This window comes from Streptomyces sp. NBC_01750 (assembly GCF_035918095.1).
Classification (GTDB): domain Bacteria; phylum Actinomycetota; class Actinomycetes; order Streptomycetales; family Streptomycetaceae; genus Streptomyces.
Genome location: NZ_CP109137.1, coordinates 5,204,241 through 5,317,512, shown reverse-complemented (window position 1 = coordinate 5,317,512; position 113,272 = coordinate 5,204,241). Strand labels below are relative to the sequence as shown.

General features: G+C 69.5%; 106 protein-coding genes and 2 pseudogenes (2 of these 108 only partly in view). 40 read left to right on the top strand and 68 right to left on the bottom strand.

Annotated elements, in window-relative coordinates:
- The 3 genes from OG966_RS24135 to OG966_RS24125 all read left to right on the top strand — a co-directional run.
- Positions 1–24, top strand: the 3' end of a protein-coding gene (locus OG966_RS24135) for a YajQ family cyclic di-GMP-binding protein (RefSeq protein WP_326651914.1). Its footprint begins 465 nt before the window's first position; 24 of the gene's 489 nt are visible here — the last part of the coding sequence; its start codon lies off the left edge, out of view; the stop codon is at positions 22–24.
- 163 nt (positions 25–187) lie between these two features.
- A complete protein-coding gene (locus OG966_RS24130) occupies positions 188–694 on the top strand; it encodes a methylated-DNA--[protein]-cysteine S-methyltransferase (protein ID WP_326651913.1) in 507 nt (168 codons plus the stop codon).
- Positions 691–1,359, top strand: a complete 669-nt coding sequence (locus OG966_RS24125) for an alpha-ketoglutarate-dependent dioxygenase AlkB family protein (protein ID WP_326651912.1) — start codon at positions 691–693, stop codon at positions 1,357–1,359. The genes OG966_RS24130 and OG966_RS24125 overlap by 4 nt, the downstream gene beginning before the upstream one ends.
- Before the next feature lie 102 nt (positions 1,360–1,461).
- Here the strand turns inward: OG966_RS24125 and OG966_RS24120 are convergent, their stop codons facing one another.
- Positions 1,462–1,731 (bottom strand): GlsB/YeaQ/YmgE family stress response membrane protein, encoded by a 270-nt coding sequence (locus OG966_RS24120; RefSeq protein WP_326651910.1) that lies wholly within the window; start codon positions 1,729–1,731, stop codon positions 1,462–1,464.
- A gap of 86 nt (positions 1,732–1,817) precedes the next feature.
- Between OG966_RS24120 and OG966_RS24115 the strand changes: the two genes are divergently transcribed.
- Positions 1,818–3,035, top strand: coding sequence for an APC family permease (locus OG966_RS24115; protein ID WP_326651909.1), 1,218 nt, complete (start codon positions 1,818–1,820; stop codon positions 3,033–3,035).
- A gap of 78 nt (positions 3,036–3,113) precedes the next feature.
- On the opposite strand, the gene OG966_RS24110 is transcribed toward OG966_RS24115, so the two are convergent.
- From OG966_RS24110 to OG966_RS24055, 12 genes are all read right to left on the bottom strand, one after another.
- Complete coding sequence (locus tag OG966_RS24110; RefSeq protein ID WP_326651908.1) at positions 3,114–3,506, bottom strand: YccF domain-containing protein; 393 nt, start codon at positions 3,504–3,506, stop codon at positions 3,114–3,116.
- Positions 3,503–4,366, bottom strand: a complete 864-nt coding sequence (gene htpX, locus OG966_RS24105; protein ID WP_326651907.1) for a zinc metalloprotease HtpX — start codon at positions 4,364–4,366, stop codon at positions 3,503–3,505. Before htpX ends, OG966_RS24110 begins: the two co-directional genes overlap by 4 nt.
- 149 nt (positions 4,367–4,515) lie before the next feature.
- A complete protein-coding gene (locus OG966_RS24100; protein ID WP_326651905.1) occupies positions 4,516–6,057 on the bottom strand; it encodes an NADH-quinone oxidoreductase subunit N in 1,542 nt (513 codons plus the stop codon).
- On the bottom strand, positions 6,054–7,607 hold the full coding sequence (locus tag OG966_RS24095; protein ID WP_326655345.1) for an NADH-quinone oxidoreductase subunit M: 1,554 nt from the start codon (positions 7,605–7,607) through the stop codon (positions 6,054–6,056). Before OG966_RS24095 ends, OG966_RS24100 begins: the two co-directional genes overlap by 4 nt.
- A 27-nt stretch (positions 7,608–7,634) precedes the next feature.
- On the bottom strand, positions 7,635–9,641 hold the full coding sequence (locus tag OG966_RS24090) for an NADH-quinone oxidoreductase subunit 5 family protein (protein ID WP_326651904.1): 2,007 nt from the start codon (positions 9,639–9,641) through the stop codon (positions 7,635–7,637).
- Positions 9,638–10,009 carry an NADH-quinone oxidoreductase subunit NuoK gene (gene nuoK, locus OG966_RS24085; RefSeq protein ID WP_326651903.1) on the bottom strand — a complete coding sequence of 124 codons (372 nt, stop codon included), beginning with the start codon at positions 10,007–10,009 and terminating at the stop codon, positions 9,638–9,640. Before nuoK (OG966_RS24085) ends, OG966_RS24090 begins: the two co-directional genes overlap by 4 nt.
- On the bottom strand, positions 10,009–10,569 hold the full coding sequence (locus tag OG966_RS24080) for an NADH-quinone oxidoreductase subunit J family protein (RefSeq protein WP_326651902.1): 561 nt from the start codon (positions 10,567–10,569) through the stop codon (positions 10,009–10,011). The genes nuoK (OG966_RS24085) and OG966_RS24080 overlap by 1 nt, the downstream gene beginning before the upstream one ends.
- On the bottom strand, positions 10,566–11,231 hold the full coding sequence (locus OG966_RS24075; RefSeq protein WP_326651901.1) for a NuoI/complex I 23 kDa subunit family protein: 666 nt from the start codon (positions 11,229–11,231) through the stop codon (positions 10,566–10,568). Before OG966_RS24075 ends, OG966_RS24080 begins: the two co-directional genes overlap by 4 nt.
- Positions 11,231–12,199 (bottom strand): complex I subunit 1/NuoH family protein, encoded by a 969-nt coding sequence (locus OG966_RS24070; RefSeq protein ID WP_326651900.1) that lies wholly within the window; start codon positions 12,197–12,199, stop codon positions 11,231–11,233. Before OG966_RS24070 ends, OG966_RS24075 begins: the two co-directional genes overlap by 1 nt.
- On the bottom strand, positions 12,196–13,395 hold the full coding sequence (locus OG966_RS24065; RefSeq protein ID WP_326651899.1) for an NADH-quinone oxidoreductase subunit C: 1,200 nt from the start codon (positions 13,393–13,395) through the stop codon (positions 12,196–12,198). Before OG966_RS24065 ends, OG966_RS24070 begins: the two co-directional genes overlap by 4 nt.
- Positions 13,392–14,069, bottom strand: coding sequence for an NADH-quinone oxidoreductase subunit B (locus tag OG966_RS24060; protein ID WP_326651897.1), 678 nt, complete (start codon positions 14,067–14,069; stop codon positions 13,392–13,394). The genes OG966_RS24065 and OG966_RS24060 overlap by 4 nt, the downstream gene beginning before the upstream one ends.
- A complete protein-coding gene (locus OG966_RS24055; protein ID WP_326651895.1) occupies positions 14,060–14,470 on the bottom strand; it encodes an NADH-quinone oxidoreductase subunit A in 411 nt (136 codons plus the stop codon). Before OG966_RS24055 ends, OG966_RS24060 begins: the two co-directional genes overlap by 10 nt.
- A gap of 200 nt (positions 14,471–14,670) precedes the next feature.
- Here OG966_RS24055 and OG966_RS24050 point away from each other — a divergent pair, with 200 nt between their 5' ends.
- The 7 genes and pseudogenes from OG966_RS24050 (at position 14,671) to OG966_RS24020 (ending at position 23,280) form a co-directional block, all read left to right on the top strand.
- Positions 14,671–15,855, top strand: a complete 1,185-nt coding sequence (locus OG966_RS24050; protein ID WP_326651893.1) for a sensor histidine kinase — start codon at positions 14,671–14,673, stop codon at positions 15,853–15,855.
- A 226-nt stretch (positions 15,856–16,081) separates the two neighbouring features.
- Positions 16,082–17,395 (top strand): sensor histidine kinase, encoded by a 1,314-nt coding sequence (locus OG966_RS24045; RefSeq protein ID WP_326651891.1) that lies wholly within the window; start codon positions 16,082–16,084, stop codon positions 17,393–17,395.
- Positions 17,396–17,581: 186 nt separating this feature from the next.
- Positions 17,582–18,241: a response regulator transcription factor gene (locus OG966_RS24040; RefSeq protein WP_326655344.1), complete on the top strand. Its 660-nt coding sequence runs from the start codon at positions 17,582–17,584 to the stop codon at positions 18,239–18,241.
- A 249-nt stretch (positions 18,242–18,490) separates the two neighbouring features.
- The gene (locus tag OG966_RS24035) at positions 18,491–20,431 is read left to right on the top strand and encodes a 2-oxoacid:acceptor oxidoreductase subunit alpha (protein WP_326651887.1); all 1,941 of its coding nucleotides are present in this window, start codon (positions 18,491–18,493) and stop codon (positions 20,429–20,431) included.
- Positions 20,424–21,473: a 2-oxoacid:ferredoxin oxidoreductase subunit beta gene (locus OG966_RS24030; RefSeq protein WP_326651885.1), complete on the top strand. Its 1,050-nt coding sequence runs from the start codon at positions 20,424–20,426 to the stop codon at positions 21,471–21,473. Before OG966_RS24035 ends, OG966_RS24030 begins: the two co-directional genes overlap by 8 nt.
- 347 nt (positions 21,474–21,820) lie before the next feature.
- Entirely contained in the window at positions 21,821–22,840 is a 1,020-nt protein-coding gene (gene rarD, locus OG966_RS24025; RefSeq protein WP_326651883.1) for an EamA family transporter RarD, read from the top strand.
- A pseudogene (locus tag OG966_RS24020) lies at positions 22,824–23,280 on the top strand (VOC family protein). The gene rarD and the pseudogene OG966_RS24020 overlap by 17 nt, the downstream one beginning before the upstream one ends.
- Before the next feature lie 17 nt (positions 23,281–23,297).
- On the opposite strand, the gene OG966_RS24015 reads toward OG966_RS24020, so the two are convergent.
- Positions 23,298–23,615, bottom strand: a complete 318-nt coding sequence (locus OG966_RS24015) for a hypothetical protein (protein ID WP_326651881.1) — start codon at positions 23,613–23,615, stop codon at positions 23,298–23,300.
- A 186-nt stretch (positions 23,616–23,801) separates the two neighbouring features.
- Between OG966_RS24015 and OG966_RS24010 the strand changes: the two genes are divergently transcribed.
- Positions 23,802–25,109, top strand: a complete 1,308-nt coding sequence (locus OG966_RS24010; protein WP_326651879.1) for a M28 family metallopeptidase — start codon at positions 23,802–23,804, stop codon at positions 25,107–25,109.
- Between the two features lie 100 nt (positions 25,110–25,209).
- A complete protein-coding gene (locus OG966_RS24005) occupies positions 25,210–25,764 on the top strand; it encodes a flavodoxin family protein (RefSeq protein WP_326655343.1) in 555 nt (184 codons plus the stop codon).
- A gap of 100 nt (positions 25,765–25,864) precedes the next feature.
- Here the strand turns inward: OG966_RS24005 and OG966_RS24000 are convergent, their stop codons facing one another.
- From OG966_RS24000 to OG966_RS23965, 8 genes are all read right to left on the bottom strand, one after another.
- On the bottom strand, positions 25,865–27,898 hold the full coding sequence (locus OG966_RS24000) for a sensor histidine kinase (protein WP_326651877.1): 2,034 nt from the start codon (positions 27,896–27,898) through the stop codon (positions 25,865–25,867).
- Between the two features lie 731 nt (positions 27,899–28,629).
- Entirely contained in the window at positions 28,630–29,286 is a 657-nt protein-coding gene (dhaL, locus tag OG966_RS23995) for a dihydroxyacetone kinase subunit DhaL (protein WP_326651875.1), read from the bottom strand.
- Positions 29,287–29,332: 46 nt separating this feature from the next.
- A complete protein-coding gene (dhaK, locus tag OG966_RS23990; protein ID WP_326651873.1) occupies positions 29,333–30,325 on the bottom strand; it encodes a dihydroxyacetone kinase subunit DhaK in 993 nt (330 codons plus the stop codon).
- Between the two features lie 170 nt (positions 30,326–30,495).
- A complete protein-coding gene (locus OG966_RS23985) occupies positions 30,496–32,181 on the bottom strand; it encodes a phosphoenolpyruvate--protein phosphotransferase (RefSeq protein WP_326651871.1) in 1,686 nt (561 codons plus the stop codon).
- Complete coding sequence (dhaL, locus tag OG966_RS23980) at positions 32,178–32,819, bottom strand: dihydroxyacetone kinase subunit DhaL (RefSeq protein ID WP_326651869.1); 642 nt, start codon at positions 32,817–32,819, stop codon at positions 32,178–32,180. The genes OG966_RS23985 and dhaL (OG966_RS23980) overlap by 4 nt, the downstream gene beginning before the upstream one ends.
- 133 nt (positions 32,820–32,952) lie before the next feature.
- Positions 32,953–33,951 carry a dihydroxyacetone kinase subunit DhaK gene (gene dhaK, locus OG966_RS23975; RefSeq protein WP_326651868.1) on the bottom strand — a complete coding sequence of 333 codons (999 nt, stop codon included), beginning with the start codon at positions 33,949–33,951 and terminating at the stop codon, positions 32,953–32,955.
- Positions 33,948–34,724, bottom strand: coding sequence for an MIP/aquaporin family protein (locus tag OG966_RS23970; protein WP_326651866.1), 777 nt, complete (start codon positions 34,722–34,724; stop codon positions 33,948–33,950). Before OG966_RS23970 ends, dhaK (OG966_RS23975) begins: the two co-directional genes overlap by 4 nt.
- Before the next feature lie 378 nt (positions 34,725–35,102).
- The gene (locus OG966_RS23965) at positions 35,103–35,879 is read right to left on the bottom strand and encodes an IclR family transcriptional regulator (RefSeq protein WP_326651864.1); all 777 of its coding nucleotides are present in this window, start codon (positions 35,877–35,879) and stop codon (positions 35,103–35,105) included.
- Between the two features lie 60 nt (positions 35,880–35,939).
- Between OG966_RS23965 and dhaM the strand changes: the two genes are divergently transcribed.
- The 3 genes from dhaM to OG966_RS23950 all read left to right on the top strand — a co-directional run bounded on the left by dhaM (position 35,940) and on the right by OG966_RS23950 (position 37,169).
- Positions 35,940–36,332: a dihydroxyacetone kinase phosphoryl donor subunit DhaM gene (gene dhaM / locus OG966_RS23960; protein ID WP_326651863.1), complete on the top strand. Its 393-nt coding sequence runs from the start codon at positions 35,940–35,942 to the stop codon at positions 36,330–36,332.
- Positions 36,316–36,612 (top strand): HPr family phosphocarrier protein, encoded by a 297-nt coding sequence (locus OG966_RS23955; protein WP_326651862.1) that lies wholly within the window; start codon positions 36,316–36,318, stop codon positions 36,610–36,612. Before dhaM ends, OG966_RS23955 begins: the two co-directional genes overlap by 17 nt.
- Before the next feature lie 89 nt (positions 36,613–36,701).
- Positions 36,702–37,169, top strand: a complete 468-nt coding sequence (locus tag OG966_RS23950; RefSeq protein WP_326651860.1) for an ATP-binding protein — start codon at positions 36,702–36,704, stop codon at positions 37,167–37,169.
- A gap of 393 nt (positions 37,170–37,562) precedes the next feature.
- On the opposite strand, the gene OG966_RS23945 is transcribed toward OG966_RS23950, so the two are convergent.
- From OG966_RS23945 to OG966_RS23925, 5 genes are all read right to left on the bottom strand, one after another.
- On the bottom strand, positions 37,563–38,441 hold the full coding sequence (locus OG966_RS23945) for an ABC transporter permease (RefSeq protein WP_326651859.1): 879 nt from the start codon (positions 38,439–38,441) through the stop codon (positions 37,563–37,565).
- Positions 38,428–39,366: an ABC transporter ATP-binding protein gene (locus OG966_RS23940; protein WP_326651858.1), complete on the bottom strand. Its 939-nt coding sequence runs from the start codon at positions 39,364–39,366 to the stop codon at positions 38,428–38,430. Before OG966_RS23940 ends, OG966_RS23945 begins: the two co-directional genes overlap by 14 nt.
- Positions 39,367–39,461: 95 nt before the next feature.
- The gene (locus OG966_RS23935; RefSeq protein ID WP_326651856.1) at positions 39,462–40,706 is read right to left on the bottom strand and encodes a LolA family protein; all 1,245 of its coding nucleotides are present in this window, start codon (positions 40,704–40,706) and stop codon (positions 39,462–39,464) included.
- Between the two features lie 175 nt (positions 40,707–40,881).
- A complete protein-coding gene (locus tag OG966_RS23930; protein WP_326651855.1) occupies positions 40,882–41,883 on the bottom strand; it encodes a CHRD domain-containing protein in 1,002 nt (333 codons plus the stop codon).
- Positions 41,884–42,206: 323 nt separating this feature from the next.
- Entirely contained in the window at positions 42,207–43,217 is a 1,011-nt protein-coding gene (locus OG966_RS23925; RefSeq protein ID WP_326651854.1) for a polyprenyl synthetase family protein, read from the bottom strand.
- Positions 43,218–43,396: 179 nt separating this feature from the next.
- Here OG966_RS23925 and OG966_RS23920 point away from each other — a divergent pair, with 179 nt between their 5' ends.
- The 9 genes from OG966_RS23920 (at position 43,397) to OG966_RS23880 (ending at position 54,422) form a co-directional block, all read left to right on the top strand.
- Positions 43,397–45,397, top strand: coding sequence for a CocE/NonD family hydrolase (locus OG966_RS23920; protein ID WP_326651853.1), 2,001 nt, complete (start codon positions 43,397–43,399; stop codon positions 45,395–45,397).
- Between the two features lie 84 nt (positions 45,398–45,481).
- Positions 45,482–46,714: a fumarylacetoacetase gene (fahA, locus tag OG966_RS23915; RefSeq protein ID WP_326651851.1), complete on the top strand. Its 1,233-nt coding sequence runs from the start codon at positions 45,482–45,484 to the stop codon at positions 46,712–46,714.
- Entirely contained in the window at positions 46,711–47,403 is a 693-nt protein-coding gene (locus tag OG966_RS23910) for a GOLPH3/VPS74 family protein (RefSeq protein ID WP_326651850.1), read from the top strand. Before fahA ends, OG966_RS23910 begins: the two co-directional genes overlap by 4 nt.
- Positions 47,404–47,522: 119 nt before the next feature.
- Positions 47,523–48,302, top strand: coding sequence for a GntR family transcriptional regulator (locus OG966_RS23905; RefSeq protein ID WP_406731204.1), 780 nt, complete (start codon positions 47,523–47,525; stop codon positions 48,300–48,302).
- Positions 48,303–48,363: 61 nt separating this feature from the next.
- On the top strand, positions 48,364–48,591 hold the full coding sequence (locus OG966_RS23900) for a 4Fe-4S dicluster domain-containing protein (RefSeq protein WP_266533934.1): 228 nt from the start codon (positions 48,364–48,366) through the stop codon (positions 48,589–48,591).
- A gap of 23 nt (positions 48,592–48,614) precedes the next feature.
- The gene (locus OG966_RS23895; protein WP_326651848.1) at positions 48,615–49,970 is read left to right on the top strand and encodes an ABC transporter substrate-binding protein; all 1,356 of its coding nucleotides are present in this window, start codon (positions 48,615–48,617) and stop codon (positions 49,968–49,970) included.
- Positions 49,967–50,827, top strand: a complete 861-nt coding sequence (locus OG966_RS23890) for an ABC transporter permease (protein ID WP_326651847.1) — start codon at positions 49,967–49,969, stop codon at positions 50,825–50,827. The genes OG966_RS23895 and OG966_RS23890 overlap by 4 nt, the downstream gene beginning before the upstream one ends.
- Before the next feature lie 107 nt (positions 50,828–50,934).
- Entirely contained in the window at positions 50,935–51,717 is a 783-nt protein-coding gene (locus OG966_RS23885) for an ABC transporter ATP-binding protein (RefSeq protein ID WP_326651846.1), read from the top strand.
- 11 nt (positions 51,718–51,728) lie between these two features.
- Complete coding sequence (locus OG966_RS23880; RefSeq protein WP_406731207.1) at positions 51,729–54,422, top strand: fumarate reductase/succinate dehydrogenase flavoprotein subunit; 2,694 nt, start codon at positions 51,729–51,731, stop codon at positions 54,420–54,422.
- Here the strand turns inward: OG966_RS23880 and OG966_RS23875 are convergent.
- Positions 54,409–55,263 carry an SCO6745 family protein gene (locus tag OG966_RS23875; RefSeq protein WP_326651845.1) on the bottom strand — a complete coding sequence of 285 codons (855 nt, stop codon included), beginning with the start codon at positions 55,261–55,263 and terminating at the stop codon, positions 54,409–54,411. The genes OG966_RS23880 and OG966_RS23875 overlap by 14 nt on opposite strands.
- A 121-nt stretch (positions 55,264–55,384) precedes the next feature.
- On the opposite strand from OG966_RS23875, the gene OG966_RS23870 reads away from it, so the two are divergent.
- Positions 55,385–56,005 carry a Uma2 family endonuclease gene (locus OG966_RS23870; RefSeq protein ID WP_442806749.1) on the top strand — a complete coding sequence of 207 codons (621 nt, stop codon included), beginning with the start codon at positions 55,385–55,387 and terminating at the stop codon, positions 56,003–56,005.
- A gap of 94 nt (positions 56,006–56,099) precedes the next feature.
- Here OG966_RS23870 and OG966_RS23865 read toward each other — a convergent pair whose 3' ends face one another.
- Together OG966_RS23865 and OG966_RS23860 are read right to left on the bottom strand one after the other, a co-directional pair.
- The gene (locus tag OG966_RS23865) at positions 56,100–56,309 is read right to left on the bottom strand and encodes a DUF397 domain-containing protein (protein ID WP_326651844.1); all 210 of its coding nucleotides are present in this window, start codon (positions 56,307–56,309) and stop codon (positions 56,100–56,102) included.
- Positions 56,306–57,178 (bottom strand): helix-turn-helix domain-containing protein, encoded by an 873-nt coding sequence (locus OG966_RS23860; protein ID WP_326651843.1) that lies wholly within the window; start codon positions 57,176–57,178, stop codon positions 56,306–56,308. Before OG966_RS23860 ends, OG966_RS23865 begins: the two co-directional genes overlap by 4 nt.
- Before the next feature lie 155 nt (positions 57,179–57,333).
- Between OG966_RS23860 and OG966_RS23855 the strand changes: the two genes are divergently transcribed.
- The 3 genes and pseudogenes from OG966_RS23855 to OG966_RS23845 all read left to right on the top strand — a co-directional run bounded on the left by OG966_RS23855 (position 57,334) and on the right by OG966_RS23845 (position 58,532).
- On the top strand, positions 57,334–57,804 hold the full coding sequence (locus tag OG966_RS23855) for an ATP-binding protein (protein WP_326651842.1): 471 nt from the start codon (positions 57,334–57,336) through the stop codon (positions 57,802–57,804).
- A 159-nt stretch (positions 57,805–57,963) separates the two neighbouring features.
- Positions 57,964–58,167, top strand: a pseudogene (locus tag OG966_RS23850) (type II toxin-antitoxin system RelE/ParE family toxin); the annotation flags it as partial.
- The gene (locus tag OG966_RS23845) at positions 58,164–58,532 is read left to right on the top strand and encodes a helix-turn-helix domain-containing protein (RefSeq protein ID WP_326651841.1); all 369 of its coding nucleotides are present in this window, start codon (positions 58,164–58,166) and stop codon (positions 58,530–58,532) included. The pseudogene OG966_RS23850 and the gene OG966_RS23845, both read left to right, overlap by 4 nt.
- Positions 58,533–58,678: 146 nt before the next feature.
- Here the strand turns inward: OG966_RS23845 and nuoN are convergent, their stop codons facing one another.
- From nuoN to OG966_RS23775, 14 genes are all read right to left on the bottom strand, one after another.
- Complete coding sequence (gene nuoN, locus OG966_RS23840; protein WP_326651840.1) at positions 58,679–60,328, bottom strand: NADH-quinone oxidoreductase subunit NuoN; 1,650 nt, start codon at positions 60,326–60,328, stop codon at positions 58,679–58,681.
- Positions 60,325–61,896 carry an NADH-quinone oxidoreductase subunit M gene (locus tag OG966_RS23835; protein ID WP_326651839.1) on the bottom strand — a complete coding sequence of 524 codons (1,572 nt, stop codon included), beginning with the start codon at positions 61,894–61,896 and terminating at the stop codon, positions 60,325–60,327. The genes nuoN and OG966_RS23835 overlap by 4 nt, the downstream gene beginning before the upstream one ends.
- Before the next feature lies 1 nt (position 61,897).
- Complete coding sequence (gene nuoL / locus OG966_RS23830) at positions 61,898–63,793, bottom strand: NADH-quinone oxidoreductase subunit L (RefSeq protein WP_326651837.1); 1,896 nt, start codon at positions 63,791–63,793, stop codon at positions 61,898–61,900.
- A gap of 14 nt (positions 63,794–63,807) precedes the next feature.
- Entirely contained in the window at positions 63,808–64,107 is a 300-nt protein-coding gene (gene nuoK, locus OG966_RS23825; RefSeq protein WP_069927518.1) for an NADH-quinone oxidoreductase subunit NuoK, read from the bottom strand.
- Positions 64,104–64,949: an NADH-quinone oxidoreductase subunit J gene (locus OG966_RS23820; protein WP_326651835.1), complete on the bottom strand. Its 846-nt coding sequence runs from the start codon at positions 64,947–64,949 to the stop codon at positions 64,104–64,106. Before OG966_RS23820 ends, nuoK (OG966_RS23825) begins: the two co-directional genes overlap by 4 nt.
- Positions 64,946–65,533 (bottom strand): NADH-quinone oxidoreductase subunit NuoI, encoded by a 588-nt coding sequence (nuoI, locus tag OG966_RS23815; protein WP_326651834.1) that lies wholly within the window; start codon positions 65,531–65,533, stop codon positions 64,946–64,948. The genes OG966_RS23820 and nuoI overlap by 4 nt, the downstream gene beginning before the upstream one ends.
- Positions 65,526–66,941, bottom strand: coding sequence for an NADH-quinone oxidoreductase subunit NuoH (gene nuoH, locus OG966_RS23810; protein ID WP_406731213.1), 1,416 nt, complete (start codon positions 66,939–66,941; stop codon positions 65,526–65,528). The genes nuoI and nuoH overlap by 8 nt, the downstream gene beginning before the upstream one ends.
- A 112-nt stretch (positions 66,942–67,053) precedes the next feature.
- Complete coding sequence (locus tag OG966_RS23805; protein ID WP_326651832.1) at positions 67,054–69,555, bottom strand: NADH-quinone oxidoreductase subunit G; 2,502 nt, start codon at positions 69,553–69,555, stop codon at positions 67,054–67,056.
- Between the two features lie 97 nt (positions 69,556–69,652).
- The gene (gene nuoF / locus OG966_RS23800; protein WP_326651830.1) at positions 69,653–71,002 is read right to left on the bottom strand and encodes an NADH-quinone oxidoreductase subunit NuoF; all 1,350 of its coding nucleotides are present in this window, start codon (positions 71,000–71,002) and stop codon (positions 69,653–69,655) included.
- Positions 71,002–71,865, bottom strand: coding sequence for an NADH-quinone oxidoreductase subunit NuoE (nuoE, locus tag OG966_RS23795; RefSeq protein ID WP_326655339.1), 864 nt, complete (start codon positions 71,863–71,865; stop codon positions 71,002–71,004). The genes nuoF and nuoE overlap by 1 nt, the downstream gene beginning before the upstream one ends.
- Before the next feature lie 17 nt (positions 71,866–71,882).
- Positions 71,883–73,217, bottom strand: coding sequence for an NADH-quinone oxidoreductase subunit D (locus OG966_RS23790; protein WP_326651829.1), 1,335 nt, complete (start codon positions 73,215–73,217; stop codon positions 71,883–71,885).
- Positions 73,217–73,933: an NADH-quinone oxidoreductase subunit C gene (locus tag OG966_RS23785; protein ID WP_326651828.1), complete on the bottom strand. Its 717-nt coding sequence runs from the start codon at positions 73,931–73,933 to the stop codon at positions 73,217–73,219. The genes OG966_RS23790 and OG966_RS23785 overlap by 1 nt, the downstream gene beginning before the upstream one ends.
- Positions 73,930–74,484, bottom strand: coding sequence for a NuoB/complex I 20 kDa subunit family protein (locus tag OG966_RS23780; protein WP_326651827.1), 555 nt, complete (start codon positions 74,482–74,484; stop codon positions 73,930–73,932). The genes OG966_RS23785 and OG966_RS23780 overlap by 4 nt, the downstream gene beginning before the upstream one ends.
- A gap of 19 nt (positions 74,485–74,503) precedes the next feature.
- Entirely contained in the window at positions 74,504–74,863 is a 360-nt protein-coding gene (locus OG966_RS23775) for an NADH-quinone oxidoreductase subunit A (protein WP_030494815.1), read from the bottom strand.
- Positions 74,864–75,556: 693 nt separating this feature from the next.
- On the opposite strand from OG966_RS23775, the gene OG966_RS23770 reads away from it, so the two are divergent.
- Entirely contained in the window at positions 75,557–76,357 is an 801-nt protein-coding gene (locus OG966_RS23770; protein WP_326651825.1) for a C40 family peptidase, read from the top strand.
- 214 nt (positions 76,358–76,571) lie between these two features.
- Here OG966_RS23770 and OG966_RS23765 read toward each other — a convergent pair whose 3' ends face one another.
- Positions 76,572–77,855, bottom strand: coding sequence for a geranylgeranyl reductase family protein (locus tag OG966_RS23765; protein WP_326651824.1), 1,284 nt, complete (start codon positions 77,853–77,855; stop codon positions 76,572–76,574).
- 99 nt (positions 77,856–77,954) lie between these two features.
- On the opposite strand from OG966_RS23765, the gene OG966_RS23760 reads away from it, so the two are divergent.
- Positions 77,955–78,473: a GNAT family N-acetyltransferase gene (locus tag OG966_RS23760; protein ID WP_326651823.1), complete on the top strand. Its 519-nt coding sequence runs from the start codon at positions 77,955–77,957 to the stop codon at positions 78,471–78,473.
- Here OG966_RS23760 and OG966_RS23755 read toward each other — a convergent pair.
- The 6 genes from OG966_RS23755 to OG966_RS23730 all read right to left on the bottom strand — a co-directional run bounded on the left by OG966_RS23755 (position 78,470) and on the right by OG966_RS23730 (position 86,755).
- Positions 78,470–80,938 (bottom strand): zinc ribbon domain-containing protein, encoded by a 2,469-nt coding sequence (locus OG966_RS23755; RefSeq protein ID WP_326651821.1) that lies wholly within the window; start codon positions 80,936–80,938, stop codon positions 78,470–78,472. The genes OG966_RS23760 and OG966_RS23755 overlap by 4 nt on opposite strands.
- A gap of 256 nt (positions 80,939–81,194) precedes the next feature.
- Positions 81,195–82,106 (bottom strand): glutaminase, encoded by a 912-nt coding sequence (locus OG966_RS23750; protein WP_326651820.1) that lies wholly within the window; start codon positions 82,104–82,106, stop codon positions 81,195–81,197.
- 6 nt (positions 82,107–82,112) lie between these two features.
- Positions 82,113–82,862: a demethylmenaquinone methyltransferase gene (locus OG966_RS23745; RefSeq protein WP_326651819.1), complete on the bottom strand. Its 750-nt coding sequence runs from the start codon at positions 82,860–82,862 to the stop codon at positions 82,113–82,115.
- Between the two features lie 193 nt (positions 82,863–83,055).
- A complete protein-coding gene (locus tag OG966_RS23740) occupies positions 83,056–83,703 on the bottom strand; it encodes an imidazolonepropionase-like domain-containing protein (RefSeq protein WP_326651818.1) in 648 nt (215 codons plus the stop codon).
- Positions 83,704–83,710: 7 nt separating this feature from the next.
- Entirely contained in the window at positions 83,711–84,910 is a 1,200-nt protein-coding gene (gene mqnC, locus OG966_RS23735; protein ID WP_326651817.1) for a cyclic dehypoxanthinyl futalosine synthase, read from the bottom strand.
- Positions 84,911–85,099: 189 nt separating this feature from the next.
- Entirely contained in the window at positions 85,100–86,755 is a 1,656-nt protein-coding gene (locus OG966_RS23730; RefSeq protein ID WP_326651816.1) for a serine/threonine-protein kinase, read from the bottom strand.
- Between the two features lie 204 nt (positions 86,756–86,959).
- On the opposite strand from OG966_RS23730, the gene OG966_RS23725 reads away from it, so the two are divergent.
- Positions 86,960–88,009 (top strand): alpha/beta hydrolase, encoded by a 1,050-nt coding sequence (locus OG966_RS23725; protein WP_326651815.1) that lies wholly within the window; start codon positions 86,960–86,962, stop codon positions 88,007–88,009.
- 65 nt (positions 88,010–88,074) lie between these two features.
- Here OG966_RS23725 and OG966_RS23720 read toward each other — a convergent pair whose 3' ends face one another.
- Complete coding sequence (locus tag OG966_RS23720; RefSeq protein ID WP_326651814.1) at positions 88,075–88,950, bottom strand: menaquinone biosynthetic enzyme MqnA/MqnD family protein; 876 nt, start codon at positions 88,948–88,950, stop codon at positions 88,075–88,077.
- Between the two features lie 299 nt (positions 88,951–89,249).
- Here OG966_RS23720 and OG966_RS23715 point away from each other — a divergent pair, with 299 nt between their 5' ends.
- From OG966_RS23715 to OG966_RS23705, 3 genes are all read left to right on the top strand, one after another.
- A complete protein-coding gene (locus OG966_RS23715; RefSeq protein ID WP_003967102.1) occupies positions 89,250–89,453 on the top strand; it encodes a cold-shock protein in 204 nt (67 codons plus the stop codon).
- Between the two features lie 168 nt (positions 89,454–89,621).
- Positions 89,622–90,092, top strand: coding sequence for a hypothetical protein (locus OG966_RS23710; RefSeq protein ID WP_326651813.1), 471 nt, complete (start codon positions 89,622–89,624; stop codon positions 90,090–90,092).
- A complete protein-coding gene (locus OG966_RS23705) occupies positions 90,089–90,520 on the top strand; it encodes a J-domain-containing protein (RefSeq protein ID WP_326651812.1) in 432 nt (143 codons plus the stop codon). The genes OG966_RS23710 and OG966_RS23705 overlap by 4 nt, the downstream gene beginning before the upstream one ends.
- A 10-nt stretch (positions 90,521–90,530) precedes the next feature.
- On the opposite strand, the gene OG966_RS23700 is transcribed toward OG966_RS23705, so the two are convergent.
- The 4 genes from OG966_RS23700 to OG966_RS23685 form a co-directional block, all read right to left on the bottom strand.
- Positions 90,531–91,838, bottom strand: a complete 1,308-nt coding sequence (locus OG966_RS23700) for a M1 family metallopeptidase (protein WP_326651810.1) — start codon at positions 91,836–91,838, stop codon at positions 90,531–90,533.
- A 65-nt stretch (positions 91,839–91,903) separates the two neighbouring features.
- Positions 91,904–96,043, bottom strand: a complete 4,140-nt coding sequence (locus tag OG966_RS23695) for a Pls/PosA family non-ribosomal peptide synthetase (protein ID WP_326655338.1) — start codon at positions 96,041–96,043, stop codon at positions 91,904–91,906.
- 866 nt (positions 96,044–96,909) lie between these two features.
- Entirely contained in the window at positions 96,910–97,524 is a 615-nt protein-coding gene (locus OG966_RS23690) for a TetR/AcrR family transcriptional regulator (RefSeq protein WP_326655337.1), read from the bottom strand.
- A 204-nt stretch (positions 97,525–97,728) separates the two neighbouring features.
- The gene (locus tag OG966_RS23685; RefSeq protein ID WP_326651809.1) at positions 97,729–98,346 is read right to left on the bottom strand and encodes a hypothetical protein; all 618 of its coding nucleotides are present in this window, start codon (positions 98,344–98,346) and stop codon (positions 97,729–97,731) included.
- A 372-nt stretch (positions 98,347–98,718) separates the two neighbouring features.
- On the opposite strand from OG966_RS23685, the gene OG966_RS23680 reads away from it, so the two are divergent.
- On the top strand, positions 98,719–99,825 hold the full coding sequence (locus OG966_RS23680) for a tetratricopeptide repeat-containing glycosyltransferase (RefSeq protein WP_326651807.1): 1,107 nt from the start codon (positions 98,719–98,721) through the stop codon (positions 99,823–99,825).
- 90 nt (positions 99,826–99,915) lie between these two features.
- Here OG966_RS23680 and OG966_RS23675 read toward each other — a convergent pair whose 3' ends face one another.
- From OG966_RS23675 to OG966_RS23655, 5 genes are all read right to left on the bottom strand, one after another.
- Positions 99,916–101,265: a dicarboxylate/amino acid:cation symporter gene (locus OG966_RS23675; protein WP_326651806.1), complete on the bottom strand. Its 1,350-nt coding sequence runs from the start codon at positions 101,263–101,265 to the stop codon at positions 99,916–99,918.
- 348 nt (positions 101,266–101,613) lie between these two features.
- Positions 101,614–101,910 (bottom strand): DUF4229 domain-containing protein, encoded by a 297-nt coding sequence (locus tag OG966_RS23670; protein WP_326651805.1) that lies wholly within the window; start codon positions 101,908–101,910, stop codon positions 101,614–101,616.
- A gap of 77 nt (positions 101,911–101,987) precedes the next feature.
- Positions 101,988–102,512 (bottom strand): GNAT family N-acetyltransferase, encoded by a 525-nt coding sequence (locus tag OG966_RS23665; protein WP_326651804.1) that lies wholly within the window; start codon positions 102,510–102,512, stop codon positions 101,988–101,990.
- A gap of 176 nt (positions 102,513–102,688) precedes the next feature.
- Complete coding sequence (gene mqnE / locus OG966_RS23660) at positions 102,689–103,855, bottom strand: aminofutalosine synthase MqnE (RefSeq protein WP_326655336.1); 1,167 nt, start codon at positions 103,853–103,855, stop codon at positions 102,689–102,691.
- 95 nt (positions 103,856–103,950) lie between these two features.
- A complete protein-coding gene (locus tag OG966_RS23655) occupies positions 103,951–104,406 on the bottom strand; it encodes an Lrp/AsnC family transcriptional regulator (RefSeq protein WP_326651803.1) in 456 nt (151 codons plus the stop codon).
- 122 nt (positions 104,407–104,528) lie between these two features.
- Here OG966_RS23655 and OG966_RS23650 point away from each other — a divergent pair, with 122 nt between their 5' ends.
- Positions 104,529–104,675, top strand: coding sequence for a hypothetical protein (locus OG966_RS23650; protein ID WP_326651802.1), 147 nt, complete (start codon positions 104,529–104,531; stop codon positions 104,673–104,675).
- A gap of 6 nt (positions 104,676–104,681) precedes the next feature.
- On the opposite strand, the gene OG966_RS23645 is transcribed toward OG966_RS23650, so the two are convergent.
- Genes OG966_RS23645 through OG966_RS23635 form a run of 3 tightly spaced genes read right to left on the bottom strand, consistent with a single transcriptional unit; the run spans position 104,682 to position 107,760 of the window.
- Positions 104,682–105,356 (bottom strand): UbiX family flavin prenyltransferase, encoded by a 675-nt coding sequence (locus OG966_RS23645; protein WP_326651800.1) that lies wholly within the window; start codon positions 105,354–105,356, stop codon positions 104,682–104,684.
- A gap of 53 nt (positions 105,357–105,409) precedes the next feature.
- Complete coding sequence (gene mqnP / locus OG966_RS23640; RefSeq protein WP_326651799.1) at positions 105,410–106,312, bottom strand: menaquinone biosynthesis prenyltransferase MqnP; 903 nt, start codon at positions 106,310–106,312, stop codon at positions 105,410–105,412.
- A complete protein-coding gene (locus tag OG966_RS23635; protein WP_326651797.1) occupies positions 106,309–107,760 on the bottom strand; it encodes a menaquinone biosynthesis decarboxylase in 1,452 nt (483 codons plus the stop codon). The genes mqnP and OG966_RS23635 overlap by 4 nt, the downstream gene beginning before the upstream one ends.
- An 89-nt stretch (positions 107,761–107,849) precedes the next feature.
- Here OG966_RS23635 and OG966_RS23630 point away from each other — a divergent pair, with 89 nt between their 5' ends.
- Genes OG966_RS23630 through OG966_RS23620 form a run of 3 tightly spaced genes read left to right on the top strand, consistent with a single transcriptional unit; the run spans position 107,850 to position 109,628 of the window.
- A complete protein-coding gene (locus tag OG966_RS23630; protein WP_326651796.1) occupies positions 107,850–108,260 on the top strand; it encodes a PLD nuclease N-terminal domain-containing protein in 411 nt (136 codons plus the stop codon).
- 5 nt (positions 108,261–108,265) lie between these two features.
- On the top strand, positions 108,266–108,706 hold the full coding sequence (locus OG966_RS23625; RefSeq protein WP_326651795.1) for a nucleoside deaminase: 441 nt from the start codon (positions 108,266–108,268) through the stop codon (positions 108,704–108,706).
- Positions 108,699–109,628, top strand: coding sequence for an isopenicillin N synthase family dioxygenase (locus tag OG966_RS23620; RefSeq protein ID WP_326651794.1), 930 nt, complete (start codon positions 108,699–108,701; stop codon positions 109,626–109,628). The genes OG966_RS23625 and OG966_RS23620 overlap by 8 nt, the downstream gene beginning before the upstream one ends.
- Here the strand turns inward: OG966_RS23620 and OG966_RS23615 are convergent.
- The 4 genes from OG966_RS23615 to OG966_RS23600 form a co-directional block, all read right to left on the bottom strand.
- Entirely contained in the window at positions 109,615–110,145 is a 531-nt protein-coding gene (locus OG966_RS23615; protein ID WP_326651793.1) for an SRPBCC domain-containing protein, read from the bottom strand. The two genes, OG966_RS23620 and OG966_RS23615, sit on opposite strands and share 14 nt — an antisense overlap.
- Before the next feature lie 145 nt (positions 110,146–110,290).
- Entirely contained in the window at positions 110,291–111,376 is a 1,086-nt protein-coding gene (gene ccsB / locus OG966_RS23610) for a c-type cytochrome biogenesis protein CcsB (RefSeq protein ID WP_326651792.1), read from the bottom strand.
- Positions 111,373–113,061, bottom strand: a complete 1,689-nt coding sequence (gene resB, locus OG966_RS23605; protein WP_326651791.1) for a cytochrome c biogenesis protein ResB — start codon at positions 113,059–113,061, stop codon at positions 111,373–111,375. The genes ccsB and resB overlap by 4 nt, the downstream gene beginning before the upstream one ends.
- A gap of 5 nt (positions 113,062–113,066) precedes the next feature.
- Positions 113,067–113,272: the 3' end of a cytochrome c biogenesis CcdA family protein gene (locus OG966_RS23600; RefSeq protein ID WP_326651790.1), read on the bottom strand. The gene runs 532 nt beyond the window's last position; the window shows 206 of its 738 coding nt (coding positions 533–738); the start codon falls outside the window, past its right edge — the gene reads right to left on this strand; its stop codon occupies positions 113,067–113,069.

Genomic DNA, 113,272 nt, shown 5'->3' with positions numbered 1-113,272 from the left:
CTGCAGTTCGTGAACTACCGCTGACTCCGGCGGCCGCGCGCCGGGCGGACCGGGGGCGGAGTGACCGGGTCGCTCCGCCCCCGCCCTGTGTGGTGTGACGTCCGAATCCCGCCAGCTTCGGCGGGACCGGGGTCGCAGACTCGTAGGCGTAGGGCGATAGGACACGCTGCGAGAAAGGGAACAAGCCATGACGGTCTACGCGACCATCGACAGCCCGCTGGGCACATTGCTGCTGGTCGGCGAGGAGTCCGCCACGGCGAAGGGCGGCACCGCACTCGCCTCGCTCTCGCTGACCGGACACAAGGGCGCCGCCGCCGTCCAGGACGGGTGGCGGCGTGCCCCGGAGGCCTTCGAGGAGATCGCCAACCAGCTCAGGTCGTACTTCGGGGGTCTGCTGACGCACTTCGAAATCGAGTACGTCGACGGCGGGACGGAGTTCCAGCGGCGGGTGTGGCAGGCGCTGGAGGAGATTCCGTACGGGGAGACTGCGAGCTACGGGGAGATCGCCCGGCGGGTCGGTACATCGGCGGTGGGCGTACGCGCCGTGGGGACCGCGATCGGTCGCAATCCGCTGCTGGTCGTACGGCCGTGCCACCGGGTGATCGGGGCGGACGGGGCCCTTCGGGGTTACGCGGGCGGGATCGAGCGCAAGCGGCGACTCCTCGGGCTCGAAGGCGCACTGGCGGCATCGTGAGCGGAACCCTGTTCCCCAGGGAGCGGGCGGTCGTCGCTCCCGGCGCCGTCCATGTGCCGGGGTGGCTCCCCGTGGACCGGCAGCGGGAACTGGTCGAGGCCTGCCGGGCCTGGGCGTGCGGCCCCGTACCTCTCCGGCACACCGCGCTGCCGGGCGGCGGCGTGATGTCCGTACGGACCGTGTGCGTCGGATGGCACTGGCAGCCGTACCGGTACTCCCGTACCGCGGACGATGTGAACGGCGCACGGGTCGCCGAATTCCCGGACTGGCTGGCGGATTTGGGGCGTGCTGCGCTGGTCGGGGCGTACGGCGGGGATCAGGGTCAATCCCCCGCCGACTACAGCCCCGACACTGCGCTGATCAACTTCTATGACGGCGCGGCGAGGATGGGCATGCACCGGGACAAGGAAGAGCGGTCCGGTGCGCCGGTGATTTCGCTGAGCATCGGCGACACCTGCGTCTTCCGGTTCGGGAACACCGAGACGCGAGGGCGGCCGTACACGGATGTGGAGCTGGCGTCCGGAGACCTGTTCGTCTTCGGAGGGCCGTCGCGCTTCGCGTACCACGGGGTGCCGAAGGTGTACGCGGGGACGGCCGACCCGGCGACGGGGATGAGCGGTGGGCGTCTGAACATCACCCTGCGGGAGACGGGACTGGCGGACTGATCGGCCCCGGGCGGGTCCGGGTCCCGGGTCCGGGTCCCGGGTCCTCCACGGTTCTCGGCGGGGGCAGGCGGGCCGGGCTACTGCGGGTCCGGGCAGCGCCGGCTAGCGCGAGCGGGAGTGGCCGAAGAGGATCCGGTAGGCGATCAGCAGGACGAGCGCACCGCCGATGGCCGCGGCCCAAGTGGCGCCGTCGTAGAACTCGTTGGTGATCGGCCGGTCCAGGAAGCGGGCCGATATCCATCCGCCGGTGAAGGCCCCGGCGATGCCGATGAGAGTGGTGCCGATCAGGCCGCCGGGGTCACGTCCCGGGAGCAGGATCTTGGCTATGGCCCCGGCAAGCAGTCCGAGGATGATCCAGCTGATGATTCCCATGCCGTGAACCTGCCTTTCGTACGGTGTTGCTGTGGAGGACGCCGGGCGGATACGCCGCGGTTGCGGAGATCAGTAGCCTGCGACACATGGCGGAGGAGTTGCGGCGGTCACTGGGGGTCTTCGACGCGGTCGTGATCGGGCTGGGGTCGATGGTCGGGGCGGGCATCTTCGTGGCACTGGGCCCGGCGGCAAGGGCGGCCGGGTCGGGACTGCTGCTCGGGCTGGCGCTGGCCGCGGTGGTCGCGTACTGCAACGCCATGTCGTCGGCACGGCTCGCCGCTCTGTATCCGGAATCCGGCGGTACCTATGTGTACGGACGGGAGCGGCTCGGCGAGTTCTGGGGGTACCTGGCGGGCTGGGCATTCGTCGTGGGGAAGACCGCGTCGTGTGCGGCGATGGCGCTGACGGTCGGAGCATATGCGTGGCCGGCGCAGGCGCATGCGGTGGCGGTCGCCGCGGTGGTGGCGCTGACTGCCGTGAACTACCGGGGTGTTCAGAAGTCGGCGTGGCTGACGCGGGCGATCGTGGCGGTGGTGCTGGCGGTCCTCGCTGCGGTCGTGGTGGTCTCCCTCGGGTCGGGGGCTGCGGACTTCGGACGGCTGGACGTGGGCGCGGACGCCTCGGCCGGCGGGGTGCTGCAGGCGGCGGGGCTGCTGTTCTTCGCCTTCGCCGGGTACGCGCGGATCGCCACGCTGGGCGAGGAGGTGCGCGATCCGGCACGGACCATCCCGCGCGCCGTCCCGCTGGCGCTGGGGATCGCGCTGCTGGTCTATGTGTGCGTCGCGGTCTCGGTCCTCTCTGTGCTGGGAGTCGCTGATGTGGGGCGGGCGACGGCTCCGCTCGCCGATGCCGTACGGGCGGCGGACGCTCCGTGGATGGCGCCCGTCGTTCAGGTGGGGGCCGCGGTGGCGGCGCTCGGGTCTCTGCTCGCGCTGATTCTCGGCGTCTCCCGTACGACGCTGGCAATGGCACGGGACGGCCATCTGCCGGGAGCGCTGGCCGCTGTGCACCCGCGGTTCCAGGTGCCGCACCGCGCGGAGCTGGCCGTGGGAGCGGTCGTCGCGGTGGCGGCGGCGACGGCGGATGTGCGCGGGGCGATCGGCTTCTCGTCGTTCGGAGTGCTGGTGTACTACACAATCGCCAACGCCTCGGCCTGGACGCTGAGTTCCCGGGGCCGGGTGGTGGCGAGTACTGGCCTTGTGGGTTGCCTGGTGCTGGCCTTCGCGCTACCGCTTTCGTCCGTGGTCGCCGGCGCTGCGGTGCTGGCGGTGGGCGCGGCTGTGTACGCGGTGAGGCGGCGCTGAGGCCTCACATCCGTGGATCGGCGCGTGCTGCTCGGCAGTTGACCGCCCCGGCCACCCCGGCCACTTCCGCCTCCATGGCTATTGGGAGGTGAACGGCTGGTCCGTGCGGACGATCTCCTTGCCGAAGGGCAGCAGGGAGACCGGGAGCAGCTTGAAGTTGGCGATGCCCAGCGGGATGCCGATGATCGTGAGGCACAGGGCGATGCCGGTGAAGATATGGCCGAGCGCCAGCCACCAGCCCGCCAGGACAAGCCACAGCACATTGCCGACGCAGGACGGCGCGCCCGCGTCGTGGCGCTCGACCACGGTGTAGCCGAAGGGCCAAAGAGCGTAGACACCGATCCGGAAGGCCGCCAGGCCGAATGGGATGCCGATGACCGTGATGCAGAGAAGGACGCCGGCGAGCAGATAGGCGAGGAAGAGCCAGAAGCCGCTCAGGACCAGCCATATGACGTTCAGGATTGTCTTCACGGTCGGTGACCTGCCATTTGCTCGAGTCGGGCGATGCGTTCAGTCATCGGTGGGTGGGTGGAGAACATTCTGGAGAGACCTTGGCCCTGGCCGAAGGGATTCGCGATCATCATGTGGCTCGCGGTCTCGAGTCGCGGCTCGGCGGGCAGCGGCAACTGCTTGGTACCGGCGTCGAGTTTGCGCAGGGCGCCTGCCAGGGCGAGCGGGTCGCCGGTGAGCTGAGCGCCTGAAGCGTCGGCCTCGTACTCGCGCGAGCGGCTGACGGCAAGCTGAATCACGGAAGCGGCCAGCGGGCCCAGGATCATGAGCAGCAGCATGCCGAGGAGGCCCGGCCCGTCGTCGTCGTCGGAACGGCCGATGGGGATCAGCCAGGCGAAGTTCACCAGGAACATCACCACGGAGGCGAGCGCGCCGGCGACCGAGGAGATGAGGATGTCGCGGTTGTAGACATGGCTCAGCTCGTGGCCGATGACGCCGCGCAGTTCGCGTTCGTCGAGGATCCGCAGGATCCCCTCGGTGCAACAGACCGCGGCATTGCGCGGGTTGCGGCCGGTGGCAAAGGCATTGGGGGCCTGGGTCGGCGAGATGTAGAGGCGGGGCATGGGCTGGCGGGCGGCGGTCGAGAGCTCGCGGACGATGCGGTAGAGCGCGGGTGCCTCGAATTCGCTTACGGGACGGGCGCGCATGGCCCGCAGGGCCAGCTTGTCGCTGTTCCAGTAGGCATACGCATTGGTGCCGAGCGCCACGACGAGCGCGATGAGCAGGCCCGTACGGCCGAAGAAGCTGCCGATGACGAGGATGAGTGCGGACAGTCCTCCGAGGAGTACGGCGGTCTTCAGCCCGTTGTGCCGGCGGTGCACGGTACGCCCTCCAAATGGTGCGGCAGGGGAACCCTTTGCGTGGTGGTGCTCCACTCACCAGTGGACCCTTCTCTACTGGTCAACGCCAGGCGAAGGACGCTAGTTCCCTTGTGCTTCCGGCCCTGGACTGGGCCGTTCGGGTGGCGCGCTCAGAACAGGCTGCTCGCCGCGAAGCGAAGAACCAGCTCGGGATAGCCGGAGAGGACGATGCCGGCGACGGCGGTCAGAACGATGGCGACCGTGATGGGCGTGGGGGCACTCCTGCGGACCGGTTCGGCCTTCTCGGCATCCTCTTCGGCGGGCTCCGTGGCAGCCTCGGGGGCGCGGAAGAGGATCGCCGTCCACTGCAGGTAGTAGTAGAGGGCGATCACGACATTGATGGCCATGATGACGGCCAGCCAGCCGAGGCCCGCGTCGACGGCCGAGGAGAAGACGGTCACCTTGGCGAACAGCCCGATGATGCCGGGCGGCAGACCGGCCAGGCAGAGCAGGAAGAAGCCCATGGCGAGGGCGGCGAACGGGCGGGTGGCGTAGAGGCCGCGGTAGTCGGAGATCCGGTTCAGCGGCTTCGTACGGGCGACGAGCGCCGCGACCGCGAAGGCCCCGAGGTTCACCACGGCGTACATCAGGGCGTACGCGACGGTCGCGCCGATCTGGTCGTCTGTGGAGTACGCGGCGGCCGCGATCGGCACCAGGAGGTAGCCGGCCTGCCCCACAGAGGACCAGGCCAGCAGGCGTACCGCGCTCCACGCGCGCGTGGCCGACTGGCGCAGCGCCGCGACATTGCCCGCCGTCATGGTGAGACCGGCGAGGACGGCGATGGCCGGACCCCAGACGTCCGCGTACCCGGGGAACGCGATCACCGTCACCAGGATGAGGCCCGAGAAACCGACCGCCTTTCCGACGACGGAGAGGTACGCGGCGATGGGCAGCGGGGCACCCACATAGGTGTCGGGGACCCAGAAGTGGAAGGGAACCGCGGCCGTCTTGAAAGCGAAGCCGACGAGGGTCAGGACGACACCTGTTTTGGCGACGGTGTCCAGCTGACCGGGGACGTTGTCGAGTCCGGCGGCGATCTGCGTGAGGTGGAGGGTGCCCGTCGCCGCGTACACGAAGCTCACGCCGAGGAGCATCACCGCGGTCGCGGTGACCGAGGAGAGGAAGAACTTGAGGGCTGCTTCGCTCGAGAGCCGGTCCCCGCGCCTCAGGCCGACGAGCGCGAAGGCGGGCAGCGAGGCCACCTCGAGGGCGACGACGAGGGTGGCGAGGTCGCGCGAGGCGGGCAGCAGGGCGGCGCCGGCCGCGGAGGAGAGCAGCAGGAACCAGAACTCCCCTGCGGGAAGCTTCTTCCTGGTGTCGTGGAGCGAGAGCAGCCCGGTGAGCAGCGCACCCCCGAGTACCAGGAACTGGATGACCAGCGCGAAGTGATCGGCTGTGTAGCTGCAGGCGTCGGCGTCCGTCGTGAGGCAGAACGTCGCGCGGTTGCCCTTGCGCAGCGGCAGGAGGGTGACGAGCGCGGCGGCGAGGCCGGCGATCGCGACTGCTCCGAGCAGCTGCTTGCGCTTCTCCGGCACGAAGAGGTCGGCGACCAGCACGATCAGGGCGACCACCGCGGTGATGGTGGGCGGCGCGATCGCGAGCCAGTCGACGGACTGGACGAGGCTGGTGACGCTGTCGGCTGCCACGGTCACGACTTGCCTCCTGCGAGGAGCTTCTGCACGGCGGGGTCGGTGAGGCCGAGGAGGGCCGCGGGCCACAGTCCAGCGAGGACGGTGAGGGCGACGAGCGGGGTCCAGGCGGCGAATTCGTACGTCTGGATGTCGGCGAGCTCCGGTGTCTCCTCGGCGGGCTTCGCACCCATGCAGACACGGCGTACGACGACGAGGAGGTACGCGGCGGTGAGCAGCGTCCCGAAGCCGGCGATCGCCATGAAGGTGAGGAAGGCGGGGCGGCTGAGACCGTCGGCGGGGTCGAAGGCCCCGAACATCGCGAGCATCTCGCCCCAGAAACCGGCCAGGCCGGGCAGACCGAGGGAGGCGACGGCGCCGAAGGCGAGGAAACCGCCGAGGCGCGGAGCGTGGCCGTAGAGCGCGGCGCCGGTCGCGCCGGCGAGGGTGTCGAGGTCGGCGGTGCCGTAACGGTCCTTGAGTGCTCCGACCAGGAAGAAGAGCAGGCCGGTGATGAGGCCGTGGGCGATGTTGGCGAAGAGCGCGCCGTTGACGCCGGTGGGGGTCATCGAGGCGATACCGAGGAGCACGAAGCCCATGTGGCCGACGGAGGAGTACGCGATCAGGCGCTTGAGATCGCCACCCGCACCCTGCTTGGCGAGTGCGAGGCAGGCGAGGGATCCGTAGATGATGCCGGCGACGGCGAAGGCGGCGAGATACGGCGCGAATGTCTGCATACCGCCGGGGGCGATCGGGAGCACGATACGGACGAATCCGTACGTACCCATCTTCAGCAGCACGCCGGCGAGGAGGACGGAGCCGACGGTCGGCGCAGCGGTGTGGGCGTCGGGAAGCCAGCTGTGCAGCGGCCACATCGGAGTCTTCACGGCGAGGCCGATACCGATCGCCAGAACCGCAATGACCTGCACGGATGCCGTGAGCTCGCGGCCGTTGTCAGTGGCGAGTGCCACCATGTCGAAGGTGCCGGTCTTCAGCCCGATCAGCAGCAGGCCGAGCAGCATCACGACGGAGCCGAGCAGCGTATAGAGGATGAACCTCCAGGCGGCGGCCTGCCGTGCCTCGCCGCCCCAGCGGGCGATGAGGAAGTACATCGGGATGAGGACCATCTCGAAGGCCAGGAAAAAGAGCAGCAGATCGAGGACTGCGAAGGTCGCGAGAGTCCCGGATTCGAGGACGAGCAGCAGCGCGACGAAGGCCTTCGGGGACGGGCCCGAAGGCATCTTGAAGTAGCTGTACAGCGCGCAGAGGAAGGTCAGCAGCGCGGTCAGGACGACCAGGGGGAGAGAAATGCCGTCGATGCCCAAGTGGATCCGCACATCGAGTGCGGCGATCCAGCTGATGTTCGTCGTGGCTTGCATCCTGGACGGGTTGTCATGGTCGAAGCCGAGGGCCAGGACGACCGCAGCGACGAGGATGACACCGGTGACGGTCACGCCGTGGCGCAGGACAGCCTGGTCCGGGCCCTTGCCCCGCAGGCCGGGCGGGGCGGGCAGGAGCGCGGCCGCGGCACCGACGAGCGGGCCGACGACGATGAACGCGAGAAGGAACTGCATCACGGACTCGCTGATATCGATCACGGCTCACGATCCGGCGTTGACGTTGGCAAGGACGACGGCGGCGATCGCCAGGGCGACGGAACCGGCAAGCAGCGCGCCGAGGTAGGTCTGCACATTTCCGGTCTGGGCTCGGCGCACGGCGGCGCCGAGCCAGCCCGCGCCGGTACCCGAGCCGCGTACGTATGTCTCGACGACCTCGCGGTCGAGGAAGCGGACCAGTTGGGCAGCGGCCAGGACGGGGCGTACGAACAGAGCGGAGTAGACGGCGTCGAGGTGGAAGCCGACTGCGGCGTGGCGGTGGAGCGGGCCGAGCAGGAGGCGGCCGGGGTCGCTCGGATCGGGGGCGGCCGCGGCATCACCGAAGGCGGCGGTGTGGGCGGCGATGGCTTCGGCCTCGGAAACCGACGGCGCGGCGTCCGGGTGGGCGGCGACGGCACCCAGGGGCGTGGGAGCGGGGCCCTGCCGGAACTGCAGGGCGCGCCAGGTGCCGTAGGTGATGAGTCCGCCGACGAGGGCGATACCGGTGCCGAGTACGGCGGTGGTGACGGTCGGGGTGAGACCGCGGCCGTCGAACCAGTCGTCGATGTAGGCCAGGGTCAGCCCGAAGCCGAGTGAGGGGATGGCCAGAACCCAGAGCACGGCGTTCATGGCGATGGGCTCCCTGCGGTGTTCGGGGGCCTCGGCTCCTCGGCCGCGGAAGGTGAGCAGCCAGAGGCGGGTCGCGTACGCGGCGGTGAGGAGTGCGGTCAGCAGACCGGCGACGAGCACTGTCCACCCAGCGGCCCCGGGTGCGATGTCGGTTTCGCCGAGCGCGGCGTGCTCGGCGGCCACGAGGACGGCTTCCTTGGAGAAGAAGCCGGCGAAGGGAGGGATCGCGGCGAGCGCGAACAGGGCGATGGTCATCGTCCAGTAGGCGTCGGGAACGCGCTTCGCGAGGCCGCTCATCCGGGACATGGTGGCGAGCGAGTTGGTGCCGGAGGCGTGGATGATCACGCCGGCGGCAAGGAAGAGCAGTGCCTTGAACGCTCCGTGTGACATGAGGTGGAAGACGGCGGCACCACGGTCACCGACGGCCAGGGCACCCGACATATAGCCGAGCTGGCCGATCGTCGAGTAGGCGAGGACGCGCTTGATGTCGTCCTGGGCGAGGGCCGCCAGCCCCGAGCCGACCATGGTGATCGCGGCCATCACGGCGAGGACGATGAGGGCCGCCGCGGAAGCGGCGAAGACAGGAAGGAGACGGGCAACAAAGTAGATACCGGCCGCGACCATCGTCGCGGCGTGGATCAGCGCGGAGACGGGGGTGGGGCCCGCCATCGCGTCGGGCAGCCAGGTGTGCAGCGGGAACTGCGCCGACTTGCCCGCCACACCCGCGAGGAGCAGCAGCGCGACGAGGGTGGGGTGCTGGATGCCACCGGCCGCGACCGAGCCGAGGATCCCGGTGATCCGGAACGTGCCGGCGTCGGCAGCGAGCGCGAACAGACCGATCAGAAAGGGGACATCGCCGAGTTTGGTTACCAGGAAGGCCTTGAGGGAGGCGGCGCGCGCCTCGGCCGTCTCCCAGTAGTGGCCGACGAGGAAGTACGAGCAGATGCCCATGATCTCCCAGCCGACCAGGAGGACCATCAGGTCGCCGGAGTAGACGACGAGCAGCATCGCGGAGGTGAAGAGGGAGACGAGGGCCGCGTAGGAGGGGTAGCGCGGGTCGTCGCGGAGATAGCCCGTCGAGTAGATCTGCACACAGGACGCGACCACCCCGACCAGCACGGCTACGAGGACCGCGAATCCGTCGAGGTACAGGGCGAGGTCGATAGGGACCGACCCGGTGGGGGTGAGCTGAGTGGAGGCCTCGATCGCCTTCCCCCCGCCCTGGCGGATCGCCACGACGACGGCGATGGCGGCCGCGGCAAGGGTCGGCAGGACGGCCAGGGGCCGCACGAAACCGGGGGCGGTGCGGCCGAGCAACAGGCCGGCCGCGGCACCCAGGAAGGGAAGGAGGGGGACGAGGACAGCGAGGGTCGTGGTGGTCACGCGGCGGCCTCCGCCTTGTTCGCCAGGGCAGTCGCGTCGGCAGCGTCGGGAGTGTCGTCCGGGCCCTCGACCGTGTCGCGGAGTCTGTCGACGTCCGAGGTTCCGCGGTTGCGGTAGACCGACAGGACGATCGCCAGGCCGATGCCGATCTCCGCGGCGGCGATGGCGATGGTGAAGAGGGTGAGCGCCTGGCCGGCGTGCAGGGTGTCGCGCAGCCAGACGTCGAAGGCGACGAGGTTGAGGTTGACGGCGTTGAGCATCAGCTCGACGGACATCAGCACGAGGATCGCGTTGCGGCGTGCGAGTACTCCGAACAGCCCGACGCTGAAAAGGAGGACGGCGAGCACGGCGGGATAGGCGAGGTGCATCAGCTCTTCCCCTCGGGATCCTTGGCGTCCTTGCGGGACAGGACAATCGCGCCGACGAGGGCGGCGAGCAGCAGTACGGAGAGCGCCTCGAAAGGCAGCACCCAGTGCCGGAAAAGGATCTCGCCGGACACCCGGGTGGAGCCCTGGGCCGGACCGTCCAGGTCGATCCAGGTCGTACGGAACGCGTCCACGACCACCCAGACCAGGGAGCCCCCGGCGGCAACGGCCACGGCGAGGGCGACCCAGCGGTTGCCGGAGTCGGCGTCCGGGGAGCGGCCGATGGGGGCCTTGGTGAGCATCAGCCCGAAGAGAAGGAGGACGACCACGGAACCGACGTAGATCAGGACTTGCACCCAGGCGATGAACTCCGCCGTCAGCAGCAGGTACTCGACGGCGAGGCCACCGAGCGCCACGACCAGCCAGAGGGCCGCGTGCACCAGCTGCGTGGTCCTGACGGTTATGACGGCCGCGCCGAGTGTGGCGAGGCCGACGAGGACGAAGGCGATCTCGACGCCCGTCGGGGAGAGGAAGCCGTGGGTTGCGGCTGCGGCGAGCATCATGCCGGGCCTCCCTCGCCCGCGGGCGGCGTGGCCGGTGGGCTGCCGTCGGACGGTGGCGTGCTCCCGGCCCGGGTGGTGCCGTCGGCTCGGGTGGCGGTGCCGTCGGCCGGTGCCTCGGTGGTTGCCTCCGCCTCCGCCTGCGCTGCCGCGAGCTTCTCGGCCGCCTTGCGGGCGGCGCCGATCTCCTTCGGCTCCTCGGCGGCAGGATCGAGCGCGGGCGGCGCGGGTACCGTCCACATCCACTCGCGGAGCTTGTCGCGTTCATGGGTGAGCTCGCGGATGTCCGTCTCCGCGTACTCGAATTCCGGTGACCAGAACAGCGCGTCGAACGGACAGACCTCGATGCAGATACCGCAGTACATACAGAGCGCGAAGTCGATGGCGAACCGGTCGAGGACATTGCGGCTGCGCTCGCGGCCGCCGGGGGCCGCGGCCGGGACCGTCTCCTTGTGGGAGTCGATGTAGATGCACCAGTCGGGGCACTCACGGGCGCAGAGCATGCAGACCGTGCAGTTCTCGTCGAAGAGAGCGATCACGCCGCGGCTGCGGGGCGGGAGTTCGGGCTGGACGTCCGGGTACTGCGCGGTGACGGTCTTCTTCGTCATCGTCCGCAGGGTGACGGCGAGGCCCTTCGCGAGGCCGGATCCGGGGATCGGAGGCATTACTGGATCACCACCTTCACGATGCCGGTGAGGGCGATCTGGGCGAGGGCGAGCGGGACGAGCGTGGTCCAGGCGAGTTTTTGCAGCTGGTCCTCGCGCATCCGTGGATAGGTCACGCGCAGCCAGATGACGACGAAGGCGAGCACGGCCGTCTTGAGCAGGGTCCAGACCCAGCCGAGGCCGTCGGCCCCGAACGGGCCGTGCCAGCCACCCAGGAAAAGGACGGTGGTCAGAGCGCACAGGACGACGATGCCCGCGTACTCGGCGAGCAGGAAAAGCGCGAAACGAAGGCCGGTGTACTCGGTGTACGCACCGAAAATGATCTCGGAATCGGCGACCGGCATGTCGAACGGTGGGCGCTGGAGTTCGGCGAGGCCCGCGACGAAGAAGACCATGGCGCCCACGATCTGCCAGGGCAGCCACCACCACTCGAAGGCGTTCAGGATGCCGGGCAGCGAGACGGTGCCGGCCGCCATGGCGACGGAGGCGGCGGTCAGCAGCATCGGCAACTCGTACGCCAGCAGTTGTGCGGCGGTACGGAGACCGCCCAGGAGGGAGAACTTGTTGGCCGATGCCCAGCCCGCCATCAGCGAGCCGAGCACGCCGACACCCATCACGGCGAGCACGAAGAAGATGCCCGCGTCGACGACCATCCCGACCGCGCTCTCCCCGGGGCCGATCGGGATCGCGACCAGAACAAGGAGGTACGGAAGGAGGGCGACTGCGGGGGCGAGCTGGAAGATACGGCGGTCGGCGTTGGCCGGGACCACGTCCTCCTTCTGCGCGAACTTCACACCGTCAGCGACAAGCTGGGCCCAGCCGTGGAAACCGCCCGCGTACATGGGGCCGAGGCGGCCCTGCATATGGGCCATCACCTTGTGCTCGGTCTGCCCGATGACGAGGGGAAGGACGAGGAACACGGCGAAGATGATGACCAGCCGGCTGGCGACGTCGAGAGCGTCGTTCACGCGTCTCCTCCGGGGCGTTCGGCCGAGCCGGGTGCGGATTCGTCGGTCTCGGGCGGGGTGGGTCCGTCCGGGGCGGGCCCGGTGGGGGCGGGGTCTTCGGCAGCTGCGGGCGCCTCAGGTGCCGGGCCCTCTGCCGCGGGAGTCCCAGCTGCGGGAGTCTCAGGTGCCGGAGTCCCAGATGCGGGAGTCTCAGGTGCCGGAGTCCCAGATGCGGGAGCCTCAGGTGCCGGAGTCCCAGATGCCGGAGCTTCAGGTGCGGCTGCGTCGTCGAAGGCGGGGCGCGGCTTGTGCCAGGGGGCTTCCGAACCGCCGGTCCCCTTCGCCGAGTCCTGCGAATGCGCCTCGGGCTCACTGGGCGTCGCGGGCGTCGCGGGCTTGCCCTCCGTCGACTCTGAGCCCTCCGTCGTCTCTGTCCGCTGCGCCGCCGAGCCCTCCGACACGCTCCGGGCACGACGCGGCGTGGCCGGAGCGGCCGGAGCCTCGGGAGTCGTCGGCGTCGCCTCCGGTGCCTGGGACGCCGAGCCCTCCGAGACGCTCCGGGCACGACGCGGCGGGCGGTCGCCGGTGGCGCCGGCCGTGCGCCCCGCCCTCGCCGGGCGGGCGGGGGCCGGCGGGAGCTGGCCCTTGAGGGGGCCCCATTCGTTCGGGTCCGGGACGCCGGGCGGGAGCATCTGGCGGCGCTTGGGGCCGCCGTGCTCCGACTCCCCCGGCTCCTTCGCACCCGGCCACGCCTTCACGACCCGGGCCGCCAGGACGAAGTCCTTGCGCAGCGGGTGGCCCTCGAAGCCGTCCGGCAGAAGCAGCGGGACGAGGTGCGGGTGATCGGTGAAGGAGACGCCGAACATCTCGTGCGTCTCACGCTCGTGCCAGGCGGCGCCCGCGTAGATCTCGACGGCGGACGGGAGTTCGGGTGCCTCGTGCGGGACCGTGGTGCGCACCAGCAGGCGGCGCACGCTCCGGCCCTCGAGGGACACGACGTGCGCGCAGACCCGGAAGCCCGTGCCCGGTTCGTCGACCGCGCTCAGCCAGTCGAAATAGGTGCAGCCCAGCTTGTCGCGCGCGATCTCGAGCGCGGCGATCCAGGAGCCGACGGGGACGTCGACCGTAAGCAGGTCGTAGGCCCGCTCGGCGGTGGCCTCCTCGCCGAAGATCTCGGCGGCGGCTTCCGGAAGGCGGTCGTAGGCGGTGGCGGTCACTCGGCACTCTCCCCCGGAGCCGGATCCGGAGCCGGACCCGTGCCCGTGGCCGGAGCCGGCGCGGCCGGCGGCCGCACCAGGCCGCTCTGCAGAGCAGCGGCGGAGGGACGCGCGGAGTACCGCTCGCTCAGCGACTCGCGCGCGATCTTCTCCTGCAGCTTCAGGATGCCCTGCAGCAGCGCCTCGGGCCGCGGCGGGCAGCCGGGCACGTACACATCGACCGGAATGATCTGGTCGACGCCCTTGGTCACGGAGTACGAATCCCAGTACGGGCCGCCGCAGTTGGAGCAGGCCCCGAAGGAGATGACGTACTTGGGCTCGGGCATCTGCTCGTACAGGCGCTTCACCGCGGGCGCCATCTTGTCCGTCACGGTGCCCGAGACGACCATCAGGTCCGCCTGGCGCGGGCCGGGCGCGAAGGGGATCACGCCGAGCCGGATGAAGTCGTGGCGCGCCATCGAGGCGGCGATGAACTCGATCGCACAGCAGGCGAGCCCGAAGTTGAAGACCCACAGGCTGTAGCGGCGACCCCAGTTGAGGACCACCTTCATCGGTTCCGGGGCGAGGCGCGAGAGGACGCCCAGGCGCTTCGGCTCCGGCAGGAGTTGCGGGGTCTTCGTGGTCGAGGTGGAGGGGATCTCCGTGGTCGAGGGGATCTCCGGGGTCACGTCCATGTCAGGACGCCCTTCTTCCATGCGTAAAGCAGACCCACGGCCAGGAAGCCGAGGAAGATGAACATCTCCACGAGCGTCGTCGCGCCGTATCCGGCGGCGGCGAAGATCGTCGCCCAGGGGAAGAGGAAGATCGAGTCGACGGCGAAGATCACGTACAGAAAGGCATAGACGTAGTAGCGGACCTGGGTGTGTGCCCAGCCCTCACCCACCGGGTCCACTCCGCATTCGTACGTCAGCAGCTTCTCCGGCGTGGGTACCACGGGCCGCAGCAGCCGCCCCGCCCCGAAGGCCACGGCGACGAACAGCACGCCGATCAGCGCGAGCAGTCCGACGACCGAATAGCTCTCGAAATAGCTGGCGAAGTGGTCCGCCGCGAGCACGGCCACGGTCGGTTCCGGCACGTCCGCCCCTCGCTCCCTGAGCTCGTTGATGATCTAGGTGATCTATTCGACGATCTATTCGACGATCTCTACGCACGCGAGTCTAGGCCCTGCTAAAGAGACGGTAAGCAGTCACGTCTCGCATCAGGTGGGGTTATCCCTACTTCGTCCCACCCATGTACCCCATGGCGTGCGGCGACCCGGCCCGGCAGGGTGGGCGCATGACCGCAAGCATCGCCGTTCCCGACAACGACCGGCCGCCACCCGCGCTCTTCGCCTTCGGCCGCCACACCTGGACGGAGATCGCGTATCTCCTCGCCAATCTGCCGATCGCCCTGGCCGGGTTTGTTTACGTGGTGTTCATGATTTCCACCGGTGCGGCACTGTCGGTGACGGTGATCGGTCTGCCGCTCCTCGCCTTGGGACTCGCGGGCGCGCGCGGGCTCGGCAAGGCGGAGCGGGCCCGGGCCCGCGCGCTGCTCGGTGTACGGATGGACGAGCCGAGCCCGCTGCGCGGATCCCGGCGCCGCGAGGGAATCGTCCCCTGGCTGTGGGCGGGCCTGAAGGACCCCGTGGCGTGGCGGTCGGTGCTGTATTCCTTCATCCGGCTGCCCTGGGGCGTGCTGACCTTCACGATCACGCTGGTGGGCTTGTTCGTGCTCTGGCCCATACTCCCCTTCATCGTGCGCGGACTGACCAACGCCGACCGGGCGATGGTCCGCGGTCTGCTCTCCCCCTCCGACGAACTGGAGCGGCGTATCGCCGAGTTGGAGTCGGACCGTGGCGTGGTGGTCGACACGGCCGCGGCGGATCTGCGCCGTATCGAACGCGATCTGCACGACGGCGCACAGGCCCGGCTCGTGGCACTCGCCATGGGGCTCGGTCTCGCCAAGGAGAAGCTGAGCGGGGACGCACTGGACACAGCCGCCGCCGCGGCGATGGTCGACGAGGCGCACGGCGAAGTGAAGCTGGCGCTCCAGGAGCTGCGCGATCTGGCACGCGGCATCCATCCCGCCGTACTGACCGACCGCGGACTGGACGCAGCGCTCTCCTCCGTCGCCGCACGCTGTACGGCCCCGGTGAAGGTGACGGTCGATCTGACGGAGCGGCCGGCCGAGGCCATCGAGGGCATCGCGTACTTCACGGTCTCCGAGCTGCTCCAGAACGTCAGCAAGCACGCGGAGGCGAAGAACGTCTCGGTGGATGTCTGGCGGGCGAACGAGCGGTTGCTGATCCAGGTCCAGGACGACGGACGCGGCGGTGCGTCACTGGACGGCGGTACGGGCATGGCGGGTCTGGCCGAGCGGCTGGGGGCGGTGGACGGGCTCTTCGTTCTGGACTCGCCGGTCGGCGGGCCGACCGTCGTCACGGCGGAGCTGCCCTGGCGCGAGCGCGGCATGCGCTGACACCTCGCGTGCCGCAGCCCGCGCTGCGATGTCCGCCAGCCCGCGCCCTAACACCCCGCCCCGACGCGTCCGGCAGCCCGCGCCCCGCACTCCGAAGAGGGCCACAAGGCGCCCCCATGGTGGGGAAAACCCCCGCCTCAAGACGGTAACCGCCCTCATGGTGTGCGGCCCGCGCCCCCAGCAGTCTTGAGTCATGACAGCCCGCAGCGCAGAACGGACGACTTCGATGGCCACGGATTACCGACCGGAGCCCCGGGACCACTTCCTCCCTCCGGCGCTGCGCGCGCCGCTGGAGGGCCGTACCTGGCGCGAGTTCGGCTATCTGCTGCTGAGCCTCCCGATGAGCATCGTGTTCTTCACCTTCGCCATCGCGACCGTTTCGCTCGGCGCCGGGCTGCTCATCACCTTCCTCGGCATCCCGGTGCTGGCCGCCGGTCTGGCCGGCCTCCGCGGTCTCGGCGCGGTGGAGCGGGCCCGGGCCCGGGGCCTGCTGGACCTCGATGTCGGCGACCCCGCTCCGGTGCGCGCCCGTACGCATGGGCTGATGTCCTGGGTCGGCGCCGTCCTCAAGAGCGGGGCGTCCTGGCGCCACCTGCTCTATGCGGTGCTGCACTTCCCGTGGGCGATCTTCGCCTTCGTCGTCGCGACGGTCTTCTGGGTCAACGGCTTGGCTCTGCTGACGTATCCGCTGTGGGGGTGGGTCTTCCCGCGCTACCTCGACGAGCCGGGCATCTCGATCTACGGCGACAGTCACGGAAACCAGCTGTACCTCGACACACCCTTCGAGATCGGCGCCATCACCGTGGTCGGCCTGGTCCTCGTCCTCGCGACCCCCTGGCTGGTTCGCGGTCTGGCCGCCGTGGACCGAGTGATGGTCGCCGGGCTCCTCGGGCCCTCCAGGCTCGACACGCGCGTCGTCGAGCTGGAGTCGGACCGCGGCGTGGTCGTCGACACGGCGGCCGCCGATCTGCGCCGTATCGAACGCGATCTTCACGACGGCGCGCAGGCCCGCCTGGTCGCACTCGCCATGGACCTCGGTCTCGCCAAGGAGAAGCTGCTCGAGGATCCCGACGCGGCCGCCCGCATGGTGGACGAGGCGCACGGCGAGGTGAAGGTGGCGCTCCAGGAGCTGCGCGATCTGGCCCGCGGCATCCATCCCGCCGTACTGACCGACCGCGGACTGGACGCAGCGCTCTCCTCCGTCGCCTCGCGCTGCACCGTCCCGGTGAGCGTGGAGGTGGAGCTGCCCGCCAGGCCGGCTCCCGCCATCGAGGGAATCGCCTACTTCACCGTGTCCGAGCTGCTGCAGAACGTCAGCAAGCATGCGCAGGCAGCCCGTGCCACGGTGGATGTCTGGCGCTCCCAGGACCGGCTGATGCTGCAGGTCACGGACGACGGCCGGGGCGGCGCGGACACCTCGGCCGGCAGCGGCCTCGCGGGTCTGGCGGAGCGGCTCGACGCGGTGGACGGAATCCTGGCCGTTGACTCACCGGCCGGCGGCCCGACGACCGTGACGGCCGAGCTTCCCTGGCGCGGCTGAACCGCCCCCGCCCCATGAAACTGAACCGCACCCACCCCACAAAAACGCCCCCGGACACGCCCAGCAAGCCCCCAATCCCGTCGATTCCCCGAGCCTGGGCGCGGTCCGGTCCGGATACTGGGATGCTGGAGGGCGCAGGGGTGGGAAGCGGATCGACATGGGGGCTTCAGGGTCGTGGAGGACAGAGTGCGGGTCGTCATCGCCGAGGATTCAGTGCTGCTTCGGGAGGGCCTGACCCGGCTGCTGACCGACCGCGGGCACGATGTCGTGGCCGGCGTGGGGGACGCGGAAGCGCTGCTCAAGACGGTCGGTGACCTGGCCGCGCAGGACGCGCTGCCGGATGTGGTGGTCGCGGATGTGCGGATGCCGCCCACTCATACGGATGAGGGCGTACGGGCGGCGGTGCGGCTGCGCAAGGACCACCCCGGGATCGGGGTGCTGGTCCTTTCGCAGTACGTAGAGGAGCAGTACGCCACCGAGCTGCTCGCGAGCAGCAGCCGCGGCGTGGGCTATCTGCTCAAGGACCGGGTCGCCGAGGTCCGTGAGTTCGTGGACGCCGTGGTCCGGGTGGCGCGGGGCGGCACCGCGCTGGACCCCGAGGTCGTGGCGCAGCTGCTGGGCCGCAGTCGTAAGCAGGATGTGCTCACCGGGCTCACGCCGCGCGAGCGTGAAGTCCTCGGTCTCATGGCCGAGGGCCGGACGAACTCCGCGGTCGCCAAGCAGCTCGTGGTGAGCGACGGCGCGGTCGAGAAGCACGTCAGCAGTATCTTCCTGAAGCTCGGACTCTCCCCCAGTAATGGGGATCATCGGCGTGTACTGGCGGTGCTGACCTACCTCAACTCCTAATTGACTGACACTCTGTCAGACATCGAGTGGAACGGCAGACACAGAACCAAATAATGAACAGGGAGCGTCTTTACACACGGACCAGGGGGGCGGAGCGGAGCATGGCAAACCAGGGCATCAGTGCGTCTCAAAAAGACGTCCGGCATATGAGCGGTCCAGGGAAGGCCACCCTTACGGACGTAGGGTGGCATTGGGACGGCCGGTGGGCCGGCCGGGCCCGAGCAGCCGCCTCGAGGGAGGTCCAGTTCAGTGACCAGCCAGGTCAGTAGCCCAGCCGAGCAGGCCGATGACGAGGCCGATGAGGCTCTCGTCGGGGAGCAGCGCAGACCCGCCGGCGAGAAGGAAGTCCGCCGCCTGGATCGGGTGATCATCCGCTTCGCGGGTGACTCCGGTGACGGTATGCAGCTCACGGGTGACAGGTTCACCTCGGAGACCGCGTCGTTCGGCAACGACCTCTCCACGCTTCCGAACTTCCCCGCCGAGATCCGGGCGCCTGCCGGAACACTCCCGGGCGTCTCCAGCTTCCAGCTGCATTTCGCAGACCACGACATCCTCACCCCGGGCGACGCGCCGAACGTGCTGGTCGCCATGAACCCCGCCGCCCTCAAGGCGAACATCGCCGATGTGCCGCGCGGCGGCGAGATCATCGTCAACACCGACGAGTTCGCCAAGCGGGCGATGGCCAAGGTCGGCTACGACACCTCGCCCCTGGACGACGGCTCGCTGCAGGCCTACCGCGTCCACCCGGTGCCGCTGACGACGCTCACCGTCGAGGCGCTGAAGGAGCACGGGCTCTCCCGCAAGGAGGCCGAGCGCTCCAAGAACATGTTCGCGCTGGGGCTCCTGAGCTGGATGTACCACCGGCCGACCGAGGGCACCGAGACCTTCCTGCGCACCAAGTTCGCCAAGAAGCCGCAGATCGCCGAGGCGAACATCGCGGCGTTCCGGGCAGGCTGGAACTTCGGCGAGACGACCGAGGACTTCGCCGTCTCCTACGAGGTCGCGCCCGCGAGCAAGGCGTTCCCCACCGGCACCTACCGCAATATCTCCGGCAACCTGGCCCTCTCCTACGGGCTGATCGCCGCGAGCAAGCAGGCCGATCTGCCGCTCTACCTGGGCTCGTACCCCATCACCCCGGCCTCCGACATCCTGCACGAGCTCTCCAAGCACAAGAATTTCGGCGTACGGACCTTCCAGGCCGAGGACGAGATCGCAGGCATCGGCGCGGCGCTGGGCGCGGCCTTCGGCGGCGCGCTCGGCGTCACCACCACCTCCGGCCCCGGTGTCGCGCTCAAGTCGGAGACCATCGGGCTGGCGGTCTCCCTGGAGCTGCCGCTGCTGATCGTGGACATCCAGCGCGGCGGCCCCTCGACCGGTCTGCCCACCAAGACCGAGCAGGCCGATCTACTGCAGGCGATGTACGGACGCAACGGCGAGGCACCGGTCCCGATCGTCGCGCCCCGTACGCCCGGCGACTGCTTCGACGCCGCTCTCGAGGCGGCCCGGATCGCGCTCGCCTACCGCACCCCGGTGCTGCTGCTGAGCGACGGCTACCTGGCCAACGGCTCCGAGCCGTGGCGTATCCCCGACATCGACGAACTCCCCGATCTGCGCGTGCAGTTCGCGACCGGCCCCAACCACGAGCTGGCGGACGGAACGGAGGTGTTCTGGCCGTACAAGCGTGATCCGCAGACCCTTGCGCGTCCCTGGGCGGTTCCGGGGACGCCAGGACTCGAGCACCGCGTCGGCGGTATCGAGAAGCAGGACGGCACCGGCAATATCTCCTACGACCCTGCCAACCACGACTTCATGGTCCGCACCCGCCAGGCCAAGATCGACGGCATCGAGGTCGACGACGTAGCGGTCGACGACCCGCACAGCGCGACCACACTGGTCCTGGGCTGGGGCTCGACATACGGTCCGATCACCGCCGCCGTACGCCGGCTGCGCACCGCCGGCCTTCCCATCGCGCAGGCCCATCTGCGCCACCTCAACCCGTTCCCGAGGAATCTCGGGGAGGTGCTGGGGCGTTACCAGAAGGTAGTGGTACCCGAGATGAACCTCGGCCAGCTCGCCACCCTGATCCGGGCGAGGTATCTGGTCGACGCGAAGAGCTACAACCAGGTCAACGGCATGCCGTTCAAGGCCGAGCAGCTCGCAGAAGCTCTCAAGGAGGCCATCAATGACTGAGGCGCTCTCGCTGGTGCCCAAGGCCGACGCCAAGCAGTCCATGAAGGACTTCAAGTCCGACCAGGAAGTGCGCTGGTGCCCAGGCTGCGGTGACTACGCGATCCTCGCCGCCGTGCAGGGCTTCATGCCCGAGCTCGGCCTGGCGAAGGAGAACATCGTCTTCGTCTCCGGAATCGGCTGCTCCTCCCGCTTCCCGTACTACATGAACACCTACGGGATGCACTCCATCCACGGCCGTGCTCCCGCCATCGCGACCGGGCTCGCCTCCTCGCGCCGCGATCTGTCGGTCTGGGTCGTCACCGGCGACGGCGACGCCCTCTCCATCGGCGGCAACCACCTGATCCATGCGCTGCGCCGCAATGTGAATCTCAAGATCCTGCTGTTCAACAACCGCATCTACGGACTCACCAAGGGCCAGTACAGCCCGACCTCCGAGGTCGGCAAGATCACCAAGTCGACGCCGATGGGCTCGCTGGACGCGCCCTTCAACCCGGTGTCGCTGGCGATCGGCGCCGAGGCGTCCTTCGTCGCCCGCACCGTCGACTCCGACCGCAAGCACCTCACCGAGGTGCTGCGCCAGGCCGCCGACCACCGGGGCACGGCGCTGGTGGAGATCTACCAGAACTGCAACATCTTCAACGACGGCGCCTTCGAGGTACTCAAGGACAAGCAGCAGGCGGAGGAGGCCGTGATCCGCCTCGAGCACGGGGCTCCGATCCGCTTCGGAAACGACGGCAACAAGGGTGTCGTGAGGGACGCGGCAACCGGCGATCTGAAGGTCGTCGCCGTCACCCCCGAGAACGAGTCGCAGATCCTGGTCCACGACGCGCACAGCGCCAGCCCGACCACGGCCTTCGCGCTCTCCCGCCTCGCCGACCCGGACACCCTGCACCACACCCCCATCGGGGTACTGCGCAGTGTGGACCGGCCGGTCTACGACACGATGATGTCCGACCAGCTCGACACCGCCATCGAACAGAACGGCAAGGGCGACCTGGCTGCGCTGCTCGCCGGCAACGACACCTGGACCGTCGTCGGCTGACCCACCACCACGCACCTGTCCGAGGCCCGGATCTCCCGTCAGGAGGTCCGGGCTTCGTCGTACGCCGCGCGCGCCACCAGGACCTCCTCCGTCCGCCGCTCCGTCCGGCGGACCGGCTCCTCGGGCGCGGCCTGCCGGCCCGCACGACGGGCGACCTGGCACGGCCGGCCGTCCCACGACCGCGCTTGCCGACCCGGTCACGGCGGCTCTCGCGACGGTCCGAACCGTCCGGACGACACCGTACGGCGGACCAAGATCCGTCATGACCGTATGGCGATACGGACATGACAGCCTGCCCCCGCGCCGCGTACCTTCGACGAGGTGATGCACCCAGGGCGGGAGGGCCAGTGAAGGCGGACGGCGAACAGCGGGCGGGGCTGCTGTACGGGATCGGGGCCTACGGGATGTGGGGCCTGGTCCCGCTCTTCTGGCCGCTGCTGAAGCCGTCCGGGGCGGCGGAGATCCTCGCCCATCGGATGGTCTGGTCACTGGTCGTCGTCGGCATCGCGCTGCTGGCGCTGAAGCGGTGGGGCTGGATCCGTGAGCTGATACGGCAGCCCCGGAAACTGGGGCTCATCACGGTCGCGGCGGCGGTCATCACCGTCAACTGGGGCGTCTACATCTGGGCCGTCAACTCGGGCCATGTCGTCGAGGCCTCGCTCGGCTACTTCATCAACCCGCTGGTCACCATCGCGATGGGTGTACTGCTGCTGAAGGAGCGGCTGCGCCCGATGCAGTGGGCGGCGGTCGCCACGGGCTGCGCGGCGGTGCTGGTGCTGGCGATCGGCTACGGACAGCCGCCGTGGATCTCGCTCACGCTCGCGTTCTCGTTCGCCACGTACGGCCTGGTCAAGAAGAAGGTCAACATCGGCGGTCTCGAGTCGCTGGCCGCGGAGACCGCGATCCAGTTCCTCCCGGCGCTGGGCTTTCTGCTCTGGCTCGGCGCGGACGGCTCGGCCACCTTCGGCGCCCACGGCGCGGGCCATGCGGCGCTGCTGGCCGCGACCGGCGTGGTGACCGCCGCGCCGCTGGTCTGCTTCGGCGCGGCGGCGATCCGGGTGCCGCTCTCCACGCTGGGGCTGCTGCAGTATCTGGCCCCGGTCTTCCAGTTCCTGCTGGGGATCCTGTACTTCCACGAGGCGATGCCCGCGGAGCGGTGGGCGGGCTTCGCGCTGGTGTGGCTGGCGCTGACCTGTCTGACGTGGGACGCGCTGCGGACGGCTCGGCGTACGAAGGCAGCGCTGCGCCTCGCGGCTGCGGCGCGCGCGGCCGCGGCGGCCGCAGCCGCTCCGTCATCGGCTCCCGCGCCGGCTCTCGCGCCGGCTCCCGCGTCGGCTCTCGCGCCACAGACTGAACCGACCGCCTGACGCGCGGCCTCGTGGGCGCTGCTGCGGCCGAGCCCCGCGTTGCGCGGCAGGCCGCGCGGCCCTCGGCTACGAGCTCGAGGACCACAGCCCCCCTTATCAAGCGCCTGCGCGGATACAGTCAACTGCCGGACGATTCGACGGTCCGTTCACACGGCCGGGACGCCTTGCGCGATTACGCCGCCGTCCGGCATCCGGACGACCCCTTCGACAAGGACAGCGGGATGGGCCTCGGCCGCAGGCTCCTCTTCCAGCGCGTACCGGCGGGGAAGACGGCGAAGAACCGGCTCCATCTCGACCTGCACGTCGGCCCGGAGCGCCGCGAGGCGGAAGTCGCACGGCTGGAGGGCCTGGGAGCGAGGGTTCTGTACCACGCGGACGAACCGGTGGGCGTCTGGTCGACCATGGCCGACCCCGAGGGCAATGAGTTCTGCGTGGAGTAGCCGGACAGCGGATCCTCCTACTCCGATTCCTTCCAGGTGAAGGACTCCAACCCCTCGCACTCCTCCTCGGACCCTCGCCGACGGCGGCGAACCCGCCGTGTGCCCAGCGCAAGGACGCCCACCAGCAGACCCATCGCGCACACGGTGAGGAGCAGTGCGATCACACCGACGCGCAGAACCTGCCGGACCAGGGCCTCCAGGATGGGGAACGGGTCCACGTGCATATGCATGGGCACCGGCGCGGGCTTGGTCATGCCCACAGCTTGCGGCTCGATACCGCCATCCGCTCCCGACCTGCGGACCTCGTGCTCCAACAGCGCCACGGCATTGACCATTCCGCGATCCGTCCAGTCCGCTATACGAACGCGGCTGTCCGGTTTCCGCCCTTGACGGTTAGTCAAACTCTCGCTGAACTCTCAACACGCACTGCGCACCACCAGCTCCAACGCCCTGGGACCCGCCATCCCGGGGCGTCTCGCACGTTCCGTCCTGTCCCCGTACGGAATCCGGAGCCCCCACACATGAACTCTTCTGCCCCCAGACGCGCGGCCGCGGCCGCCGCACTCGCCCTCGCCGGACTGCTCGTCGGCGCGGCGCCCGCGGCACCCGCGGCCCCGGCACCCGCGCTTGCCGCTCCCGACATACCGCTCGCCAACGTCAAGGCGCATCTCACCCAGCTCCAGTCGATAGCCACCGCCAACGGCGGCAACCGCGCGCACGGCCGGACCGGCTACAAGGCGTCCATCGACTACGTGAAGGCCAAGCTGGACGCGGCCGGATTCACCACGTCCCTCCAGCAGTTCACCTCGAGCGGCGCGACCGGCTACAACCTGATCGCCGACTGGCCGGGCGGTGACGCCAACCAGACCCTGATGGCCGGCTCGCACCTCGACTCCGTCGGCGCGGGCGCCGGGATCAACGACAACGGCTCCGGCTCGGCGGCCGTCCTGGAGACCGCGCTGGCCGTCTCCCGCGCCCAGTTCAAGCCGGAAAAGCATCTGCGGTTCGGCTGGTGGGGCGCCGAGGAGCTGGGTCTGGTCGGGTCGAAGTACTACGTCAACAACCTTCCCGCCGCCGAGCGTTCGAAGATCTCGGGCTATCTGAACTTCGACATGATCGGCTCACCGAACCCCGGTTACTTCGTCTACGACGACGACCCGGCCATCGAGAAGACCTTCAAGGACTACTTCGCGGGGCTCAGCATCCCGACCGAGATCGAGACCGAGGGCGACGGCCGCTCCGACCACGCCCCGTTCAAGAACGCGGGCGTCCCCGTCGGCGGCCTGTTCACCGGCGCCGACTACACCAAGACGGCGGCCCAGGCCCAGAAGTGGGGCGGCACGGCCGGCCAGGCATTCGACCGCTGCTACCACTCCTCCTGCGACACCGCGGCGAACATCAACGACACCGCGCTCGACCGCAACAGCGATGCGATCGCGCACGCGATCTGGACACTGTCCGCCGGGACGACCACACCGCCGGGTGACGTGTACGAGAACACCGCCGACGTCGCGATCCCGGACAACGGCGCTGCTGTCACCTCGACGGTCAACGTCACGGGCCGTACGGGCAACGCCCCGGCCACCCTCAAGGTCGGCGTGGACATCATCCACACCTGGCGCGGCGACCTGGTCGTCGACCTGGTCGCCCCGGACGGAACGGTCTACAACCTGAAGCCGTTCAGCTCCTCCGACTCGGCGGACAACGTCCAGGCGACCTACACGGTCAACGCCTCCTCCGAGGTCGCCAACGGCGCCTGGAAGCTCCGCGTCCAGGACAGGGCGGCGCAGGACACCGGCTACATCAACAGCGTCAAGCTCACCTTCTGAGAGGTCCCAAGACCGCCACCCCCCACAGACTGCATGCGTGTGCATATACTGCACACGCATGCAGTCATCTTTGGAGTACACACGCGAGGGGCACAAAGTCATGACCCGGAAGTTCCTGTTCCTGCTGGGCAGCAGCCGCAACGGCGGCAACACCGAGACGCTGGCCCGCCTGGCCGCCGAACAGCTTCCCGCCGGGGCCGAGCAGATCTGGCTGCGGCTGTCCGAGCTCCCACTGCCCGAGTTCGAGGACCTGCGCCACGAGGGCGAGGGCAGTTACCCCGTACCCACCGGGCATGCCGCGACGCTGCTGGACGCCACACTGGAGGCGACCGACCTCGTCATCGCGTCGCCGCTGTACTGGTACAGCGTCTCGACATCGGTCAAGCGCTATCTGGACCACTGGTCGGGCTGGCTGCGCGTGCCGGGTACGGACTTCAGGGCACGGATGGCCGGGCGCACGCTTTGGGGTGTGACCTCGTACGCGAGCACGGCCGACAAGGCCGAGCCACTCATCGGCACCCTGCGCAACACCGCCGCCTTCATGGGCATGCACTTCGGCGGCGTCCTGCTCGGCAACGGCACCCGGCCGGGTCAGGTGGAGAACGACAGCGACGCGACCGCCCGGGCCAAGGAGTTCTTCATGCCTCCGAGTTGAGCAACCCGTCCTCAATGTTGAGCCTGTCACCGGACATGGACGTGTCCAGGACGCGGTGCCGCGTTACGGCCCCATGGCGCGGAGAGGGTCGCGGTAGCCCTTACTCCTTGCCGGCCAGGCGGGTGCCGGTACGGCGTGTCCGGTACGCGCGTTTGGTCAGCGTGCTCTCGTCGAGTTGCTCGGTTGTGTCGTAGTTGCGCCAGCCGGTGAGGCGTCCTTCCGGGTCGTACCTGGCTGACAGTCCGGGAGGATCCATGTGATCTCCGTGTTCCCGGACCACCTTCTGGGGCAGCATGACCACTGCTGTGATGCCGCGAGTGGATGAACTGCGGAGCTGGACGCGTATGCCGTGGCGGGCGGAGAGCTGGCCGACGACGAACACACCCATGCGCCGCGCCACCGAGACGTCGACGACTGGCGGGTTCAGGAGCCTGTCGTTGGCCTCCTCAAGGTCCTTTGCGGTCATGCCGATGCCGCTGTCCTGGATTTCGACCGTCGCGCCGCCGCCGGACAGCAGCTGGCTCCTGACGAGCACCTCGGTGTCCGGAGAGGAGAACGTGGTCGCGTTCTCCAGCAGCTCTGCGATGAGGTGAACGATGTCGTTCACTGCCCGGCCGTCGACGTCCGCGGTCACCAGTCCGCGTAGCTGCACACGCTGGTACTGCTCGACCTCACTGGTGGCGGCCCGGAGGACATCCACGAGCCGGACTGGGGCACTCCAGCGGCGGCCCGCCTCCTCGCCCGCGAGGACGAGTAGGTTTTCCCCATTGCGGCGCATGCGGGTGGCCAGGTGGTCGATCTTGAAGAGGCTGGCGAGCAGGTCGGGGTCCTGCTCGCCGTTCTCCAGATGGTCGATCAGCTCCAGCTGCCGTTCCACGAGGTACTGGCTGCGCTGCGAGAGGTTGACGAACATCGCGTTGATGCGGCCTCGCAGTTGCGCTTGCTCGAACGTCAGCCGTACGGAGTCGCGATGGACTTCGTCGAACGCCTGGGCGACACGGCCGATCTCGTCGACCGAGTTGATGCCCGCGGGCTCGACCTTGATGGCCTCCAGTTGCGTGTCGCCGGAGCCCCGCAACAGCCGGACCACCTCGGGCAGGCGGCGTTCCGTGATATCGAGCGCGGAGGCGCGCAGGGTGTGCAGCGGGCCGACAATCGACTGCATGACGACGTGCGTCACACCGAACGTGAGCAGGAGGATCAGCAGCACGACGAGCGAGGTGATGAACACTGAGCGCTCGGCCTGGTGCTGCTCGCGCGAGCTCTCGTCTTCGACCGATCCGACGAGCCGCTTCTCGACCAGGCGCATCAGCTCGAGCTTGCTCGTCATGGTGTCGAACCGCTCGCCGGCGTCGAGGCGGAGGCGGCTGGTGCCATGCCGGGCGAGCACCTGCTTCTGGAGCATCTCAACCTTGTTGACGTCCCTTTCGGTGACGGTGCGCTCGTAGAACTGACGCTGGGCCGGCGGCGCGTCGGACCGGAACTCGCCGATCAACGCCTGTTGCTGCCGGCTGGCGAGGGTCAGGCCCTGGGCCTCGCTCGAATCGAAGTGTGCCTGGGTCAGCACCCCGCCGAGCAGCGCGCGTTGCCGGGAGGCTGCCTCCGTGGCCTGTGCGAAGGTCTCGAGCGCACCGGCCCTCACGGCAAGGGTCTGGTGGGCGATGTCCGGCGTGAGAAGGTCAAGGGCGTCGGTGAGCTCGGTGATCAACTCCGTGTATGCGTTGACCACGGGCAGCAAGCGCATTTTCGAGCGGGCTGCCGTGTCGCGCAGTGACGCCACTTTCCCGCCAGAGGCGTTGAGCACCGCGAGCCGGGTGGCCAGGACGGGGTTCGTCCCGCGGTGGACATGGGCGACCTCGGTACGGACCCGGGCGAGCGCCGCGTCGACCTGGGAGCGCTGAGTGTCCAGCCGGCTCGTGTCGCCCCTACGCCCGGCCGCAACGTAGAGCGCGGTGAGATCGCGTTCGTCCTCAAGCTCCTCCAACAGCCCCGTGCCCTTGTCGAGGGTACGAACGAGCTGGCGGACGTTGTTGACGTCCTGTGCGTTCTGCACGGCCGAGCCGATCCGCAGACCGCCGAGTACGAGCGTGACGATGATCGGGATGAGCACCACAGCCACCAGCTGGGTACGCACACTCCAGTTACTCGGGGCGAACTCCGCATGGTTGCTGCCCCTGTACGGGCGACGCCCTCCACCTGCACGCGCGGGGCCCGGATCGGTATTGCCCGGCTCGGTACCGCCGTTGTCGGAACCGTTGCCTCTCGCCTGGGGCGTCTGCACCGGTTCCGTGCCGTGGCGATTCGCCGTGGATTGTGTTTGCACTGCCCTCGCACCTTCTCCTCGCCATTGAACGTGCGCGATTCAGGGGCTCGTGCGCCCATCGCGGACGCGCCCCTCATCGCGCGAGTGCGCTTGTCGTGACGTCGCTGAAAGAGGCCATGGCCTCGTGCACCCCCTGGCAGGTGCCTGGTGCAGCTGACTACGCGTCGGTCTCGGAGCTGTTCAAGATCGCAACCACTCCTTCGGTGGCGGTGGCTGTGGCGATCGGTGCCCAGCCGTCCGTCATCTGTGCCTGTCAGCGGCTAGAGGCTGGCATCGCCGGCGAGTTCGGCCGTGCCAGTGGCGAGGCCGTCTTCGGCGCCGTGGGCCAACCGGACATGCGAGAGGGGTTGCTGTCCGCGCCGGCCCAGCGCCTGACCGACCGATCCCGAGTTGCTGCGGCGTGTCCTCATAGCCAGGTACGAGCGGGGGGTAGGCGGTCGAGGACCAGATACCAGCGGGTCACGGTCGCTCGACCCGCCACGACGCCGCGAGGGCCGTGCCGGGAGACGCTCTCGTGTCGGCCCACCGGTCGGACACCACGTTCATGACGCCGTCCCTGCGCCTGGCCGCTTGCTTGCCGCGGTGACAGTCGCAAGGGCGGACAGAATGAGCACGGTCGACGCCGCGCCGGGGTCCTCGTGACCGATGGTGCGGGCGCCGAGATAGCTCGCGCGGCCCTTCCGGGCCTGCATGGCGACGGTCTGCTTCAGGCCCCGCACGGCGGCGTCGTATGCCGCGCGGGTGGCGTTGCTCAGGTCGCCGCCGGTGTCGATGACGGCCTGGTAGGCGGTCACGGCCGGGCCGAGGGCGTCGATCATCGTCTTGTCGCCCTCGAGTGCCGCGCCGATCCGCTGGATGCCGGTGAGGGCAGCTGCCAACGCCGCCCCGAGTTGTGCCGCAGACACGTCGGGTTCCTCGCCCAGGGTCCCCGCGGCCTGCCGGAAACCGGTGCCGTACAGCGGTCCCGAGGCGCCGCCGGTCTTGCTGATCAGTGCCCGGCCGACGGTGGCGAGCACCGCTCCGGGGGTGGACGGGTTGGTTTCGTCCAGCATGGCCACCGCCGCCTGCAGGCCACGGCGCATGTTGATGCCGTGGTCGGCGTCGCCGACAGCGGAGTCGAGGCGGGTCAGATGATCGGTGTTATCGACCACCAGTCGGGCCGCCTCGTGGATCCAGGCCCGGAACATGCTCGCGTCCATTGTCGTCCTTCTCCCTCGTGGTGTCCGTCGTGGTGTCCGAGGCCGTTCAGCGTCCCCAGCGCAGTGCGGGGGTCTCTACGGGGGCATCCCACAGATAGGTGAGCTGCGGCGTGAGCCGGCACACCGTGATCGTGCAACCGGCCATGTCCAGGCTGGTGATGTAGTTGCCGACCAGGTTGCGGGTGATCCACACGCCATGGTCGGCGAGCCACTCGGCAACCGCGGCATACACCACGTACAGCTCAAGAAGCGGGGTGCCACCCAGGCCGTTGACCATCACGAGCACTTCGCCTGAGAGCGGCATGTCGGCGTGGATGGCGTCCAACGCGACAGCGACGATCTCCTTGGCGGAGACGAGCCTGCTGCGGGCGCGACCGGGCTCGCCGTGGATGCCGACGCCCAGCTCGATCTCGTCCTCGCCCAGCTCGAAACCGGGCTTGCCCGCCGCGGGCACCGTGCACGGCGTGAGCGCCACCCCGAACGAACGGGACCGGTCGTTGACCTCCCGGCCCCAAGCCGCAGCCGAGGCCAGGTCCGCGCCAAGCTCGGCAGCCGCACCGACGATCTTCTCCACGAACACGGTCGCCCCGGTACCCCGCCGGCCCGCCGTCCACGTACTGTTCTCCACGGCGACATCGTCATTGACCACGACGCCCTCCACCCGCACGCCGTCGTCGGCGGCCAAATCGGCGGCCATCTGGAAGTTCAGCACGTCGCCGGTGTAGTTCTTCACGATGTGCAGCACCCCCGCCCCGCCGTCAACGGCCCGCGTGGCGGCGAGTATCTGGTCCGGTACGGGAGAGGTGAACACCTCACCGGGACAGGCCGCATCCAGCATCCCGTACCCGACGAACCCGCCGTGCAGCGGCTCGTGCCCGGACCCGCCACCTGACACCAGGCCGACCTTCCCAGCGGTCGGCCCGCCCGCGCGGACGATGTAGCGGTCGGACGTGTCGACCACCAGTGAGGGGTGCGCTGCGGCCACGCCGACGAGAGCGTCGGCGAGCACCTCATCGGGCGAGTTGATGAGCTTCTTCACGGTTCAGGCCCCTTCTCGACTGGATAAGAACATCAGCAGAAATCCATCAAATGGTATGTATCAGTAGGATTTGTCAGGGCGTCATCTTGCGCGTCACACAGGTCCTTTGATGGGCCGGTCCGGTCGGACCTGCCCATGCTCGACTGATCGCGCCATGTGCGCGGCTCGAGTCAGGGCAGCGACGGCAGGCAGCACTGCTCGACGAGTCGCCAGACCTCTTCGGGGGTTTCGCGGGTGAGGGCGATGGCCGCCAGGGAGGCGCAGGTGTCATGGCGCAGGCGGCGGATGCGGGCGCGTACTTCGTCGACGGCGGCTGGTGCTACGGAGAGGATGTCGCAGCCGAGGCCGATGAGCAGGGGGGTAACGAGGGGGTCTGCGGCGGCGTCGCCGCAGACGGATACCTGGCGGTTGTGGCGGTGGGCGGCGGTGACGACTTGGGCGATGGCGTCGAGGACGGAGGGGTGCGCCGCCATGGCGGGGGTGGCGGTGGGGTCGCGCCGGTCCAGGCCCAGGATCTGGCAGGTGAGGTCGTTGCTGCCGATGGAGAGGAAGGCGGCTTCGCGGGCGAGGTCGTCGGCTGCGGCGACGGCTTCGGGGAGTTCCACCATGATGCCCAGGGGTGGCGTCGGGACACCGGCTTCGTCGGCTGCGGCCTGGAGAAGGCGTCGGCAGGCACGCAATTCGTCGATGCTCGCGACCATGGGGATCATGATGCGCAGGTCAGTGTCGGCTCCCGCGCCGAGCAGGCTGCGGAACTGATCGCCGAAAGCGTCCGGTTGGGCGAGCATGAGGGGCAGGCCGCGGCCGATCCGCGCGCCCTGGACGCGGGACAGGAACGGCGGCAGTTTGTCGTCGGCGAAGTCGAGAGTGCGAGCCGTGACGACCTGCCCGGTGAGCGCGCGCAGGACGGGGACGAGGGTGGCCGCGTGCTGATTGCGGGTTGGCCAGGCGGGGTGGTTGAGGAAGGGCAGTTCGGTGCGGAGCAGGCCGACACCCTCGGCGCCCGTGGTCAGGGCCGCGCGGGCTTCGGCCGGCGTCGCCACGTTGGCCCGCAGAACTATGCAGTGCTCGTCGAGTGTCTGGGCTGGCAGGTGGCGCTCTTCGGCGAGGGCGAGCCTGCGGGTGCGGGCGGTCTCCATCGCGTGCAGGGCCCTGGTGCGTTCGTCGTCGTTGGGGTGAGCGACGGCGGTGGCCCGGTCGGTGTCGAGGAGGATTTCCTGCCCGTCCGGCAGGTCGAGCAGGGCGGGGTCGACGGCCAGTAGGAGGGGGATGCCCTGTGAGCGGGCGACGATCGCGGCGTGGGAGTTGGGGCCGCCGGTGACGGAGATGGCGGCGGTCACTGTCTGGCCGGGTTCCAGCAGGTCCGCCGCGCCGATCTCGTGGGCGACCAGGACGAGGGGCTGGTCGGGTGCGGGGCTCGTGTCGCCGTGAAGGTGAGCCAGGACGCGGCGGCCGACCTGCCGTACGTCTGCCGCGCGTTCGGCGAGGGTGGGGTCATCCAGGCTGGCGATGGTCCGGGCGTAGGTGTCGATGGACTGCCGGACAGCGACGGGTACCGGCTGCCCTTGCTGCGCTCGCTTGATCGCCTGCTCGCGCAGATCGTGGTCCTGTGCGATGTAGCTGTTGACCTCCATGATGTCGGCCTCTTCGTCGTTGCCCCGTTCGCGCAGGGATGTAGACAGGTCGAGCAGGCGGGCGGCGACGGCGTCGAAGGCGTCGGTGATCTGCTGTGCGGCGTCGCCACCGGTGCGGTGGGGGAGCGCGGTTGTGCTGGGCGAGCGGTCGGTGCGGTGGAGGAACCCCAGGGCTATGCCGGGTGCGGCGGTATGCCCGGCGTAGGTGTGGCGGTTGGTCATCGGGCCACCACCGTCTCGGCGAGTGCGCGGAAGATCAGGGCGGTGGAGGTGGCCCCTGGGTCCTGGTGGCCGATGCTGCGGGCGCCGAGGTAGGAGGCGCGGCCCTTGCGCGCCTGCATGGGAGTGGTCGCGCGCATGCCTTCTTCGGCAGCGTCGGCGGCGGCCCCGGCCGCGGCGGCGAAGTCGGCTCCGGCGCCCGCGTGCTGCTGGAAGGCTGCCAGTGCGGGAGCGTAGGCGTCGATCATGGTCTTGTCGCCGGGTGCGGCCGCGCCGAGCTTCTGGACACTCTCCAGGCCGGCGGCGAGTGCGGTGGCGAACTGCTGCGTGTCGGCGGTGGGTGCGTCAAGGGCCTTGCCCATGGCGCGGAACGCGCCGCCGTAGAGCGGGCCGGAGGCACCCCCGACGCTGGAGATGAGTGTGGTGCCCGTCTTGACCAGCACGGCCCCGACGGTGTCCGGCTCGTAGTCGGCCAGGGCCGTGGTGACGGCGGAGAAGCCGCGTTTCATGTTGACGCCGTGGTCGGCGTCGCCGATGGCCGAGTCGAGCTGGGTGAGGTGGTCCTTGTGCTTGTCGACGGCGGCGGCGATGGCCCGCACCCACGTGCGGGCGAGGTCGGTGTCCACGGAATCTCCGTTCATGGTTGGTGCGTGGCGGGTTCACGGTTGGGCGAGCCGGGGGCGGGGGCGGATGCGGGGGGGCGGTCGGGTGAGCTGGATCGGGAAGGCTCCCGCCCGGCCCTCGCGTATCGCGCGGCCCCGCCCCCGGCTCGGTTCAGGCGCCCCAGCGCACGGCTGGGGTGTTCACAGGTGCGTCCCACAGGGACAGCATGTCGGCGTCGGCCTTGCACACGGTGATGGAAACACCGGCCATATCCAGGCTGGTCACATAGTTCCCAACAAGATTGCGGGCGATGACCACGCCCTTGTCCGCCAGGGCGGCCGCGACCTCGTTGAAGACCACATACAACTCGATGAGCGGCGTGCCGCCCAGCCCGTTGACCATGACGATGGTCTCCTCGCCGGCGGCGAGCGGCTGGTCGGCGAGGATGGCGTCCAGGGCGGTGGCCACGATCTCCTTGGCGGAGCGGAGCTTCTCCCTGCGGCGGCCGGGCTCGCCGTGGATGCCGACGCCGACCTCCATCTCGTCCTCGGGCAGGTCGAAGCCCGGCTTGCCGGAGGCCGGGGTGGTACAGGCGGTCAGTGCCACGGCGAAGGACCGGGAGGCGGCGTTGACCCGCTTGGCCATCTCGGCGACGGCGGCGAGGTCGGCGCCCTGCTCGGCGAGAGCGCCGGCGATCTTCTCGACGAAGACGGTGGCGCCGGTGCCCCGGCGCCCGGCGGTCCAGGTGGAGTCCTGGACGGCGACGTCGTCGTCGACCAGCACGGTCTCCACCGTGATGCCTTCCTCGGCGGCCAGTTCGGCGGCCATCTGGAAGTTGAGGACGTCACCGGTGTAGTTCTTCACGATGAACAGCACGCCGGAGCCGCCGTTGACGGCCTGGGCCGCGGCAAGCATCTGGCCGGGCACGGGCGAGGTGAACACCTCCCCAGGACAGGCGGCGTCCAGCATGCCGAGTCCCACGAAGCCGCCGTGCAGCGGCTCGTGCCCGGAACCGCCGCCGGAGATGAGTGCGACCTTGTCCGGTCTGGTGCCGCCCGCGCGGGTGATCACCTTGTTCTCCGCGTCGACCTTCAGCTCCGGGTGAGCGGCGGCGATACCGGCCAGGGCCTCATCCAGCACCGCCTCGGGAGCGTTGATGAGCTTCTTCACGACAGGGCTCCTTCGGCAGTGGCGGGCTGGGCGGCCTGGCTCTCAGCCCCATTTACAGCGGCGGCCTTGCGGTGGGCGTTGAGGGCGGTGTAGAGGACGCCGGCGGCGAGGGCGCCGATCACCTCGGCGGCCAGGTAGACGGGCAGCTGGTCCCAGTGGACCGTGCCGTTGAAGAGCTCGCCGGTGATCATCGGGCCGAGCGTCCTGGCCGGGTTGATGGACGCCGCGGTGGCGGGCGCCACCGGAATGATGATCGCGAACACGCCGAGGCCGATGGCCAGGCCCGCGAAGCCGCCGGCCGCGCGCCGGTCGATGGCCCCGAAGACGATGAACGCGAGGATGAACGTGCCGATGGCTTCGGCGAAGAAGGCCTGGCCGGCGCCGACACCGGTGCCGTAGGCGGCGATACCGAGGCCGACATCGACCGCCTTCTTCCCCAGCACCCCCACGATCGCGAGCGCCCCCAGCACCGCACCGGCCACCTGGGCCGCGATGTAGCCGGGGACGTCCCGCCAGGGCATCTTCTTCGTGGCCGCCAGGGCCAGGGTGATGGCCGGGTTGATCTGGCAGCCGGAGATATGGCCGATCGCATAGACCATCGCGATGACCGCGGTGGCGAACGCGAGCGAGATCATTCCCAGCTGCGCCATGGTGAACGGGGCGTCGCCGCCGACGATGAGCGTCGCGGGGACCGAACCGACACCGATGAACACCAGCACCGCGGTGCCCAGCATCTCGGCCACAAGCTTCTGTGAGTAAGAGTTTTCTTCCATGATGGCGCCCAGCGCCGAGCGGCAGCTTGGGCGTCTCACCTCCTCCGCGTGGAGCGGGCTATGAAGGGAGGTGGCCGCCAGGTGGTCAGGGGTCGGGCACCTGGCGGCCGGCTCAGGGGAACCGGATAACCAGCGGAATCCGGCAAGACGTTCACTATGGATGAACGTTGTTCCGGAAGTTAAGCCCGCGTTTCAGACCTGTCAAGAGGTTCGGCGACTATCGGGCACTACGGACACGGGAAAGGCCCCACGGCGATGCGCCGAGGGGCCTGGGCGGAGGGGCAGGTGGCGGGGCGCCGGGGCCCGCCGTCGAGCTGCAGATGGATGCGGAGCGTGCAGGTCAGGTGCCCGCGAGGCTGGTGGGTGCGGGCGGGCAGATCAGGGGCCGGCGATGCGGGCGGTCCCCCGAGGGGCACCCAGGTCACGGGAGAGGTTGCGGGCAGTCTCCCGGACCGCGACCGCAAGCTCCTGACGTGCCGATTCGGCCAGCAGTCGCTCGACGGGGCCGACAATTCCGATGGCACCCACCACCTCGCCGGAGCGGTCGAAGACAGGCGATGCGATACCCGCGTCCCCGATGGCGGACTCCTGATCCTCGATCGCGTACCCCGTCCTGAGAATCTCCTTCAGCTGGCCGGCCAGCTCCTCCGGGTCGGTGATGCTGGCGCCGGTGAGCACTGCCCGGTCGCCCGCGAGCAGCCCCTCGCCCACGGCCGCCGGAGCGAAGGCCACGACGGCCTTGCCCAGGGCGCAGGTGCTCCACGGGATGCTGGCTCCCACCTCGAGGATCTGCACGGCACCCTCCGGCCGGAAGGCGTGGTGCACCACCAGGACATGGTCGCCGGTGAGCACGGCTACCCACACCGCCTCGTTCGCCCGGGTGGCGAGCTGGTCCGCCCAGGTCAGTGAGCGGGTCCGCAGCTCCTGGGTGTCCAAGTAGGCGTTGCCCAGCCGTACCAGGTCCGGGCCGAGCTGGTACTTGGAGCTGTCCCGGTCCTGCACCACCAGCCCCTCGCTCTCCAGCGTGCGCAGCAGCGCATGGACGGTGGGCTTGGCCACGCCCAAGCGGTCGGCCAGCTCGGTCACACCCAGCCGGGGCCCAGTGGATGCGAGATCCCGCAAGATCTGCACCGCCCGATGAACCGCTTGCACCATCGAAGAATTCTCCTCGTTCAGTATTGATGAACAGTGTTCTGAGATATAGCGTGGTCGTTCATGAGCAACCTTGTCGGCATCGTACTCGTGTCCCACAGCGCCGAGCTCGCCGCAGGCCTTCGCCTGCTGGTGGAGCAGATCGGCTCCGACACAGTCCCCCTCGCCACCGCCGGAGGAACCGACGACGGACGGATCGGCACCAGCTACGACCTCGTCCTCGCCGCGATCCGGCACGCCGACCGCGGAGCCGGCGTAGTCGTCCTTCCCGACCTGGGCAGCTCCGTCCTCACCGCCCGCACCGTCCTGGAAGACCATCCCCGCACCGACGTAACGATCGTCGACGCACCCTTCGTCGAAGGAGCCGTCGCAGCCGTCGTCACCGCCGCATCCGGCGCCGATCTCAAGACCGTCGCCAACGCCGCCAAGGAGGCCCGTCATGTCCCCAAGCTCTGAGTCCAACGCCACGACCACGATCACGGTGAACCACGAAATCGCCGTCGTCCTGCCCGCCAACCTGCACGCCCGCCCCGCAGGCCAACTCGCCCGCGCCGCAGCCGAGTACACCAGCGCAATACAGCTGGAACACGGCGGCCGCACCGTCAACCCCACCGGCGTCCTCGCCGTGATGGGCCTGGGTGCCACCGCCGGAAGCACCGTGACCGTCCGCGCCGAAGGCCCCGACGCAGACCAGGCCGTCACGGCGTTGGCCGAGATCCTCGCCACCGCCGAATAACCCGGCCACGCCTCCGCACCGAACGAGCCGCCGCTTCCGATATGAGAAGCCGAGACAAGTGGAGGTGGTCGAGGATGACCACTCCGGCCATGACCACGTCTGACACCAGCGTGGCACCGCACCCGCGGACCGAGTACATCCTCCCGCTGCCGCACATCCCTGAGGCCGTCTCCGCCGTGCGCCACCGCGCACGCAGGATCCTGGGCCACTGGGCCCTGCCCACGGAGACAGCGGACGACGCCATCCTGGTGATCTCGGAACTGATCACCAACGCGATTGCCCACGCACTGCCCCCAGCAGTACTGCGGCTGTCGATGCCCGAGGCCGGCGGCCGTCACGCCCTCCGTATCGAGGTCGCGGATGCTGGGCCGCGACCGCGCCGATCACCCGAGAGCCCGCCCCCTGCGGAACATGAGGAACACGGCCGCGGGACCGGCATCATCGCAGCCCTTTCCATGCGACACGGCATTTCCCGCCACCTCCACAGGATGACCCGATGGGCGGAGCTCCACGTGGCGTCCGGCCACACCGGCAGTGCTGCCACTGCAAGCCCTTGAAGAACGTCCCGGCGGGGCACGGGAACGGTCGGACCCGCGCAGAAGCACATGGCGATGACCATGACCACGGTGGCCGCGACCGGCCGACGACGGGCCGGCTTCCTCGGAGTAACCATCAGCAATTGCCTGCTCCAACCGCCGTTTGGTTCGAGGTGGAGAATGGTGAGGCACCGTACGGCAGGAGCACACGGTGGCGGTGCACCTGTACCTGACCGCATGTGCGGAGTTCGCAGCGTGGGCTCTGGTCCAGGGGGTGCGGTGCACGGCGAACTCGGCCGGCTACCAGCCGCGCGACGTGCCACGTCTCGAACTCGCTTGCGGCATCATCTGCTTGAGGCGTCTCCGCACCTCATTCTGAAACGATCAGTAAGGCCCTCCAGGCGGAGAGCTCCTTCACGCGGTGATGTCCTTCGCCGTGAAGCGCGCCCACGCGGCCGACCCGAACACCGCCACGTACACCCCCTGCAGACCGAGGTTCTTCGCTACCTCGTCCCAGTAGACCGGCTCCCGCATCAGGTCCGCGAACGACATCCAGTAGTGCGGGAAGAGGTAGGGATGGATCGCGTGCAGCTGCGGAATCCCGTCCAGGATCTGCACCGTGATCAGCAGTCCGACGGTCGTCGCCATCGCCGCGATGCCACTGCCGGTGAGCGTCGAGATGAAGAGACCGAGCGCCGCGATCCCGCTCAGCGACGCGGCGACGACGGCCGCGACCAGTGCGGCCCTCAGCAGTCCGTCGCCGAAGGAGATCCGGGTGCCGGAAATGGTCGTGACATCGCCGAGCGGGAAGAGCAGCGAGCCGACTGCGAGCGCGGACACCGCCACGACCAGGGTCGCGGCCAGGCAGAAGGCGCAGGCGGTGGCGTACTTGGCGAGCAGCAGCCGGCTGCGTCCGGCCGGGGCGACCAGTAGATAGCGCAGGGTGCCGGAGTTCGCCTCGCCCGCGATCGCATCACCCGCGACGACGCCGATCGCCATCGGGAGGAAGACCGGCAGGGTCGCGGCGAGCGCGGCGAGGACCAGGAACAGGCCGTTGTTGGTGATCTGGGCGATGAAGGCGGGGCCGCCACCGCGGCCGCCGCCGGCCGGACCGCCGCCGCTCGTCTCGACCCTGATGGCGATGCCGATCAGTACGGGTACGGCGGCCAGCACGCCCAGCAGCGCGAGCGTGCGCCCGCGGCGGAACGTGGTGGTCAGCTCGGAGCGGAAGAGGCCGAACGTCCACAGCGGACTGCTCGTCCTTTCGCGTACGAGAGTGTCAGCCTGCGACATCGAAGCCCTCTCCGGTCAGCGCGACAAAGGCGTCCTCGAGCGAGACGCGCTCGACGCCGAAGCCTCGTACCCGTACGCCGCCCTGCACCAGCGCGGCATTGATCTCCGCCAACTCCGTTTCCATGACTGGCAGTTCCCCCGTCACCCGACACTCGGCCACGGCCAGATCAGTGACCCCCAGCTCCTTCAGGAGCCGGGCGGCGTCGGCAGGGTCGGGGGTGGTGACGGCAAGCCGCCCCCGCGCGCCCGCCGCGAGATCGGCGACCGGGCCCTGGGTGAGGAGCCGGCCCTGGGCCATCACCGCGGCATGCGTGCAGACCTGCTCGATCTCGTCGAGCAGATGGGACGAGAGAAAGACCGTGGTGCCGTCGGCCGCCAGCTCCCGCACCAGAGAACGGATCTCCCGCATGCCCTGCGGATCGAGCCCGTTCGTCGGCTCGTCGAGCACCAGCAGCTTCCGTGGCTGCAGCAGCGCGGCGGCCAGCCCCAGCCGCTGCTTCATCCCGAGCGAGTACGCCTTGGCCTTCTTGCCCGCGGCCTGCGCCAGCCCGACCCGGTCCAGCGCGGCGGCGACACGGGTGCGCCGCGTTCGGGGATCGGCACTCGGGTCGGCGGAGTCGTAACGCAGCAGATTGTCGCGGCCGCTCAGGAACCCGTACAGCGCGGGCCCTTCGATCAGTGCGCCCACCTGCGGCAGTACGGTGCGGACCGCGCGCGGCATGGGCATACCGAGGACCGTGGCGCTGCCGGCGGTCGGCTCGATGAGCCCCATCAGCATCCGGATGGTGGTGGTCTTGCCGGAGCCGTTGGGGCCGAGGAACCCGAAGACGCTGCCGTCAGGCACGCTGAGATCGAGCCGTTCGACGGCCAACTGCCCGCCCCGGTAGCGCTTGGTGAGCCCCTGCGTCTCGATGACGGCTGTCATTCCGGTCCCCCGTTCACTCGTCAGCGGTCCGCCCCACCGTACGGAGCGTACGGCGGGGCGGACGGTAAGCGCGCGTCGTCATGACTGACCTGGTGTTACTTTGCCTCGTTCGCGGCCTTCACGAGCGCGTCCTTGGTCACGGCGCCGACGTAGACCGTGCCGTCGTCCGTCATCAGGGCGTTGACCAGGCGGGTCTTGAAGACCGTGCCCGAGCCGAACTTCCCGTTCACCTGGTCACCCAGCGCGTCCAGGAACTTCTTGGCCTCCGGCGGCACATCGCCGTCCTTCGGCGTGGTGGGGTGCTGACCGCCCGGCGTCTCGATCTTGGCGATGGCGTTCCAGCCCTTGCCGATGACGTTCAGCCCCTGGAAGCCCTCCAGGCCCATGAAGTCCTCATGGCCCTTGAAGCCCTCGTGGTCCTTGGCTCCCTTGTCCTGCTTCGGCTCGTCGGCCTCTGTCACCTTCGCGCCCTTGGGCGGGGTGAAGTCGAAGGTCGACGCGTCCGGCTTGGAGAAGTCGACCTTGGTGAAGCCGACGTCGATCGCGGCCTTGCCGCCACTGCTCGGGGTGAGCGTGAACTTCAGCGGCACGCCGTTCTTGGCGTCCACCGCGACCTTGATCGATCCGATCGTCGAGCCACTCTGCTTGGGCTTGATGACCAGCTGGTAGGCATCGCGGCCGGCCACCTGCGCCGTACCGCCGACAGTCACCGAGGTGGTGTCGTCCGCGGCCTTGAGCGCCTCTGCGGCGAACTCCTTGGGCGTGCTCGGGAGGTCCTTCGGCAGGGCCCCGTGCTCCTTGCCGGAGCCCTTCCTGCCGGAGCCGTCGTCCTGGCTGCCGTCCTTGGCGTGGTAGGCCTCGTTCGAGGCGCTGTCGTACGCCCAGACCTCGTCGCCGTTGTGGATCAGGCTGTACTCGGCGGTGTCCTCCAGGATCGACACCTTCCCCTTGTCGGGGCCGTCCGCCGCGACCCGCAGGGTGTGCGAGCCGGTGGCCAGCTCCATCAGCTTGCCGTCGGGAGAGGCGGACGAGCCCGACCCGTCCCGCTCGCCGCCCAGGCCCGCCAGGCCGCCCAGCGACGGGATACCGAGGTCAGTGTTGATCTTCACCGTGCCGGAGAGCTGCTGGGTGTCCGACGCGGCCATCTTCTCGATGAGTTCCTGCGCGCTGATTTTTGGCAGATCGGGGTCACCGGAGGCAGCGAGCGCCGGGACGAGCCCGATGGTCGCCGCCGCCACCCCGGCCACCGCGGCCGGGACGATGTAGCGCGCTGCCCTGCGGCGGCCCGCTGCGAGGTCCTTGGCCTCTTCGGTGGTCTGTGCGCTGTCGTTCGGTGCCATGGTGTGCCCTACCTCCGTGGTTGGTCAGGCGTCGTACTCATCATCTGACCAAATCGGACGTGCGGAAGCGTCAGACCCCGGGAGCAACTTGGCGTACTGCTCTGGGATGACGGCAGAGGAGCGGCGCCTCCCCCGGCCAGTGGGGGAAGCGCCGCAAGCCCTGTTGCCGTACCGGTTACTTCTGGATGAAGACGTAGTCCGCCCCGTAGGGGACGCCGACGATCGCTCCCTGCTCGCAGCTGCCGGCCGGCGCGACGCCGCCCACGGTGTTCAGCCGGAGGATCTCCTGGGTGTTCGCCAACAGCCCCCGCTTCTTGCCGGACTGGGTGGCCTGGAGGTCCAGCTCGGGGATGTTCTTGTCGCCGTTCGGTGTCTTGCTGATCAGCTTTCCGGTGACCGCGCTGTGGTCCTGTGCGACCCACTGCGGCGTGCCGGAGTTGGGGGCGGTGAAGGAGTGGTCGATGTGACCGCCGAGGACGGCGCGCACATCACGCTGCTGGAACGAGAACCTGCCGTCCTCGCCCTTCTTGCACTCGTAGATCTGCCTGCCCTTGACGACGGAGGCCTGGAAGTTGTCGAGCGCCTTGCCGAAGCCGAAGCCGTTGGTCACCTTGTGGAACTGGCCGCGGACCGCTCCGCCCGGGAACTCTGCGGTGTGCAGATTGGCGTAGAACCCGTTCGGGTCTGTCTTGAAAGCGTCGAGCACGGCCCTGTCCGTGACCTTGACCGTGCCGGTGACGGCGCCGGTCCAGCCCTTGCTCTTGGTCGTGCCCTTGCTCAGCAACCCGGTGAAGTCGATCTTGATGCCACCGTTGCTGCCCTTCGCGCCCTGGTGGATGTGGAGGGCGGTCGGCTTGTCGGTGCCGCGGAACTTCACCGCGACGGACACCTTGTCCCCCTTGACCTTCACGAACTCCAGCGCGGCACCGTCGCGGTCACCGACGGCGGGCCCGCCCTGGACCGGCACCTCGCTCGCGCCGTTCAGGCTCGCCACGAAGAGGGCGGCGCCGCGGTCGGAGCCGCTCTGTACGGCGATGTCCGCGCCGCTGCCCGGGTGGCCCGAGTGCCCGGCGGCGGAACTGTTGCCGGCCGCGAAGGCCGGCAGGACGGCGAGGGCGACACCGGCCGCGGCAGCGACAGCGGTGGTACCGACAAGGATGATCTTGTTCCGCTTCATTACGAAATCTCCCCGTACACGAGGCCAACGCCCACTGCGTCAGCTTCTGGGCATGAGTACGGAGTGGATCCGAGGTTAGACTCAATCCAACAAAGTGACCTGCGTCACAGATCTCGAGAAGACGTGCCGCCTCCGCCGGGAGGGTGTACGGGAGGTGGCGTACAGGCAAACAAAGGGTCCGGCAGGGCGCCCTGCGCGTGTCCCCGACAGGGCGTGCGGCATCGGGCCCGCCCGCGCTCCCGCCGGTCGGCCGTGGTCCCTCCCGACCATCAGGGCCCGGCCGTGGTCCCGACCATCAGCACGCGGAGCCGGCCCGTGTGCGGTCAGCCCGCGCGGTGGACCACCGCGTCGCAGAGCTCTTCCAGAGCGGCCTTGGCGTAGCAGTCGGGCAGCGGGGCGAGCATCGCCCGCGCCTCCTCCGCGTACCGCACGGTGTCCCGCCTGGCCTGCTCGAGCGCCGGATGCGCGCGCAGCAGCCGCAGCGCCTCGGCATGGCGGTCGTCGTCCGTCAGGTCCCCGTCGAGCAGCGCGACGAGCTCCAGGTCCTCGGGGCGTTCGTGCGCTGCCGCCTGCGCGCGCAGATGCAGCACGGGCAGGGTCGGGATGCCCTCGCGCAGATCCGTGCCGGGCGTCTTGCCCGACTCGTGCGAGTCGCTGGCGATATCGAGTACGTCGTCGGCGAGCTGGAAGGCCACACCGAGCCGCTCCCCGTACTGGGTGAGGATGTCCACGACACCCTCGTCGGCGCCCGACATCATCGCGCCGAACCGCCCCGAGACCGCGATCAGCGAGCCCGTCTTGCCCCCGATGACATCGAGGTAGTGCTCGGCCGGGTCGCGGCCGTCGCGCGGCCCCGCGGTCTCCAGGATCTGGCCGGTGACCAGGCGCTCGAACGCCTCCGCCTGGATGCGTACGGCCTCCGGACCCAGGTCGGCCAGTATGTGCGAGGCCCTCGCGAACAGGAAGTCGCCGGTCAGTACGGCGACGGAGTTCCCCCAGCGCACGTTGGCGCTGTCCACACCGCGCCGGACCTCGGCCTCGTCCATCACATCGTCGTGGTACAGCGTCGCGAGATGGGTCAGCTCGACGACCACGGCCGAGGGCACGACACCCGGCGCGTGCGGATCACCGAACTGCGCGGCGAGCATCACCAGCAGCGGCCGGAAGCGCTTGCCCCCGGCGCGTACAAGATGCTGTGCGGCCTCCGTGATGAAGGGCACCTCGCTCTTGGTGGCATCGAGGAGTCCCGCCTCGACAGCCGCCAATCCGGTCTGGACATCGGCCTCAAGAGCCTGGTCCCGCACGCTCAGCCCGAACGGCCCGACGACGGTCACGAGGGGATCTCCTGTCTGCTGACGATCACACGGATTGTCGATGTGTCGCTGGATTCACTCAAGTCAGCGTATCCGGTCGCCTTTCGATCACCGTGGGCGCCTTCCCGCCTCCCCCGGTATGTTCGTGATCAGCTCATACACCTATGAGTGGGCCTTTTGTCCTGAACCGGGGTCCTGTCATGCGCATCCGTACCGAGTTCCCGTACGACACCGGCCACGAGGACGTCCGGATCCCGCTCCCGGACGGGACAAGGCTGTATGCGCGCGTCTGGCGGCCGCTCACCGACGAGCCCGTACCTGCCCTCCTCGAGTATCTGCCGCACCGGCTCAGCGACGTGACCGCGCCGCGCGACCACCAGCGTCATCCCTGGTACGCGGGCCACGGCTACGCCTCCGTACGGGTCGACATCCGCGGACACGGCAACAGCGAGGGCATGCCGGGCGACGCGTACGACACGACCGGGCCTGCCGACGGGGTCGCCGTCGTCAACTGGCTGGCCCGGCAGCCGTGGTGCACCGGCCGGGTCGGCATGTTCGGGATCGCCTGGGGCGGCTGCAACGCGCTCCGGATCGCGGAACTCGCACCCGAGCCGCTGAAGGCGGTCGTCACGGTCTGCGCGGCCGACGACCCGTACGACAACGACATGCACTACATGGGCGGTTCGGTGCTCGCCGCCGGTATGCACGCCTGGTCCGCCACCCTGCTCGCCTTCGCCGCGCGCCCGCCCGACCCGCTCTTCGTCGGCGACGAGTGGCGCGAGATGTGGCTGAAGCGGCTGGAAGGCGTCGTCCCCCGCATCCACACCTGGCTCGCCCACCAGCTTCGCGACGACTACTGGAAGCACGGCAGCGTCCGCGAGGACTACTCGGCGATCGACGCGGCGGTGCTGGCCGTGGGCGGCTGGCACGACCCGTACCGGGACACGGTGCTGCGGCTGGTGGAGCATCTTCCGCCCGATCGTGTACGTGGGCTGATCGGCCCGTGGTCGCACCAGTACCCGGACCGGGGGCGTCCTCCCGGACCCGCGATCGGCTTCCTTCAGGAGACCCTGCGCTGGTGGGACCACCACCTCAAGGGTCTCGAGAACGACGTCATGGCCGAGCCCCTGCTGCGCTCATGGATCAGCGAGTCGCATCCGCCCGCGACGACCTACACCGAGCTGCCGGGCCGCTGGGTCGGCCTCGCCGCATGGCCCTCGCCGCACATCACCACCGTCCCGTACGCGCTCCGGGGCGCGCCGGTGATCGTCGTCTCGCCGCTCCACACCGGCCTGGACGCCGGCCGCTTCCTGCCCTCCGGGAACGACGCCGACCTGCCGCCCGACCAGCGCGACGAGGACGCCTGCTCGGCCTGCTTCGAGTTCCCGGTCACCGGCGACCCGATCGAGATCCTCGGCCGCCCCCGGGTGACCCTGCGGCTGCGCCTGGACATGCCCCACGGCCAGGCGATCGCCCGGCTCTGCGACATCGCCCCGGACGGCTCGTCCGCCCTGGTGACCCGGGGCGTACTCAACCTCTCCGCCCGCCACGGCCGCGAACGCTCCGACGCCTGGCCGCCCGGCGGGACGGAGGACGTCGCCTTCGAGCTCAACGCCATCGGCCACACCTTCCCGCCGGGCCACCGCATCCGGCTCGCCGTCTCCTCCGCCTACTGGCCCTGGATCTGGCCGCAGAGCACCTCGGACGGCTTCACGCTCGACCCGGCGGGCTCCCGCCTCGAACTGCCCGTGCACGAGAGAGGCGAGAACACGGCGGACAAGATCACCTTCGAGGAACCCGAACAGTCCGAGCCGCTCGGCGTCAGCGTCCCCGTGACCTTGGACGAGCAGCGCCCGGAGCGCCTGGTGATCCGGGACGTGGCGAAGGGCGAATGGCGCCTGGAGGTCGACCCACGCCACGGCGGCACCCGCGTCCATCCGGACGGCCTGGAGTTCACCGAGGACGCCCTGGAGACGTACACGATCCAGGAGGGCGACCCGCTCTCCGCGCACACCCGCTCCGACTGGACGACCCGGCTGCACCGGCCGGAGCTCGCCTGGGACGTCCGGATCGAGACGCGCTCGGAAATCACCTGCGACGCGGCCGACTTCATCACCTCGAACGAGGTGGTGTGCAAGGACGGCCGCGAGATCGTCTTCCACCGCACCTGGGAGAAGCGCATCCCGCGCACGGCGGGCTGACCCGGTCGGACGTGCGACCTGCCGCCGCGGGGCAACGTCCACGTAACGTGTCACTCACACCCGTGGAAAGCGAGGCAAGCACCGATGCCCGAGCAGAGCCCGCTCGATCTGGCCGAGGGCGATCCCTTCGGCCCGCACAACCTCCCGTACGGCGTCTTCACCACCGCCGACGAGCCCGACCGCCGCCGGCTCGGCGTCCGCATCGGCGACCAGGTACTCGACGCGGGAGCGGCGGCGCACGCCCTCGGCTCCCCCTACGCCGCCCTGCTGGCCCGGCCGAGCCTCAATCCGCTGCTCGCCGCGGGCCGCACCGCCTGGCGCGATGTACGCCGCGCGCTCACCGCCTGGGTCACGGTGCCCGCCCACCGGCCGGACATCGAACCGCTGCTCCACCCGCTCGGCTCGGTCACGCTGCACCTCCCGTACGACGTCGCGGACTATGTCGACTTCTACGCGAGCGAGCACCACGCCACCAACGTCGGCAAGATCTTCCGGCCGGACGGGGACGCACTGACCCCCAACTGGAAGCATCTGCCGATCGGTTACCACGGCCGCTCCGGCACGGTCGTCGTCTCCGGCACGGACGTGATACGCCCCTGTGGCCAGCGCAAGACCCCCGCCGACGCCGCGCCGCTCTTCGGCCCGTCAGTGAAGCTCGACATCGAGGCCGAGGTCGGCTTCCTCGTCGGCACCCCCTCCGAGACGGGCAGGCCGGTCGCACTCGGCGACTTCCGCGACCATGTCTTCGGGCTCTCGCTCCTCAACGACTGGTCGGCGCGCGACATCCAGGCCTGGGAGTACGTCCCGCTCGGCCCGTTCCTCGGAAAGTCCTTCGCCACGTCCGTATCCGCCTGGGTGACGCCGCTCGAGGCCCTGGACGCGGCCAGGGCCCCCGCGCCCGTCAGGGACTTCGATCTGCTCCCCTATCTCGACGACTCCGCCGAGGAGGAGCCGGGCGGCTTCGACCTGCGCATCACGGTGGCGATCAACGGCCATGTGGTCGCCGAGCCGCCGTTCGCCACCATGTACTGGACGGCCGCCCAGCAGCTGGCCCATATGACGGTCAACGGCGCCTCGCTCCGCACGGGAGACCTCTTCGGCTCCGGCACGGTCAGCGGCCCCGACGTCCACCAGCGCGGCTCGCTGCTCGAGCTCACCTGGAACGGCCGGGACGCGCTCGAACTGCCGGAGGGAAAGCGGACCTTCCTGGAGGACGGCGATGTGGTGACCATGACCGCCTGGGCGCCGGGCCCGGACGGCGTACGGGTGGGCCTGGGCGAAGTGACCGGACGGATCGTACCGAGCATCGGGCAATGACCGAACTCACCCTGCCCGAGGAGTTGTTGCTGCTTGCCCTCGACCCGGTGACGGGCCGCCGGCACTGCGGGCGGCGCTATCTGCAGTACGGGCTGGCCGGCGCCGTCCTGGCCGAGCTCGAGCTCCAGGGCAGGGTCGCCGAGGCACACGGCCGGGTGACGGTGGTCAACCCACTGCCGCCGCAGGACCGGCTGTCGGCGCAGATCCTGGCGAGCCTCCCGGCCCCGGGCAAGAGCCGGTTCGGCGACGGCATACGCGCCCGGCCCTGGGTCAGGCGCACCGGGCGTGAGGTCGAGGAGCTGTGCCTGCACCAATTGGTGGGACGTGGTGCGCTGCGGGTGGAGACCCGCCGTCTCCTGGGTCTCATCCCGTACCACCGCTACCCGGCGGCGGCCGAGGACTGGTCGGCGCCGGTGCGGGGGCGCTACGCCGCGTCGGTGTCGGCCGGCTTCCCGGACCGCCGCGGCCGGCTGCTCGCCGCCTTCACCTTGGCGATCGGTCTTGCCGGGGTGCTGAATCCGCGATTCCGGTCCTGGCGGGCGCGAGGGGCGCTGCGCGCTCTCGTACGGGAGGAGTGGGCGCCGTACGCGGTGCACCGCGCCGTACAGCAGGACAAGCAGTCGAGCAGCAGCGGTGGCGGCTTGGGGGGCGACGGCGGGAGCGGCGGCGACGGGGGCGGCGGCGACTGACGCCCCCCGGGGTGGCAGATCTTTCCACTCCCCCCACAAACATGCAGGTCAGAGCGGTGCGTCGTGACGCCTTGAGTGGCGCAACACTCTGGCAACACCACCGTCGACACAGCGTCGGTATGGTCCGACGCATGCCCGAACGTATCCGTGAGCACACCGTGCCGGTCGCCGCCGCCCGACGGCGGCGGCTGCGCGCGGACCAGGCGCGGCAGCTCGCCGATCTGCTGCGCCACCAGGTGCGCACCGGTGGCTTCCCCGGCGGCGTACTGCCGCTGGAAGGCGCGATCGGCGACGACTACCGCGTGTCCCGCAACACGGTCAGGCAAGCCCTGGATCTGCTGCGCACGGAAGGGCTGGTCGAACGACAGCCGGGTGTCGGCACCGTCGTGGTGTCCGAGAAGTACTCGCACGGCCTCGACCGACTGCAGGGCCTCGCCGAAACCCTGCACGAACACGGCGACGTCACCAACGAAGTCCGTACGGTCGGTCCGGTCGCCGCGCCCGCACCCGTGGCCCGGCGGCTCGGCCTCACGGAGCACACCGACGTGCTCTGCATCGAGCGGCTGCGCCGGCTGAACGGCCTGCCGCTCTCCCTCGACCTCACCTACATCCCGATGGACATCGGCAGCGGTCTGCTCGGCTGCGACCTGGAGCACACCGATGTGTTCCGGCTGCTCGAAACGCTCACCGGGCAGCCGCTGGGCACGGCCGAGATCACTCTGGAGGCCGTCAACGCCGACGCGCACTCCGCCGCCGTACTCGAAGCCCCGCGCGGCACGGCCGTACTCATGCTGGAACGACTCACCCATCTCTCCGACGGACGGCCCGTGGACCTGGAGTTCATCCGCTTCCGCGGCGACCGCATCACCATGAGCGGGCTGCTCCACCGCTGCGTCTGACCCTCACCCGCACGGCTTTGCCCGTACGCCCTTCACCCGCACCCCTTTCCTGGAGACAGCCATGCCTCTGGCCCCCCAGCGCGCCGACGTGCCCGTGACCATCGACGAGTCGAAGTGCATCGACGGCTGCACCCTCTGCGTCGACATGTGCCCGCTCGACTCCCTCGCGATCAACCCGGACAGCGGCAAGGCCTTTATGCACGTCGACGAGTGCTGGTACTGCGGCCCGTGCGCGGCCCGGTGTCCCACGGACGCGGTCACGGTCAACATGCCCTATCTGCTGCGGTAAAGCCCCGAGAGGCACGAACTCCCATGTCACGCAAGCCAGTTGCGCTCCTCGCCGCCACCCTGCTGCTGCCGCTCACCGGCTGCGGCGGCGAGGCGAACGCGGGCGACTCCGGCACGGTCACGGTGACCGTCGGCTACCAGTCCAAGACCATCAACACCGTCACGGCCGGCACGCTGCTCCGGTCGCTCGGCTACTTCGAGCGTGAGCTCGCCGCACGCGGCAAGCGTGACGGCGTCACCTACAAGGTCAAGTGGCAGGACTACGCCACGGGCGCGCCGATCACCGCCCAGATGACCGCCGGAAAGATCGACATCGGCTCGATGGGCGACTTCCCGCTGCTGATCAACGCGGCCCGCGGCAAACAGCTGAACCGGCCGACGCGGCTGGTCTCGGTCACCGGCTACAACCTGCGCGGCGGCCTCAACACGGTGGTGACGGCACCGGATTCGAAGGCGGCATCGCTGAAGGATCTGCGCGGCAAGAAGGTGTCGACGAGTGTCGGTTCGGCGGCCGACGGCACGCTCGTACGGGCGCTGCAGCGGTCGGACATCGACCCGGAGAAGGACATCCGCAAGCTCAACCAGCAGCCTGCGGTGGGTGCCTCGGCACTGCAGGCGGGCAGCGTGGACGCGCTCTCGCAGTTCGTGGCGTGGCCGGGGCTGCTCGCGTTCCAGGGCAGGGCGAAGGCGCTGTACGACGGGGCGGAGCTGAACCTGCCGACGTTCCACGGGGTCACCGCGCGCGAGGACTTCGCGAAGAAGCGGCCCGCGCTGCTCGAGGACTTCCTGCGGGCGCAGGCCGACGCGACGGAGTATCTGCGCGCGCACCCGGTGGCGGCCGCGGAGTCGGTGGCGAAGGCGACCGGGCTGCCGGCCGAGGTGGTCTACCTCTACAACGGCGCCAACGGCATCGCCACCTTCGACCCGACGATCAAGCCGCGGCTGGTGGACGCCCTGAAGAAGGACGTGCCGGTGCTGAAGTCGGCGAAGCTGGTGGGCGACGTGGATGTGGACGCGTTCGTCGACGACCAGTATGTGAAGCGGGCGTACGGCGACGGCTACGCGAAGGCACTCGGCGCCACGTCCGCGGCCGCGAGAAGCGAGGTGTGGCTGACGGGCAAGACCGTCACGCAGTCCTTCAACTCCCCTGCGGAGCTGCTGCGTCATGTCTCCGCCCATCGGGACGCGGTCCGGGCGGCGTACGTCCCCGACGCCACCACCGGAACGCTCTGGTTCGCCGACAAGGCGGTGTGGGTGGCGGACGGCACGGCACTGCGGCCCTTCGTCGCGCCGTCCACGGCCGCCGCGTATGTCGCGGCGCACCCGAACGCCCGTACCGTTCCGTACGCCGATGCGCTGAAGCGGGCGTCGGCGTCATGAACACCGCATGGCCCCGGTACGCCCTGCGCGCCCTCTCGCTTGCCGCCGCGCTCGGCCTGTGGCAGCTGCTGACCGCGTTCGATGTGAATGTGTGGCTGCGTTTCGAGCAGTTCCCGACGGTTGTGGACGTCGCGCGAGAGTTCGGGGAGCGGATCGGCAGCGGCCCGTACTGGCAGGACCTGACCGACAGCCTCACCCGTATCGTCACCGGTTTCGCGCTGGCGGCGGTCGCGGGTGTGGCCATCGGCACGGCCGTCGCCCGCTCCCGCCTGGCGGCGGACCTGCTCGGCCCGGTCCTGGAGGTGCTGCGACCCATCCCGGCGATCGCCCTGGTGCCGGTGGCGATCCTGCTCTTCCCCAGCAATGAGCAGGGCATCGTCTTCATCACCTTCACCGCGGCGTTCTTCCCGGTCATGGTCTCGACCCGCCACGCGGTGCGCGCCCTGACCCCGGTCTGGGAGGAGGCGGTCCTCACGATGGGCGGCGGCAGGTGGCGTGTGCTGGGCTCGGTGGTCCTGCCGGGGGCGCTCCCCGGGATCCTCGGCGGGCTTTCGGTGGGCATCGGCGTCTCGTGGATCTGTGTGATCTCGGCGGAGATGATCTCCGGTGAGTACGGGGTGGGTTACCGCACCTGGCAGGACTACACGGTGGTCGACTATCCGGGCGTGTTCGTCGGCATGGCGACGATCGGCGTGCTGGGCTGGCTGACCTCGACGGCGGTGGAGCTGGCGGGGCGCCGGGTGACGCGGTGGCTCCCGCGGACGGAACACGCGGAGCCGGTGCCCAAGGTCCGGCGGGCCCGGGGGATTTCCCCCACCCCGCCCCTTCCCGGACATGTCAGCCCCGCCGGCGATTGAGGCGCGGGGTCCGGGGCGAAGCCCCGTGGCCCACCGCAGGCGCCCCCACCCGCACCCCTACTCCGCACGCACGCACGCACGCACGCACGTACAAGGAGGCGTAACCCATGACCACCCCCTCCCACACGCTCTCCCCCGCCACGAAAACCTCACCCCGCGGCGCCCGCCTCACACTCTCCCGCGTTGCCCTCGGCCGCCCCGGAGCCACCGTCCTCGACGGGCTCGATCTCGACATCGTGTCCGGGGAGATCCTGACCGTCGTCGGGCCCTCCGGCTGCGGGAAGTCCACCCTGCTGCGCACCCTCGCCGGGCTCCTCCCCGCGCGAGGCGGGAAGGTCGAACAGGACGGCGCCCCCATCACCGCCCCCCACGCCGAACGGGCTCTGGTCTTCCAGGAGGATGCGCTGCTCCCCTGGCGCACCGTCCGGTCCAATGTCGAACTGCCCCTCGCGATCAAGGGTGTTCCGCGTGCCGAGCGTCGCCGTCGCGCCGAGGCGTGGCTGGCGCGCGTCGGGCTGGACGGGCACGGGTCCAAGCTCGCGCACCGGATCTCCGGCGGGCAGCGGCAGCGCGTCCAGCTCGCGCGTGCCCTCGCCGCCGAGCCGCGGGCCGTGCTGATGGACGAGCCCTTCGGGGCGCTCGACGCGCAGACCCGGGCCGGGATGCAGCAGCTGCTCGTCGAGGTGCTGCGCGGCACCGGCGCCACCGTCGTCTTCGTCACGCACGACGTGGACGAGGCTCTCTTCCTCGGCGACCGCGTAGCCCTCCTCGGCACCGGCCGCGTCCTCGGCGTGCCGAAGCCGCGCGAGCGGGCCGCGCACTCCGACCCCTCCACCGTCGCGCTGCGCCGCGAGGTCCTTGAATCCCTCGGCAGCAACACCACCGACTGAAAGGCACGACCGTGCAGATTCCCGCTCTCTCCGACGCCGAGGAGCTCACCTGCGACGTCCTCGTCATCGGTGGCGGCACGGCCGGCACCATGGCGGCGCTCACCGCGGCCGAGCACGGCAGAGACGTCCTCCTGCTGGAGAAGGCGCATGTACGCCACTCCGGCGCCCTCGCCATGGGCATGGACGGTGTCAACAACGCCGTGATCCCCGGCCGCGCCGAACCCGACGACTACGTCGCCGAGATCACCCGCGCCAACGACGGCATCGTCGACCAGTCCACCGTCCGTCAGACGGCGACCCGCGGCTTCGGCATGGTCCAGCGACTCGAGTCGTACGGCGTGAAGTTCGAGAAGGACGAACACGGCGAGTACGCGGTCCGCCAGGTGCACCGCTCCGGGTCGTACGTACTGCCCATGCCCGAGGGCAAGGACGTCAAGAAGGTCCTCTACCGGCAGCTGCGCCGCCGCGAGATGCGCGAACGCATCCGGATCGAGAACCGGGTGATGCCGGTACGGGTCCTCACCGCCGGGGGAAAGGCCGTCGGAGCCGCCGGCTTCAACACCCGTACGGGCGAGTTCGTGAAGGTACGAGCGGGCGCGGTGATTCTCGCCACCGGCGCCTGCGGCCGTCTCGGACTCCCCGCCTCCGGCTATCTCTACGGCACGTACGAGAACCCCACCAACGCCGGTGACGGTTACGCCATGGCCTACCACGCGGGCGCCGAGCTCACCGGCATCGAGTGCTTCCAGATCAACCCGCTGATCAAGGACTACAACGGCCCGGCCTGCGCCTACGTCGCCAATCCCTTCGGTGGCTACCAGGTCAACCGGCACGGCGAGCGCTTCGTCGACTCCGACTACTGGTCGGGCCAGATGATGGCCGAGTTCGCGAACGAACTCGCCTCCGACCGCGGCCCGGTCTACCTCAAGCTCAGCCACCTTCCCGAGGAGTCCATCAGCGCGCTCGAAGGCATCCTGCACTCCACCGAACGCCCCACCCGCGGCACCTTCCACGCGAACCGCGGCCACGACTACCGCACCCACGACGTCGAGATGCACATCTCGGAGATCGGCCTGTGCGGCGGCCACTCGGCCTCGGGCGTACGCGTCGACGACCACGCCCGCACCACCGTGCCCGGTCTGTACGCCGCCGGTGATCTGGCCTGCGTCCCGCACAACTACATGATCGGCGCCTTTGTCTTCGGCGATCTGGCGGGCGCCGACGCGTCCCAGTACCGGGCTTACGAGGGCGAGTTGCCCGCAGACCAGCTGCGCGACGCCCACGAACTGATCTACCGGCCGCTGCGCAACCCGGAAGGACCGCCCCAGCCGCAGGTCGAGTACAAACTCCGCCGCTTCGTGAACGACTACGTCGCCCCGCCCAAGTCCGGCGCCCGGCTCTCCCTCGCCGTGGACCACTTCGAGCGGATGCGCGGCGAGATCGCGGAGATGGGTGCCGAGACCCCGCACGAGCTGATGCGCTGCGCCGAGGTCACCTTCATCCGCGACTGCGCCGAGATGGCGGCCCGCTCCTCCCTCGCCCGTACGGAGTCCCGCTGGGGCCTCTACCACGAACGTACGGACCATCCGCAGCGCGACGACGAGGACTGGCTGCACCACCTGGACCTGCGCAAATCCTCTTCCGGGACGATGGAGTTCACGGCGCGGCCGGTTGCGCCCTACCTCGTCCCCATCGAGGAGTACGCCCCCACCGGCGGTGCATCACGCCACCTCGGCGAGGTCCAGGCGGAACAGGTCGCCACGGCGGGCCCCCGGGACATCGCGCCGGTCGGCTCCGGCGTCCGCGCCCCGGTCCGGCAGGACGCCGTCGACGCCTCCCACTCGCCCCGGATCCTGGAGCTTCTCGGCCTCGCCGAGGAGGAGCCCGAACTCCCCCAGCTGCGTCCCTTCCTGACCGACCCGGACCCTGCCGTGCGCCGCGCCGCGATCGCCGCACTCACCGAGACCGTCCCGCCGGGTACCGGCCCGGCGCTCGCCGCGACACTCGCGGACTCGGACCCCGGCGTCCGCACCGCCGCCGCGGCATCCCTGCGCGAGCTCGTCGAAGTCCTGCCCCCGGAGCCCGACTTGTCCCGGAGCCTCACCGGGGCGCTCGGCAACGACGACCCTCAGGTCCGGGCCGCCGCGCTCGATGTGCTGCGCGCGCTGCGCCTGGGCGACGCCGCCTCCTATGCCCGTACGCTCGACGACCCGGACATCGAGGTGCGCATCGAGGCCGTACGCGCTCTGGTGTCGGTGGACGCCCTCGATGTCGTCGCCCGCGCCACCACCGACCCCGCCCGCGAGGTCCGCGTCGCCGTGGCGCGCAGCCTGAACGACCCGGAGGCCCTGGAGCCCCTGGTCCAGGACCCGGACATCCTCGTCCGCGCGGCGGCACTCGCCGCGCTCGCCACCGCCGGCTGCCCCGCGCCGTACGCCGTCGCGGCCGTCACCGCGCTGGCCGGCCCGTCCTGGCAGGTCCGCGCGGGAGCCGCCACCGCGCTGGGCGCGGCGGATCCGGAAGTGGCCGTGCCCGCCCTGGCCAAGGCCGTCGGCGACCCGAACGCCGATGTCCGGAAGCAGGCCGTGCTGGCCCTGCTCAAGCACTCCGCCCGCGAGGACGCCCGCGCCGCACTCGCCACCGCGGTCACCGACCCGGACGCGGACGTCCGCGCCTACGCCTCCCGGGCGGTCACTCCGGCCTGAGCGGCGGCAGCCCCATCGCATTGGGGAACGGCACCCCTCCCGCCTCGACGATCCGCCGGGCGAGCGGACGCAGGCACCCGGCCAGCCGGGCCGTCCCGTCCGCTCCCAGCGCGTCGGTGAGCGGGCGGGCGAGCCGATCGGTGGCCGCCTCGATCGCATCCCGCTCGAGGCGGCCCTGGGCAGTGAGCGTACCGTCGGGCGCGAGTACGCCACGGTCGCGGAGCCGTACCTCCGCTGTCTGCCACTCGGCCTCTGCCCAGCCGCGATTGAGGCGTTGCTCGGGCGGGGCGAGGCCCAGCGCCACCGTGATCACATTGGCCTCGCAGCCGTCCACCCCGGCGGTCACCAGGGCGGCGACATGACCGTCACCGCGGAATTCCCGCAACGCGGTGGCGGCCCACCACAGCGCCAGATGGGGCTGCTCGGGCACGGGCAGCGCGGCGTGCGCGGAGAACAGGACCCGCCCGGCGGCGGGCAGGGCCTCGACCGCCCGGCACGCGAGGTTCGCGGCTTCGGCCACCTGGGGACTGTCCGCGAGTTCCCCGAGCAGTCGGCGCAGAGCCTGGTCGGCCACCTCGAGCCGGGCGGCCAGGACTGCCTCGGGCGCGCAGCGGTGCCAGGCATCCGGGAGAGCGCGGGCGACCCTGGCCGGCGCGAAGTTGTAGAAGGCCGCCGTCACCACGTCCGGGGACACCGCGCCGAGCGCGGCCGCCCGGGAGGCGAAGTACCCCATCCAGAAGCCGTTGAGCCCGTCCCCGGCGGCCGAATAGACGGGCCCCGTCTCCGGCGCGAAGTAGACGGGCGCGTGAATGCACTCCAGCAACTGCCAGATGTCGTCCATGGCCGCCGACGCTAGCCCACACGCTGGGCGCGTCAACGCGACGTGACGCCTTCATCCGTGCGCAGGAGCCTGATCTACTTCCCCCAGGTTGCACGGGACAGGCCCGCGAGACTCCCGTCCCATGGGAACACCAATATGCGGCAGCCCCGGGGCCCCGGAGCCCAGCTGGCCCACCCCGCCCCTGAACGGCTGGACCGCCGATGACCTGGACCGGCTTCCGAATCTGCCTCCGCATACGGAACTCATCGACACGAGCCTCGTCTTCCCGACTCCGCAGACCCTCTTTCATGAGCGCGCGATCGGCTTCTTCAGCAGGCAACTGGAGTCGGTCTCGCCGCAGGATCTGGAAGTCTTCGCGCGATTCACTATCGACATCGACCGCTGGAACCGCCCAGAGCCCGACGTGATCGTCGTGCGCGGGGATGTCGTCCAGGACCCGGAGCAGACCCGATTGCCCGCCGATTCCGTGGTGCTGGCCATCGAGGTCGTCTCCACCGACTCTGTGACCCGCGACCGCGAGACGAAGCCGGTGAAGTACGCACGGGCCGAGATCCCGCACTACTGGCGGGTGGAGGACGTGGACGGCCGGGCTGTGGTCCATGTCTTCGAGCTGGAGCCGGCCACGGGGGCGTACACCAGCACCGGCATCTTCCACGACCGGATGAAGGTCTCCGTCCCCTTCCCCGTTGACCTCGACCTCGCTCAGATCAAGCCCCGTCGAAGCAGGGCCGCCGAAGAGTAGCCGGTCGGTGGTGTGCGAGGGCTCCGCACGCCACCGAGACGACGGGGCATGTCGTGAACGACGCCGTGCGGGGGCCCTCAGGTCCCCCTGTGGGTCAGGGCTTGGACGTGTACGTCACGAAAGCCGCCCACTGGGCTGCGGTGAACGCGAGCCGGGGGCCCTGGGTGTTCTTGGAGTCGCGGACGTGGACCGTGCCGGGGGTGGTCGCGACCTCGACGCAATCGTTGCCGTTACTGCTGTCGCTGTAGCTGCTCTTGAACCAGTCCAGCCCGGTGCCGTCCACAGCGGAGGGCTTGTCGGTCATGTGTCTCCCAGCGCTTTCTCGATGAAGGCCAGTGACTCCCGTGGGGTGAGAGCCTGGGCCCGGATGATCCCATACCGCAACTCAAGGATCCGGAGCTCTTTCGGATCGGAGATCGGACGGCTGGTGAGCTGGCCTTCGTCGTGGCCCATCGCCGAACCGTCCTTGAACTTCAGCACCTGGATCCGACCGCCCATTCCGGCGTGGTCGTCACGGTCGGTCGGCATCACCTGGATCTCGACGTTCCGCAACTGGCCTACCTCCAACAGGCGTTCGAGCTGCTTGCGCAGGACCATTCTGCCTCCGATCGGGCGGCGGAGGGTCACCTCTTCTTGGACGAATGTGAGCGCGGGAGCTGGGGACCGGTCGAAGATCGGCCGTCGAGCCATACGCGCAGCCACCATTCGCTCCACCTCGTCCTTCGAGTACGCGGGCCGCCACGTCTCAATCAGTGCCCGCGCGTACTCCTCGGTCTGGAGTAGGCCGTGCAGGTTGTGGTTGCCGTACGCTCCGACCTCGACCGCCTGCGCCTCCAGCTTCGCCAGGTCCCGGACCTTCTTCGGGTATCGCGCCTCCGCGATGTCCTTCTTCATCGCGGCGATCTTTCCGCCCGCGCCCAGGACTTCGTCCGCCTTCTCCAGAAACTCGGGCCTCGGGATGCGCTTCCCGGCCTCCACCTTGTAGATCAAGTTCTCGCCGTACCCGATTGCCGCCCCGAACTCGGCCGGCCGTAGCCCCGCGGACTCCCGCCAGAGTCTGATCTGGTGACCCAGTGCCGCCACGACCGCGCTGGACTCATCGTCCGGGTCAACATCCCAGCCGGGTTCGTCCGCCCCGTCCGCGTACCCCGTACCGTCACCGCCCACGTCCATGCGCGCCCACCTCCCAGGTGCCTGTCCCCAACGCCGCCCACGGCCGGAATGTCACGGTGGACAGCCTGTACAGGCCTGGACAGCCCCCTGACAGTCACCATACGCATCGGCGTCATCACTGTTCAGGCTACTCACGCACGGCCACGCTGAGTTACGTGAACCCAGAAATCACCCAAGCCGGCACCACCGTCCGCCAGTTCAGCGTGCAGCTTTCCGCCACCCGCAGAGGCGCCCGTCTCGCCCGTCTGCTGGTGACCGAGCAACTCCGCTCCTGGGGAGTGCCGTTCGAGGCGACGGCCCACGTCGTCGCCGAACTCGCCACCAACGCCGCGCATCACGGCCGCGTACCGGGACGGGACTTCCGCCTCGCCCTCACCGCCGCCGAGGGCACTCTCCGTATCGAGGTGACCGACACCCGCGGTGACCGTCTCCCCGTCGCCCGGCAACCCGGTGACGACGAGTCCGGACGCGGCCTCATCCTCGTCGACGCCTTCGCCGACCGGTGGGGCGTCACCCCGGGCCCCGCGCCCTGCAAAACCGTGTGGGCCGAGTTTGATCTCGCGCCCCGACCTGGCCCCCACCGGATTGCGCGGGGCGGTTCCGACGCTGGTCGGACGGGTGCGTGACAGCATTCCAGCACTTCTCAGACGTCGTCCATGGCCGCCGACGCCATCCCACCCCTGGGGCCCGAACGCCAACATCGGCCAGGTGCGCTATATCGATTTCTGCATACTCTCGTCCGTGAGCAAACCTTGGCAGATTGAGGTCGAGCCGGAGGTCCGGCGCGCTTCACCATGGACGGCAACGCCGTGCGCATCACGTACTGGCTCGCCCCCGATCAGCGCATCGTGCTGCTGACCGTGTTCCGCAAGACCAGACAGCGCGAGGCCGCTGAGGTGGAGCGTGCCCAGAAGGCCCAGAAGGTGTGCCAGGCGGACCACGGCCCCGCCGAGCACAGCTACGACCGGATCAAGGAGGAGAGCCCATGAACCACTCCCAGTGGAAGACCCGCCGGACCAGGAAGCTCCTGGGCGAGACGGTCAAGGAATCCCCGGCCTACATCGAGGTCGGGTACGCGTTCGCACTCGGCGAGGCCGTCTACGACCGCAGAACCGAACTCGGGCTGTCACAGACTGAACTGGCTCGGCGGGCCGAGATGACGCAGCCGCAGATCTCCAACATCGAGGGCGGCGACTCCGTACCGACCCTGCCTCTGCTGACTCGCCTGGCCAAAGCCCTGGACGCGTCGCTGACGATCGACCTGGACGGCAACACCTCGGCGTTTGCCTTCATCGCGCACGACAGCCACCAGCCTGATGATGCATCGCCAGATGGGCGTTCCTCGGCGGCTTGACGCGACCGCGCCTGCCTGGCCGCCGAGCCGGGCCGCTGTCGCGGCTGCGCGAGACCCGGCGCGCTCGTCGCGGCATGAAGAAGCGCTCGCCGTGGCGTCGTTGAAACGAAGACACCACGGCGAGCGCCAGAGCAGGCCCCGGACCGCTACCGCACGAACACGCTCGCCTGGCTCGCCAGGTCCAGGAAGTACTGCGGCGCCACACCGAGCACCAGCGTCACCGCCACACCCACGCCGATCGTCGTCATCGTCAGCGGCGACGGCACGGCGACCGTGGGGCCGTCCGCCTTCGGCTCGCTGAAGAACATCAGCACGATGACCCGGATGTAGAAGAACGCGGCGATCGCGGACGAGATCACACCGATCACGACCAGTGCACCCGCGCCGCCCTCCGCCGCCGCCTTGAAGACCGCGAACTTTCCGGTGAAGCCGGAGGTCAGCGGAATGCCGGCGAAGGCGAGCAGGAACACCGCGAAGACCGCGGCGACCAGCGGTGAACGCCGCCCGAGCCCCGCCCACTTGGACAGATGTGTCGCCTCGCCGCCCGCGTCCCGCACCAGCGTGACCACCGCGAACGCGCCGATCGTCACAAAGGAGTACGCGCCCAGGTAGAAGAGGACGGACGAGATACCGTCGGGCGTCGTCGCGATGACACCGGCGAGGATGAATCCGGCGTGCGCGATCGAGGAGTACGCGAGCAGCCGCTTGATGTCGGTCTGCGTGATCGCGACGATCGCACCGCCCAGCATGGTGACGATCGCGATGGCCCACATGACCGGCCGCCAGTCCCAGCTCAGCCCCGGCAGCACGACGTACAGCAGCCGCAGCAGCGCGCCGAACGCGGCGACCTTGGTGGCCGCGGCCATGAAACCGGTGACCGGAGTCGGCGCGCCCTGGTAGACGTCCGGCGTCCACATGTGGAACGGCACGGCGCCGACCTTGAAGAGCAGCCCCGCCAGGATCATCGCGCCGCCGATCAGCAGCAGCGCGTCGTTCCCCATGGTGTCGGCGAGCGCCGGGTCGATGGTGCGGACGCTGCCGTCGACGACGTCCGCGATCTTCGCGTACGAGACGGAGCCGGCGTACCCGTACAGCAGCGCGATACCGAACAGCAGGAAGGCCGACGAGAAGGCGCCGAGCAGGAAGTACTTCACCGCGGCCTCCTGCGACATCAGCCGCTTGCGGCGGGCGACGGCGCACAGGAGGTAGAGCGGGAGCGAGAAGACTTCCAGTGCCACGAAGAGCGTCAGCAGATCGTTGGCGGCCGGGAAGACCAGCATGCCGGTGATCGCGAAGAGCGCCAGCGGGAAGACCTCGGTGGTGGTGAACCCGGCCTTGACCGCGGCCTTTTCGCTGTCGCTGCCGGGCACGGACGCGGCCTGCGCGGCGAACGAGTCGATGCGGTTGCCGTGTGCCTCCGGGTCGAGGCGGCGCTCCGCGAAGGTGAAGACGGCGACCAGCGACGCCAGCAGGATCGTGCCCTGCAGGAAGAGGGCCGGACCGTCGACCGCAATCGCGCCCATCGCCGCGATATGCGCCTTTGTGGTGCCGTATCCGCCGGCCGCGAGCCCGACGACCGCGGCGAAAGCGGCGATCAGGGCGAGGACGGTGAGGAACACCTGCACGTGGTAGCGGGCCTTGCGCGGGACGAAGGCCTCCACGAGCACACCCACGACGGCGGCGCCGACGACGATCAGCGCGGGTGCCAGTTGGGCGTACTCGACACTCGGGGCCGGGATCTTGTCGATCGGCTCGGCCGCCGTCGTCCACAGGCTGTGGACAACTGTAGTGCTCACTTGGCCGCCTCCACCTCGGGCTGGGGGTCCTTCTTCTGTACATCGGACATCGTGTGCTCCACCGCCGGGTTGACGATGTCCGTCAGCGGCTTCGGGAAGACGCCGAGGAAGAGCAGCAGTGCGATCAGCGGCGTGACCACCACCAGCTCACGGGCCCTGAGGTCCGGCATCTTCGACACCTCGGCCTTCACCGGGCCCGTCATCGTCCGCTGGTAGAGGACGAGGGTGTAGAGCGCGGCGAGCACGATGCCGATCGTGGCGACGATCCCGGCCACCGGGTAGCGCGAGAACGTGCCGACGAGAACCAGGAACTCACTCACGAACGGCGCGAGACCCGGTAGGGAGAGCGTCGCCAGACCGCCGATCAGGAAGGTGCCGGCGAGCACCGGGGCGACCTTCTGCACTCCGCCGTAGTCCGCGATGAGCCGCGAGCCGCGCCGGGAGATGAGGAAGCCGGCCACCAGCATCAGCGCGGCGGTCGAGATCCCGTGGTTGACCATGTAGAGCGTCGCGCCCGACTGGCCCTGGGTGGTCATCGCGAAGATGCCCAGGATGATGAAGCCGAAGTGCGAGATCGAGGCGTAGGCGACCAGCCGCTTGATATCGCGCTGGCCGACCGCGAGCAGCGCTCCGTAGACGATGCTGATCAGCGCGAGCACCAGGATCACCGGCGTGGCCCACTTGGACGCCTCCGGGAACAGCTGGAGGCAGAAGCGCAGCATCGCGAAGGTGCCGACCTTGTCGACGACCGCGGTGATCAGTACCGCGACCGGCGCGGTCGCCTCGCCCATGGCGTTGGGCAGCCAGGTGTGCAGCGGCCACAGCGGCGCCTTGATCGCGAAGGCGAAGAAGAAGCCGAGGAAGAGCAGCCGCTCCGTGTTGGTCGACATGTCCAGCGTGCCGTTCGCCCGCGCCGCGGCGATCTCGCTGAGCGAGAAGCTACCGGCGACGACATTGAGCCCGATGACCGCGGCCAGCATGATCAGGCCGCCGACCAGGTTGTAGAGCAGGAACTTCACGGCCGCGTACGACCGTTGGGTCGCCGCCGCCTCGTCGCCGCCCGCGTGCGCCCCGTCCCCGAAGCCGCCGATGAGGAAGTACATCGGGATGAGCATGGCTTCGAACAGGATGTAGAAGAGGAAGACGTCGGTGGCCTCGAAGGAGAGGATCACCATCGCCTCGACGGCGAGGATCATCGCGAAGAAGCCCTGGGTCGGGCGCCAGCGCGAACTCTTTGTCTCCAGGGGGTCGGCATCGTGCCATCCCGCCAGGATCACAAAGGGGATCAGCAGCGCGGTCAGCGCCAGGAGCGCCACCCCGATGCCGTCCACGCCCAGTTCGTACCGGACTCCGAAGTCCTTGATCCAGGTGTGGGATTCGGTGAGCTGATAGCGGGCGCCGCCGGGCTCGAAACGTACGAGCACGACCGCGGCCAGTACGAGCGTGGCGAGCGAGAAGAGCAGCGCCAGCCACTTGGCGGCGTTGCGCCTCGCGGCCGGCACGGCGGCGGTGGCGATGGCGCCGATCGCCGGGATCGCCGCCGTGGCCGTCAGGATCGGGAAGGACATCTCAGACCGCCCTCATCAGCAGGGTCGCGGCGATGACGATCGCAGTACCGCCGAACATCGAGATCGCATAGGAGCGGGCGTAGCCGTTCTGCAGCTTGCGCAGCCGGCCCGAAAGGCCGCCGAACGAAGCGGCCGTGCCATTGACCACGCCGTCGACCAGGGTGTGGTCGACGTAGACCAGGGAGCGGGTGAGGTGTTCGCCACCGCGGACCAGGACCACATGGTTGAAGTCGTCCTGGAGGAGATCGCGGCGGGCGGCCCGGGTGAGCAGCGAGCCGCGCGGCGCGAGCACCGGCACCGGCTTGCGTCCGTACATCCCCCAGGCGATGGCGACGCCGATGACCAGGCAGACCATGGTCGCTCCGGTGATCGTGGCCACGCTCAGCGGCGAGTCTCCGTGCGCGTGCCCGGTGACGGGCTCCAGCCACTTCAGGAACCTGTCGCCGATGCTGAAGAATCCGCCGGCGAAGACCGATCCGAAGGCCAGGACGATCATGGGGATGGTCATCGACTTCGGGGACTCGTGCGGATGCGGTTCATTGCCTTCCGCGTCGGGCTGCCAGCGCTTCTCACCGAAGAAGGTAAGCAGCATCACGCGGGTCATGTAGAACGCGGTGATGGCCGCGCCCAGCAGGGCCACGCCACCGAGGATCCAGCCCTCCGTGCCGCCCTTGGCGAAGGCCGCCTCGATGATCTTGTCCTTGGAGAAGAAGCCGGAGAGGCCCGGGAAGCCGATGATGGCCAGGTAGCCGAGACCGAAGGTGACATACGTGATCGGCATGTACTTCCGCAGGCCGCCGTACTTGCGCATGTCGACCTCGTCGTTCATGCCGTGCATGACCGATCCGGCGCCGAGGAAGAGCCCGGCCTTGAAGAAGCCGTGCGTCACCAGGTGCATGATCGCGAAGACGTAGCCGATCGGACCGAGGCCCGCCGCCAGGATCATGTAGCCGATCTGCGACATCGTCGAACCGGCCAGCGCCTTCTTGATGTCGTCCTTCGCGCAACCGACGATCGCACCGAAGAGGAGCGTCACCGCGCCGACGGCCACGACCGCCAACTGTGCGTCCGGCGCAGCGTTGAAGATCGCGCCGGACCGGGTGATGAGGTACACGCCGGCGGTCACCATGGTCGCCGCGTGGATCAGGGCCGAGACCGGAGTCGGGCCCTCCATCGCGTCGCCGAGCCAGGACTGCAGCGGCACCTGGGCGGACTTGCCGCATGCCGCGAGCAGCAGCAGCAGGCCGATGGCCGTCAGCTTGCCCTCGCTCGTCTCACCGGTCGACTGCAGCACGGGCCCGAAGGCGAAGGTCCCGAAGGTGGTGAACATCAGCATGATCGCGATCGACAGACCCATATCGCCGACGCGGTTGACGAGGAATGCCTTCTTCGCCGCGGTCGCCGCGCTGGGCTTGTGCTGCCAGAAGCCGATCAGCAGATACGAGGCGAGACCGACGCCTTCCCAGCCGACGTACAGCAGAAGGTAGTTGTCGGCGACGACGAGCAGCAGCATCGCCGCGAGGAAGAGGTTCAGATAGCCGAAGAAGCGGCGTCGCCGTTCGTCGTGCTCCATGTACCCGATGGAGTAGATGTGGATCAGCGAACCCACACCGGTGATCAGCAGGACGAATGTCATCGACAGCTGGTCGAGCTGGAAGGCGACGTCCGCCTGGAAGTCCCCCACCGAGATCCAGCTGAACAGCGTGCTGTGCAGGGTGCGTTCCTCCGCGCCCTTGCCCAGCATGTTGACGAAGAGCACCGCGCCGATCACGAACGAAACGGCCGCGAACAGCGTGCCGATCCAGTGGCCGCTGCGGTCGAGCCGCCGCCCGCCGCACAGCAGGACCGCCGCTCCGAGCAAGGGCGCCGCGACGAGCAGCGCAATCAGGTTCTCCACGATTCAGCGACCCCTTACAGCTTCATCAGGCTGGCGTCGTCGACCGAGGCCGAGTGGCGGGAACGGAACAGCGACACGATGATCGCGAGCCCGACCACGACCTCCGCGGCGGCGACGACCATCGTGAAGAAGGCGATGATCTGGCCGTCGAGATTGCCGTGCATCCGGGAGAAGGCGACGAACGCGAGGTTGCAGGCGTTGAGCATCAGCTCGACGCACATGAAGACGACAATCGCGTTCCGCCGGATCAGCACCCCGGCGGCGCCGATGGTGAACAACAGCGCCGCGAGATACAGATAGTTGACGGGATTCACTTCGCGACCTCCCCTTTGCGCGATGGCTGCGATTCCTGCGACTCCCGGTCACGCCCGAGCCGCTCCTCGGAGCGCTGCTCCAGCGCCTTGAGGTCGTTCAGCGCGTCGCTCGACACATCGCGGATCTGGCCGCGCTCCCGCAGTGTCTTGCTGACGGTGAGCGCCGACGTGGTGCCGTCCGGCAGCAGACCGGGGATGTCCACGGCGTTGTGCCGGGCGTAGACACCGGGCGCGGGCAGCGGCGGCAGTTGCTTCCCGTGTACGCGCTCCTCGGACATCTCGCGCTGCGTCTTGGCGCGCTCGGTGCGCTCCCGGTGCGTGAGCACCATCGCTCCGACGGCCGCCGTGATCAGCAGCGCGCCGGTGATCTCGAAGGCGAAGACGTACTTGGTGAAGATGAGCCGGGCCAGTCCCTCGACATTGCCGCCGTGTGCGCTGTTGGCCGCGCCGAGACCGTTGAAGGTCTTCAGCGAGGCATTGGCGATTCCGGCGATCAGCAGTACGCCGAAGCCGAGCCCGCAGGCGGCGGCCCACCAGCGCTGGCCCTTCAGCGTCTCCTTGAGCGAGTCGGCCGCGGTGACACCGACCAGCATGACGACGAAGAGGAAGAGCATCATGATCGCGCCGGTGTAGACGATGATCTGGACGACACCGAGGAAGTACGCGCCGTTGGCGAGGTAGAAGACCGCCAGAATGATCATGGTTCCGGCGAGACTCAGCGCGCTGTGCACGGCCCGCTTCATCAGGATCGTGCCGAACGCCCCGATAACGGCGATGGTGCCGAGGACCCAGAACTGAAAGGCCTCACCCGTCGATGTGGTGGAGGCGGCAAGCGTGTTCATACGTCCACCTCCTCGTGCTTCTCCTCCTTGGAGGCTGCGACCTGCTGGACCGTGCCGGGGGCGGCCTCCGTGACCAGGCCCCGGTAGTAGTCCTGCTCGTCCGTGCCCGGGAAGATCGAGTGCGGGGAGTCGACCATGCCCTCCTCGAGTCCGGCGAGCAGCTGCTCCTTCGTGTAGATGAGGTTCTCGCGGCTGCTGTCGGCCAGTTCGAACTCGTTCGTCATCGTCAGCGCCCGGGTCGGGCAGGCCTCGATGCACAGTCCGCACAGGATGCAGCGGGCGTAGTTGATCTGGTAGACGCGGCCGTAGCGCTCACCCGGGGAGTAGCGCTCCTCGTCGGTGTTGTCCGCGCCCTCCACATAGATCGCGTCCGCCGGGCAGGCCCAGGCGCACAGCTCGCATCCGATGCACTTCTCGAGCCCGTCGGGATGGCGGTTGAGCTGGTGCCTGCCGTGGAAGCGCGGCGCCGTGACCTTCTGCTCCTCCGGGTACTGCTCGGTCAGCCGCTTCTTGAACATGGCCTTGAAGGTCACGCCGAAGCCGGCAACCGGATTCTGGAACTTGTCCTCGGATTCCTCAGACACCGTCAGCCTCCTTTCCGTCACTCGCCCCGGGGGTTCGGGGGTCCCCGGAAATGTCGCTGCCGGTGCCACCACTGACAATCAACTCGCGCTCATGGCGCGGGCGTCGGCGGGGCACGGGCGGCAGGGTCTGTCCCGGCAGTGGCGGTACGGGGAAACCGCCCGCCATCGGGTCGAAGGCCGGCGGCTCGCCCTTGGCGGCCTCCGCCTCCTTCTCCTTCTTGCCGCGGAACATGTCTGCGACGAAGGAGAGCAGCAGCACCGCGATCACCGCGCCGCCGACGTACAGCACGATCTGCTGGAAGTCGTAGTTCTCGTTCCGCAGCGCCCGTACGGTCGCCACCAGCATCAGCCAGACCACCGATACCGGGATCAGGACCTTCCAGCCGAGCTTCATCAGCTGGTCGTAGCGGACCCGGGGCAGCGTGCCGCGCAGCCAGATGAAGAAGAACAGCAGCAGCTGGACCTTGATGACGAACCAGAGCATCGGCCACCAGCCGTGGTTCGCGCCCTCCCAGAAGGTGGAGACCGGGTACGGAGCCCGCCAGCCGCCCAGGAAGAGGGTGGCCGAGACCGCCGAGACGGTGACCATGTTGACGTACTCGGCCAGCATGAACATCGCGAACTTGATCGAGCTGTACTCGGTGTTGAAGCCGCCGACGAGGTCGCCCTCGGACTCCGGCATGTCGAAGGGGGCGCGGTTGGTCTCGGCCACCATCGTGACGATGTAGATGATGAAGGAGACCGGCAGCAGGATGATGTACCAGCGGTCCGCCTGCGCCTCGACGATCTTCGAGGTCGACATCGACCCGGAGTAGAGGAAGACGGAGGCGAAGGCCGCGCCCATGGCGATCTCGTACGAGATCATCTGCGCGCAGGAACGGAGTCCGCCGAGCAGCGGATACGTCGAGCCCGACGACCAGCCGGCGAGGACGATGCCGTAGATGCCGACCGAGGCGACCGCGAGGATGTAGAGCATCGCGATCGGCAGGTCGGTGAGTTGCATCGTGGTGCGGTGGCCGAAGATCGAGATCTCGTTGCCCGCCGGGCCGAAGGGGATCACGGCGATCGCCATGAAGGCCGGGATCGCGGCGACGATCGGCGCGAGGACATAGACGACCTTGTCCGCGCGCTTGACGATGACGTCTTCCTTCAGCATCAGCTTGATGCCGTCGGCGAGGGACTGGAGCATGCCCCAGGGCCCGTGCCGGTTGGGGCCGATGCGCAGCTGCATCCAGGCGACGACCTTGCGCTCCCACACGATGGAGAAGAGCACGGTGATCATCAGGAAGGCGAAGCAGAACACTGCCTTGATGACGACGAGCCACCAGGGATCGCGCCCGAACATCGACAGGTCCTCGGCCGCGAGGACGCTCCGCTGGGCTTCCGCGATATGGGCGAGGGCAGTCACGCTCGCACCTCCGTTGCGGGGACGGCCAGGGCTGCGCCCGGCCTGACGACGTGGGTACGGGGCCGGGCGACCGCGTTGCGCGGCCCGCGGCCCGCGACCGCGGTGAGGGCGGTCATGACTGGACCTCCGCTGCGTCGGTAGCGGCGGCCGCCGGGCCGATGCGGACGAGCTGTCCGGGGACAGCGCCGGTGTCCGAAATGACGCCGCCGCCCACCGAGTTCAGTGGCAGCCACACCACCCGGTCGGGCATCTCGCTCACCTGGAGCGGGAGCCGGACCGAGCCGGCCGGGCCGCTGACGGCCAGGACGTCGCCGTCCTTGACACCCGTCTCGGCCGCGGTCGTCGCGGAAAGCCGGGCGACCGCCGCATGGCGAGTACCCGCCAGCGCCTCGTCGCCCTGCTGCAGCAGACCCTGGTCGAGCAGCAGCCGGTGTCCCGCGAGGACCGCCTCGCCCTCGCCGGGCCGGGGCAGGGACTGCGCGGGCTCCGACGGTTCGGTGGCCCGGGGGCCCTCCCAGCCGCCGAGCCGGTCCAGCTCCCTGCGTACGGACTTGAGGTCCGGCAGGCCGAAGCTGACGTCGAGCGCGTCCGCGAGCATGTGCAGCACCCTCGCGTCGCTCGGCGCCAGTCGGCGCGTCATCTGCTCCGGCTTGAGCGAGGCCTCGAACAGCCTCGCCCGGCCTTCCCAGTTGAGGAACGTGCCCGGCTTCTCGGCGACGGCCGCGACCGGGAAGACCACGTCCGCGCGCTCGGTGACCTCGCTCGGCCTCAGCTCCAGAGAGACCAGGAACCCGACCGCGTCGAGTGCTTCCCGCGCGCGCGCCGGGTCGGGCAGGTCCGCGATCTCGACGCCCGCCACCAGCAGCGCGCCCAGTTCACCGGTGGCCGCGGCCTCGACGATCTGGCCGGTGTCGCGGCCGTAGCGGTGCGGGAGTTCGCGTACGCGCCAGGCCGCCGCGGTTTCCTCACGGGCCCGCGGGTCGGTGGCCGGGCGGCCGCCGGGCAGCAGCGAGGGGATCGCGCCCGCCTCGATGGCGCCGCGCTCACCCGCCCTGCGCGGGATCCACACCAGCTGGGCACCGGTCGCGGTGGCGGCCCGTACGGCGGCGGTGAGTCCGCCGGGCACCGCCGCGAGCCGCTCGCCGACCACGATCACCGCGCCTTCGGAGCGCAGCGCCTCGGCCGCCTCGGCCCCATCGCCCTCCAGACCGGTGCCGGCCGCCAGCGCGTCCAGCCACTCGGTCTCGGTGCCGGGGGCGGCGGCCAGCAGCGTGCCGCCCGCCTTCTCCAGACCCCGGGTGGCGTGTGTGGCCAGCGCGAAGGTGCGCTGGCCGTGCCCGCGATGCGCCTTGCGCAGTCGCAGGAAGACTCCGGGCGCCTCTTCCTCGGACTCGAACCCGGCCAGCAGTACGGCCGGGGCCTTCTCCAGGGAGGTGTAGGTGATGCCGCTGCCGTCCAGATCGCGGCCCCGCCCGGCAACGCGGGCGGCCAGGAAGTCGGCCTCCTCGCTGCTGTGCACGCGCGCCCGGAAGTCGACGTCGTTGGTGTCGAGGGCGACCCGCGCGAACTTGGCGTACGCATAGGCGTCCTCGACGGTGAGCCTGCCGCCCACGAGGACACCGGCCCGGCCACGGGCCGCGCTCAGCCCGCGGGCCGCCGCCTCCAGCGCCTCGGGCCAGCTCGCCGGCTCAAGGACGCCTTCGTCATTGCGTACGAGGGGGTTCGTGAGCCGGTCCGGCTTCTGCGCGTAACGGAAGCCGAAGCGCCCCTTGTCACAGAGCCATTCCTCGTTGACCTCGGGGTCCTCCGCCGCGAGGCGCCGCATGACCTTGCCGCGCCGGTGGTCGGTGCGGGTCGCGCAGCCGCCGGCGCAGTGCTCGCACACGCTCGGCGAGGAGACCAGGTCGAAGGGGCGGGAGCGGAACCGGTACGCCGCCGAGGTCAGCGCGCCCACCGGGCAGATCTGAATGGTGTTGCCGGAGAAGTACGACTCGAAGGGGTCGCCCTCACCCGTGCCGACCTGCTGGAGCGCGCCCCGCTCGAGCATTTCGATCATCGGGTCGCCCGCGATCTGGTTGGAGAAGCGGGTGCAGCGGGCGCAGAGCACGCACCGCTCACGGTCGAGCAGCACCTGTGTGGAGATCGGCACGGGCTTCTCGTACGTGCGCTTGCGGCCTTCGAAGCGGGTGTCCGGGTCGCCGACCTGCATGGCCTGGTTCTGCAGGGGGCATTCGCCGCCCTTGTCGCAGACCGGGCAGTCCAGCGGGTGGTTGATCAGCAGCAGCTCCATCACACCGCGCTGGGCCTTCTCGGCGACCGGCGAGGTGAGCTGCGACTTGACGACCATGCCGTCGGTGCAGGTGATGGTGCAGGACGCCATCGGCTTGCGCTGGCCCTCGACCTCGACGATGCACTGGCGGCAGGCGCCGGCCGGGTCGAGGAGAGGGTGGTCGCAGAACCGCGGGATCTCGATGCCGAGCAGCTCGGCGGCCCGGATGACCAGCGTCCCCTTGGGGACGGAGATCTCGATGCCGTCGATCGTCAGCGAGACGAGATCTTCCGGCGGAACGGCCGCGCTGCCGCCTCCGGCGGGGTTGGACGTCGTGACGGTCATGCCCGTACCTCCGCACGAGGTGAGTCGGACTGCGGTGCTCGGCCCGCAGGGCGGTCTGCGGCGAAGCCGCGGCCGGGGCTCGGCGCATACGCCTCGGTCATGCGGTCACCTCCAGGTGCTTGTCGGCCCAGACGGTCGACTTGGCAGGGTCGAAGGGGCAGCCCTTGCCGGTGATGTGCTGCTCGTACTCCTCGCGGAAGTACTTGAGCGAGGAGAAGATCGGGGACGCGGCACCGTCGCCCAGCGCGCAGAAGGACTTGCCGTTGATGTTGTCGGCGATGTCGCCCAGCTTGTCGAGATCGGACATGACGCCCTTGCCGGCCTCGATGTCGCGCAGCAACTGCACCAGCCAGTACGTGCCTTCGCGGCAGGGCGTGCACTTGCCGCAGGACTCGTGGGCGTAGAACTCGGTCCACCGCGTCACGGCCCGCACGACACATGTGGTCTCGTCGAAGCACTGCAGCGCCTTGGTGCCGAGCATCGAACCGGCCGCGCCGACACCCTCGTAGTCCAGCGGGACATCGAGGTGCTCGTCGGTGAACATCGGGGTCGAGGAACCGCCCGGCGTCCAGAACTTGAGGCGGTGCCCGGCTCTGATCCCGCCGCTCATGTCGAGCAGCTGGCGCAGCGTGATGCCGAGCGGGGCCTCGTACTGGCCCGGGTTGGTGACGTGGCCGCTGAGCGAGTAGAGCGTGAAGCCCGGGGACTTCTCGCTGCCCATCGACTTGAACCAGTCCTTGCCGCGCTGGAGGATCGCGGGAACGGACGCGATGGACTCGACGTTGTTCACCACAGTGGGGCACGCGTAGAGACCGGCGACCGCGGGGAAGGGGGGTCGCAGCCGGGGCTGGCCGCGACGGCCCTCCAGGGAGTCCAGCAGCGCGGTCTCCTCCCCGCAGATGTACGCGCCCGCGCCCGCGTGCACGGTCAGTTCGAGGTCGAGTCCGCTGCCGAGGATGTTCTTGCCGAGGTAGCCCGCCTCGTTGGCCTCGCGTACGGCTTCGTGCAGCCGCCGCAGTACGGGGACGACTTCACCGCGCAGATAGATGAAAGCGTGATTCGACCGGATCGCATAGCAGGCGATCACGATCCCCTCGATGAGGGAATGCGGGTTGGCGAAGAGGAGCGGGATGTCCTTGCAGGTCCCGGGCTCCGATTCGTCGGCGTTGACAACCAGATAGTGCGGCTTTCCGTCACCCTGCGGAATGAACTGCCACTTCATTCCGGTGGGGAAGCCGGCGCCGCCGCGACCGCGCAGTCCGGAGTCCTTGACGTACGCGATGAGGTCGTCCGGCGACATGGCCAGCGCCTTGCGCAGTCCCTCGTACCCCTCGTGCCGCCGGTAGGTGTCCAGCGTCCAGGGCTCGGCCTCGTCCCAGAAGGCGGAGAGGACGGGCGCGAGGAGCTTCTCGGGGCTCGTCTCGTTGATCTCGGGTGCCAAGGTCATCACTCCCCCTCCTCGGCTGCGGGTCCGGCCGGGTGCGCGGGGTCGGAGTCCGAGGTCTGCTGCGTGGTATTCGGTGTCCCGGAGGGACTCGTTGAGGGGCGGTGGCCGGGCGACGGGCGGGAATGCGAGCTGAGGTGCGCGGAACCGGGCTGCGGGGCCTCGTGGGCGACCTCACCGCGCGGGGCGACCACCCGGGGGGCGGGCTGCTCTCCCTTGGCGAGGCGCAGACCGATCAGCGAGGCGGGTCCCGCACCGCCGGTCGCCTCGACGGCGCCGGGGCGCTCGTCGGGGAAGCCCGCGAGGATCCGCGCGGTCTCCTTGTACGTACAGAGGGGAGCGCCGCGGGTGGGTTCGACCTGCCGTCCCGCGCGCAGATCGTCGACGAGCCGTTTGGCGGTCTCCGGCGTCTGGTTGTCGAAGAACTCCCAGTTGACCATCACCACGGGGGCGAAGTCGCAGGCCGCGTTGCACTCGATGTGCTCGAGGGTGACCTTGCCGTCCTCGGTCGTCTCGTTGTTGCCGACGCCGAGGTGTTCCTTGAGCTCCTCAAAAATGGCGTCGCCGCCCATCACCGCGCAGAGCGTGTTGGTGCAGACCCCGACCTGGTAGTCGCCGGAGGGCTTGCGCCGGTACATCGAGTAGAAGGTGGACACCGCGGTGACCTCGGCAGTGGTCAGCTCCAGCATCTCGGCGCAGAACCGGACGCCGGTGCGGGTGACGTACCCCTCCTCCGCCTGCACCAGGTGCAGCAGCGGCAGCAGGGCGGACCGGCTGTCGGGGTAACGGGCGATGATCTCCTTCGCATCCGCTTCGAGCCTGGCACGCACATCGGCCGGGTAGTCGGGGGCGGGGAGCTGTGGCATCCCCAAGCTGATGTCTGTCACCGGTCGACGCCTCCCATCACGGGGTCGATGGACGCGACGGCGACGATGACGTCGGCGACCTGGCCGCCTTCGCACATCGCCGCCATGGCCTGCAGATTGGTGAAGGACGGGTCACGGAAGTGGACCCGGTAGGGGCGGGTGCCGCCGTCGCTCACGACGTGTACGCCGAGCTCGCCCTTGGGCGATTCGACTGCGGCGTACGCCTGTCCGGCCGGGACCCGGAAGCCCTCGGTCACCAGCTTGAAGTGGTGGATCAGGGCCTCCATGGAGGTGCCCATGATCTTCTTGATGTGGTCGAGGGAGTTGCCGAGCCCGTCGGGGCCGAGGGCGAGCTGCGCGGGCCAGGCGATCTTCTTGTCGGCGACCATCACCGGTCCCGGCTCGAGCCGGTCCAGGCACTGTTCGACGATGCGCAGCGACTGCCGCATCTCCTCCAGGCGGATGAGGAAGCGGCCGTACGCGTCGCAGCTGTCGGCGGTCGGGACGTCGAACTCGTACGTCTCGTAACCGCAGTAGGGATCGGTCTTGCGCAGATCGTGCGCGAGGCCGGCGGAGCGCAGGATCGGTCCGGTCGCGCCGAGCGCCAGGCATCCGGTCAGATCGAGATAGCCGATGTCCTGCATACGGGCCTTGAAGATGGGGTTGCCGGTGGCGAGCTTGTCGTACTCCGGCAGGTTCTTCTTCATCGTCTTCACGAACTCGCGAAGCTGGTCGATGGCACCGGGCGGCAGGTCCTGGGCGAGTCCGCCGGGCCGGATGAACGCGTGGTTCATCCGCAGGCCGGTGATCAACTCATAGATATCGAGAATCAGTTCACGATCCCGGAATCCGTAGATCATGATCGTGGTGGCGCCGAGCTCCATACCGCCGGTGGCGATGCACACCAGGTGGGAGGAGAGCCGGTTGAGCTCCATCAGCAGGACGCGGATGATCGTCGCCCGGTCCGGGACCTCGTCGGTGATGCCGAGCAGCCTCTCCACGCCCAGGCAGTACGCCGCCTCGTTGAAGAACGGCGTCAGATAATCCATGCGCGTGACGAAGGTGGTGCCCTGCACCCAGGTCCGGTACTCGAGGTTCTTCTCGATGCCGGTGTGCAGATAGCCGATGCCGCAACGGGCCTCGGTGACCGTCTCGCCGTCGATCTCCAGGATCAGCCGGAGCACACCGTGCGTGGAGGGGTGCTGCGGACCCATGTTGACGACGATCCGCTCGTCGTCGGCCTTGGCCGCGGACTGGACGACCTCGTCCCAGTCGCCGCCGGTGACCGTATATACGGTCCCTTCGGTGGTCTCGCGGGCGGAAGCGGGGGAAGTTCCCTGTGAAGCAGACATCAGCTGTACGACCTCCGCTGGTCCGGAGCCGGGATCTGGGCGCCCTTGTACTCGACGGCGATGCCGCCGAGTGGATAGTCCTTGCGCTGCGGGAAGCCCTGCCAGTCGTCCGGCATCATGATCCGGGTGAGGGCGGGGTGGCCGTCGAAGACGAGCCCGAAGAAGTCGTACGTCTCGCGCTCGTGCCAGTCGTTGGTCGGATAGACCGAGACCAGGGACGGCACGTGCGGGTCGCTGTCCGGTGCGGAGACCTCGAGGCGGATCAGCCGGCCGTGGGTGAGCGAGCGCAGGTGGTAGACGGCGTGCAGCTCGCGGCCCTTGTCCTCGAGGTAGTGGACACCGGAGACACCCGTACAGAGCTCGAAGCGCAGGGCCGGGTCGTCGCGCAGGGTCTGCGCCACGGTGAGCAGATGCTCGCGGGCGATGTGGAAGGTGAGCTCGCCGCGGTCGACGACCGTCTTTTCGATGGCGTTCTCGGGGACGAGTCCCTGCTCCTCCAGCGCGCCTTCGAGCTCGTCGGCGATCTCGTCGAAGTAGCCGCCGTAGGGGCGGTGGGAGGCGCCCGGCAGGGTCACCGTCCTGACGAGACCGCCGTAGCCACTCGTATCGCCGCCGTTGCCGGCGCCGAACATGCCCTTGCGTACGCCGATGACATCGCCGGACTCGTCCCGTGGCGACGGGACGTTGTTGCCGTTGGTGTTGTTGCTGTCACTCACCGCAGCAGCCCCTTCATCTCGATGGTGGGGAGCGCCTTGAGAGCCGCTTCCTCCGCCTCGCGGGCCGCCTCCTCCGCGTTCACGCCGAGCTTGGAGGTCTGGATCTTGTGGTGCAGCTTGAGAATCGCGTCGATCAGCATCTCCGGACGCGGCGGGCAACCAGGCAAATAGATATCGACGGGGACAATATGATCAACACCCTGCACAATCGCATAATTGTTGAACATTCCGCCTGATGAGGCACAAACACCCATGGAGATAACCCACTTGGGGTTGGGCATCTGGTCGTAGACCTGCCTCAGGACGGGCGCCATCTTCTGACTCACCCGGCCGGCGACGATCATCAGGTCGGCCTGGCGCGGCGAGCCGCGGAAGACCTCCATGCCGAAGCGGGCCAGGTCGTAACGGCCGGCGCCGGTCGTCATCATCTCGATGGCGCAGCAGGCCAGACCGAAGGTGGCCGGGAAGACGGATGATTTGCGCACCCAGCCCGAGGCCTGTTCGACGGTGGTCAGCAGAAAACCGCTCGGCAGCTTCTCTTCGATTCCCATTGGTGTGCTCCTCAGCCCCTCAGTCCCATTCCAGGCCGCCGCGCCGCCATACATACGCGTAGGCGACGAAGACGGTGAGCACGAAGAGCAGCATCTCCACGAGCCCGAAAAGCCCCAGGGCGTCGAAGGTGACCGCCCAGGGGTAGAGGAAGACGATCTCGATGTCGAAGACGATGAAGAGCATCGCCGTCAGGTAGTACTTGATGGGAAAGCGGCCGCCTCCGGCCGGCGTGGGAGTCGGCTCGATACCGCACTCGTACGCCTCTAGTTTTGCCCGGTTATAGCGCTTGGGGCCGATAAGCGTGGCCATGACCACGGAGAAGATCGCAAACCCTGCCCCGAGGGCGCCGAGCACAAGGATGGGCGCGTAAGCATTCACCCTCCTCGCTCCTTCCAGTCGTCCTTGACCGTTGGACCGCACCGGGCATCCGCCTCGCCGCCTCGCGAAGATCGTGCACATGTGAGGCAGTTCACAAGCCCGACTGCTCCGCATCCTATGCCTGCCGGTCTGTGATCTGCGACACGGGGTGCGACAACGTCTTTGTGATCTCCACCACCCGGCGAACGATCATGAAGTCGGATGAGCGGTGATCTTCATACGCGAAGCGCCCGAGTGGTTACCAGACGTGACATCCGGTGGCGTTACCGCTGGTCAGGGGCGTCGCGCTCTATCAAGTGGTGGCCCGTACGGGCAAATTGGCAATGGGCCGCAACGGGTGATAGTGGACTCCGGGTCACCCGCCCGGGGGACCCTCGCGGATCCGGGTGGACGCGTGCCCGCATTCACGAGCCACCCAGGCACCGGGACGTTGACCTTTCTGTGACCTGCACCACTCGCCCGGTTCATCAACAAAAGGGGCCTTGGCCATCGGCGTGAAGGGATGGTAAGTGCCAGGCAATTCGGACCTTTTACGGAAAGCCAATGATCACAGCCGTGATCATGCATGCCCGGATTGCCCGTTACGGCGTCAATAAAGGCCGGAGGAGCGCGGATTCAAACGTTCCGATCACAACTGTGGCGCAACACACGTTTCTTGAAGGGAACCGTGAAGCCCTGATAGCGGTTGTACTCATGTCCCACACCGCTCACATACCCAGCCACCGGAAGCCCCGCCGCAGCGCCTCGAAGTTGGCGCTTCGGGCCGGAGTTGCCGGTGGCGTTCTCAGCACCATCGCAGTGGCTGGCGCTGCCGGGCCGGCGAACGCCGAGCCGGTGACCGAGACCATCGAGATGCCGGCGCTGACGTCGGGTCTCTCGCTCTCTGCCGCCGTCTCGCAGTCCGCCGAGGCCAGCCAGGAGATCGCGCTCGACCTCGAGTTGCAGGCCCAGGAGGACGCGGCGGCCGCCAAGGCCGCGCAGACCGCCAAGAAGGCCAAGGCCGAGGCCGACCGCAAGGCTGAGGCCAAGGAGAAGGCCGAGGCGAAGAAGCGCGCCGGCGCCGAGACCCAGGCGCGCGCCTCCCGGTCCTCCGAGCGCACAACGCTCTCCGCCTCCGCCAACACCTCCTCGAACGCTACGGGCTCCGCGGCGACCGTTGTGGCCTTCCTCAAGGCACAGCTCGGCGACGCCTACGTCATGGGCGGCACCGGACCCAACTCGTGGGACTGCTCCGGCCTCGTCCAGGCCGCGTTCAAGACGGTCGGCGTCGACCTGCCGCGTGTCTCGGAGGACCAGTCGGTGGCCGGCACCCAGGTGGGCACCAGCAACCTCCAGGTCGGCGACATCCTCTACTGGGGCGGCGCCGGCAGCGCGTACCATGTCGGCGTCTACATCGGCGACGGCAAGTACCTCGACGCGGCCAACCCCGGCAAGGGCGTCGTCATCCAGGATCTGTCGGGCTACCCGGCGAGCGGCGCGGTCCGCGTTCTCTGACCGCCCCACGCACCGACAGGCAGGCTTCGAAGGGCCGCGGCTCCCCCGCTCGGGGGTGGAGCCGCGGCCCTTCGTCCGTACACGCGGCCACGCCCCCGGAGACCGTTCGTCCGGGGCGGGCACAGCATCCTCACAACGGGTAGGCCCCGCCTTCGCGGCGAGGGCGGGGGTCCTTCGCGGTGAGGGCGGGGCGAACGGCCGGTGGTGAGCCGTATCAGGCCTTCGGGGCCACCTTCGAGAGCCCGTTGATGATCCGGTCCATCGCGTCGCCGCCCGTCGGGTCGGTGAGGTTGGCCAGCATCTTCAGGGTGAACTTCATCAGCAGCGGGTGCGTCAGACCGCGCTGCGTCGCGATCTTCATGACCTTCGGGTTGCCGATGAGCTTCACGAAGGCGCGGCCCAGGGTGTAGTAGCCGCCGTACGTGTCCTTGAGGATCTTCGGGTAGCGGTGGAGCGCCAGCTCGCGCTGCGCCGGCGTCTGCCGGGCGTGCGCCTGCACGATCACGTCGGCTGCGATCTGCCCGGACTCCATGGCGTACGCGATGCCCTCGCCGTTGAACGGGTTGACCAGACCGCCCGCGTCGCCGACCAGCAGCAGGCCCTTGGTGTAGTGCGGCTGGCGGTTGAAGGCCATCGGGAGCGCGGCGCCGCGGATCGGCATCGTCATGTTCTCCTCGGTGTAGCCCCAGTCCTCCGGCATCGAGGCGCACCAGGCCTTCAGCACCTCGCGCCAGTCCAGCTCCTTGAAGGCGGCGGAGGTGTTCAGTACACCGAGGCCGACGTTCGAGGTGCCGTCACCCATGCCGAAGATCCAGCCGTAGCCGGGGAGGAGCCGGTCCTCGGTGCCCCGGCGGTCCCAGAGCTCCAGCCAGGACTCCAGATAGTCGTCGTCGTGGCGCGGCGAGGTGAAGTACGTCCGTACGGCGACGCCCATCGGACGGTCCTCGCGGCGGTGCAACCCCATGGCGAGGGAGAGCCGGGTCGAATTGCCGTCGGCTGCGACGACGAGCGGTGCGTGGAAGGTGACCGGGGTCTTCTCCTCCCCCAGCTTGGCGTTGACGCCGGTGATGCGGCCGGTCCGCTCGTCGATGATCGGGGCCCCGACATTGCACCGCTCGTACAGCCGGGCGCCCGCCTTCTGCGCCTGCCTGGCCAGTTGCTCGTCGAAGTCGTCACGCTTGCGTACGAGTCCGTAGTCCGGGAAGGAGGCGAGATCCGGCCAGTCGAGCTGGAGCCGCACGCCGCCGCCGATGATCCGCAGGCCCTTGTTGCGCAGCCAGCCGGCCTCCTCGGAGATGTCGATACCCATCGCCACCAGCTGCTTCGTGGCGCGTGGCGTGAGGCCGTCGCCGCAGACCTTCTCGCGCGGGAAGGCCGTCTTCTCGAGGAGAAGGACGTCGAGGCCCGCCTTGGCAAGGTAGTACGCGGTCGTGGAGCCGGCCGGGCCTGCCCCGACGACGATCACATCGGCGGTGTGTTCGGAGAGGGGCTCGGTCACGGCGGGTTCTCCCGAAGACTCGATATTGCGTACCGAAAGGCACAGGACATGTGCAGTCTATGGGGGGCTACTGATCCACAAACTGAAGGGCTCCCCCCTATGACCAGGCCGCTCCCCGCCGTACAGCTGCGTGTGCCCACCGACGAGGACGCCCTGACCTGGCACCGGGTCTTCAACGACCCGGAAGTGATGGAGTTCCACGGCGGGAAGGCGGCGGAGCTCTCCGTCTACGAGGAGCTGACCGCCCGGCAGCGCAGACACGACGCCGAGCACGGCTTCTGCTTCTGGACCATGCTCGACGAGGACGGCGAGGTGATCGGCTTCACCGGCGCGCAGCCCTGGCCGCACGAGACCTTCGGCCCGGTCGGCGAGATCGAGATCGGCTGGCGGCTGGCGCGGGCCGCGTGGGGCAAGGGATACGCGACCGCCGCCGCCCGCACCACGCTGGAGCGGGTACGGGCGGCCGGGGTGGAGCGGGTGGTGGCGATGGTGAACGCGCGCAATGAGCGTTCGATCGCGGTGATCCGGCGGCTGGGGATGGAGCTGGCCGAGACGTTCACGACGCCGGCGTCCCAGCAGAAGGGATACCGCTTCCGGCTGGAGCTCCAGCAGCCCTAGCCCACTTTGAAGGTGTTGACGGCGGTCGAGAAGACCACGTCCTTGTCCCGGTCCCAGAGATCGGCGCGGTCGGCGGCGAGGATCGCGTACTCCGTGCCGTCCGCCGCGACGAACGCCTGGTCGATGACGTGCCGCTGCAGGCTGCCCTCGTCCGGCTCGGGGATATGCGTGAACTCCCAGAGCGCGCCCGGCCGCCCCTGATAGGTGTTCTTGATCAGCTGACCGCGCTCGTACCGGGTCTCAGGAGTCTCCAGGTGCTTCTTCTCCAGGGTGATGAAGTTCTCGTACGAGGTCATCGGCGTGTTCTTGATGACGCCGATCTGGAGATACGAACCGCCTGTCGGGGCTTCGTAGTAGACCTGGCTGCCCGACTGCCGGCGCCGCCAGCCGTCCATCACCGCGACGGTGAACCCGGCGGGGTCCTGCTTCAGCACAAAGCCGTCCGGGAGCGTGGCACCGCCCGGCGGAGGTGACGACGGGCCCGTGGACGGGGTGGCGGAGGGGCTGCCGGCCGGGCTTCCGGAAGGGGACGCCGACGCCGGTGGGGCCTGCCGGGGGGAAGGCGACTGCGATACGGCCGGCTGCCCGTTCTTCGCCTCGCCGGATGTGTCGTGGTCCTTCTTCAGGAGCAGTGCCCCGGCCGTAGCGCCACCGCCGATGACGAACGCGGCGGTGAGGGTGGCCGTCCACACGAGGACCCTGCGCCTGCGTTCGGCGGCGGCCGCCGCGGCGGCGGGATCGTGGGCGGCGGCCGGTGAGGCAGCCGCGGCGCCGGACGGTGAGGCGGAGAGCTGAACGGTACTCGGGTGGTACACGCCCGGGACCGGGGGCTGCGGGACGGCGGGAGAAGGCACGGGCGGGGCGGGCACGTCAGCCACGAACGGGGTGGCCGGGGCGGCGGGAGCAGTCAGGCCGGCCGGCGCTCCGGGCACGTACGCCGGGCCAGGTCCGTACGCCGGGCCAGGTCCGTACGCCGGCAGCGTCGGCACCGCCGCCTGCCGCCCCACCATCCGCAGCACGTACGGGCCCAGGAACGTCGCCGCACCCACCCACAGCAGGCCGAAGAGCAGCGCGTCCGCAACGCTCGGGGCGAACTCCGATGTGCCCCGGCCGCCCCAGTCCGACAGGCCGCCCGCCATGTCGGCGGAGACCCCGCTCACGCCCGTGAACAGCAGGACAAGGCCCAGCGAGAAGCCTCCGGCCAGCAGCTGTTCGCGACGGTCCGCCGAGCGGCGGGCCGCCCAGACACCGAGCGTGAGCGCGCAGACCACACCGAGGGCCACCGCCCCGGCGACCGCGCCGCCGCCCCACACATCGCCGATCTCCGAAAGACCGAAGCTGCCGTGCTCCGCGCTGGAGCCGATCAGGCTGAACTGGCCCTGGACGTCGTACTTCACCGGTACGCCCCAGCTCAGCCCGAGGACCGCCAAGCCGATGTTCGGCAGGACCGGAAGGGCGATGAGCAGGGCCGTACCGTCCACGTCGTCGGCGTTGGCGTACACGATGAAGCCGACCAGCGAGCACAGGGCCACGACCACGCCGAGCGCCCGCACCGCCGTCCCCAGGGCACGCACCGTCGACCCGGCGGCGGGCCGCTGCGCCAGCCATGCGGCGAGGTCGTCGCGCTGGAGCACTCCGGCGGTCACCGCGAGCGAGATCGCCAGCGCGCCGAGCGCGGCCAGGAGCGGCGACGAGGAGATCTCCACGCCCTCGATGTCCGGCTGCGCGAACAGGCCGAGTACCAGCACCACGCCGGTGACCAGCACCGAGATCCGTAGGGCCGCTTCCAGCCCGGCACCCCTCGTACGCAGCATCCGCGCGCCCAGGAAGAGCGCGCCGATCCACAGCACGGTCACCGTCAGCGGCACCAGCGAGAGCGAGGCACTGCCCTGGGCGATCGCGTCCATGCCCGAGCCGGAGCCGCCCGAGGTGCCGGGGTATCCGGAGAAACCGTCGCCGTACATCCCGTCCGGGGAACCGCCGCCGAAGGACCCGGAGTCCGAGCCGCCGGAGCCGAACGGCGAGGAACTGGCGGCCTTCACCTCGAAGCCACCGCCGAACGCCTGCAGCAGCATCGCGAGCGCGATCCGCAGCCGGTCGCTCCAGCCGACGACGACCTCGTCGTCCTGACCGTACGAGGGGATGGCGAGTGCCACCGCGAGTCCGAGCAGCAGTCCGGCCGGCCAGGCTGCGGCCTTCGCCGAGGCGAGCCAGTCGCCACGGAACGCCCGGCCGAAGAAAGCCCCGACGGGCGACGGGCGAGCGGGCGCCGGCGCATGGGCGGGTGCCTCTGGAGGAGCGGCGGGCAGGGCCGGAGGAAGGGCCGGAAGGGCGGCGGGAGCGGCCGCCGGAGGCATCGCGGGCGGCGCCGCCGAGGCTTCCGGCAGCCGCTCCCGCCCGCATTTCATACAGAAGCGTGCCTCGTCCGGGGACGGGTTTCCGCAGTGCGGGCAGTACGACGCCATGAGGAGTGCTCCGAGGTGACAGGCGGGGACGGGAGATAAGTAAGCCGTAAACAACTGACTCATCTTCCTCACCCGCCGGTTCCCGTCAACTCGCCGCTGATACAAGCCGGTTCAGGGCAGGGCCCCGGTCTCCGTTTCGCGGCGAGGTGCTCCACCCGGCCGGACAGGCCCACCGCCGCAGCGATCGGCGGCCGGGACGGCACATGCGGTGGCGTCGTCCGGAGCGACGGGGGCCTTCCCGGCGGCCGCTCTCCGGCTAGAAGACCGACAGTCCGGTCAGCGTCGTGAAGCGGTCCAGCGCCGCCACGCCTGCCACCGAGTTGCCTTGCTCGTCCAGACCCGGGCTCCATACGGACAGCGAGCAGCGCCCGGGCACGACCGCGACGATCCCGCCGCCCACGCCGCTCTTGCCCGGCAGTCCGACCCGGTAGGCGAACTCTCCGGCCGCGTCGTACGTACCGCAGGTGAGCATCACGGCGTTGATCTGCTTGGCCTCGCTGAGGGTCAGCAGGCGGGAGCCGTCGGCGCGCAGCCCGTGGCGGACCAGGAAGCGGGCCGCCAGGGCCAGATCGGCGCAGCTCATCTCGATCGCGCACTGCCAGAAGTAGTGCTCGAGGAGGGTGGGGACAGGGTTGGTGATATTGCCGTAGGAGGCCATGAAGTGCGCCAGGGCGGCGTTGCGGTCACCGAACGCGGACTCCGACTCGGCGACCTCCGCGTCGAAGGCCAGTTCCGGGTTGCCGCTCTCCTGCCGCAGAAATTCCAGGAGCTCGCTGCTCGCGTCGCCGGTCAGGGTCAGCAGACGGTCGGTGACGACGAGCGCGCCCGCGTTGATGAAGGGATTGCGCGGGATCCCGTTCTCGTACTCGAGCTGCACCAGCGAGTTGAACGGGTTGCCGGAGGGCTCACGGCCGACCCGCTCCCAGAGGCTGTCGCCACCGTGGGCCAGCACCAGCGCGAGCGTGAAGACCTTGGTGATCGACTGGGCGGAGAAGGGGCGTTGCCAGTCGCCGACTCCGTACACATTGCCGTCCACATCCGCGAGGGCCATGCCGAAGCGGTGCGGGTCGACGGAGGCGAGTGCGGGGATGTACTCGGCGGGCCTGCCGCTGCCGACCTGCTGTGTGACGTCCTGCGCGATCCGTTCCAGGACGGACTGGTAGTTCATCGGGGCTTACTGGTGCCGGTCCTGGGACCGCGCCGCGGACGGCGTCCCAGACGCGGAAGCGGACGCGGGCTTGGTGCCGCGGTGCAGCGCCACCACCCCACCCGTCAGATTCCGCCACGCGACCTTGGACCAGCCGGCCTGCCGCAGCCGCTCCGCCAGCCCCGGCTGGTCGGGCCAGGCGCGGATGGACTCGGCGAGATAGACGTACGCATCGGGGTTGGACGAGACGGCCCGCGCCACCGGCGGCAGCGCCCGCATCAGGTACTCGGTGTACACGGTCCGGAACGGCGCCCAGGTCGGCTGCGAGAACTCACAGATCACGACCCGCCCGCCCGGCTTGGTCACCCGGTACAGCTCGCGCAGCGCCGCGTCCGTGTCCTGCACATTGCGCAGCCCGAAGGAGATCGTCACGGCGTCGAAGACATCGTCGCCGAACGGCAGCTTCGTCGCGTCGCCCGCGGTGAGCGGCAGCCAGGGGTTGCGCTTCTTGCCCTCGCGCAGCATGCCGAGGGAGAAGTCGCACGGCACGACATACGCGCCGGTGACGGTGAACGGCAGCGAAGAGGTGCCGGTGCCGGCGGCCAGGTCGAGGACCTTCTGCGCCGGGCGGGCGTTCACCGCCTTCGCGACCTCCTTGCGCCACAGCCTGGCCTGGCCGAGCGAGAGCACATCGTTGGTCAGGTCGTAGTTCGCCGCCACGCCGTCGAACATCGAGGCGACTTCGTGCGGCTGCTTGTCCAGGGATGCTCGGGTCACGCACCCCATTCAAGCAGCACGCCTCCCGGCCGGAATCACCGGAACTGTCCCTGGCGCCCGTCGCCTCCCGCGGACCTCCTGATGGCGTACGCGCAGAGCCCGGGCAGGCGATGATCACCACGCCGAGAAGCCGAGGCCGGCGCGCCGGGACCTGGTGCCTTCGCGGTCACCGTCCTCGTCGTTCCGGCAGGAGTCAGCGCGCCCGGTATACGAGCCGCCCGTCGAGGACGGTGGCCACGCAGCTCCTGGCGCCGGCGGTCCGCAGAGCGGCCTCGTCCGTCACATCGAACACGGCGAAGTCGGCCCGGGCGCCGACGGCCAGTGGGGTGTGCACGGAGCCCGCGAGGTCATACCCCTCCACGAAGGGGTCGAGGTCCGGCCCGTCGACGAGAATTCCCGGGGCGCCCACCGACGGGACGACGGTAAGTCCGGAGCGGGCGACGGCGGTCCGCAGGACCGGGTCGTTCAGAGTGACCGCCAGCGCCGTGGTGCCGTGCCGCAGCATCCTCTGCAGCCCGCGGCGCACGCTGCCCGCCCAGCGGGCAGCGTCCAGCTCCAGCGCCTCCAGCTCCGCCCCGGACAGCGGCAGTTCACCGAGCTCGCCGGACTCCCGCGGGTCGGGGTGGTAGCAGCGCTTCAGCAACCAGTTGCCGTGCCACTGACGCAGGCCGGGCGTCAGAACGCCGGGCCAGTGCCGGACGCGGGCCCGCGGACGGTCGGCCGCCAGCTCCCGGTACGGGCCGATGGCCGCGATCCGGTTGCCGTCGACGACGACCGCACCGTCCGGCACCGGCGCCGCGCCGACCGGCAGAACCAGCGGCGCGGCGTGAATCGTCAGCAAGACAGCCTCAGTTGGACGCAAGCAGTTTCAGCTCGGGATGGGCCGTACCGCCCGCGATCGCCGTCGACGAGATGTGCGAGGCCACGCGCTCGTCGACCGGGTCGTCCGCCGGGTCGTCGTGCACCACGATGTGCTCGTACGTCGTCGTCCGCTGCGCCGGGACACGGCCCGACTTGCGGATCAGGTCGATGATCTCCATCCGGTTCGACCGGTGCTTCGCGCCCGCCGCGGAGACCACGTTCTCCTCGAGCATGATCGAACCCAGGTCGTCCGCGCCGTAGTGCAGCGAGAGCTGGCCGACCTCCTTGCCCGTGGTCAGCCACGAGCCCTGGATGTGGGCCACATTGTCGAGGAAGAGCCGCGCGATCGCGATCATGCGCAGGTACTCGAACAGCGTCGCCTGCGTACGGCCCTTGAGGTGGTTGTTCTCCGGCTGGTACGTGTACGGGATGAAGGCCCGGAAGCCGCCCGTCCGGTCCTGCACCTCGCGGATCATCCGCAGATGCTCGATCCGCTCGGCGTTGGTCTCGCCGGTGCCCATCAGCATCGTCGACGTCGACTCGACGCCCAGCCGGTGCGCGGCCTCCATGATCTCCAGCCAGCGCTCGCCGGATTCCTTGAGCGGCGCGATCGCCTTGCGCGGCCGCTCGGGCAGCAACTCGGCGCCGGCGCCCGCGAAGGAGTCGAGCCCGGCGGTGTGGATACGCTGGATCGCCTCCTCGACGGAGACCTTGGAGATACGGGCCATGTGCTCGACCTCGGAGGCGCCGAGGGAGTGGATGACCAGCTGCGGGTACGCCTTCTTGATCGCGGCGAAGTGCTTCTCGTAGTACTCGACGCCATAGTCCGGGTGGTGCCCGCCCTGGAACATGATCTGCGTGCCGCCGAGCTCCACGGTCTCGGCGCAGCGCCGCAGAATGTCGTCGAGGTCGCGCGTCCAGCCCTTCTCGACATCCTTCGGCGGGGCGTAGAAGGCGCAGAACTTGCACGCCGTGACGCACACATTGGTGTAGTTGATGTTGCGCTCGATGATGTACGTCGCGATGTGCTCCGTACCGGCGTACCGCCGCCGGCGTACGGCGTCCGCCGCGGCGCCCAGCGCGTGCAGCGGCGCGGAACGGTAGAGGTCGAGCGCCTCCTCCGGGGTGATCCGGCCCCCATCGGCAGCACGGTCCAGCACGGACTGAAGGTCGGCCTTCTCGGTCACCGGGCGTCACCTTTCGGCGGTGTTTCAGAGCATCTGCGGGCCGATCCAGCGTACGCCAGCCGTTGTGGCGATCCGCGGGCGCGGTCGCGAGGCACGGCGGCCGGTCACCGCTCCCGGTCCATCCCGGTCAGCCCGGTCCGTCCGTCCGGTGAGTCCGGTGAGTCCGGTGAGTCCGTCCGTTGCGTCCGGTCACCGCTCCCGGTCCAACAGCGCACGCGGGTCGCCCGCCCGTGGTTCCTGGGACGTGTACTGCAGGCGGGCTCCGGTGAGTCGCAGCTTCACCGTGTGCGTGCCCGGCGTGCAGTTGTTTCCCGCCTTGCCGCTGGACTTGCCGTCGGCGACGAGTTCGGTCGCGGTCGCGCTCCGCAGCACCAGGTTGTCCTCGCAGGCGAAGTTCCCGAGGACGTCGAACTGGTTGACCGTGCCGATCTTCGCGCCGGCCTTCCCGGTGCCGATCACGACCCTGAAGGTCCCGGCGCTGATCTTGCTGCCGGCGAGTTCGACGTCGAACGGCCCCTTCCAGGCGCCGATGAAGGCCTTCGGTACCTCCTTCGCCGGCTCGCCCGGCTCGCCCGGCTCGGTCGGCTCGGCCGCTGAACCGTCCGAGGGCTCCGCCGACGGGCTGCCCGCCGGCGGCCGGGCCGCCGTGTCGCTGCCCTTGTCGTTCCTGCCCGGGAGCAGATCGAACAGCACCGCGCCGCCGAACGTCACCGCAGCCAGCGCGCCCGCCACCGCCAGGGCCACCGTGCAGCTCACCTTCCGGCCCCCGCGCTCGCCCGGAGCGCCGGATTTCGTCGGTACGGAGTCGGCCGTCACCGACACGGACAGCCGCGCGTTGGAGGCACCCTGGGTTGTCGGCGGCGCGTCCCGGGGCGGCTCCACCGGCGGCCCGAAGACCCCGACCGCCGGGCTGCTGAACGCGACCGGCCCCGACACCACCGGATCCGGTGCGGGCTCCAGGTTCAGCAGTGTCACCGCCGCCCTGCTGACCTGTTCCACCAGCGGTCCTGGCAGCCACCCGGCCCCGACCAGTCCGGCCGCCCCGCCGGGCGCGAGCCTGCTCGCGATCTCGGCCGGCGCGGGCCGCGCCGCCGGGTTCTTGGCGAGACAGTCGGCGACCAGCTCCCGCAAGTCGCCCTCGAGGGAGCCCAGTTCGGGCTCCTCATGCACCACCTTGTAGAGCAGCGCGGCCGAGGAGTCGCCCGGGAAGGGCGCCTCGCCCGTCGCCGCGTACGCCAGCACCGCGCCCAGCGAGAAGACATCCGCCGCTGCCGTGACGCCCTTGCCGAGGATCTGCTCCGGCGACATATAGCCGGGCGAGCCGACCGAGACCCCGGTGGAGGTGAGCGAGGCGGTGCCGTCGGTGGCCCGGGCGATCCCGAAGTCGATCAGCCGCGGACCGTCCAGCGTGAGCAGCACATTGGACGGCTTCACATCCCGGTGCACCAGCTCCAGCGCGTGCACGGCCGCCAGCGCCTCCGCGAGTCCGGCGCCCAGCACCCGTACCGCAGGGACGGGCAGTGGACCGTGCGAGCTCACCGCCTGGGACAGGGCCGGACCGGCCACATAGCCGGTGGCGACCCACGGCACGGACGCCTCCGGGTCGGCGTCCAGCACCGGCGCCGTCCACTTCCCGCCGACCCGCCGCGCCGCCTCCACCTCACGCCTGAACCGCGCCCGGAACTCCTCGTCGAGCGCGAAATGCGGATGGACGACCTTCACAGCGACCGTACGGCCGCCGGCACTGCGCCCCAGATAGACGCGGCCCATTCCCCCCGCTCCGAGCCTGCCGAGCAGCCGGTACGCGCCGATGCTCCGCGGGTCGCCCGGATCCAGCGGCTGCATCTGCACTCCCCCGATTGCCTTGCTTTTCGCCTTGTGTTGCACCTGCTGCGCTTCAGCCTAGGGCCCGCCGTGGGCCGCTATCACGAGGATTCCCGCCGCCCGGGAGCCAACCGAACAGAGCCAACCGTCATCTCCCTGTGCATAAATCACACGTCTTGTCCGAAACCGTCCGTGCCGACGGTGCCAGAACCTTCGGAGCCTTCCATGAAACGCCTGTCCAAGGCCCTCATAGCCGCCGTCGCCATCGGCTCTGTCGCGCTCGTCGCCGGGTGCTCGGACGAGGGGGATCCGGTCTCCTTCGACGGCCCCGGCGCCAAGTCCCCCGCCGGACAGCCGGGTGGCGGCGCACAGGACAGCAACGGCGGCCGGGCGGCGGACGAAGCCGCCGCGAAGACCCTGATGCCGACCGGCCCGAAGGCCTCGTTCACCACGCAGAACACCCTCGACGACGGCACGAAGATCGGCGTCACCACGCTGGAGGGCGCCAAGTCCGGTTTCACGGGCAAGGTATGGGTGTGGGCGCCGAAGCAGTACTTCGACCCGCAGTACGCGAACAGCGGTTTCCCCGTACTGATAGCCCTGCCCGGCGGCAACGGCTATCCGAAGAACTACTGGATGGGCACGGACCTCAAGCTGCAGAGCAGCATCAGCAAGTGGTCGAAGGAAGGCAAGAGCCTCCCGTTCGTCGTGGTGATGCCGGTACTCAATCCGGACGCCAAGTACTACTACGACGGCAGCGACATACCGGGGCAGCCGAAAATGGGCACCTGGATGACCGAGGACGTCCCCGACTTCGTGAAGGCCAATTTCCGTACCTTCAAGTCCCGCGACGGCTGGGCCTTCATGGGCTCCTCATCCGGCGCGTTCGTCGGGCTGAAGTCCGTACTGCAGCACCCGGGCAAGTTCAAGGCCGTGATCGCTTCCGGCCCGGACACCGTGCCCGACTCCCCGCTGTGGGGCAGCCACACGAAGGAGCGGGCGGCCAACAATCCGGAAAAGCTCGCTAAGGCCCTTTCCACCAAGCCCGCGGGCAAGGACAAGGACGTCTGTCTCGCCTTCCAGATAGGCAGCAAGGAGTCCGGGACGAACAACCTCAAGCGCTTCATCCGGGACTACGGCAAAGGCCCGGTGAAGACCCGCCTGCAGATGATCCAGGGCGGCGAGCACAACGCCAAGACCTATGTGAAGGGCATGGGGGACGGGACCATTCAGTGGATCAGCGCGCACATGCAGGCGCCCATCCCCAGCTCGTAGACGGCCCCGTGGACCGCCCGAACCCGAAGATCCCCACCCCGTGGACGGTTCCGCCCCGCAGACCGTCAGCCGCCGAGCAGCTCGACCGTCACATCCGCCGCGAACCCGGTCGTCGGACCGGTCCGGCGCGCGAATTCCCGTACGCCGGCGAGCTGCTCGGGCCCGAAGCGGAAGTCCAGTGTCGTGAAGTAGCGCTCCAGCAGCTCCGCGTCGAAGATCTCCCAGCGCGCCGCCTGCTCCGCGACCTTGGTGACCTCTTCCAGGGACAGGTCCCGCGAGGCGAGGAAGGCCTCGTGCACCCTCTCCACGACGAAGGGCTCGCGCGCCAGATAGTCCTTGCGCGTCGCCCACACCGCGAACACGAAGGGCAGTCCCGTCCACTGCTTCCACATCAGCCCCAGGTCGTGGACCTGGAGGCCGAGCCTCGGGGCGTCGTGCAGCGAAGCTCGCAGCGCGGCGTCCCCGATCAGCACGGCCGCCTCCGCCTCCTGCATCATCAGGCCCAGGTCCGGCGGACACGAGTAGTAGTCGGGCGTCACCCGGTACTGCTCGGCGAGCAGCAGCTGCGCCAGCCGTACCGACGTGCGCGAGGTGGAACCGAGCGCCACCCGCGCCCCGTCCAGCTGTTCCAGCGGCAGCTGGGACACGATCACGCAGGACATGACAGGCCCGTCGCAGCCGACCGCGAGGTCGGGGAATGCGACCAGCTGATCGGCGTTGCGCAGGAATTCCACGAGGGTGATCGGCGCGATGTCGAGCTCGCCTCGCACGAGCTTCTCGCTGAGCTTCTCCGGGGTGTCCTTCGTCAGCTCGAAATCGAGGAGAGTTCCGGTCCGTGCCAGCCCCCAGTACAGGGGCAGACAGTTCAGGAACTGGATGTGGCCGACACGGGGCCGGCTGCGACGGTGGTCGGTTGCTGTGCTTTCTCCAAGACTGTCCACATCGCGAGGCTAGACCCGCGGCCGGCGGTTGAGGGCGCCGGGGCCGGGCCCAAGACGAACGACTTCCCGCGCCCCGTCCGAGCTGCACCGTCAGCCGATTTGGGTCCCGTCAAACTCACGGGTGACGTGATCTTTCCCTCTACCGCTGCGCACACGCTGCGTGCTAGGCTCGACGCAAGTTGCAGTTTGGTTTCCCTTGCAGTACAGAGCCTGCGGAGCATGTAACCCGCAGGCTTTTGTAGTTTTCAGACTTCTTGCAGGTTCTGGAGCAGGGCAACCCTTTGGCCCAAGGAGGGCTTATGGCTACCGGAACCGTCAAGTGGTTCAACGCTGAAAAGGGCTTCGGCTTCATCGCCCAGGACGGCGGCGGCCCGGATGTCTTCGTCCACTACTCCGCGATCAACGCGTCTGGTTTCCGCTCTCTCGAGGAGAACCAGGTCGTGAACTTCGACGTCACCCAGGGCCCGAAGGGCCCGCAGGCGGAGAACGTCACCCCGGCCTAGTCAGCCAGGGTCGGCGATCGCGCACGACTCAGCAGTACCAAGGAGCCCCGTTCCGTATGGATCGGGGCTCCTGCCTTTGAACCTGTTCGGACCTGCCGGTCCCGCCTCACCGGCTGAGTGCGTGTACGGATGGTGTGTGCGGCGAGGCCCGAGCAGGATGCCCACGTGATGGATTCCCCCGCAGAGACGGCCCGGCCGGCGCGGCGCACGGTCATCGCGCTCCTCGTGGTGACGGCCGTGCTTCTGCTCCCCCTGCTGGGCGTGTTGTGGTACGCCGCCCATGACACGCTCCAGCACAAGAGCACCTCCGACTGGGTCGCCAACCACCAGGCCAGGAAGTCGCTTGAGAACGCCGCCATGTTGATCTTCGGGGTGCCCATGGCCGGCGCTGCGTGCGGCTGGACGGGCGCCACGGTGCTGGGACGCCGCCCCGGTGTTCCCACGGCCACGGGTGCACTGACCGGCACGATCGCCGTGTGGATCGTCGGCATCGTCGCGATCGGGACGGCCTTCAGCAACGCGACGTTCGACTTCTGCGGGAGCCGGACCGTAGGGCGGCCCCGGACGCCCGGGACGCCCCGGGCCCGCGCGCCCCGCCCCGCCTACCCTGGAGGCGGGAGACGGGAGGAGCGGACGTGACCGAACGCAAACCCCCTGGTGTCAGCTTCGAGTCGTGGGTGGAGAGGCAGATCAGGGAAGCGACGGAGCGGGGCGACTTCTCGTCCCTGGCCGGCTTCGGGAAGCCGCTGCCGGACGACACCGCACCGTACGACGAACTGTGGTGGGTCAAGGACAAGTTGCACCGCGAGGGCGTCTCCGTGCTGCCCCAGGCGCTCGCCCTGCGCAAGGAGGCCGAGGACGCCCGGGAGGCGGTCGGCGGCGCCGCGACGGAAGCCCGCGTGCGGTCCATCCTCACCACGGTCAACGAGAAGATCGAGGCGGCGATCCGCCGCCCGCCGCCGGGCCCGCCGCTGGGACTGAAGCCCTTCGACGTCGAGGCTGTCGTACGCGAATGGCGGGCGCGGAGGGCTGAGGCGCACCCTCTGACCGGACCTGACCGGACCTGACCGCGCCGGGTCAGTGGCGCGGCAGCGGCAGGGCCGGGAGCTTCTCGTCGTACAGCCACATGGTGAAAAGACCGTCGAGCGGATGCGCCGAGTGCCGCTGCGCGAGAGCGATGAACTCCTCCGTGGTCACCGTGCCGTGCCGGTGGGTCGTGGTCCACTCGCGCAGCACTGCCACGAAGGCCGCGTGCCCGATCACCGTGCGCAGCGCGTGCAGCGTGAGACCGCCCCGCTCGTAGACCTGGTCGTCGAACAGCCGCCGCAGACCCGGATCACCGATCTTGATGTCCTGCCGCATCAGGGCGAGACGGGCTCGGGACTTCGCCGCGAGAGCCGCCGCCGACGGCCCGCCCGACACCTCGGACCACAGCCACTCCGCGTACTTCGCGAAGCCCTCGTTGAGCCAGATGTGCCGCCAGTCGGCGACGGTCAGACTGTTGCCGAACCACTGATGGGCCAGCTCGTGCGCGACCAGGCGCTCGCTGCCGCGCCGCCCGTCGACATGGTTGGCGCCGAAGATCGACAGGCCCTGCGCCTCGACGGGCACGTCCAGTTCCTCGTCCACCACCACGACCGCGTAGTCGTCGAAGGGGTAAGGGCCGAAGAGGTCCGTGAAGGCCGTCATCATCTGTGGCTGGCGGGCGAAGTCGTACTCGAAGCGCTCGAGCAGGCCGCGGGGTACGGCGGCCGGCTGCGGCACCCGCCCGGCATGCGCCACGTCGACCAGCTCGTACGGTCCGATCTGGACCGTCGCGAGATAGCTGGCCATCGGCGCCGACTGCTCGTACACCCAGGTGGTGGTGGAGGAACTGATCGTCCGGGAGACGAGTGAGCCGTTGGCGACCACGGTGTACGGCGACGGAGTGGTCACCGCGATCCGGTAGGCGGCCTTGTCGTCCGGGCGGTCGTTGCACGGAAACCAGGACCGGGCACCGTTCGGCTGGGAGGCCACCAGCGCCCCTTCCTCCAGCTGCTCCCAGCCGAGGTCTCCCCAGTCGCGTGTGCGGACGGGGTGAGGGACGCCGGTGTAGCGCACCTCGACGGTGAAGGGCGTCCCGGCGCGCAGCGGCCTGGCGGGCCGTACGCGCAGCTTGTCGGCGCGGTGCGTGTACCGGGCCGGGCGGGCACCGTCCACCAGGACCCGGTTGATCCGGAACGGGCCGAGGTCCAGGGCGATTTCGGACAGTGCCCGCCGGGCGACAGCGGTGATCCGGGCCCGGCCGGAGAGCCGGCCGGTGTGCGGGCGGTAGTCCAGCTCCACGTCGTACTCCGTGGTCCGGTAGCCGCTGTCGCCGTGCTGCGGAAGGTACGAATCCGTCACCCTTGTGCGTCCTCTGTGTATTGCTCGTATTGCTCGTCTTGCCTGTCCTGCGCGTGTTCTGCGTGCTACGGCTTCCAGGCCGCGATGGGGTTGCCCAGCCAGCGGGTGTCCGCGGGCACCCGCTCTCCGCGCATCACCAGCGAGGCCGGACCGACCGCTGCCCGGGCGCCGATGACCGCTCCGGGCAGCGCGATGCCGTGCGGACCGAGCGTCGCGCCCGTTCCGAGAACGACATTGTCCATGCGCATGATCCGGTCGTGGAAGAGGTGCGTCTGAACAACACAGCCGCGATTGACGCTCGCGCCGACACCGACGGTGACCAGGTCGGCCTCCGGCAGCCAGTACGTCTCGCACCAGGCGCCGCGGCCGATGCGGGCGCCGAGCCCACGCAGCCACTGGTTCATCAGCGGTGTGCCGGCGGTCGCACCGACCAGCCACGGCACGGCGAGCACCTCCACAAAGGTGTCCGCGAGCTCGTTGCGCCATACGAAGGACGACCACAACGGGTGCTCGACCGCCCGGAAACGGCCGACGAGCAGCCACTTCGCCGCGATCGCGACGACACAGGCCACCACTCCCCCGACGAACAGCAACGCGCCGCCGCACAGCACCGCGAGGGCGAGGCCGAGGCGGTCTGCCAGCAGCTCGAAGGCGGCGAGCGCGAGTACGGCGAGCGCCACGCTGCACATGACCGGCACGATCCGGCAGATCTCGACGGTCGCCCGCGCCCACTTCAGCCGCTTCGGCGGGTCGAAGGTACGGCTCTGGTCACCTACCTCCGCGGCCCGCGGCAGCTTCATCGGCGGCATACCGAGCCAGGAGCTGCCCGCCTTCGCCCGCTTCGGGGTCGACGACAGCACGCCGACGAGGCCGCGCTTGGGTACGGAGCGGCCCGCGGCCGTCATGCCGGAGTTGCCGAGGAAGGCCCGCTTGCCCACCCGCGCCTCGGCGATCCGCAGCCAGCCGCCGCCGAGTTCGTACGAGGCGACCATCGTGTCGTCGGCGAGGAACGCGCCGTCGCCGACCGTCGTCATCGCGGGCAGCGCCAGCACGGTCGACGCCTCGACACCGCGGCCCACCTTCATGCCCAGCGCCCGCAGCCACACGGGCGTGAACAGGCTCGCGTACAGCGGAAAGAGGTGCACGCGGGCCATGTCCATCAGCCGCTCGGTCGCCCACGCCTGCCAGGCGGTCCGCCCGTGGACCGGGTGGTAGCCCTCACGCAGCCCGATGCCGAGCAGCCGCACACCGGCGAGAACGATCAGCGCGTACGTGATCACGGAGACGACCGTCGCGAGTGGCACGGCGGTCAGCGCGGCCGTCAGCGCCTGGCCGAGGCCGGTCCGGCCGTGCACGAACAGGCCGATCACCAGCAGGCCGGGCAGCGCCGCGAGCGCGGGCAGCAGCCCAAGGACCACCGAAGTGAGCGTGTAGACCGCCGTCCAGCGGCGCTTGCGCGGCGGGCGGCCGTCGGGCGTGTGCCGATTCGCCTTCCCCTTGCGTGCCGCGGGCACACCGGCCCAGCGCTCGCAGGCCGGAACCGCGCCCGTCACACCCGACCCGGGGGCGATCTCGGCGCGCTTGCCGATCCGCGCGCCGGGGAAGAGCGTGCTGCGGGCGCCGACGGTGGCTCCGGCGCCGATACGGACGGCGCCGATGTGCAGCCGGTCGCCGTCGAGCCAGTGCCCGGACAGATCCACCTCGGGCTCGACCGCGCAGCCCTTGCCGAGCCGCAGCATGCCGGTCACCGGCGGCAGGGCGTGCAGATCGACGCCCTCGCCGATACGGACGCCGAGCGCCCGCGCGTAATACGTGAGCCACACCCCGGCGAGGCTGGTCGCGCCGCTCAGCTCGGCGAGGCGTTCCGCCGTCCACAGCCGTAGGTGCGTGCTGCCGCCGCGCCGGTACGTGCCGGGGCGCAGGCCGCGCAGCAGCAGCCGCGCACCGCCTGCCGCGATCACGATCCGTCCGGGCGGGCTGACCACGAGCAGCCAGCTGAGCCCCACCCACCACCAGGACACCGTCGGCACCCACGGCAGCCCGATGACATTGCCGACCGCGGCCGCGACCACGCCCCAGCGCAGCCCGGCGATGCCGAGCAGCGGAAGCATCAGCAGCACTTGCACGACGCCGGACAGGCGCGGCACCGGCTGGACATCCCGCTGTGCCGTCGCGCCCGCCGAGGGCTCCTCCAGCGTCCGGGCGAGCGCGCCGAGTGTCGGGTTCTGGTAGATGTCTCCGACCGATCCGGCGGCGTACCGCTCCCGGATCCGGGACACCAACTGCGCGGCGGCCAGACTGCCGCCGCCGCTCGCGAAGAAGTCCGCGTCGGGGCTGTTCACCGGAGCCCCGAGAAGATCGGTCCACTGCTCGGCCAGCCAGGCCTCGGTGGCGGTGAGCTCGGTCCGACCGGTGGCCGGAGTGTCCAGAGCGGGCAGCGGCCACGGCAGGGCGGCCCGGTCCACCTTGCCCGAGGTACGGGTCGGGAGGGTGTCCACGACGGCGAGCAGGGGCACGAGGGCGGCGGGCAGCTCCTTGCGCAGTCGCGCGACGGCGTCGGCCTGGTCGAAGGAGTCCACGTCGAAGGGCGCCGCGTCGAAGGAGTCCACGTCGAGGGGCGCCGCACCGGCCGCAGGCTCCGGCGCGTCGGCGGGGCCGTTGCCGTCTGTGGCGGCGGAGGCCGGGGCGTGGGCACCGGCGCCGGCCAGCGGGCCCGGGGCCGGTTCGGCGACCGCGCCATCGGCGGGGCCGGGAGCCGCGGAGCCCGCGCCGTCCGCCGTATCGGCTGCGTCAGCGGTGTCAGCGGTCATCAGGTCGCCGTCCGCCGGCCGGTCGCCGACCGGCTCGCTCGGCACCACATAGCCGACCAGCAGTTGATGGCCGCCGGCCGTCGTACGGACCGCAGCCGCGGCTCCCGCGACGCCCGGCAGCGCCTGCAGCGCCGCATCGATCTCGCCGAGTTCGATGCGACGGCCACCGAGCTTGATCTGCTCGTCCGCCCGGCCCACGAAGAGCAGGCCGTCCTCCTCCGCCCGGACCAGGTCGCCGCTGCGGTAGGCGCGGGCCCAGCCGAGCGCGAGCAGTGGCGCGTACTTCTCTGCGTCCTTCTCGGCGTCCAGGTACCGGGCGAGGCCGACGCCGCCGATGACGAGCTCGCCGGTCCCTCCCATGGGGACGAGGTCACCGGCGCCGTCCACGACGGCGAGCTCCCAGCCGTCGAGCGGCAGCCCGATCCGTACCGGCCCTTCGCCGGTCAGCGGCGCCGCGCAGGCGACGACCGTGGCCTCGGTCGGGCCGTACGTGTTCCAGACCTCACGGCCCGTGACGGCCATCCGCTCGGCCAGCTCGGGCGGGCACGCCTCACCGCCGAATATCAGCAGCCGGACGTCGTCGAGCGCCTCGGCGGGCCAGAGGGCCGCGAGTGTGGGGACCGTCGACACGACGGTGATGCGCTGCTCGACCAGCCAGGGGCCCAGGTCGAGGCCGGTGCGTACGAGGGAGCGGGGTGCGGGCACCAGGCAGGCGCCATGCCGCCAGGCGAGCCACATCTCCTCGCAGGAGGCATCGAAGGCGACGGAGAGCCCGGCGAGGACCCGGTCGCCGGGGCCGAGGGGCTCCCTCGCCAGGAAGATCCGGGCTTCGGCGTCGACGAAGGCGGCGGCGCTGCGGTGGCTGACGGCGACGCCCTTGGGCCTGCCGGTGGAGCCTGAGGTGAAGATGATCCAAGCGTCGTCACCCGGGCCCGGCCGACTGCCCGTGACTCCCGCCGCGGTACCGCACGGCTCGAAGGCCCGGCCCTCGCCGATCACGGCACTCACCGCCGCCTCGGTGAAGACCAGCTCGGCCCGCTCGTCGGGGTCCTCGGCGTCGACCGGGACATACGCCGCGCCCGCCGCCAGCACGGCGAGGATCGAGACATACAGGTCGGCGGTTCCTGACGGCACGCGTACGCCGACACGGTCGCCGACGCCTATTCCGGCGGCGGTGAGGCGCAGTCGCAGGGACTCGACCTCGCCGAGCAGCGCACGGTATGTGAGGGGCGCGTCACCGTCGTCGACGGCTGGTGCGTCCGGGTGACGTCGCGCGGTCTCGTCGAGGATGTCGAGGAGAGTGCGTTCGGAGGCGGCACTTCCCGCGGTGAAGAGCGCGGGCGCCGGTGCCTCGTCGAGCAGCGGATCGAGGAGAGCCGGTGACTCCGGGGCCATAGTCATACAGCGCACCGATCGTCGGCCGACAGGGCGCTCAGTGCTGCGTGGCTCCGGTGGATGCCAGGCTGGCTCGTACGCATCTCTCACTCTCCCTAGGTCGTGTGGAGTGCGCTGCGAATCCCCATTCCGCGCACGGCAAACGAGGAGTTTATCCAGCGTTGGCCCATCTCGCCTGATGTATGGGACACAGCCGACCGGGCCGCATCGGCCTGCCCGGCTCCTGGTCGAATCACATCGCCCCTGCTCAGGACCGGCACCGGGGGCGCCCTCACCACGCCCGTACGGCACGGGCTGCGGACGCCGATTGTGGTGAACCGCACTCGTGGTAACGCCGTGTTCATCCGCACTGTGGGCAACCGGGCCTTCTCAGAAGGTCACCGCGCCGGCTTCGCTTACGGTGCCTCGGTCTCCGCCGCGAAGTCCCGGTCGACCGCTGCCCACTTGAGCTCGCAGCGCGCCGCGCGGCTCCTCGTGCTCGACCGGTTGCTGACTCCCGAGTGATCTTACTTCGGAGTAAATCCACGACCGCGCAGGGAGCTTGGACCGTGACCGATCGCCGTGCGCACCGACGGCCGGCACACCGGCCCTCGACGAGCCGCACGGTAGGGCCGAGTCGATCGCGCCCCCTGGCAGCGGCAGAATCGGGGTCGTCAGCGTCCGGAGCCTGCTGCGGGCACAACACATGGCACCCGAACCGCCCCTGGCCCTCACCCTGGCGCACGGGGCACCGGCCTCACCACTGAGGTGGCATCAAATGACGTACGTACAGACGGAGTTCAAGGTCCCGGCACCGCCCCCCACGACCGTGACGTACGCGGCCGAGGACTCGGCTTCCCAACTCCGCAGCGGCGACCGCGTCCACCTCATCGGGAGGACCAGCGCTGACCTTTCATAAGGTCCCCGAGCCCCATCCAGGCGAAGTTCATCAGCGTCCCCGCCGCTTCCTTCGCCGAGACGCCCTCGGTCTCGTTCGCCCACCCCGCGAGCGACTCCGCCGCGCCCACCAGCGCCTGCGCGAGCCCCCCGACATCCCGGTCGGCCAGCTCGGGGTTGTGCTGGGTCTCGCATGCCGCGGCCCCGATCAGCCCGGTCACGAAGGCCACTATCTCGTGCCGCATCGCCGCCACTTCAGCGGCGAACGGCTCTCCGTGCGTACGCGCCTGCCGGTGCAGGATCGCCCAGCCGTCCGGGTTCTCGGCGGTGTGCGTGAAGAACGCCGCAAGCCCCGACCACAGCTGCCGGTCCGCCGCAAGCCCCGGCTCGGCTCCCGCCCGCACGGCGACGATCAGCGCCTCGGCCTCGCGCCGTATGCACGCCGTGAAGAGCTCTTCCTTGGAGTTCAAGTACAGGTAGACCAACGGCTTGGAGACCCCGGCCAGTTCGGCGATCTCATCCATCGAGGCCGCCCGGTAGCCGCGCTGCCCGAAGGTCCGCACCGCGGCGTCCATCATCTGCCGCTCGCGCACGGCGCGCGGCATGCGTTTGCTTTTGACGCCCTTCACATCACCCATGTCAGACATCCTCCCGCCCCACACATCCTTACTTCGCGGTAAGCCTACGGCCCCCGGGAAGAGCCCAAAAACGCGGAACGGTCCCCCTTCCGGCATGGAAGGGGGACCGCACCACGATTCGGACCGGGTCAGTACTGCAACCTGACCAGAACCACTAATTGTGTCGAGCGCCTAGGCCGACGGCGTTACCTGCGGCGTCCAGACCTCGGTGCACGACAGGCTCGGCGGCGTGGCGGGAGGCCCAACCGTCGCGAAGGTCAGGGTGCACGTGGTCTCGAACACGGTCCCGGCCGTGGTCAGCACGTGCACCGAGGCCGAGTTCAGCACCCCGTTGCTGGACACCGAGGCGGAGCAGGCGCCCGCCGGGAAACCGCCACCCGGGGTGTTGCTGATGTTCTCCCAGTCGAAGACGCCACCCGGGACCGTCCGGATGCCCGCGAAGACAGCGGCGTTGAGCGGGCCCGCCGCACCGTCCGGATCGATGACCGCGGCGGCCACCTGGTGGGTGGCGATCGGAGCGACCACGAGGGGGTTGTAGTGGGCGAGGTCGCTGCACGGCCCGGACGGACCAGTGGCGCCGATCGGACCCTGGGGACCTCCCGGACCCTGGGGACCCTGTCCCCCACAGCCGTTGCCGTTGCCGTTGCCGTTGACTACGGCCTTCCCGCTCTCCGCCGAGACCTGGCATTCGTCCCCACCCGGGGCTGCCACGCTCACGCTGGCGGGTGCCACGGAACTGGGCGCTGCGGCAATCGCGGGGCTCGCGATCCCCGCGAGCATGAGGACCATCGACGCGATGGTACCGCCGGTCAGCCAGGCACTGCTTCTGGGAAGCGGACCCAGAGAGGACCTGGTCCTGTTCTCAGGATTCATTCACTGCTCCTTTTGGAACCGGATCTTGGAACCGGATCGGATGATGCGGCGGAAGCCGGTTCAGGCTTCCCTCGGAATCATCGGTTCGCAGGCGCAATGCCTTGAGAGCCTCGCAGAGCTATCAACATGATGGCGTATCGGGGGAACTCCAATGGGGGCATACGCGACAGCGAACCCTCTGCCGAGGTCGGCGTGCCGCCAACGGGCCAGAAGCCCCGGTGCGTAAGGTCGCCCGGTCCGACCCGCCCGGGAAATGGTGTTGCCGTGAAGCCGTCCATGTGCTTGTGCATGATCGTCAAGAACGAGGCGAAAGTCATCGAGCGATGCCTCGCCTCCGCGCGTGACCTCGTGGACACCTGGGTGATCTCCGACACCGGCTCGACCGACGGAACCCAGCAGCTGATCCGTACGGCAATGCACGGCATCCCGGGTGAGCTGCACGAGGAGCCCTGGGTCAACTTCGGCCACAACCGGACTCTGAACATCAGGCACGCCCGCGGCAAGGCCGACTACCTGCTCCTCCTCGACGCCGACCACGTGATCCGCCGGGACGGCCCCCTGCCCGGGCTGACCGCCGACGCCTACATGCTGCGGCACGAAGGCGCGACCGAGTACCGCATCAGGCGCCTCGTCAGCGGCAGTGTCGCCTGGCGGTACGAGGGCGTCACCCACGAGTACCTCACCGCCGACACGCGGCACCGCCAGGCGAATCTCGACGCACTCGTCATCGAGGACTTCTACGACGGAGGCTCACGGCGCGACAAGTTCGAGCGCGACGCGCGTCTGCTGAGCGCCGAGATGGAGCGCGACCCCACCAATACCCGCACGGTCTTCTATCTGGCGCAGACCATGCGCGACATGGGCAGCACCGAGGAGGCGATCGCCCTGTACGAGCGCCGCGCCGGGATGGGGGGCTGGGCCGAAGAGGTCTACTGCTCGCTGCTGCAGGCCGGGATTCTCAGGGCCGACTCCGACGACTGGCCTGGAGCGGTGAGCGCCTTCTCCCGCGCCTGGGAGTCGCGTCCACAGCGGCTCGAAGCGTGTTACGAACTCGCCATGCGGCTGCGCAGAATGGGCCGCCATCAGGCCGCGCACGCGATCGTCCGCGCCGGGCTGGGCAAGGAGCAGCCGGACGACCTGCTGTTCATCCAGCCGTGGGTGTACCGCTGGGGACTGTTGTTCGAGTTCTCGATCACTGCCTACTGGGTGGGCGACTACGCCGGCTCGCTCCAGGCGTGCGACCGCCTTCTGGCGATGCCCGACCTGCCCGACGTCTACCGCAAGCAGACGGTCACCAACCGCGAGTTCGCCGCGACGCGGATGACCCCGGTCCCTGAACCCACCACTGCGGCGCGGGTGGCAGGGGCACCGCGTACGGGATCGAAAGAGAACTGAAACCCGCACAGACGCCCAGCCGTACCGCCGACGGCTGTGCCCGCACCCGGAGACCCGGGTGCGGGCACAAGCGTCCCAGACCGTTGTGACCTAGGCGGCGACCGGCACGGCCACCTTCTGCTCGGCCTCGCGGGCGTCGTACTCGTCGATCGGCGAGGACTTCGCCGAGTTGTAGGCGTCGTGGTCGAGGATCTTCTCGCGTGCCGCGACGATGACCGGAACCAGTGCTTGACCTGCGACGTTCGTGGCGGTCCTCATCATGTCCAGGATGGGGTCGATCGCCATCAGCAGTCCCACACCCTCCAGCGGCAGACCCAGCGTGGAGAGAGTCAGCGTCAGCATGACCGTGGCGCCGGTCAGTCCGGCGGTGGCCGCCGAGCCGACGACCGAGACGAAGGCGATCAGCAGATAGTCCTGGATACCGAGCTGCACATCGAAGATCTGCGCGATGAAGATCGCGGCGAGCGCCGGGTATATCGCCGCGCAGCCGTCCATCTTGGTCGTCGCGCCGAACGGAACGGCGAACGAGGTGTACTCCTTCGGCACGCCGAGACGCTCGGTGACCTTCTGCGTGACCGGCATCGTGCCGACCGAGGAGCGGGAGACGAAGGCCAGCTGGATGGCCGGCCAGGCGCCCTTGTAGAACTGGACCGGGTTGACCTTGGCGACGGTCGCCAGCAGCAGCGGGTAGACGCCGAAGAGCACCAGCGCGCAGCCGATGTAGACGTCCGCGGTGAACGTCGCGTACTTGCTGATCAGGTTCCAGCCGTAGTCGGCGATGGCGAAGCCGATGAGGCCGACGGTACCGATGGGCGCCAGTCGGATGACCCACCAGAGGGCCTTCTGCAGCAACTCGAGCACGGCCTCGCTGAGCGTGAGGATGGGCTTGGCCTTCTCGCCGAGCGCCAGCGCGGCGATACCGGCGACGACGGCCAGGAAGACGATCTGGAGAACCTCGAGCGTGGCGAACGGCGTGACGATGTCCGTCGGGACGATGCCGGTGAGGAAGTCGATCCAGGTCCCGTGGTGGTCGGGGGCCTTGCCGTCCTTCGGCGTAAGTCCGGTGCCCGCGCCCGGGTTGGTGAGCAGGCCGATCGCGAGGCCGATGGCGACCGCGATCAGCGACGTGATCATGAACCAGAGAAGCGTGCGGGTGGCCAGTCTGGCGGCGTTGTTGACCTTACGGAGGTTGGTGATCGACACCAGGATCGCGAAGAAGACGAGCGGCGCGACGGCCAGCTTCAGCAGCTGGACGAAGATCGAGCCGATCTGGTCGAGCGTGTCCTTCAGCCAGCCGATGTCCTGGCTGCGGGCGAGCCAGCCGAGCAGGACGCCGAGCGCCAGACCGGCGGCGATCTGGGCCCAGAACGGGACCTTGGGTATACGGAAGCCGGAGCCCGAGGGCTTCCCGGCCGTGGTGGACGCGGTGTTCGCGGACACGGAGGACACACTCCAGATATGGCGTAAAGACATACGGGGACGGGGGTGCGGCGCCCATGCGCAATTGCGCGGCGCCGCTGTGAGGCCGGGGTCAGACCGAGCGGCAACAGACCGCGGACATACAGCGGCACAGATCGACATGCAGGCGCGCCACGAGCGGGATGCTCACGGCGTCGTGGTGGCGCACTGCTGTCTTCATGCGCAACACGTTAACACTTTAACTTTGTGAACCTCAAAGCTCCCCTTGGGGTCCGGGCCGGCACGGCAGGCCGGAAACGCCGACGCCCCGGCTGGGGAGCGACTGCTCCTGCCGGGGCGCGGGTTGAGTGTGAAAAGGCTTACGCGGGCCTACTGGACGGCGCCGTCCTCCTGCGAACGGTTCGCGTCGAGCCTGGCCTTGGCACGGTCGACCTTGCCGACGATCTGCTCGGACATGGCGTCACGCTGCTTGCGCAGCAGGATGAAGCTGAGCGGCGCGGACACGACGAGCGCGAGCAGGATCACCCAGACGAAGTTGGAGTCGCCGAGCCCCTTGGGCAGCACGCCCACCTGAACCAGGGTGCCCACGAGGACGAAGCAGCCGATGAAGATGGCGAGGCGCAGCGTGGTGTACCGGATCGCGGCGCTCGACTTGGCAGCGGACACGACGGGCCTTCTCTCTTCGTACGACGGATCGTGCCCGTCCAGTGAAGCACGCCCGGCCCTGTCCGATTCACGTGGGTTCAGATCAGCGGCAGCAGCATCACGATGTCGTCGCGGTCGTCACCCTCGGCGACCCGGATCCCCCCGGGCACGCGTCCGACCTCCTTGTATCCGCAGGCGGCGTAGAAGCGGTCGGCTCCGGTGCCGCCACGGCAGGTGAGCCGTATCGCCTCGATGCCGTCGAAGGTCCGGGCGGCATCGGCGGCCGCGGCCATCAGTTCGCGGCCGTAGCCGTTGCCCTGGTACCTGGGGTGCACCATCACCGTGTAGAGCCAGACCCAGTGCCGCATCAGCCGGTGCATGTTGTACGTGAAGAAGGCGGTGGCCGCGACGGCGCCCTCGTCGTCGTAACCCACGAGCAGCCGGGTGCGGCCCTCGGCCATCGCGACCAGATGCTTCACGAACTCGGGCCGCACGGCGTCGTCGGTCACCGGCGGCACAAAACCGACGGCCCCGTCCGCGTTGGACACGTCGGCCCAGAGCGAGACGACCCCGTCCCGCAGGGGGCGGTCGATCGGCGGATCCAACTCAAAGGTAAGGCCCATGAGTCGAGATTAGCCATTACAAGCGGCGTTGCTCAACCCGTGTCCACAACGCGAGAAGCCCCGGCCGCAGCCGGGGCTTTCGGGAGAACCCGGGGCGCCCCCGGCCTGTGGTGAAGCCGCGACCGGCCCCGCAGCGGCGTGTGGACGCGGCCCCGCACTCAGGGACGGACGAGGGGTCAGAACCGCATCGGCTGCGGCGACTCGCGCCGGTCGGCGTCCGGACCCGGGTACTCGCGGATGATCTCGTACCGCGTGTTCCGCTCCACCGGGCGGAAGCCCGCATCGCGAATCAGGTCCAGCAGGTCGTCGCGGGTCAGCTTGTTGGGCGTGCCGTAGTTGTCCGCGTCATGCGTGATCTTGTACTCGACGACCGATCCGTCCATGTCGTCCGCGCCGTGCTGCAGCGCGAGCTGCGCGGTCTGCACACCGTGCATCACCCAGAACACCTTGACGTGCGGCACGTTGTCGAACAGCAGCCGCGAGACCGCGAAGGTCTTCAGCGCCTCGGCACCGGTCGCCATCGTCGTGCGCGCCTGCAGCCGGTTGCGGACCTTGCCGTCCTGCATGTCCACGAAGTCGTGCTGGTAGCGCAGCGGGATGAAGACCTGGAAACCGCCGGTCTCGTCCTGCAGCTCACGCAGCCGCAGCACATGGTCGACGCGGTGGCGGGGCTCCTCGATATGGCCGTAGAGCATCGTGCTCGGGGTCTTGAGACCCTTCGAGTGCGCGAGGCGGTGGATGCGCGACCAGTCTTCCCAGTGGGTGCGGTGGTCGACGATGTGCTGCCGGACCTCCCAGTCGAAGATCTCCGCGCCGCCGCCGGTCAGCGACTCCAGACCGGCCTCGATCAGCTCGTCGAGGATGTCGGACGCGGACATCCCGGAGATGGTCTCGAAGTGGTGGATCTCGGTGGCGGTGAAGGCCTTCAGGGAGACGTTCGGCAGAGCCTTCTTGAGCTCGCTGAGCGAGCGCGGGTAGTACCGCCACGGCAGGTTGGGGTGGAGCCCGTTGACGATGTGCAGCTCGGTGAGATTCTCGCCCTCCATCGCCTTGGCGAGGCGGACGGCCTCCTCGATGCGCATGGTGTACGCGTCCTTCTCGCCCGGCTTGCGCTGGAACGAGCAGTAGGCACACGACGCGGTGCACACATTCGTCATATTGAGGTGGCGGTTGACGTTGAAGTGGACGACGTCGCCGTTCTTGCGCGTCCTCACCTCGTGCGCGAGGCCGCCGAGCCACGCCAGGTCGTCCGACTCGTAGAGGGCGATACCGTCCTCGCGGGTCAGCCGCTCCCCGGCCCGGACCTTCTCCTCCAGCTCGCGCTTGAGGCCCACATCTTGAATAGATGCAGTCACTTAGGCCGCCTCCCATTTTGTCTACGCCGTGCTGTCCCGGGGGACACCTCCGGGACCCCCCGGAGGCTCCGCCAACCGTACGCCTAGCCCTCCTCGGGCAGATCGCCGACCCGGTTCTCCCACTTGGTGGAGAGCACGATCGTGGTGCGCGTACGGGAGACGCCCCTCGTGCCGGAGAGCCGGCGGATCGTCTTCTCCAGACCGTCGACATTGTCGGCCCGCACCTTGAGCATGTACGAGTCGTCGCCCGCGATGAACCAGCAGTCCTCGATCTCGGCGAGGTCCTTCAGCCGGCGCGCCACGTCATCGTGGTCGGCGGCGTCGGAGAGCGAGATCCCGATCAGTGCCGTGACACCGAGACCGAGCGAGGCGGCGTCGACGGTGGCCCGGTAACCGGTGATGACGCCTGCCGCCTCGAGGCGGTTGATGCGATCGGTGACGGAGGGCCCCGAGAGCCCGACGAGCCGGCCGAGCTCCGCGTACGAAGCCCGGCCGTTCTCCCTGAGCGCCTGGATGAGCTGCCTGTCCACCGCGTCCATATGCCTGGACCCTTCCATTGTTCAGCGATCTCGCAAGATTACGTATAGAATCTAAGGCACGCAGGGTCAATGACCCTGCGAATCTTTCAGATGATCAGCAATAGTCCTTCGAACTTTCAGGAGTGAGCTTCACCGTGTACTCGACCGAGATGGCCTACGCCCACATGCGACAGCTGCAGGAGCTGGCCAACCGCTCGCGTGCCCATCAGCCCGCTGCCGCCCACCGGATCGACAAGACCCGCACGGCTCGCCGCGCCAAGAAGCGCTAACCCGGGCTAATCCGAACGAGAGCCACCCAGCTCTCCCTCCCAACGGCGGTACAGCTGATGCGGCACCCCTGCCGCGTCCAGCACCCGCCCGGCGACGAAGTCCACCAGATCCTGGATGTGCGTCGCCCCCGCGTAGAACGCCGGAGAGGCGGGCAGAACCACGGCGCCCGCCTCGTCCAGCGTCACCAGATGCCTGAGGGTCTGCCCGTTCAGCGGAGTCTCCCGCACCGCGACCACAAGCTTCCGCCTCTCCTTGAGCGTCACGCTCGCCGCGCGCTGCAGCAGATCCTTCGAGAGCCCGAGCGCCACCCCGGCCACACACGCCGTCGACGCCGGCACGATCAGCATCCCCTTCACCGGATACGAACCGGACGAAGGCCCGGCGGCCAGATCCCCCGCGGCCCAGTGCCGTACGTCATCGACATCGACCCTGAAGATGCCCGGCTTGCCGTCGGCCCCGCGCGCCAGCCACTCCCGCAGATCCTCGCGCCAGTGCGCGTCGCGGAAGGCGATCCCGGTCTCGTCGAGCAGCGTCAGCCGCGAGGCACGGCTGACCACCAGGTCCACGCTCTCGCCCGCGGCCAGCAGCCCGCGCAGTACAGCGGCGGCGTACGGCGTCCCGGACGCCCCGGAGACCCCCACCACCCACGGCTGACGGCTCTTCACTTCCACAGGCTCCACACCTCTGACAATATCCGGCAGCGCGCGGTCTTCGGCCGCCAGTGCGCCATGGCTTACACGGTCAGGCCGCGCACCAGCAGATCGAGCAGCGCACACCCGAAGAGTGCGATCCCGATGAAGCCGTTGACCGTGAAGAACGCACGGTTGAGACGGGACAGGTCGTGCGGCGTCACGATCGAGTGCTCGTACAGGAACGCCGCGGCGACGATCACCAGGCCCAGCCAGAAGAACCCGCCCGCGTCCGTGGCCAGCGCGTACCAGACCAGCAGAACCGTCGTGACGACATGCGATACGCGCGCGCCGTACAGCGCGGCCGGGATGCCGAAGCGGGCCGGTACGGACATCACGCCCTGCGCACGGTCCGCCTGGACGTCCTGGCAGCCGAAGATCAGGTCGAAGCCGCCGATCCAGACGCCGACCGCGAGACCGAGGATCACCGCGTCCCAGGACCACTGGCCGGTGATCGCGATCCACGCGCCGACCGGGCCCATCGCCTGGGCGAGTCCGAGGATGGCGTGCGGGAAGTTCGTGAACCGCTTGCCGTACGGATAGACCACCATCGGGATCACCGCGATGGGGGCGAGCGCGAGACACAGCGGGTTCAGCGCGGCGGCCGCCCCGAGGAAGACGACGACGGCGACCAGCGCGCCGGTCCAGGCCGACCTCACCGAGACCGCGCCGGTCACCAGCTCGCGTCCCGCGGTACGCGGATTACGGGCGTCGATCTCGCGGTCGATGATGCGGTTGCAGGCCATCGCGAAGGTGCGCAGGCCCACCATCGCGATCGTCACCAGCAGCAGCCGCCCCCAGTGGATGCTCTCGTCCAGCTGGAACATCGCGGTCAGCGAGGCGATGTACGCGAAAGGGAGCGCGAAGACCGAGTGCTCGATCATCACCAGCCGGAGGAAGGCCTTGGTCCCACCGGGTTGAGGGACTGCGGCGGCGGCACTGCTCACAGGCCGTACTCCTTCCAGCGGCGGTCGACCTTCGCCGCCGTCTCCGGGTCGGACTCGACCATGTTCGGCCAGCCGCCGTCCCGTACGTACCCCTCCTCGGGGAGTTTCTTCGTCGCGTCGATGCCCGCCTTGCCGCCCCAGAACTGCTGGTACGAGGCATGGTCGAGGTGGTCGACCGGGCCTTCGACGACGGTCAGGTCACGGGCGTAGTCGGTGTTGCCGAGCGCCCGCCACGAGACCTCGTGCAGATCGTGGACGTCGCAGTCGGCGTCCACGACGACGATCAGTTTCGTCAGCGACATCATGTGCGCGCCCCAGATGGCGTGCATGACCTTCTGCGCGTGCTTCGGGTACTTCTTGTCGATCGAGACGATCGCGCAGTTGTGGAAGCCGCCGGACTCGGGCAGGTGGTAGTCCACGATGTCCGGCACGATGATCTTGAGCAGGGGAAGGAAGAACCGCTCCGTTGCCCGGCCCAGCGGACCGTCCTCCGTCGGCGGCCGGCCCACCACGATCGACTGCAGCAGCGGGCGCTTGCGCATCGTGACGCAGTCGATGGTCAGTGCCGGGAAGGGCTCCTGCGGAGTGTAGAAGCCGGTGTGGTCGCCGAAGGGCCCCTCGGGCAGCATCTCGCCGGGCTCCAGCCACCCCTCGACGACGACCTCGGCGTTGGCCGGGACCTGCAGCGGCACCGTCTTGCAGTCGACCATCTCGATCCGCTTGCCCTGGACGAAGCCCGCGAAGAGGTACTCGTCGATATCGCCGGGCAGCGGCGCGGTGGACGCGTACGTCACGGCCGGGGGGCAGCCGAAGGCGATCGCGACCGGCAGCCGCTCACCGCGTTTGGCCGCCACCTGGTAGTGGTTGCGGCTGTCCTTGTGGATCTGCCAGTGCATGCCGATGGTGCGCCTGTCGTGGCGCTGCAGTCGGTACAGACCGAGGTTGCGTACACCCGTCTCCGGGTGCTTGGTGTGCGTGAGGCCCAGGTTGAAGAAGGAGCCGCCGTCCTCCGGCCAGGTGAACAGCGCCGGCAACTGGTCCAGGTCCACATCGTCGCCGCGCAGGACCACCTCATGCACCGGCGCGTCCTTCACCTTCTTCGGCGGCACGTGCACCATCGTGCCGAGCTTGCCGAAGGCCTCCCGCACGCCGACGAAGCCGTGCGGCAGCTCCGGCTTGAGCAGCCCGCCGATCTTGTCGCTGATCTCCGCGTAGGACTTCAGGCCGAGCGCCTTGAGCAGCCGGCGGTCCGTACCGAAGACGTTCATCGCGAGCGGCATCGCGGATCCGCGCACATTCTCGAAGAGCAGCGCGGGACCCCCCGCCTTGTTCACGCGGTCGACGATCTCCCCGACCTCCAGATACGGATCAACCTCGGCCTTGATGCGCTTGAGGTCTCCCTCGCGCTCCAGCGCCCGGAGCAGGGAGCGAAGATCGTCGTAAGCCATGCCAACCAGTATCGGCCACCCACTACCCTGTACCCGTCACCGGGGCCTACGGGGCCCCGCCACCGCTCCCCCGAGGGGATCGCACCACCATGCTCCGGTATCTGCCCTTCCTGCTGGTCCTGGCGCTGTGGATCTACGCCTTCATCGACTGCCTCAACACCCCCGAGCAAGAGGTCAAGCACCTCCCCAAGGTGGTGTGGATCATCATCGTGCTGCTCTTCGGCGAGGTGCTGATCGGTCCGGTCGCCTGGCTCGTCGCCGGCAAGGCGCGCAAGGTCTCCGCCGACGGCAGCACACCCTCCGAGTGGCACCGCAGCCACCGCACGGAGTGGGTCGCGCCCGACGACAACCCCGACTTCCTCAAGTCCCTCAAGGACGAGGCTGCTCCTTCCAAAGAGGTAAAGGACGAGGCTCTCCTCAAGGACTGGGAGGCGGATCTGCGCCGCCGCGAGGAGGAGCTCAAGCGCCGCGAGAACGGCGACGACCCCCAGAAGTCCTGAACGCCATGGAGTACGAACCGTGGCTGTCGACAGCTCTCGATGAGGCGCGGACCGGGCTGGCCGAGGGCGGGATTCCCATCGGGGCCGCGCTGTACGGCGCGGACGGGACGCTGCTGGGCCGCGGCCACAACCGCCGCGTACAGGACGGCGACCCGTCGATGCATGCCGAGACGGCGGCCTTCCGGGCGGCCGGCCGGCAGCGCTCGTACCGGGGTACGACGATGGTGACGACCCTCTCGCCCTGCTGGTACTGCAGCGGTCTGGTCCGGCAGTTCGGGATCTCCCGGGTGGTGGTCGGCGAGGCGGCCACCTTCCACGGCGGGCACGACTGGCTGGCCGAACACGGCGTGGAGATCGTGCTGTTGGACGACGCCGAGTGCAGGAGCCTGATGCGTGACTTCATCGAGGCCAACCCCGAACTGTGGAACGAGGACATCGGTGACTGAATCCAGGATTCCCGGCATCGACCTGCGCCCATGGCTCACCGGGGACGCCGCCGCGCGCGCGGAGATCGCGGCGAGGGTCGACCAGGCCCTGCGGACCGCCGGATTCCTCCTGGTCACTGGACACGGAGTCGATCCAGGGCTGCGGGCGCAGATCCGGGAGGCGGCACGGCAGTTCTTCCGGCTGCCGTCCGGCGTCAAGGAGCCGTACGCCGTCAAGGTCGGCGGACGCGGCTGGCTGGGACCCGGCGCCGAGGCGAACGGGTACGCCGAGGGTATGCAGACTCCACCGGACCTGAAGGAGTCGCTGTCCTTCGCGGCCGAGGACCCCACCGGCGACCCCGCGGTCGATGCCGAGTGGTTCCTTCCCAACAGCTGGCCGGCGGAGGTACCGGAACTGAAAGAGCTGGTCGAGGCGTATCTCGGGCAGCTGCGGGCGCTCTCCGACCTGCTGCTGGAGCTCCTCGGGGTCGCGCTGGGCGAGACCGAGGACTTCTTCACCCGGCACACCGGGCATCCCACCTGGGGCTTCAACATCAACTGGTATCCGGGGAGGGACACCGTCGGCGAGCCGCAACCCGGACAGTTCCGCATCGGCCCGCACACCGACTTCGGCACGGTCACGGTCCTGGACCGGCAGGCGGGCAAGGGCGGGCTGCAGGTGTTCACCGACGAGGGCGGCTGGGAGGACGCGCCGTACGACCCCGAGGCGTTCACCATCAACATCGGGGATCTGATGGCCCGCTGGACGGGCGACCGCTGGCGCTCGGGCCGCCACCGGGTGCTGCCGCCGCCGGCGGACGTACCGGCCGAGGAGCTGATCTCACTCGTCTACTTCTACGAGTGCGATCCGGGAACCGAGGTCCGTGGCATCGACTCGCACACCTATCTGCGCGCCCAGCTCGACGCGATCACGGCCGACTGACGTCACGCTCCCGGGCCGCGTACGCCTCGTGCAGCTCCTGCCTGCGCTCCGGAGTCCAGCCGGACCAGTCCACCGGCCGCCCGTCGAGCGCGTCGACGAGGTACTCGAAATGGCTGTGCCAGCACGCCAGGCGGTCCGGACGCCGCTTGTCGTCGCCGTTGAACTCGTTGGTGAACCGGACCGTCGTGCCGGTGCTGCCGGCCGGCTCCAGATGGAAGCGCATCCGGCCGTGGACGTTCACGGTGTACTCGGCGACGTGCTCGACGTCCCAGGCGGTGATGCGGCCCTCGACGGACGTGTGCCGTCCCTCGGCACCCGTGGTGAGCCCGCGCAGCGTGACCGCGCCACCGAGCCGGGGCTCGAGCACATCGGCGGCCGCGAGCCAGCCCCGCACGCCCTCAGGTGTGGCCACGGCAGCCCAGACCCGGTCCACAGGGTGGGGCAGGCGGAGCTCGAAGTGGAGGGTCTGGGTGCCTCCCTCGCTCCGGCCGGTGCCATGGTCAACGGTGGAGGTCATGGCACCAGCCTCGCGCGCAGTCAGCAGTTCCGCACGCCTGCGCCGCTACCGCGTCACGGCGCGCCCCGCCCTCCGGTTCCGGACCTCGGCGCCGCGCGCCGGGCGCCGGGCGCCGGGCGCCGGGCGCCGGGCGCCGACGTAACGGTCAGACGCCGGCGTAGGAGTGCTTGCCGGTGACGAAGATGTTCACGCCGTAGTAGTTGAAGAGCCAGCAGCCGAAGGCGATGAGCGCCAGAGTTGCCGCCTTGCGGCCCTTCCAGCCGGCTGTCGCGCGGGCGTGCAGATAGCAGGCGTAGGCGACCCAGGTGATGAAGGACCAGACCTCCTTGGGGTCCCAGCCCCAGTAGCGGCCCCAGGCGTCGCCGGCCCAGATCGCACCCGCGATGATCGTGAAGGTCCAGAGCGGGAAGACCGCGGCGTTGATGCGGTACGCGAACTTGTCGAGCGAGGCGGCCGCGGGCAGCCGTTCCAGGACCGAGGTCGCGAAGGCGCCGGGCTGCTCGCCGCGGGCGAGCTTGTTCTCGTAGCTGTCACGGAACAGATAGAGGAGAGTGCCGACCGCGCCGAGGTAGAAGACCGCACCGCAGAAGATCGCGGTGGAGACGTGGATCCACAGCCAGTACGAATGCAGGGCGGGGACCAGCTGGTCACTGTCGGTGTACAGCCAGGTGATGGCGATGCCGAGGTCGGCGAGGACGGTCGCGACCAGCAGCAGACCCATCCAGCGGACATTCTTCCCGGCGAGCAGGAAGCCGAGGTACGCGCCGACCGCCACCGTGGAGAAGGTGAGGGAGAACTCGTACATGTTGCCCCAGGGGGCCCGCTGCACCGACAGCGCGCGTGCGACGACGCCGCCCGCCTCGACGAAGAAGCCGAGGACGGTCAGCGAGACGGCGATCCGGCCGTACAGATCGCCCTTCTCGGTGCCGCCTGCCGCGCCGGGTCCGTCCGGGACGTCACGCGTCCCGGACGCTGAGCGGGTGATGACCTTGGGCTTGTCCAGTACGGCGGTGCCGCCGCCCTGCTGCTTGACCTGGACCTTCACCGAGCCGGCCGCGGCAGCGGTGCCGGTCAGCGCGGCGGCGGTACGGCCCACCTTGCTGCGGCTGCCGAAGACCCATTCGGCGATATGGGCGAGAAAGGCCATCGTGTAGACGGCCATCGACGAATAGATCAGCACATTGCTGATGTGCGCCAGATTCTCGTTGGTGGTTGCGGCGGCGAGAGTCACTTCTCAGCCCCTTCAGCAGATACATCTGCGGTATCGGGATCCGGCGCGGTCGGCGCCTCTGCATGGAGCGTGACCGCCAGATCGGCCAGCTCCTCGGGAAGCTTCGGGGACTCGCTCCGGCCGAGCCCCGCCATTTCGACGACGGTCACGCCGTCCTCCCCCGCCACGGCCCGGACCCAGACGCGCCGGCGCTGGATGAACAGCGAGCCGACGAGGCCCCCGATGGCGGCGATCGCGCCGGTCAGCGCCCAGCCACTACCCGGCTGCTGCGAGATCTGGAAGCTGGCCCACTCCTTCACTTCCTTCTCGAAGGTGATGGAGCCCGCGCCGTCCGGCAGCGTCATCTTCTCGCCGGGCAGCAGCCGTGCCTTGAGGATCTGGCCCTTGGCGTCCTTGAACTGCGTCAGCTTGCGGGTGTCGAGCTGGTACACGTTCTGCGGCAGACCGGCGTTGACGCCGAGGCTGCCGTGGTAGCCGGTGAGGGCGAGCACCGGGAACTCGAGACCCGGGAACTGCGAGAACATCGTGCCCTTGCCCGCGCCCCCGAAGGTCGGCACGAAGAACGCCTGGAAACCCAGCTGGTCCTTCTTGCCGTTCTTGTCGCGGTAGCCGTCCATGACCTTGATCGCGCCGGTCGATGTGATGTTGTTGTCGATCGGCAGCAACGGCACCGCGCCGTTGAAAACGACATTGCCGCGGCCGTCGCGGACGGTGACGACGGGCGCGTATCCGTGCGACAGCAGATAGACCTTGGTGCCGTCGACGACCAGGGGCTTGTTCACCTGGATGACGGACTTCTTGTCGGGCCCGCCGCCCTGCGAGTAGCTGACGCCGGCCTCGAAGGTGCGCGCCGTGCCGCGCTGCGACCCCTTCTCCTCGTACGTACCCGTGAACTTGTCCAGCCTGAAGCTGAACGGCACGAGCTCGTCCGAACTGAACATCGAGCCGGACTTGAAGTCGTCGTACTGGGTGAGGGTGTTGGAGAACCCGTCGCCCTCGACGATCAGCTTGCCGCCCTCGGACTTGAAGAGCTGTCCCGCGGCGAAGGACACCAGCATCACGATCAGCGCGATGTGGAAGAGGAGATTTCCGGCCTCGCGCAGATAGCCCTTCTCGGCGGCGACCGCGTCGCCGACGGTGTGGGCGCGGAAGCGGCGCTTCTTCAGTATCGCGAGCGCGGCCTCACGCACCTGCTCGGGCTCCGCCTCACTGCGCCACGTGGTGTACGCCGGCAGCCTGGTCAGCCGTCCGGGGGCACCCGGTGGCCGGCCGCGGAGCTGACCGACGAACTGCCAGGAGCGCGGCACGATGCAGCCGATGAGGGAGACGAACAGCAGGATGTAGATCGCCGAGAACCACACCGAGCTGTAGACGTCGAAGAACTGCAGCTTCTCGTAGAGCGGCGAGACCGTCTTGTGGGCCTCCTTGAAGGTCTGCACCTTCAGCTCGTCCACGCTGTTCTGCGGGATGAGGGAGCCGGGGATCGCGCCGAGGGAGAGCAGGAACAGCAGGATGAGCGCGACCCGCATGGAGGTCAGCTGCCGCCAGAACCAGCGGACCCAGCCGATGACGGACAGGGAGGGCCCGGCGATGAGCTCTTCCCTGGGCGCGGTGGAGAGCTGAGCTCCGGCCGCTCCGAGGTCCTTGCCGTCGTCCCTCTGTTCGTCGGTCGCTGTCTTGCTCATGAAACTCAGATCCCCACCGTGAAGCCGTTGGTCCAGCCCTGCATGCCCTGCACCAGGCTGTCCCAGACACCGGTCAGCAGCAGCAGACCGGTCGCGATCATCATGATGCCGCCGATCCGCATCACCCAGGCGTAGTGGCGCTTGACCCAGCCGAAAGCGCCGAGCGCCTTGCGGAAGGCCACCGCCGCGAGGACGAAGGGCATTCCGAGGC

What these genes read in the sequence shown, in the direction of transcription:
- OG966_RS24050 (WP_326651893.1), top strand. Translation starts at nt 14,671, where the DNA reads ATGACCGCAAGCATCGCCGTTCCCGACAACGACCGGCCGCCACCCGCG.
- OG966_RS24115 (WP_326651909.1), top strand. Translation starts at nt 1,818, where the DNA reads ATGGCGGAGGAGTTGCGGCGGTCACTGGGGGTCTTCGACGCGGTCGTG.
- OG966_RS23655 (WP_326651803.1), bottom strand. Translation starts at nt 104,406, where the DNA reads ATGGACGCGGTGGACAGGCAGCTCATCCAGGCGCTCAGGGAGAACGGC.
- OG966_RS23885 (WP_326651846.1), top strand. Translation starts at nt 50,935, where the DNA reads ATGACCACCCCCTCCCACACGCTCTCCCCCGCCACGAAAACCTCACCC.
- OG966_RS23905 (WP_406731204.1), top strand. Translation starts at nt 47,523, where the DNA reads ATGGTCCGACGCATGCCCGAACGTATCCGTGAGCACACCGTGCCGGTC.
- OG966_RS23865 (WP_326651844.1), bottom strand. Translation starts at nt 56,309, where the DNA reads ATGACCGACAAGCCCTCCGCTGTGGACGGCACCGGGCTGGACTGGTTC.
- fahA (WP_326651851.1), top strand. Translation starts at nt 45,482, where the DNA reads ATGCCCGAGCAGAGCCCGCTCGATCTGGCCGAGGGCGATCCCTTCGGC.
- OG966_RS23760 (WP_326651823.1), top strand. Translation starts at nt 77,955, where the DNA reads ATGACCAGGCCGCTCCCCGCCGTACAGCTGCGTGTGCCCACCGACGAG.
- OG966_RS23805 (WP_326651832.1), bottom strand. Translation starts at nt 69,555, where the DNA reads ATGACCGTCACGACGTCCAACCCCGCCGGAGGCGGCAGCGCGGCCGTT.
- OG966_RS24080 (WP_326651902.1), bottom strand. Translation starts at nt 10,569, where the DNA reads ATGATGCTCGCCGCAGCCGCAACCCACGGCTTCCTCTCCCCGACGGGC.
- OG966_RS24060 (WP_326651897.1), bottom strand. Translation starts at nt 14,069, where the DNA reads ATGGACGTGACCCCGGAGATCCCCTCGACCACGGAGATCCCCTCCACC.
- dhaL (WP_326651875.1), bottom strand. Translation starts at nt 29,286, where the DNA reads ATGGACGCGAGCATGTTCCGGGCCTGGATCCACGAGGCGGCCCGACTG.
- OG966_RS24015 (WP_326651881.1), bottom strand. Translation starts at nt 23,615, where the DNA reads ATGGTCAATGCCGTGGCGCTGTTGGAGCACGAGGTCCGCAGGTCGGGA.
- resB (WP_326651791.1), bottom strand. Translation starts at nt 113,061, where the DNA reads ATGAGCAAGACAGCGACCGACGAACAGAGGGACGACGGCAAGGACCTC.
- OG966_RS23910 (WP_326651850.1), top strand. Translation starts at nt 46,711, where the DNA reads ATGACCGAACTCACCCTGCCCGAGGAGTTGTTGCTGCTTGCCCTCGAC.
- OG966_RS23965 (WP_326651864.1), bottom strand. Translation starts at nt 35,879, where the DNA reads ATGGTGCAAGCGGTTCATCGGGCGGTGCAGATCTTGCGGGATCTCGCA.
- OG966_RS24010 (WP_326651879.1), top strand. Translation starts at nt 23,802, where the DNA reads ATGAACTCTTCTGCCCCCAGACGCGCGGCCGCGGCCGCCGCACTCGCC.
- nuoF (WP_326651830.1), bottom strand. Translation starts at nt 71,002, where the DNA reads ATGACCTTGGCACCCGAGATCAACGAGACGAGCCCCGAGAAGCTCCTC.
- OG966_RS23935 (WP_326651856.1), bottom strand. Translation starts at nt 40,706, where the DNA reads ATGGCACCGAACGACAGCGCACAGACCACCGAAGAGGCCAAGGACCTC.
- OG966_RS23625 (WP_326651795.1), top strand. Translation starts at nt 108,266, where the DNA reads ATGGAGTACGAACCGTGGCTGTCGACAGCTCTCGATGAGGCGCGGACC.
- OG966_RS23920 (WP_326651853.1), top strand. Translation starts at nt 43,397, where the DNA reads ATGCGCATCCGTACCGAGTTCCCGTACGACACCGGCCACGAGGACGTC.
- OG966_RS23680 (WP_326651807.1), top strand. Translation starts at nt 98,719, where the DNA reads ATGATCGTCAAGAACGAGGCGAAAGTCATCGAGCGATGCCTCGCCTCC.
- OG966_RS23875 (WP_326651845.1), bottom strand. Translation starts at nt 55,263, where the DNA reads ATGGACGACATCTGGCAGTTGCTGGAGTGCATTCACGCGCCCGTCTAC.
- OG966_RS23635 (WP_326651797.1), bottom strand. Translation starts at nt 107,760, where the DNA reads ATGGCTTACGACGATCTTCGCTCCCTGCTCCGGGCGCTGGAGCGCGAG.
- OG966_RS23955 (WP_326651862.1), top strand. Translation starts at nt 36,316, where the DNA reads ATGTCCCCAAGCTCTGAGTCCAACGCCACGACCACGATCACGGTGAAC.
- OG966_RS23780 (WP_326651827.1), bottom strand. Translation starts at nt 74,484, where the DNA reads ATGGGAATCGAAGAGAAGCTGCCGAGCGGTTTTCTGCTGACCACCGTC.
- OG966_RS24075 (WP_326651901.1), bottom strand. Translation starts at nt 11,231, where the DNA reads ATGCCTCCGATCCCCGGATCCGGCCTCGCGAAGGGCCTCGCCGTCACC.
- OG966_RS23715 (WP_003967102.1), top strand. Translation starts at nt 89,250, where the DNA reads ATGGCTACCGGAACCGTCAAGTGGTTCAACGCTGAAAAGGGCTTCGGC.
- OG966_RS23685 (WP_326651809.1), bottom strand. Translation starts at nt 98,346, where the DNA reads ATGGTCCTCATGCTCGCGGGGATCGCGAGCCCCGCGATTGCCGCAGCG.
- OG966_RS23665 (WP_326651804.1), bottom strand. Translation starts at nt 102,512, where the DNA reads ATGGGCCTTACCTTTGAGTTGGATCCGCCGATCGACCGCCCCCTGCGG.
- OG966_RS23770 (WP_326651825.1), top strand. Translation starts at nt 75,557, where the DNA reads ATGTCCCACACCGCTCACATACCCAGCCACCGGAAGCCCCGCCGCAGC.
- OG966_RS23710 (WP_326651813.1), top strand. Translation starts at nt 89,622, where the DNA reads ATGGATTCCCCCGCAGAGACGGCCCGGCCGGCGCGGCGCACGGTCATC.
- OG966_RS23895 (WP_326651848.1), top strand. Translation starts at nt 48,615, where the DNA reads ATGTCACGCAAGCCAGTTGCGCTCCTCGCCGCCACCCTGCTGCTGCCG.
- OG966_RS23890 (WP_326651847.1), top strand. Translation starts at nt 49,967, where the DNA reads ATGAACACCGCATGGCCCCGGTACGCCCTGCGCGCCCTCTCGCTTGCC.
- dhaL (WP_326651869.1), bottom strand. Translation starts at nt 32,819, where the DNA reads ATGAACGGAGATTCCGTGGACACCGACCTCGCCCGCACGTGGGTGCGG.
- OG966_RS23630 (WP_326651796.1), top strand. Translation starts at nt 107,850, where the DNA reads ATGCTCCGGTATCTGCCCTTCCTGCTGGTCCTGGCGCTGTGGATCTAC.
- OG966_RS23820 (WP_326651835.1), bottom strand. Translation starts at nt 64,949, where the DNA reads ATGAACACGCTTGCCGCCTCCACCACATCGACGGGTGAGGCCTTTCAG.
- OG966_RS23940 (WP_326651858.1), bottom strand. Translation starts at nt 39,366, where the DNA reads ATGACAGCCGTCATCGAGACGCAGGGGCTCACCAAGCGCTACCGGGGC.
- OG966_RS23755 (WP_326651821.1), bottom strand. Translation starts at nt 80,938, where the DNA reads ATGGCGTCGTACTGCCCGCACTGCGGAAACCCGTCCCCGGACGAGGCA.
- OG966_RS23870 (WP_442806749.1), top strand. Translation starts at nt 55,385, where the DNA reads ATGGGAACACCAATATGCGGCAGCCCCGGGGCCCCGGAGCCCAGCTGG.
- OG966_RS23845 (WP_326651841.1), top strand. Translation starts at nt 58,164, where the DNA reads ATGAACCACTCCCAGTGGAAGACCCGCCGGACCAGGAAGCTCCTGGGC.
- OG966_RS23750 (WP_326651820.1), bottom strand. Translation starts at nt 82,106, where the DNA reads ATGAACTACCAGTCCGTCCTGGAACGGATCGCGCAGGACGTCACACAG.
- OG966_RS24120 (WP_326651910.1), bottom strand. Translation starts at nt 1,731, where the DNA reads ATGGGAATCATCAGCTGGATCATCCTCGGACTGCTTGCCGGGGCCATA.
- OG966_RS23695 (WP_326655338.1), bottom strand. Translation starts at nt 96,043, where the DNA reads ATGGCCCCGGAGTCACCGGCTCTCCTCGATCCGCTGCTCGACGAGGCA.
- OG966_RS23930 (WP_326651855.1), bottom strand. Translation starts at nt 41,883, where the DNA reads ATGAAGCGGAACAAGATCATCCTTGTCGGTACCACCGCTGTCGCTGCC.
- OG966_RS23725 (WP_326651815.1), top strand. Translation starts at nt 86,960, where the DNA reads ATGAAACGCCTGTCCAAGGCCCTCATAGCCGCCGTCGCCATCGGCTCT.
- OG966_RS23860 (WP_326651843.1), bottom strand. Translation starts at nt 57,178, where the DNA reads ATGGACGTGGGCGGTGACGGTACGGGGTACGCGGACGGGGCGGACGAA.
- OG966_RS24095 (WP_326655345.1), bottom strand. Translation starts at nt 7,607, where the DNA reads ATGCAGTTCCTTCTCGCGTTCATCGTCGTCGGCCCGCTCGTCGGTGCC.
- OG966_RS23730 (WP_326651816.1), bottom strand. Translation starts at nt 86,755, where the DNA reads ATGCAGCCGCTGGATCCGGGCGACCCGCGGAGCATCGGCGCGTACCGG.
- OG966_RS23970 (WP_326651866.1), bottom strand. Translation starts at nt 34,724, where the DNA reads ATGGAAGAAAACTCTTACTCACAGAAGCTTGTGGCCGAGATGCTGGGC.
- OG966_RS23790 (WP_326651829.1), bottom strand. Translation starts at nt 73,217, where the DNA reads ATGTCTGCTTCACAGGGAACTTCCCCCGCTTCCGCCCGCGAGACCACC.
- dhaM (WP_326651863.1), top strand. Translation starts at nt 35,940, where the DNA reads ATGAGCAACCTTGTCGGCATCGTACTCGTGTCCCACAGCGCCGAGCTC.
- OG966_RS24045 (WP_326651891.1), top strand. Translation starts at nt 16,082, where the DNA reads ATGGCCACGGATTACCGACCGGAGCCCCGGGACCACTTCCTCCCTCCG.
- OG966_RS23950 (WP_326651860.1), top strand. Translation starts at nt 36,702, where the DNA reads ATGACCACGTCTGACACCAGCGTGGCACCGCACCCGCGGACCGAGTAC.
- OG966_RS23985 (WP_326651871.1), bottom strand. Translation starts at nt 32,181, where the DNA reads ATGACCAACCGCCACACCTACGCCGGGCATACCGCCGCACCCGGCATA.
- OG966_RS24130 (WP_326651913.1), top strand. Translation starts at nt 188, where the DNA reads ATGACGGTCTACGCGACCATCGACAGCCCGCTGGGCACATTGCTGCTG.
- OG966_RS23615 (WP_326651793.1), bottom strand. Translation starts at nt 110,145, where the DNA reads ATGACCTCCACCGTTGACCATGGCACCGGCCGGAGCGAGGGAGGCACC.
- nuoE (WP_326655339.1), bottom strand. Translation starts at nt 71,865, where the DNA reads ATGCCACAGCTCCCCGCCCCCGACTACCCGGCCGATGTGCGTGCCAGG.
- OG966_RS23945 (WP_326651859.1), bottom strand. Translation starts at nt 38,441, where the DNA reads ATGTCGCAGGCTGACACTCTCGTACGCGAAAGGACGAGCAGTCCGCTG.
- nuoK (WP_326651903.1), bottom strand. Translation starts at nt 10,009, where the DNA reads ATGCACCTCGCCTATCCCGCCGTGCTCGCCGTCCTCCTTTTCAGCGTC.
- OG966_RS23690 (WP_326655337.1), bottom strand. Translation starts at nt 97,524, where the DNA reads ATGCCGCGCGCCGTGCGCGAGCGGCAGATGATGGACGCCGCGGTGCGG.
- OG966_RS24005 (WP_326655343.1), top strand. Translation starts at nt 25,210, where the DNA reads ATGACCCGGAAGTTCCTGTTCCTGCTGGGCAGCAGCCGCAACGGCGGC.
- OG966_RS23835 (WP_326651839.1), bottom strand. Translation starts at nt 61,896, where the DNA reads ATGTCCTTCCCGATCCTGACGGCCACGGCGGCGATCCCGGCGATCGGC.
- OG966_RS24030 (WP_326651885.1), top strand. Translation starts at nt 20,424, where the DNA reads ATGACTGAGGCGCTCTCGCTGGTGCCCAAGGCCGACGCCAAGCAGTCC.
- OG966_RS23900 (WP_266533934.1), top strand. Translation starts at nt 48,364, where the DNA reads ATGCCTCTGGCCCCCCAGCGCGCCGACGTGCCCGTGACCATCGACGAG.